This window comes from Roseburia inulinivorans DSM 16841 (assembly GCF_000174195.1).
Lineage (GTDB): Bacteria > Bacillota > Clostridia > Lachnospirales > Lachnospiraceae > Roseburia > Roseburia inulinivorans.
On the sequence record NZ_ACFY01000086.1, the window covers coordinates 1 to 114623 of the forward strand.

Sequence of the window (114623 nt, forward strand, 5' to 3'; positions counted from 1 at the left end):
TATGGTGATGCTAGAGAAAGATAGTTTAAATAATATAAATTATGGGGTGCTATTTGGAAGCTCTAGGAAAGTGAGGCTATGACAATGTGTGAATTGTTAAAAAAAATATATGATGAAGTTCTTGTATATGAAAAAGATATTGTAAATAGAAATAAAAATGTTGATAAAACTGTGAAGGAGTGGTTAAAACCTTATCAAAAAATATTATCTGACCATGATTATAATGAGTTTAGCGAAATGATATTTTCAGTTGTTTCAATGGCTGAGCAGACAGGCTTTGAAAATGGAGTAAGGTTTGCTGTTAAAATGTTGTACTCGCTATTAAATGATTAGAGTAAGTCAATCATTTTTAAAATTCTGGTTTTCTTATCGGTATCACAATACTTTATTTTATCAATAATCTTGTCGTCTAATGTTTTTTCCCTATTCTTGTTGATTTCAAAGGTGTATTCATCACTAATAAAGTAGTCCACACTGCAGGAAAGGATATTGGCAATTTTAATAAGAGCAGTTAATGAAGGATTTGCACGACCGCATTCAATGTTGCTGATATGGGATGGATTAACATCTAAGGCATTGGCAATATACTCCTGTGTAATACCTAATTCTTGACGACGTTGCTTTATTTTTAATCCGATAACCTTAAAATCTAGATCAGCCATAGTGATATCCCCTTTTATTAGTATGACATAATTTTAAGGGACTATTCCTGTTGGCATAATGATTTAATACAAAATAACATTAGCCATAACTAATGTTATGGAGATATAATGTCGATATAAAAATAAAGTTAAGGATAATTTTTTATATGAAACTCATGGAGGAGAAAAAATATGCAGGTTTTGGCTCACAATTTAGCAGCACAATTTACCAGTCGGCAGTTAACTATGACAACTGATAAAAAGACGAAATCATCCGAAAAATTAGCATCTGGATATAAAATTAATAGAAGTGCAGACGATGCTGCGGGTTTACAAATCTCCGAAAAAATGAGAAGTCAGATCAGAGGATTGAATCAGGCTTCTGAAAATATACAGGATGGTATTTCTTTGTGTCAGGTTGCGGATGGAGCGTTGAATGAATCACATGCTGTATTACAGAGAATGAGAGAGTTGTCTGTACAGGCAGCTAATGATACTAATTCGGATGAGGACAGAAACGCTATTCAGCAGGAAATAGATCAGTTGACAAAAGAAGTAGATAGAATTGCAAATGATACAAGTTTTAATGAGGAGATTTATCCGCTGAAAGGAACTGGCTTATCTGGAAATGATTTATCAGGAAAAATAGGATTGTCACTTGCAAATTTATCACTGAGAGTAAATAATTTAAAACCATATACCTATACTACGTCAAAAGGGCAGGAATTTATAGACCTAAAGTTTAAATTACTTCCTTCAACAAGCAAATTGCAAATTTGCACATTAAATGGAACTGTTATATATGAAGAATATGCGACAGATGGTCTAGATAAAGTAAAAAATAATTATGAAATAGGTGATCATAGATATTATTCGTCTCTAAGTGCTCCTAATTCATATTTTACTTCTGGTGGTGCAACTTTTGGATTCTGGAATCAGACCAGTGTAACTAATGCAGAAGTAAACGAATGGTTGAATCATACAATTTTTACATATTGGATCGAAAATGATAATTCAATGGTTCATGCAACCACACAAAGAGATAATAACTCTAACACATCAAACAATAATTTTAAGCAGATATGGATTCAAATGGGCGCGCAAAAGGATCAGGGTATGTTTCTTAATCTGGTAAATGCAACAGCAAAAGGAGTTGGTATCACAGACCCTGCACTAGATGTTACAAACTATGCAAATGCAAGTACATCAATTTCCAGATTGGATGATGCAATTAGCAAGGTAAGTTCCTACAGAAGTTCCTTTGGAGCACAACAAAATCGATTAGAACATGGAAAATTGGTTGATGATAACACCGCTGAAAATACACAAAATGCGGAATTAAGAATAAGAGATGTTGATATGGCAAATGAGATGGTGGAATACTCTAAAAATAATATTTTGGAACAAGTAGGACAAGCTATGTTGGCACAGGCAAATCAGAATACACAAAACATATTATCTTTGTTAAATTAAAAAGTAAAGTGTGATGGAAGATATCTTTGTAAATGGAGATATCTTCCTTTTATGTAATAGGGAGAAAACACTACAAGCCGAGCCAGCTCGAATACGCTGCGCTTCTTCTTGCTGTGGGCTGTCGCCCAATAAGTCTAATAACAAGCCATGCCCATTCGGAATTCGCTACGCTACTTCCTCATGGACGGCTGGCGCCGTATACTAAAAAAGAAGACGTTACATCTTAGTGAACAAGTTCCAACGATGTATCGCCTTCTTTTTTATTGCATGGCTTGTAGCTTATCCAAAGTATCGATCCAATAATCCTTTTAATGCTTTGCCGTGACGAGCTTCATCTCTTGCCATCTCATGAACAGTGTCATGGATTGCATCAAGGTTGTTTTTCTTAGCGCATTTTGCAAGATCAAATTTACCTGCAGTAGCACCGAACTCACAGTCGACTCTCCATTTCAGGTTATCTTTTGTAGTAGCTTTCATGTTTGGCTCTAAGTCCTCACCTAACATCTCAGCAAATTTTGCTGCATGTTCTGCTTCTTCGTAAGCAGCTTTCTCCCAGTAAAGACCAATTTCCGGATATCCCTCGCGGTGAGCGATACGAGCCATGCAAAGGTACATACCAACTTCAGAGCATTCTCCTTCGAAGTTTGCTTTTAACTGATCGAAGATGTATTTCTTGTCTTCATCGCTGATTTCGGGATTGTTTTTTACTGTTTTTGCGTAAACGCCATATTCATGTTCTGCAGCAAGTGTAAGATCTCCTTCTACTTTTTTGAACTTATCAGCGCCTACATGACAGACTGGACACTCTGCTGGTGCAGCATCTCCTTCATAAACATATCCACATACTGTACAAACCCATTTTGTCATAATTTTGTTCTCCTTTTCTTATTTAAATTTTATTTAGCTTTTGATAATAGTAACTATTACTGATTTTAATTTAAAAAATATATTTTGTCAATACTTTTCTTATATTTTTTATAGAAAGCTGTATAGTTCGCAGAACAACTGGAACTGTACCGTTAACTGTTCTTTTTACAGTCTGCGCACTTTCCATAAAAATATGTAATATGACCTTCAATTTCACCATCAAATCCCTGATTTGCAAGGACATTGATATGATCCAGACCATCTACGGAAAGGTCTAAAACGCTGCCACAATGTTTGCAGATAAAATGATAATGTGGAGCCGGATTCCCGTCAAAACGGTCAGGTCCGATACCGGTCGATAATTTCTGAATCTCACCGATGTCAGAAAGTAATGACAGATTACGGTATACAGTGCCGAGACTGATATTCGGAAACTCTTCTTTGATGCCGAGATAAACAGTTTCAGCAGTAGGGTGGTCATATCTGCCGGCAAGGAAGGTCTTGATTGCTTCACGTTGTCTACTATATTTTAGCATGATAATCACCCTTTCTTTTTAATAATAGTAATTGTTACTGATATTATAATAGCAGAGAACCATACTTCTGTCAAGAATAAAGAAGATAAATTTAAACATTTCTGTGATCACTCAGCCACGCTTCATAATGTAAGTTTTTTGAAAAATCACGCATATCATAACCGACCAATGAATATATATAGTAGCAACAAAATAAATGCCGGGAGCATCCGATGGCAGGAATCAAACGTTTTATTACATATATATATGCATACGAAAACGGAACAAAAGGAATCAACGCGGGATTTGCAAAAGTGGAGATCAGGGGAAATGAATGCAGGATTGAAGTGCATCTGCGTGGAACACCAATTCGGATGGGAATGGATCAGGTATACCTTTTTAAAGTAGAGGGAGGGCAGATGCTTGCGTTCCCGATGGGAGAGATGAGAATGATAAAAGGAAGCGGAGATTATGGAACAATTATAAAAGCAGATCAGATTGGAGGATCAGAATACTCGTTTGCCGAGATGGATGGAATGGTTTTTGCAGGAGAGGAAGGCGCGATTGCCATGACACGCTGGACGGAAGGAGAGCCATTTACAGTAAAAACAGAAAATATCAGGTTGTGGGAACCGCAAAGATTTGACGTGGGTGGAACAGAAAACCAGAAAGAAAATGAGAAAAACGAGAATATCGCGGAAAGAGCGACCGCTGAAAGAGTGAACGCGGAAAAAGTGACCGCGAAAAAAACGGAAAATCCTGCAGATAAAAACGGAGAAAATGCTGCAGAGGAGCTTCATGCAACGGAAATGCCAATGCGCAATATTTTTCCGAAGTTTGTCTGGGTGGACACGTGGGAGCGGTTCAAAAACACGTATCCCTATTTTACATTGCCGGAGGATAAAAATGTGGAGTGTGTGCGCATTGAACTGAAAGACCTGCGTGAACTGCCGCGGAAATACTGGTATCTTGGAAATAACAGCTTTTTGCTGCACGGATTTTTCAATTACCGCTATCTGGTGTTAGGAAAGCTCGAAGAGGACAAATGGTTTATCGGTGTCCCGGGGATTTATCAGCAGCAGGAGCGCATGATGGCAGCAATCTTTGGTTTCCCGGAGTTTATGACGACCGATCACATCAATCAGTTTGGCTATTGGTATCACACGTTAGACGAATAATACAGGACAATAATTGAGAGGGAACTGTCCGTTTATGAATGGATTTCATCGGGATTTAAGATAGCGTAGCGGATGTGATCTTCCCATTTTCCCTGAATGAGAATACTGTCGCGCTCAATTCCTTCCTCGAAAAAACCTGTGGCATGCAGCAGGTTTTTGGAAGGCGTATTTTCAGGCATGCAGCGGGCAAAGATTTTGTGGAGTCCGAGACCATAAAAGCCGACAGACAGTGCCATAGACAGAGCTTCTCGGGCATATCCATGATGCTGATAAGACGCATCGAATTTATAGCCGACCTCACTCGTGAAATAAGGCATTTTTATAATATTGTGCAGACAGACCGTGCCGATGATGGTAGATGGATCTTCTTTCAAAAAAACATAAAAGCGCACACTGGAAAGCTTGAGCGCAAGTTTTAACTCGCATCTGGCGAGCGTCTGCTGGAAATCGAGTGTGTAATAATTCTCAGGGGCGGTTGGTTCATATTTTTCAAAGCAGGAGCGGTTACGATATAAAAAATCATGGATTTCCCGCAGATAATCCGTGGAGGGAAGCCGTAAAATTAATCGCTCTGTTTCGTAGGAAAAAGAAAGCCCGGTGGGCAGTTGTGTGTGATTCTGCATAAAAACCTCGAATGGAAAAATTCTTATATAACATTATATACGACACCACAAAAAAAGCAAAAATATTTCTATGGTAGTGATGCGATAAATAGTGTATCATTGTATACAGAGTACCAGAACAGGAAAACAGAAAAATGAAAATGACGCAGGACGAAAAATATATGAAGGCAGCCATCCGCGAGGCGAAAAAAGCATATGCCCTGGATGAGGTGCCGATCGGGTGCGTGATCGTGCAGGATGGCACGATTATTGCGAGAGGATATAATAGAAGAAACACCGAAGGAAATACGTTGGCACACGCGGAATTGACCGCAATCAAAAAAGCGAGCAAAAAGACTGGTGACTGGCGATTAGAGGATTGTACGATGTATGTGACATTGGAGCCATGCCAGATGTGCGCCGGAGCGATCGTGCAGAGCCGCATGAAAAAAGTGGTCATTGCCACGATGAATCCGAAGGCAGGATGCGCAGGTTCGGTGCTGAATCTTTTACAGATGGCTGCATTTAACCATCAGGTGGAGATTGAAAAAGGCGTTTTGGAGGAAGAGTGCTCGATGATGTTGTCTGATTTTTTCCGGGAGTTAAGAGAAAAGAAAAAGAGGAAAAAACAGGAAACGGTGACAGATTCCCTGTGAACTCTTGACAATGAAGGTTATTATAAGCTATACTTAAATCTCCGAGCAGCCGGGGTGGCAGCGGTACCCTGAACCAGCAATCCGCTATAGCTGGGGTGATATCAAACTGAGGGTTATCTCTTTGCGGAGCAGCCCTTCATAAGTGGCGTTGACGTTTGGGTCTTACGCAACAGGAATTTACGAACCGGGTCAGGTCAGGAATGGAGCAGCCCTAAGTAAAAGCTCTTGTGTGCCGTGAGGGTGCCTGGACCGAGTTAACTGTGGAGGTAACGTCCGTGGACTGGACTCGAAGGGCGATGCTCGGATTTTAAATTTAAGAACAGAAACCGTAAAGAGCCGCAGCAGTGATACTACGACTCTTTTGTTATAAGAAAAATGCATAAGACAGAATGTTTTTCTGTTGGCAAAAACGTTCTGAAACTACAAAAAAGGAGAAAAGCGAATGTGGGATAAAGTGAGAAAAAGAATTGTTGATGCATGCGATGTGATGGATATGGTCATGGCGGCAGTTGTGGTCATTGGAATTGTGATAGCGGTGATCGGAATTTTTCCACAGATTGGAGAACTGTGGCGTCACAGAGAGGAGACGGTTGCGTTTTTAGAATTTCTGGATGCAGTGCTCGGCGTTGTCATTGGTGTGGAATTCCTAAAAATGTTATGTAAACCAAATACTGCCAATATTATTGAAGCCCTGATTTTCGTGATCGCGCGTCATATGATTGTGCAGACAACGACAGCCGGAGAAGATCTGGTTTCCGTGATCAGTATCTGTATGCTTTTCCTTTTCCGCCGTTTTATGCTTGCGACAAAACCGGACAAGGAACATCATGTGCCGAATATTTTTAAGGCGATCAAGATCGCACAGTCGCCGGAATTTCAGGAAGCATTAAAAGAAACAGAAGAACATGAGACAATTTCTCAGGATGAAAAATAAAACTGCATTTATTTGAATACAAACATTGAATTTCCAAAAAACTGCTATATAATGTAAGCATGTCACGGCAAAAGTGCCGAAAATTGTGTTTATCCGGTACATAGACACGGTTTTAGAGAAAAAGAAAAGTGAGGAAAATAAAATGTTTGGATTTGGTCAGTTAATTGACATCTTGAAAAAGAACCCGAAAAAAATTGTTTTTACAGAAGGAAATGATCCTCGTATCTTAGAGGCAGCTTCCAGACTTCTGGCAAGCAATTTCTTACATCCAATTTTAGTTGGTAACCCGGATGAGATTGCAAAAGTAGCAGAGGAGAGCGGTTTCAATATCCGTGGAGCAGAGATCATCGATCCAATGAAGTATGACAGATTTGACGAGATGGTTGAGATGTTCTGTGAACTTCGTAAGAGCAAAGGTGTTACACCAGAGCAGGCAAGAGGAATTCTTTCCCAGGCAAACTACTTTGGTACCATGTTAGTAAAAATGGGAGTTGCTGATTCCCTTCTTGGTGGAGCAACATACTCTACAGCAGATACAGTACGTCCAGCATTACAGTTGATCAAAACAAAACCAGGTAACACGATCGTATCTTCCTGCTTCATCATGGTACGTCCGGCAGCTACGGGCGAGAACGAAGTACTTGCAATGGCTGACTGTGCAATCAACATTCATCCAACAGAGGACGAGTTAGTAGAGATCGCTGGCGAGACAGCAGAGTGTGCTAAGATTTTCGGTATCGATCCAAAGGTTGCATTCTTAAGTTACTCAACACTTGGTTCCGGTAAGGGCGAGGATGTTGACAAGATGCGCAACGCAGCAGCAAAAGCAAAAGAAAAATATCCAGAGCTTCCAATCGAAGGAGAAATCCAGTTCGATGCAGCAGTTTCTCCACGTGTTGCACGTACAAAATGCAAAGATTCTCAGGTTGCAGGACATGCAAACACATTTGTATTCCCTGACATCAATGCTGGTAACATTGGTTACAAGATTGCACAGCGTCTTGGTAACTTCGAAGCTTACGGACCAATCTTACTTGGCTTAAATGCACCAATCAACGATCTGTCCCGTGGATGTAACGCTTCTGAAGTATATTCTATGGCAATCATCACAGCAGCACTTGCTTAATTGCAATTGATCGGAACATAATAATAAGAAAGAACCGTATGCGAAGAGCGTTTGAAAGAATGTTTTCGTGTGTCGGTTCTTTTTTGTTATGGCGACGACCGCTAATCGGAGCGAGATTCGCAGAGCATATCTTGTCTCTGTGATTGGAAACACTTGAATCGTGAAATGGTATTTTGAATTTATATATGATTCTCGCAGACTGAATCATATAATTAGAATATGTGGATGAAACTGGGGAAGTATCAGATAATATGTGGATAACTATGTGGATAATGTGAATAAGTCGGTGAACATAGATAAATAATATTAATTGTTATACAATTAAAAAGAAATACGAAAAGAATTATAAAATGGAAATATATCTTTTTCTTTGATTGTATAGTAGAATATGTGTGCAATTCACATAATAGGAAAAAAAGATTTGCAGAAAATAACAAATGAATCAAACAGAGGAAAAAACAATGTTTAAAAATGCAGGACGTGTAAAACGCACAATAGAAGAATATTTTGTACTTACCGTGGCAACGCTTATTCTGGTTGTCGGCGTGTATGTATTCAAGTTCCCGAATAACTTTTCTTTCGGTGGAGTGACTGGTATTGCGGTCGTTTTGAGCGCCATTATGCCGACAACCCCTGGAAATATCACATTTATTATCAATATGGCACTGCTTGTGCTGGGATTTATTTTTCTTGGAAAAAGTTTTGGAATCAAGACTGTCTATGTCAGTGTGCTGATGTCAGTTGGGTTAAGTGCAGCGGAGAAATGGTTCCCAATGTCTGCGCCACTCACCTCACAGCCGGTGCTGGAACTGATCTATGCGATCGTGCTTCCGGCGGCGAGTTCAGCCATCTTATTTAATGTCGGAGCTTCCGGTGGTGGTACGGATATTATCGCCATGATCTTAAAGAAATACACGAAACTGAATATCGGAGGTGCGCTGTTTCTGGTAGACCTGTTTATTGTACTTGCATCCTGCCTTGTCTTCGATGCGCAGACAGGTCTGTTTTCCCTCTGCGGACTTCTGGCAAAATCACTGGTGGTCGACAATGTGATCGAGAGTATTAACATGTGCAAATACTTCACCATTATCTGCAATGATCCGGAACCAATCTGTGAGTTTATCACCCAGAAGTTAAACCGCAGTGCAACGGTATATCATGCCGAGGGTGCTTATCAGCATAACGACAAAGCAGTTATTCTCTCTGTTATGAAGCGAAGCCAGGCTGTGGAACTCCGTAACTTCATCCACGAAAACCAGCCGTCCGCTTTCATTGCGATCACCAACAGCAGTGAGATTATCGGAAAAGGTTTCCGCGGGTTGAATTAGAAAACCAGAATTGCGAAAAAGTCCGAAAGTTTGCGGACATAGGGAAATTATGCTAAAATAGACGGCATATAAGATGAATGAATTTGACGGAAATTTGTTCAAAAATAACAGGTTTTATCGAACACTAAAAGGAGAGATAAAACAGGAGAAAACAGGAGAAGGATTTCATGAAAATTTGGGAAGATGAGAAACAGGTGTACATCAGAGCGAGCATGGAGCGCAATACGCCGGAACAGAATGCAGCGCTCAAAGAGCGTTTAGAACAGATCGACTGGTCGATTTTAGAACATATCCAGAGAAAAGAGACTGTGAATGAGCGCGGTGTGTTCGCACCGTTAGAAGCAGTGGAAGTGCCGGAGATCGAGGCGCGCAGAGACGAGTTTAAAGCAGCAGGACTGGATGCAATCCGGGCAGGAAAAGTAGGAGCAGTGCTTTTAGCTGGCGGACAGGGAACAAGACTGGGGTTGGACAGACCGAAGGGAACATTAAATATCGGTGTGAACCGGGAACTTTATTTATTCGAGCAGCTTTTCCGTAATCTGATGGATGTGACGGATGAAGCCGGTGCTTACGTTCCAATGTACATTATGACAAGCAATATTAATCATAAAGATACCGTTACTTTTTTTGAGGAGCATCATTATTTTGGCTATCCAAAAGACTATGTAAAATTTTTCATTCAGGAGATGGTTCCGGCATGTGACCACGAGGGACGTGTCTATATGGAATCTGATACCGAGGTGGCAATGTCTCCAAACGGAAACGGTGGATGGTTTGGTTCCATGGTGAGCGCAGGATTATTAGATGACATCCACGCAAGAGGACTTGAATGGATCAATGTGTTTGCAGTGGACAACTGCTTACAGAGAATTGCGGATCCGCTATTTATCGGCGCAACAATCGTTTCTGGCTGCGAGAGTGGAGCGAAGGTAGTGCGCAAGGCGGCACCGGATGAAAAAGTTGGCGTGCTTTGTACTGAGGATGGAAAACCATCTATCGCAGAGTATTATGAGATGACGCAGGAGATGGCAACTGCAAGAAAAGAGAATGGAGATCTGCTTTACGGCTTTGGCGTGATCTTAAACTATCTTTTCTCTGAAAAAAAATTAGAGCAGATCGCAGACGCACGTATGCCGATCCATGTGGTGGAGAAGAAAATTCCTCATATTGATTTGGAAGGAAATATGGTGAAACCGGAGCAGCCAAACGGATACAAGTTTGAAACTTTAGTGCTGGATATGGTACATATGATGGATGACTGCATTCCATATGAAGTTGTGCGTGAAAGAGAATTTGCACCGATCAAAAACCTTCACGGCGTGGATTCCTTAGACACTGCGAGAGAGTTGCTGAAAGGCTGCGGTGTCACATTATAATACCTTTGAAAAAAGCGGTCACTTTACAGAAAAAAGCAAAAAAGAACATGAAAAACCGCGTAAAACGGGCGTTTGCCGGGAATCCTGGCAGACGCCCGTTTTGTGCAAAAGACCAAAGGAAATCTAAGAAATTTCGTAAAAACAACAGAAAAAGGAGAAAAATAACTAAAATATAACAAAAATACACTTTTCATATTAAACATATTGCACAATGAATACAGAAGAATTTTCAAGAAAGAAAGAAGTATTTTATATGTTTTTTATAGGGGCGATTGCTATAATTCATCATGTAACAAGAAGTTACCAAATACATTAAGGGAGGTTTTCTTATATGAAAAAGAAAGTAGTTAGTGTAATTCTTGCAATGACAATGGTAGCATCCATGGCAATGGGATGCGGAAGCAGCTCTGATACAACAACATCAGACAATTCAACAACAACCACAACAACAAATGATGCAGTAGCATCCACAGAGGCATCCGATGCAGCAGACGCAACAGCAGATGCAGCAAACGGAGACTTAGCTGATAAAAAAGTTGGTGTATGTATTTATCAGTTCGCTGATAACTTCATGACATTATTCCGTGGAGAACTTGAGAACTACTTAGTAGAACAGGGATTCTCAAAAGACAATATCACAATCGTAGATGGTGCTAACGACCAGGCTACACAGACAAACCAGATCCAGAACTTCATCACACAGGGTGTTGACGTTTTGATCATCAACCCGGTTAACTCTTCATCCGCAGAGACAATCACAGATATGGTTGTTGAAGCTGGTATCCCTCTTGTATACATCAACCGTGAGCCAGATGCTTCTGAGGAGCAGAGATGGGCAGATAACAACTGGGATGTAACATACGTTGGATGTGACGCTCGCCAGTCCGGTACATACCAGGGCGAAATGATCGCTGATCTTGGTCTTGACACAGTTGATATGAACGGAAACGGAAAAATCGACTACATCATGATCGAAGGTGACCCGGAGAACGTTGATGCTCAGTATCGTACAGAGTACTCCATCAAAGCTCTTGAAGATGCCGGATTAGAAGTAAACTGCTTAGACGATCAGGTTGGTATGTGGGATCAGGCTACAGCACAGCAGTTAGTAGCTAACTCCTTAAGCCAGAATGGTAATGATATCGAAGTTGTATTCTGTAACAACGACGCAATGGCACTTGGTGCTTTACAGGCAATCGAATCTGCAGGACGTACTGTAGGTGAAGATATCTACTTAGTAGGTGTTGATGCTTTATCAGAAGCACTTGAAGATGTTCTTGCAGGAACAATGACAGGTACTGTATTTAACGATCACTTCTCACAGTCCCACAGTGCAGCAGACGCAGCTATCAACTACTTATCAGGTGCTGGAAACGAGCACTACATTGGTTGTGACTACGTGAAAGTTACAAAAGACAATGCCCAGGAAATCCTTGACATGGTTAAATAATCAATCATTGCTACATTGAAAAAGTAAAATGAAAAAAGCGGTGCGGGTGTTTGAATGGCACCCGCACTTGTCTTGAAAAAAGACTGACACAAGACGATCTTAATTGATTTGATAACAAAAAGAATTATGAAAATGTCATGTATTTGAAACAGCGGAAGTAATAATGGGTAAGGAATTCTGAATATTGACATTACACAGATTTTTGATCTGTATCAACATAAAATAAAACAGGTAATAGACCTGAATTTATAAAGGAGGAGCAAAATGGCTGAATATAAACTGGAGCTTAAGGGTGTTTGCAAATCTTTCCCTGGTGTAAAAGCGTTGGATAATGTACAGCTTTCATTAAGACCAGGAACAGTTCATGCACTGATGGGCGAAAACGGTGCAGGAAAATCCACTCTGATGAAATGCCTTTTCGGTATTTACAGAATGGATGCGGGGGAAGTCATTCTGGATGGCAAGAAGATTGAGATCAACAATCCGGATGAGGCAATGAAGTATGGTATTGCGATGGTACATCAGGAATTACAGCCGGTACCTGCAAGAAGCGTGGCAGAGAACCTTTATTTAGGACGTTTCCCAACCAAGGGATTCGGACCATTTAAGATGATCGACCACAAAACTATGTATGCAGAGACAGAGAGATGGTTAAAAGAGGTAAAAATGGATTTTGATCCAAAAGCACAGCTTGGATCTCTTTCCATTGGACAGATGCAGTCCGTAGAAATTGCAAAGGCAGTTTCACAGCAGGCAAAAGTCGTGATCTTCGACGAGCCGACATCTTCTCTTTCTGATAACGAAGTAGAAGCACTGTTCCGTATCATGAATGATCTGAGAGACAAGGGCGTTGCAATGGTTTACATTTCCCACAAGATGGATGAAATCAAGCGTATCGCGGATGATATCACGATCATGAGGGATGGTACCTATGTAGGAACCTGGCCGGCAGCAGAACTTTCAACAGACCAGATCATTGCAAAGATGGTAGGCCGTGAACTTACCAATGTATATCCACCGAAGGAGAACAAACCGGGTGAAGTCATCATGGAAGTAAAAGACTTATGTTCTATCCATGAAAAATCATTCCAGCATGTAAGCTTTGAATTGAGAAAAGGTGAGATCCTTGGATTTGGTGGACTGGTAGGTGCACAGAGAACCGAGTTGATGGAAGGTATTTTCGGTATCCGCGGTATCGCATCCGGCGAGATTTATATGCACGGCAAGAAAACCAGGATCAAACATCCTATTGATGCAATGAATGCAGGTATCGGACTTATTACAGAGGATCGTCGTGGAAATGGTATCTTCGGATGTCTTTCCATCAAAGATAATGTAGGTGTCTCTGTATACAATAAATTCCTTAAAGCAGGATTTGTGTTAGACCACAAGAAAATCAATCAGGTTGTGGATGACAGCATTAAGAAGTTAAGCATTAAGACACCAAGTATGAAGGAACACATCGCAAACCTTTCCGGTGGTAACCAGCAGAAGGTTATCGTAGCAAGATGGCTTGCAAATGATCCTGACGTACTGATCATGGATGAGCCGACCCGTGGTATCGACGTCGGTGCAAAACATGAGATTTATGAGATCATGAGTGATCTGGCAAAACAGGGAAAAGCAATCATTATGATCTCATCAGAAATGTCAGAACTTCTTGGTATGGCAGACAGAATCTGCGTTATGTGTAACGGTAAACTTACCGGCGAGATCGATCAGCCGGAAGAGATGACTCAGGCAAGAGTCATGGGCTTCGCAACCAAATTCTGATAGAGGAGGACAATAGAATGGAAAAGACAAAACAGCAGAAAGCAAAAGATTTTATTATCAACAATGGCGTTATCATTGTAATGTTTATTCTGGTTATCTACACCGGATTGACATCTGATAACTTCCTTACACGAAACAACTTAATGAACATTTTGATGAACATGAGTTCACGACTTGTCATCGCCCTTGGTATTGCAGGATGTGTAATCACCGCAGGATGTGACCTTTCCGCAGGACGTATGATCGGTTTCGCAGCATGTATTGCCGGTACATTATTACAGCGTATTGATTATTCCGGAAAGTTCTTCCCGGATATGCAGCCAATGAATGTATTCCTGGCATTGATCGTTGTCATGGCAATCTGTGCAGCATTTGGTAGTATCACAGGTTTCTTCATCGCTTACCTAAGCGTACCTCCATTCATCGCTACGCTGGCAATGATGGAAATTGTTTATGGTATTTCACTGATCTACACAGGAGCTACACCACTTGGTGGTTATGTAAAATCCTACACAGATATCGCAAACGGCAAATTCCTTGGAATCAGCTGGCTGATCTGGATCGCAATTTTAGTAGCAGTTATCACATGGTTCATTTTCAACATGACACGTCATGGAAAATATATGTATGCGATCGGTGGTAACCCACAGGCAGCAGAAGTTGCTGGTGTTCCTGTAAAAGCAACTATGATCTTAATCTACATGAAAGCAGCAGCTATGTATGGTCTTGCAGGTTTCATGCTTGGCGCAAAAGCCGGTGGTGCATCCGTTAACTTAGGATATGGTTACGAAATGGAAGCGATCGCAGCTTGTACGATCGGTGGTGTATCCGTTACAGGTGGACGTGGTAAAGTTTCTTCCGCTATCATCGGTGTTGCTGTATTCGAGTTATTAAAAGCAGCATTACAGTACTTGGGAGTAGATGCGAACGCACAGTACATTGCAATTGGTATCGTAATCTTCGTAGCTATTTCTCTTGATATCAGAAAATACGTTGCTAAGAAATAATAAAATACAAATAATTTTGAAACATCATATGTTTTATATTATAATAATAGCGGCTGGAGCTTTTCAGCCGCTATTATTACTTAAGGGAGAAAAAGAATGACAACACAGACAATTTTAGAACAGGCAGGAATTCCATTACTTTTATTTGTGATCTGTATGTATTATGGATTGAAACTGATGATTTTGCAGGATGTTTCAACCATTCGGGGAAAGAATAAAGAACCGGTAAAAGATGAAAAGGCGTATGCAAAAAAAGGTGGAGCGCTCATTCTCTTTTTTGGTTTTGCAACACTTGTAATGACGTTTCTTCTTTTTGTGGATCTTTATGTCGCACTGGCACAGATTGTAATCTGTACGATTATTTTTGGCGTTTTGTGGAAAAAAATGAATGACAAATACGGTGCATAAAGAAAGATGGAAAAGAAATAAAAGAAAATAAAGGGCAGAAATTATGAACCAATATACCGTTTTACTTGTAGATGATGAGGAAGAAGTGTTTCAGGTCATCATGAAAAAACTCGATTGGGAGAGCATGGGATTTTCCATTGCAGGCTATGCCAGAAATGGTGTGGAGGCGTTGGAAATGGCGGAGGAACTGCAGCCGGATGTGGTCATGACAGATATCAAGATGCCATATATGGACGGGCTTACACTCTGCAAAAAGCTCAAAGAACTCTACCAGAAAGTGAAAGTGATCATTTTCTCCGGCTTTGATGAATTTGAGTATGCGAAAGAGGCAATTAAAATTGAGGCCGAGGAGTATATTTTAAAACCGATCAATTCCAATGAACTGCGGGAAGTGTTTGAGCGGATCAAGGTCAACCTCGATAAAGAGCTGGACGAAAAAAGAAATATCGACAAACTGCGGGAATATTATATGGAAAGTCTTCCTGTTTTACAGGAGAATTTTTATACTTCGCTGATTGAAGGAAGAATCCCGGAGTCACAGATTGAAAAGTATGTGCAAAACTATCAGATCAACCTGACAGGACCATACTATGTGGTCACTGTTTTACATATCAGTACAACGAATCCGGAAAATGTGCCAATTGATCCATTTTTACTCACTGTCTCTGTGAAAAAACTTGCGGAGGAACAGTTGACCGAAAAATGGAATTGCAGGACGGTGACCTATCTTGGAGATATCCTTGTGATCGCACAGCTTTCCGATGTGGACAGCGTCACACATTTTACCGATGATATGGATCGGTTCTGCAAAATGGCAAAGCGTGTCTGCAAGGCGACTGTCACCGCGGGAATCGGTCATGTGTGCAATCAGCTTTCGCAGCTTTCACTCTCTTATCACGGTGCAAAGAATGCAACCTCTTATCGTGTTTTATATGGAAATACAAGAGCCATCAATATCGCAGAGATGGATCCACAGGAGAGCGTGGATGAACACTGGGAGGAAGCTTACATCGAGAAAATTTTAAAGAAAGTCAAGATGGGCGAGCAGGAGCCGTTGGAGGAAGCAATTGCAGAGTTTACGGGGCAGATGGCAAAGACGAGAATGTCTCTGCAGAACTACCGGATTCTTGTCATGGAACTGATTGCAGAAATTTTCCGGTTTGGAAGCAATAACCAGATTAACATGGACGAAGTGTTTGGCAACAACAGCGATTTATATAATCAGGCATTACAGTTGGAATCCACAGATGCGCTTGGTGCATGGCTGAAGGAAAACTGTATGAAGATGCAGCGCCAGGTGACAAATGAACGTCAGGACACCACAAAATCTTTTGTGACAAGAGCAGTAGAGTATGTGAAGGAGCATTATGCAGATCAGGAGTTGAGTATTGAGACGATATGCAGTTATCTGAATGTGAGTGCAGCATATTTTTCCACTGTTTTTAAGAAGGAAACCGGAAAAACATTTATCAATTATCTCACGGACTATCGCATGGAGCAGGCAGTGGATCTGCTTTTGACGAAAGACGAGAAAACTTATATTATTGCAGAAAAAGTTGGATATTCTGATCCGAACTATTTCAGCTATGTGTTTAAAAAACAATTTGGAATGTCACCATCAAAATATAAGGCAGGTAAGTTGGGCGAAAAGTGAAAACAATAGAAAAATTTTACCGGAAAATAGCGGAATACCTTGCAAAACGTGTCAAACCCCAGACGATACAGTTTACGATATCGGTTTCATTTACGATTGTCTCTGTATGCAGTATGGGGATTCTTGGCGTGACACTTTATAATCGTTTTGTCAATCGAATGGAGGACATGACAATCGAAAGCTCGGAGCAGCTTTTGAATCAGACTGCCATCAATCTGGAAACGTATCTTAGAAACATGCGGCGCATTTCGGATGCGATGTACTATAGTGTCATTAAGGATAAGGATCTTGCAGTGGATTCTGTGGATGAGGAGATGAACCTTTTATATGAGGCGAATAAAGACAACCTGATCAGTATCGCATGTTATACGAACGATGGTAAACTGGTTGCAGCAGCACCGGTCACCAATGAGAAGGATAATTCGGACATTGTCGATCAGGAGTGGTTTGTCAATGCGGTGGATCAGATGGAAAACCTGCATTTTTCCACTCCACATGTACAGAATCTGTTTGATAATGCAGCTTACCGCTATTACTGGGTTGTTTCCTTAAGCCGTGCAGTGGAACTGACAAGCAACGGAAATTCTACGCTGGGTGTTTTGCTGGTTGATATGAACTACAGCAGCATTGAGCAGCTTTTTAATAAGGCAAATACAGATAATTCATCGGAATATGTCTATCTGATGGACAGCGATGGTGAGATTATCTATCATCCGAAGCAGAAACTGATTTACACGAATCTTTATGAGGAAAATAATCTTGAGGCGGTTCATTATGATGACGGTTCCCATCAGGAGATTTTTCAGGGTGAAAAGAGACTTATCACCGTCAAGACGGTCAGCTATACCGGTTGGAAAATTGTGAGCGTTGTGCCAATGAGCGCCTTTAATATGGGACTTTACGGTACGCGAATGTTTGTGATTATGTTGATGGCGTTGTCGATGCTGCTGATTATTATCATCAATCAGCTTGTGTCTGCAAGAATCGCAAAACCATTACAGCGTCTGAATGAATCCGTCAAAGAATGGGAAGCGGGAAATCTGAATCCTACTATATATGTAGGCGGATCGTTGGAAGTAGAACATCTGGGAAAGACGTTGCGCTCTACGGTAGAACAGATTAACCAGTTGATGCATGATATTTTGTATGAACAGGAAGAAAAAAGAAAAAGTGAACTGGATGCATTGCAGTCACAGATCAATCCACACTTTTTGTATAATACACTGGATTCTATTGTATGGATGATCGAGGGCGAACGCTACGAGGATGCGGTCTTTATGATCACGCAGCTTGCGAGTCTGTTCCGTATCAGTCTAAGCCGCGGAAAAACGATCATCAGCGTTGAAGATGAGATCAAACACGCAAAGAATTACATGAATATCCAGAAAATTCGTTATAAAAACAGCTTTGCAATTGATTTTTCCATAGAGGAGGAAATTTTGCACTGCTGTACGGTAAAACTCGTGGTGCAGCCGCTGTTGGAAAATGCGATTTATTATGGCGTGGAAGGAATGGACGGTGAAGGCGAGATCCATGTAAAAGGTTACCGGAAAGAGGACGATATTTATATAGAAGTCAGCGATAACGGACTTGGTATGCCGCAGGATATGGTGGAACAGCTTTTGACCGACAATAACCGTGTGAGAAAGCATGGTTCCGGTGTGGGTGTGATCAATGTACATAATCGTATCCGTCTGCGGTTTGGCAAGCCATATGGCCTTGAAATCGAGAGTATGCCGGATGAGGGAACCACCATTCGTATCCATTTGCCGTATATTCCATATGAACCGGAAAAACTGGAACTGCTGGAAAACGGAAAGATGCAGGAACTGAAAGGGGGAAAGAGCAATGAAGAAAAATAGGATTTATTTTGGATTGCTCATTCTTGCCCTGGTAGTGACGATTGTCTGGACATCCGCTGGCATGCTTGGAGTGAATAAAGAAGAGAAAAAATACAGTGTGTCTGTGATCGTCAACGACAGCAACAATGACCGCTGGATCGCAATGCGCGAGGGACTGGAGCAGGCAGCGAAAGATGACGATATTCAGTTAAATTATGTTTCCACCGGTGTCTTTGCGAGTGAAGATGAAGAAAAGGCGCTGATCGAGCGTGAAGTGGAGAATGGAGCAGATGGAATTATCGTACAGCTTGTCTCAAGTGAGGACACATATGCAGTTTTTGAGAAAATAGATTCTTCTGTAGCGGTGATGTTATTGGAAACAGATGCGGTGTCGGAGGGAGTTTATTCCGTGACAGCCCCGGATAATCTCTGGATTGGTGAAGCACTGGCACAGACAGTTTTGCAGGATTATGGGGATTCTTTATCTGAGAAAAAAATTGGAATTCTCAGCGGAAACCAGAATCAGCTTTCCATGCAGCAGAGGCTTGGCAGCGTGAAAAAGCTGCTGGAGGATGAGAACATAGAGCCGGTCTGGATTTTATCCGGTCAGGGGGAGAATCTGTCATCGGAACTTGTGACAAAACAGGCAGATGAACCGGTGGATATTCTGATCACATTGGGAAATGCGGAGACAGAAACAGCAGTGGATTATCTGCAGGCGGATACCAGTTATAAACGACAGTTTATGATTTATGGGGAAGGGTGTTCGGATAAAACGGTATATTATCTGGACAAAGGCATAATTAAGTCGCTTGTAGTACCAAATGAATTTAACATGGGATACCAGAGCGTACATACGATTGCGGAACAAATCAAATACAAGTTTTCCAGTGCTGAAAGCACAACGGTGGAAAGTCTTGTGATCAATAGACAGAATCTGTATGATGAGGAGAATCAGAAGATTTTATTCCCAATTGTACAGTAAATCAGGAGAATCATGGTATAGGGAAAACAGGAAGAAGGAGAGAAAGGTACAGCATGAGAAGTGCAAAACAGAGAATTTCAAGTGCGTTGATTCTGGCAGTGGGCGCATCAATGCTTATGGGATGTGAACTGCCAGAGAGAAATACACAGGTGAAAAGTATCAAGATCGGTGTGACACTCTATGACCAGTATGATGCGTTTCTTTCTGAGCTGATGGAAGATTTTAACACCTATGCAGCAGCGAAGGAAGAGGAGACAGGAATCGCCATTAATGTGGAAGTCTATAATGCGTCACAGAGTCAGACGACACAGAACAATCAGGTGGAAGCTATGGCACAGGATGGATGCGACATTATCTGTGTGAACTTAGTGGATCGTACAGATCCTACAACGGTCATTGATCTCGCAGAGAAAAATGATATCCCTGTCATTTTCTTCAACCGTGAGCTGGTGGAAGAGGATTTAGAGCGCTGGGATAAACTGTATTATGTGGGGGCGAAGGCATTTGAATCTGGAATGATGGAAGGACAGATTGCCGCAGCGGCTTTTTTACAGGATCCATCGGTCGACAGAAATCAGGATGGAGTCTACCAGTATGTTGTGCTTGAGGGGGAGCCGGGGCATCAGGATGCAATAGTCCGCACGGAATACTCGGTGAATACGATTGTTTCCAGCGGGATTGAGGTGGAAAAACTGGGTTATGCCATTGCTAACTGGAACCGTGCACAGGCACAGAATAAAATGACACAGCTTTTGAGCCAGAATGGCAATAAAATAGAGTTAGTGATCGCAAACAATGACGATATGGCAGTGGGGGCGATCGATGCATTGAAGGCCTCAGACCTAAGCCGGGAGGAATGGCCGGTAGTAGTCGGAATTGACGGCACCAATGTTGGACTTGAGGCAGTGAAGAATGGCGAGATGGTCGGTACCGTCTATAATGACAAAGAAGGACAGGCAAAGGGGATGTTGGAACTTTCTTTTGCACTTGCCACGGGCGGAAATCTGGAGGATCTGAATCTGGAGGATGGAAAATACATAAGAATGCCTTATGCAAAAGTCGGACCGGATGATGTGGATGAATATTTGGACAGATAACGTTTCTGGCAGACAGGAAATGAATGGGAGCAAAGATTTGAAGACAATCATTTATTTTAAAGGTGTCTATGACACGCTTGATTTATTTACAGATCATTTGATCGAGGCATTTGAATCCATGGGATATGGGACATTTGTGTATCACACTGCAAATGAGGAAGTGAGCAAAAAGATGCTGCTCCGCCTTCTGGATGAATCACAGGAATTTGCAGTAGTGACATTTAATAACCTCGGATACAATCTTTCTTTTGAACAGTCTGAAGCAGCGGAGGACGAAGAGAAAAAACCGGAAGAACATAATATATGGAATTATTTTCATATCCCATATATTGACATTCTCATGGATCATCCGTTTCATTATGAGAAACCGCTTTGCAATATGCCGGAAACAGCAGTGATCCTCTGCACAGACCGCAATCATGAGAAATATATCCGGCGTTTTTTCAAAAACATCCATCAGACAGATTTCCTTCCACATGCAGGAGTGGAGCTGGGACATAAGCATAAACCTCTGAATGACCGCAATATCGATGTGCTGTATGCAGGGGCACTTCCAATCTATACGGTCGCAAAGATGATCCCGGATCTTCATTCCATCCCAGAAGTCGACGGTGAGCATATGATGCAGTCGGTGTTGGGCGAACTGGTGCAGCACCCGGAACAGACGACAGAACAGGCGATAGAAGCATATGTAAAGTCAGTGCGTGGAGATATATCCGATGAGCGTTTACAGGAGATCATTGTAAAAATGCGGTTTCTGGATTCCTACGCGACTTCTTTTTTTCGGGAGCAGGCGGTGCGTATCCTTGTGGAGAGCGGCATTCATGTGACCGCGTATGGTGTTGGCTGGGATCAGTGCGAATGGAGTGATAATCCGTATCTGACATATGGGGGTAAGGTGCTTGCACCGCAGATTCTTCCTCTTATGAACGACTCCAAGATCGTGTTAAATACCATGACCTGGTTTAAAGCAGGTGCGCACGACCGTATTTTTAATGGTATGCTTGCAGGTGCGGCGGTAGTGACAGATGATTCCACTTACCTGCGTAGAACCTTTACGGATGGAAAAGAACTTGTGATGTTTTCATTAAAGGAATTGCAGACACTGCCGGAACGGGTATTTGACTTGTTTGGCCACAGCTCCCACATGCAGGAGCTGGCAGACTGTGGATATCGCGCCGCAAAAGAGGGACATACGTGGAAAAACAGGGCGGAGTATATCCGCGAGTGCTATTTAGACTGAAAAAATGCATTCATGCAATAGAGTAAAAATGGAGGAGCGGAGACGAATGCACATTTTAATGTATCGTTGGAAGGCATACAATTACCGGGATATTGAACAGACATTCCGCCTGTTGGGGCATACGGTGGACAATATAGAGCAGGAACTTGGGAATTATGACATTGATCCTGAGTTTGAGGCGGAAATCGAAGCGCTGATGGAAAAAAATCATTATGATATGGTGTTTACGGTCAATTATTTTGCGCTGATTTCAAATACCTGCCAGAAAATGGGTGTGAAATATGTGTCATGGACGTGTGACAATCCACTGATCAGCATGTATCATGTCTCTGTTTTTAACGACTGCAACTACATTTTTACATTTGATAAAACAAACTATCTGGAATTTAAAGAGATGGGAGTAAAACATATCTGGTATCTTCCACTTGCAGTGGATGCTGACCGGATCGACACGATTTTACAGAAATCAGAGGACAGCATAAAATACAGCGGTGACATTGCATTCGTGGGAAGCCTTTATGAGAGGAATTCCTACGACAGGATCAAGCCTACGCTGCCGGAATATCTGAGGGGCTACTTTGATGCGGTGATGGAGGCACAGCTTAACATCAGTGGTGCAAATATCGTGGAACCAATGCTCACAACGGATATTTTAGAACAACTGCAACAGCATTTTTCGCTGGAAAAGTCGGAGGGTTCTTTCTCAGACCTCGGACTGATCTTTCAGACGACGGTGCTTGGGTTTAAAATCGCAGAGATTGAGAGACGGCGCGCGCTGATCGAACTGTCAAAACATTTCCGTGTGAATGTGTACAGTAACAGTAATGTCTCAGACCTTGTGCGGGTGCAGTACTGTGGTTCTGTCGATTATTGGAGCGAGATGCCAAAAGTGTTCCGCGAGTCGAAAATTAACCTGAACTTCACGATCCCCAATATTAAAAGCGGGATTCCGCTTCGCATGTGGGATGTACTGGGGGCAGGAGGATTTCTGATGACGAATTATCAGGCGGAGATCCCTCTTTATTTTAAAGAAGGGGAAGACCTGATATGTTTTGACGGTGTGGAAGATCTGGCGGAGAAAGCCGGCTATTATCTGGAACATGAGAAGGAGCGGAGGGAGATTGCCCATAACGGCTATGAGAAAGTGAAACAACATCATTCTTATGTAAACCGTATAGAGACAATTTTAGAGACGATCGCATAAAAAAGACTGTTGCATGAAAGCTGATTCATGTGACAGTCTTTTTAACAATAGCGGTCTAACATCATTCCGGAGTAGATCGAAGTGATATATGGTGTCGCAAAATTATGTCCGGGGTTCTTGTAGGCTACAATAATTTTGTTCACGTAATTCATCGGGTCAATAGACGCCTCTGCTGCTTTGCTGTTTAATGTGTCCTTAAATTGATTCAGGATCGCAAAATTATCCTGCGCATCTTCTGCAGTTGCGGCATCATACAGAAGACTGCGGTCAATATGCAGATAATTATCGGCGTCTAATTCCAATCCCATCGCTTCTAATTCATGGCGGTAGTCTTTTGCAACACTGCTCATGTCAGAGACGAGCTTATTAGGACGCTGGGCATCAGAATACGAATGACCGATCCTGATCACTTCGTTATAAGCATTGGCGAGTCTGCTGACATTGTCCGCAACGGCATCGGCATCTGTCTTGAAATCGATCGTTGCCGCTGAGCCATCCTTGCTGATTCCGTTTAATGTCAGATTAAACTGGTTATTTACCATAAATGAATTCGAGTAGGAGGAATGTTCTTTCCCATTTAAAACAAAAGAAGAATTCCCGGCTTTCTGCGCGATCTGATTGATTCCTAAAAGCTTCATAGCGTGCATGGAGGAGGGACTTGCATCCGGCAGGATCTGGAACAGATAGTCTTCATCATCTGCAATGCCGGTCTGGCTGGAGGAGAGCACAAGTGCATTATCTCCTTTGCCGTTCTGGACCATGGAGGCATTGATGCCGATTTTCGAGTGGTTGATCAACTGCATCAGTTTTTGCTGGACATCTGCATTGGAATCCTTACGGTCGACAGAAAACTGAAATTCATAAGAATTCGTATTCGTGTTCAGGTCAAAGGAATAAATGCCGGGTGTAAACTGATAACGATCCGGCTGAAGGTAATTTCCACGGTTAATCTGTTCTGCTGCTAACTGCTTTACTGCTATATGAAAGGTAGTTGTATCCGGAGTGTCGTCGTTTCCAATGTATTCTGCGGTTACGACATCTTCGTCCGAAGACTGGGCGATCTTTTTGGAAAAAGCTTTTTCAATGCCCTGGCCGCTGCTTGAAAGTGAAGCTGCGATATGCTGGATGTCTCCGACACTTTCCTTGATATCAATCGCATATTTTTTCGCTTCCCCAAGGTTTTTGATCTTGTACAGAGGGGATTCTTTATTTGTTTTTACAATTTTATTATAGGTGTCACGCAACTGGCTTTTCTTGTGCGTGTCATAGCGCGATACAGTCGAATTGCCATAGGTACTCAGATAGTACTGGTAGGCGCTGTCAATGGCTGCCATAGATGTTCCCCTCCTTTCTTCCTTGAAATCATAATGCAGTACTTTCTTAATATAATAAGAAGTAATTCGTTATGCGGGGATGAAAATCCGTTTCATTAGATTACAGAATATATATCGGTAGTTCTACAAAAAATATTTATCTTTTTTTTACATTATCATTGGGAAAGTGGAAAAAAGCAAGAAAAAAACAAAAAAATTTGTTGACGACAAATATTCTGTGTGCTATATTAGTCTAGCGATGGAAGTAGGTCTTTTTTTTATGCCTTTTTTTAGGTCGGACTTATTTTCGACTAAAAGGTGTAGAAAAACACAAAGAATTTAATGGAGGTGGAAGTTGTGCGCACGAAAATAACACTGGCATGTACAGAATGCAAGAATCGTAATTACAACACGACAAAAGACAAGAAAGCTCATCCAGACAGAATGGAAACCAAAAAGTATTGTAGATTCTGTAAGACTCATACATTACACAAGGAAACCAAATAGTTTAGCTGGGTGAAGGAGTGAGAAAATGGGAGAAACCGAGAAATTAGTAAAAGCTCCGGAAAATGGTCAGCACATGAGCCTGCTGGCGAAAATGTCGAGCTGGTTTACCGGTCTCAAGGCTGAATTCAACAAGATTATTTGGCCAGACAAACAATCACTTGCAAGACAGACAGGAGCCGTTGTTGCGACGTCTGTTGTTTTAGGTCTTGTCATCGCCCTTCTGGATTTTTTGATCCAGTATGGCGTTGATTTCCTTGTAGGTTTAAGTTTTTAATTGGAGGCAAAGGTAATTATGGCAGAAGCACACTGGTATGTAGTTCATACCTACTCAGGATATGAGAATAAGGTAAAAGCCAATATCGACAAGACAATCGAAAACAGACATCTGGAAGATCAGATCTTAGAGGTCCGTGTTCCGATGCAGGACGTTGTTGAGTTGAAGAATGGCGCAAATAAAACCGTATCAAAGAAGATGTTTCCGGGATACGTACTTATCAATATGGTTATGAATGATGACACCTGGTATGTTGTCAGAAATACCCGTGGTGTTACCGGATTCGTTGGTCCGGGAAGCAAGCCGGTACCGCTTACCGATATGGAAATGAAACCATTAGGTATCAAGACTGAGAACGTTGAGGTTGATTTTGCAGAGGGTGACACAGTGACTGTTATCGGCGGCGTCTGGAAGGATACCGTTGGTGTGATCCAGTCCATGAACCACAGCAAGCAGATCGTTACCATCAATGTGGAACTTTTTGGTCGCGAAACACCAGTAGAAATAAGTTTCGCAGATATTAAGCTTATGAAATAAGCAGACTTGTATGACAAGTTCAAAATTTATTAAGGAGGCAATTTTCCAATGGCAAAGAAAGTAGAAGGATACATCAAATTGCAGATTCCTGCGGGCAAGGCTACACCTGCTCCTCCAGTTGGACCTGCACTTGGACAGCACGGCGTTAACATCGTTGAATTTACAAAACAGTTCAACGCAAGAACAGCCGATCAGGGAGATTTAATCATTCCTGTAGTTATTACAGTATACGCAGACAGAAGCTTCAGCTTCGTTACAAAGACACCACCTGCTCCTGTATTAATTAAGAAAGCCTGCAACATCAAATCTGGTTCTGCTACACCGAACAAGGCAAAAGTTGCTACACTTTCCAAAGCAAAATTACAGGAAATCGCAGAATTAAAAATGCCAGACTTAAATGCAGCATCTCTTGAGGCAGCTATGAGCATGATCGCAGGAACTGCAAGAAGTATGGGTGTTACTGTAGAAGAATAAGATTTTACAGTACAGGCCGGACGGTTTAACCACACCGGCAGATAGTCACTATGAACGATTATGTGGGAGGGACCTCTCCCGATAATACCACCAGGAGGTTTTTTAGAATGAAAAGAGGAAAGAAATATCAGGACGCTGTTAAGAATTTCGACAAAGCAGCTCAGTACGATGTTGCTGAAGCAATCAGCTTAGTAAAGAAAAACGCAACAGCTAAATTTGATGAGACAATCGAACTTCACATCAGAACAGGTTGTGATGGACGTCATGCAGAACAGCAGATCCGTGGTGCGGTTGTATTACCACACGGAACAGGAAAAACTGTTAAAGTATTAGTATTCGCAAAGGGTACTAAATTAGATGAAGCACAGGCAGCTGGAGCTGACTACGTTGGTGGAGAGGAATTAATTCCAAAGATCCAGAACGAAGGATGGTTAGATTTCGACGTTGTTGTTGCTACACCTGATATGATGGGTGTTGTTGGACGTTTAGGACGTGTATTAGGACCTAAAGGTTTAATGCCAAACCCAAAAGCTGGAACAGTTACTATGGACGTTACAAAAGCTGTTAACGACATCAAAGCTGGTAAGATTGAATACAGATTGGACAAAACAAACATTATCCACGTGCCAGTTGGAAAAGCTTCTTTTACAGAAGAACAGTTAAGCGACAACTTCCAGACCCTTATGGGAGCTATCAACAAAGCTAAGCCTTCAAGCTTAAAAGGTCAGTACATTAAGAGTGCAACAATCACTTCTACAATGGGACCTGGTGTAAAATTAAACGTAGTTAAGATTGCTCAGTAATCAGAATTATTTTTAATTTTTGTTGACAACCCCAATATACAATGTTATAATGCACAAGGCGTTGTGAGAACAGCGTCTTGCATATTGCCGAAGACAGTAGGTGCCTGACAGGCGTAACACTAGACCTACCGAGGAGATCTTATAGATGAATTTCATCTATAGCAGAATCATTTATGATTTTATACCTCTCTGTCTTTGACAGAGAGGTTTTTTAGTGATAAACCTCAACGTCTTTTATGCAGTCATGCAGTGGTTTTTGATCACTGCCCAAAATAATAAAAGGAGGTGCACGATTCGTGGCAAAAGTAGAACTTAAACAGCCTATCGTACAGGAAATTTCTGAAAACATCAAAGATGCACAGTCAGTAGTAGTTGTTGACTACCGTGGACTTACTGTTGCAGAAGATACTCAGTTACGTAAAGCATTAAGAGAAGCTGGTGTTTCTTACAAAGTTTATAAGAATACATTAGTTAACCGTGCTATTGCAGGAACTGAATTCGAAAGCTTAAAAGAGTCTCTTGAAGGACCAAGCGCATTCGCTATTTCTAAAGACGATGCAACAGCTCCAGCAAGAATCCTGGCAAAATTTGCAAAGACAGCTCCAGCTCTTGAAATCAAAGCCGGTGTTGTAGAAGGAACTTTCTACGATGCAAATGGTATGAAAGCTATCGCAAATGTACCATCAAGAGAAGAACTTCTTTCCAAATTACTTGGAAGCTTACAGTCTCCTATCACCAACCTTGCTCGTGTTCTTAACCAGATCGCAGAGAACGGTGGTGCAGTAGCTACAGAAGCTGCTCCGGCAGAAGAAGCAGCAGCTCCAGCTGAGGCTTAATCAGCAAACAGAGATCCTGTCAGACAGGAATGAAATCAAGAATCACCGGTAACAGCCGGTCAATAATTAAATTTTAATGGAGGAAATTAAAATGGCAAAATTAACAACAGCAGAATTTATTGAAGCTATCAAAGAGTTAAGCGTATTAGAATTAAATGATTTAGTAAAAGCTTGTGAAGAAGAATTTGGCGTATCTGCAGCAGCAGGCGTTGTAGTAGCAGCAGCAGGCGGAGAAGCAGCAGCAGCTGAAGAGAAAACAGAGTTCGACGTAGAGTTAACAGAAGTTGGACCAAACAAAGTTAAAGTTATCAAAGTTGTTCGTGAAGCAACAGGATTAGGATTAAAAGAAGCTAAGGACTTAGTTGATGGAGCTCCTAAGATCCTTAAAGAAGCAGCTGACAAAGCTACAGCTGATGATATCAAAGCTAAACTTGAAGCTGAAGGCGCTAAAGTTACTCTTAAATAATTTCATTATTTTTGAAAAAACAGCTATTTTAAAGCCATGGTGTGTGCACCATGGCTTTTTTTTGCGCACATGCAATTATATGTCGCTTTTTGACATTTGTTGGTAAAAATGATGAATAACCATTGCTTTCACTGAAAAAAGAATGTACAATAGTGATAATACGAAAATAGAAAAGGTGCGAACCACATGAAGAACAAAACGCAGAAAAACGAAATGAAAACGATAATTCCAAAACAGAAAAAACAGCGGTCAGTGAAAAAGGAGAAAAGCGCAGTGACAAAGAAAACTGCTAAAAAAACCAGAAACAGCAGCATGGCAGTCAAACTGGTGGCAATTCTTGTACTGATGGTAGCTGTGACCATGGTATCAAATGTGATTAACTATGATGCAATGGTGAAGATGAACCATTCAATCAAAGATGTCACAGACAGCAAAGTGCCGGATCTGCAGAATGCTTACAACATACAGTATAGTCTTGAAGCAGTACAGAAGGATTTCTATCGTTATCTTGCGACAACAAAAGGTGAGACAAGCCATACAGAAGCCAGAAATGATTATGCAGCGGATCGGGAGGCTGTGGCTGATCTTGTGCAACAGATGTATGATGCCACAGAGGGTGACGGACAGAAACAGATTATGCAGAAAATCTATGATGGTGTGAACAATGTTCTGGAACGTATGGACAATGCCATGGAAAAATACGACGATGGAAAGACTGGAAAAGTTTCCATCGAAGTCAATGTGATCCGTGTCTGCATGGAAGAGGTGAATACTTATATTACCGGAATCCAGCAGAAGAGTGTGAATGAGATGGATGAGGCAACAGCCCAGTCACATGCTACCTATCAGGCAGTTTCCAAGGTGTGCGTTGGAATGGCTGCGGTATCTATTCTTGTTGGAATAGCTGGAATTCTTGTTATTCTGATCGGCGTTGTGAAACCAATGCGCGCAGCAACCAGCGATCTCATGAAGATGATCACTGAGATCGATGGGGGAAGTGGTAATCTTACTGCACATCTGAAGGTCAGAGGCAATGATGAGATCGGACAGATGGTTCGTGGATTCAACCAGTTTATAGATGTATTGAGAAATCTGATCGAGAAGATAAAAAAAGGTTCCGGAGAACTCGAACATACAGCTGCGAGCGTTGACAACGGAATCCGTGCAGCGGGCGATAAGATCACAGGCACATCTGCGACGATGGAACAGCTGGCAGCCAGCATGGAGGAAGTATCCGCAACCGTTATTAATATTACTGAGAACATTGAGAGTATCCGAAAAGATATCACAGTTATGGCGGATAAGACGGGAGAGGGACTTGAACGTGTGGACAGTATCCGCCAGAAGGCAGAGGGTATGAAGGCAGATGCAACTGCAAGCCAGGTGTCAGCATCCGATATGGTGGCGCGTATTTCAGGAGAACTCTCCACTGCGATTGAACAGAGCAAACAGGTGGAAGAGATCAATAAGCTTACAGATGAGATCTTGTCAATTTCTTCACAGACAAATCTTCTTGCATTGAATGCTTCCATTGAAGCAGCAAGAGCCGGGGAAGCCGGAAAAGGCTTTGCGGTCGTTGCAGATGAGATTCGGAAGCTTGCGGATGAAAGCAGAAATACAGCTAATGGAATTCAGAATATCAGTAAGATGGTAACAGAATCGGTAGAAAACTTAGCTGGAAATGCGGGCAAGATGCTTGATTTTGTAAATCAGGATGTATTGAATGACTACAAGGGAATGGTTGAATCCGGTGAGACTTACAATGAGGATGCCGTACAGATGAATGAGATGATGCAGGATCTTCAGAATGTAGCAGAGAATCTCCGCCGGGCTGCAAATGAAATTTCGGAGGCTGCAGATGGCGTGTCCAATGCAGTGAACCAGAGTGCAGCGGGCGTGTCCAATGCGGCAGAGTACACTTCTGAACTTGCGGGCCATATGACCGGAATCAATGAATCTGTTGAGAAGAATGTGAACATCGCAGAATCATTGAAGAATGAAGTTGCAGGATTCCAGTGTGAATAAATGATAGCGACTGCAGCTTTGAAATAATACATAAGACAAAATAGAAATATAAAACACTATATATAGAAGAAACAGATACACAATATACTACGGATAGGTATCTGTTTCTTCTTTTTTATAAATACTAATAAATTTATTAGAAAAAATGAAATTTATCTTGACGATTTTGCTTGACTTGATATATAATATACGTTGCACTATTGTGGTGCAGTAGGCTTATAGCCATAAGATGTGAGTGTTCACATACCGCATATATAGGCGGTAGATGCAATACAACAGGCAATTTGTTTGTTGAGAATAAAAACGAGAGGTGAAACGTCAATGGAGAAAAACAGAATACGTCCGGTGAAAGCCGGAAAAGGCATGCGTATGAGTTACTCAAGACAGAAAGAGGTATTGGAAATGCCAAACCTTATAGAAGTTCAGAAAGACTCCTATAAGTGGTTTTTGGACGAAGGCTTAAAAGAAGTTTTCGACGATATCTCTCCGATTGCAGATTATAGCGGTCATCTGAGTCTGGAATTTGTAGATTTTACATTATGCGAAGATGATGTAAAGTACACAATCCCTGAGTGCAAAGAAAGAGACGCAACATATGCAGCACCTTTAAAGGTAAAGGTAAGACTTCACAACAAAGAAACTGATGAAATCAACGAGCATGAAATTTTCATGGGCGACCTTCCTTTGATGACTGAAACTGGAACTTTCGTAATCAATGGTGCAGAGCGAGTAATCGTCAGCCAGCTGGTTCGTTCCCCTGGTATCTATTATGGTATCTCTCACGATAAAGTGGGTAAACAATTGTATTCTTGTACTGTAATTCCAAACCGTGGAGCTTGGTTAGAGTATGAAACAGACTCCAATGACGTATTTTACGTTCGTGTAGATAGAACCAGAAAAGTGCCGATCACAGTATTGATCCGTGCGCTTGGTGTTGGAAGCAACCAGGAAATCATTGATTTATTTGGTGAGGAACCTAAGATCGTTGCAAGTTTTGGCAAGGATGTTGCTACAAATTACGAAGAAGGACTTCTTGAATTATATAAGAAAATCAGACCAGGCGAGCCGCTTTCAGTAGAAAGTGCGGAGAGCCTTATTAATGCTATGTTCTTTGACCCAAGAAGATATGATCTTGCAAAGGTAGGACGTTATAAGTTCAATAAGAAGTTAGCATTAAAGAACCGTATCAACGGACATGTTCTTGCAGAAGATGTTGTTGATGTGACAACTGGTGAGATCATCGCAGAAGCAGGTACAGAAGTAACCCGTTCTTTAGCTGATGATATCCAGAATGCAGCAGTTCCATATGTATGGATTCAGACTGAGACAAGAAACGTAAAAGTTCTTTCTTCTATGATGGTAGATTTAAGACATTACGTTGACTGCGATCCAAAGGAACTTGGCATTACAGAATTAGTTTACTACCCGATTCTTGCACAGTTAATGGAAGAAAATCCGGATGTGGAAGATTTAAAAGAAGCAATTAAGAAAAATGTACATGATCTGATTCCAAAGCATATTACAAAAGATGATATCTTCGCATCCATTAATTATAATATGCATTTAGAGTATGGTATTGGTCATGATGATGATATCGACCATTTGGGCAACAGACGTATCCGTGCGGTTGGCGAATTATTACAGAACCAGTACAGAATCGGACTTTCCAGATTAGAGAGAGTTGTCCGTGAAAGAATGACGACACTTGACCTGGATGGTATTTCTCCACAGAGTTTAATTAACATCAAACCGGTAACTGCAGCAGTGAAAGAGTTCTTCGGTTCTTCCCAGCTGTCTCAGTTCATGGATCAGAACAACCCTCTTGGTGAGCTGACTCACAAGAGACGTTTATCTGCATTGGGACCTGGTGGTTTGTCCAGAGACCGTGCCGGATTCGAGGTTCGAGACGTTCATTATTCTCACTATGGACGTATGTGTCCAATTGAGACGCCTGAAGGTCCTAACATCGGTCTGATCAACTCACTGGCAAGTTATGCGCGTATTAATGAGTATGGTTTCATTGAAGCTCCATACCGTAAGATTGATAAATCAGATCCAAAGAATCCTCGTGTCACAGATGAAGTAGTCTACATGACAGCGGATGAAGAGGATAATTACCATGTAGCACAGGCGAACGAGGCACTTGATGCAGAGGGACATTTTGTTCGTAATTCTGTATCTGGTCGTTATCTGGATGAGACACAGGAATATGAGAAGACCATGTTTGATTACATGGACGTATCTCCTAAGATGGTATTCTCTGTTGCGACTGCATTAATTCCGTTCTTACAGAACGATGATGCGAACCGTGCGCTGATGGGATCAAACATGCAGCGTCAGGCAGTACCTCTTCTTACAACAGAAGCTCCTGTTGTTGGTACAGGTATGGAGACAAAAGCGGCCGTTGACTCAGGTGTCTGCGTTGTTGCAAAAAAAGCAGGTACAATTGAAAGCTCTGAGTCCAATCAGATCATTGTAAAAAATGATGATGGAACAAGAGATGTATACAAACTTACAAAGTTTTCAAGAAGTAACCAGTCAAACTGCTACAATCAGAGACCAATCGTATTCAAGGGTGACCATGTAGAGGTTGGTGAGGTTATCGCAGACGGACCATCTACTTCTAACGGAGAACTTGGACTTGGTAAGAACCCATTGATCGGATTTATGACCTGGGAAGGTTATAACTACGAGGATGCTGTTCTTTTAAGTGAGAGACTTGTACAGGATGATGTTTATACATCCATCCATATTGAAGAATATGAAGCAGAAGCACGTGACACCAAATTAGGACCGGAGGAGATTACTCGTGACGTTCCAGGTGTCGGTGATGATGCATTAAAAGACCTTGATGAAAGAGGTATTATCCGTATCGGTGCAGAGGTTCGTGCCGGTGATATCTTAGTCGGAAAAGTTACTCCTAAGGGAGAGACAGAACTGACAGCAGAAGAGAGACTTCTCCGTGCAATTTTTGGTGAGAAGGCAAGAGAAGTACGTGATACTTCCTTAAAAAGTTCCTCACGGCGAATATGGTATCGTTGTGGAAGCCAAAGTATTTACAAGAGAAAACGGAGATGAGTTATCTCCAGGAGTAAACCAGGCAGTCCGCATTTACATTGCACAGAAGAGAAAAATCTCTGTCGGTGATAAGATGGCCGGCCGTCATGGTAACAAGGGTGTCGTTTCCCGTGTATTACCTGTAGAAGATATGCCATTCCTTCCAAATGGTCGTCCTCTTGATATCGTATTGAATCCATTAGGTGTACCTTCCCGTATGAATATCGGTCAGGTCCTTGAGATTCACCTGAGTCTTGCTGCAAAAGCATTGGGATTCAATATTGCAACACCGGTATTTGATGGTGCAAAGGAAATTGATATCCAGGATACACTGGAATTGGCTAATGATTATGTAAACTTCGAATGGGAAGATTTTGAAGCAAAATACAAAGATGTACTTGGCGAAGAAGTTATGAAGTACTTATGGGACAACAGAGACCACAGAGCACTGTGGAAAGGTGTTCCAATTTCCCGTGATGGAAAAGTTCAGCTGCGTGATGGACGTACCGGAGAACCATTTGATTCACCTGTAACAATCGGACACATGCATTACCTGAAACTGCACCACCTGGTAGATGATAAGATCCATGCACGTTCTACTGGTCCTTACTCTTTAGTTACCCAGCAGCCACTTGGTGGTAAAGCGCAGTTCGGTGGACAGCGTTTCGGTGAGATGGAGGTTTGGGCACTGGAAGCTTACGGTGCAGCATATACCTTACAGGAAATCCTTACAGTGAAGTCTGATGACGTTGTAGGACGTGTTAAGACTTATGAGGCAATTATCAAAGGTGATAATATTCCTGAACCGGGAATTCCAGAATCATTCAAGGTATTACTGAAAGAGTTACAGTCCTTAGGACTTGATGTCACAGTATTAGATGACGAAGGAAATGAAGTTGAATTAATGGAAACAAGTGAGTACGGTAACACCGACCTGAACTCCATTATTTCAGGCGATAAAGATTTCGCTTTTGAAGACAGTGAATCATTCTCCAAGATGGGATTCACAAAGAAAGAATTTGATTCTGAAAACGAAGAACTTGTTGACGTAGAAGAAGAGGAAGACACCGATGCAGATGATGACTCTGATTTTTACGATGATATGCCGGAAGACAATTTCGAAGAGTAAATAATCAATAAGCATTTAAGGTCTGTGCATCCGCACAGACCGATAAAGAGAGTCGATTCTGTAAAGTAGAGAAAGGGAGTGTCATAGATGCCAGAAACAACAAATAAAGAGGCAATTAACCAGTCTGTTTCATTTGATGCCATCCGTATTGGTTTAGCATCCCCGGAAAAGATCAGAGAATGGTCCCGCGGTGAAGTTAAAAAACCGGAAACAATCAACTATAGAACATTGAAACCGGAAAAAGATGGTCTTTTCTGTGAGAAGATTTTTGGACCTAGCAAAGACTGGGAATGTCATTGCGGTAAATATAAGAAAATTCGTTACAAGGGCGTTGTCTGCGACCGTTGTGGCGTTGAGATCACAAAATCCAGCGTTCGTAGAGAGCGTATGGGACACATCGAGCTTGCTGCACCTGTATCCCATATCTGGTACTTCAAAGGAATTCCATCCCGTATGGGATTGATCCTTGACTTATCTCCAAGAACATTGGAGAAAGTTTTATACTTTGCTTCTTACATCGTATTGGATGCAGGCAATACTGCATTACAGTACAAACAGGTACTTTCCGAAGGAGAATACCAGGATGCAAGAGAACAGTACGGCAATGCATTCCGTGTAGGAATGGGTGCTGAGGCAATTCAGGAATTATTACAGGCGATTGATCTGGAAAAAGATTCTGCTGAATTAAAAGCAGAGTTAGAAGATGCAACTGGTCAGAAACGTGCCAGAATCATTAAGAGACTGGAAGTTGTAGAAGCATTCCGTGAATCTGGAAACAAACCAGAATGGATGATCATGACCGTTGTACCGGTTATCCCACCAGATCTTCGTCCAATGGTCCAGTTGGATGGTGGACGTTTTGCTACCTCTGATTTGAATGATTTATATAGAAGAATCATCAACAGAAATAACCGTTTGAGAAGACTTCTTGAGTTAGGAGCTCCTGATATCATCGTTCGTAACGAGAAACGTATGTTACAGGAAGCTGTTGATGCCCTGATCGATAACGGTCGTCGTGGACGTCCGGTTACAGGACCAGGAAACAGAGCATTAAAATCCTTATCCGATATGTTAAAAGGTAAATCCGGTCGTTTCAGACAGAACTTACTTGGTAAACGTGTTGACTATTCAGGACGTTCCGTTATCTGTGTTGAGCCAAAATTAAAGATTTATCAGTGTGGTCTTCCAAAAGAGATGGCAATTGAATTATTCAAACCTTTCGTTATGAAAGAACTTGTTGCCAACGGATCTGCACACAACATCAAGAGTGCTAAGAAAATGGTTGAGAGACTCCAGACAGAAGTTTGGGATGTCTTAGAAGACGTTATCAAAGAGCATCCGGTTATGTTAAACCGTGCTCCTACACTGCATAGATTAGGTATTCAGGCATTCGAGCCAATCTTAGTAGAAGGTAAAGCAATCAAGTTACATCCATTGGTATGTACCGCGTTCAACGCCGACTTCGATGGTGACCAGATGGCTGTACATCTTCCATTATCTGTAGAGGCTCAGGCTGAGTGTAGATTTATGCTTCTCTCACCGAACAACCTGTTAAAACCATCTGACGGTGGTCTTGTAGCAGTTCCTTCACAGGATATGGTCCTTGGTATCTACTATTTAACACAGGAGAGACCGGGAGCTAAGGGAGAGGGCAAGATCTTCAAGAGTGTCAACGAAGCAATCCTTGCATACGAGAACGGAGCAGTAACACTTCACTCCAGAATCAAAGTCCGTATGACAAAGACAATGCCGGATGGAAAAGAAATCACAGGAGTTGTTGAGTCCACATTAGGACGTTTCATCTTCAATGAGATCATTCCTCAGGATTTAGGATTTGTTGACAGAAGCATTCCTGGCAATGAATTAAAACTGGAAGTAGATTTCCTTGTTGCCAAGAAACAGAACAAACAGATTCTTGAAAAAGTAATCAATATCCATGGTGCTACCAAGACAGCAGAAGTTCTGGATGCTGTAAAAGCTATGGGTTACAAATATTCCACAAGAGCAGCGATGACCGTATCCATTTCCGACATGACGGTTCCACCAGAGAAACCTGCAATGATCAAAGCAGCTCAGGATACAGTAGACAGAATTACAAAACAGTACAAACGTGGTCTTATTACAGAGGAAGAACGTTACAAAGAAGTTGTTGAGACATGGAAAGAGACCGATGATGAGCTTACAAAAGTGCTTCTGGAAGGTCTTGATAAATACAACAACATCTTCATGATGGCGGATTCCGGAGCCCGTGGTTCTGATAAACAGATCAAACAGCTTGCAGGTATGCGTGGTTTGATGGCTGATACAACCGGTAGAACAATCGAGCTGCCTATCAAATCCAACTTCCGTGATGGTCTTGATGTATTGGAGTACTTCATGTCTGCGCATGGAGCACGAAAAGGTATGTCCGATACAGCGCTTCGTACAGCCGATTCCGGATACCTTACGAGACGTCTTGTAGACGTATCACAGCATATGATCGTTCGTGAATCTGACTGCTGTGAAGGCAAGAACAGAGAAATCCCTGGTATGTGGGTAACTGCATTCATGGATGGAAAAGAAGAGATAGAAAGTCTTCAGGAACGTATTACAGGTCGTTTCTCCTGCAATACAATTTGTGATAAAGATGGCAATGTCATTGTAAAGGCAAACCATATGATCACACCAAAACGTGCAGCAGAAGTTATGAGCCGTGGTGTTGATGAGAATGGCAATCCTATCGAGAAAGTGAAGATCCGTACCGTATTATCCTGCCGCTCCCATATGGGTGTATGTGCAAAATGTTATGGAGCAAACATGGCTACCGGTCAGGCAGTTCAGGTTGGTGAGGCTGTTGGTATCATCGCAGCACAGTCCATCGGTGAGCCTGGTACACAGCTTACCATGCGTACTTTCCATACAGGTGGTGTTGCCGGTACCGATATCACACAGGGTCTTCCTCGTGTCGAAGAAATTTTCGAGGCAAGAAAACCGAAGGGACTTGCCATTATCACAGAATTTGGTGGCGTAGCTAACATCAAAGATACTAAGAAGAAACGTGAGATCATCGTTACAAACAATGAGACTGGTGAATCTAAGGCATACTTAATCCCTTATGGTTCCAGAATCAAAGTAATGGACGGCGCAGTGCTTGAAGCTGGTGACGAGCTGACCGAAGGTTCTGTAAATCCACATGACATCTTAAAGATCAAAGGTGTTCGTGCCGTTCAGGATTACATGCTCCGCGAGGTTCAGCGTGTATACCGTTTACAGGGTGTTGAAATCAACGACAAACATATCGAGTTGATCGTACGTCAGATGTTGCAGAAAGTCCGCGTTGAGACAAACGGTGATTCTGATATGCTTCCGGGAACATTAGTAGATACTCTTGATTTTGAGGATACAAATGAACTGCTTGAGAGTGAAGGAAAAGAAATGGCAGAAGGAAAACAGGTATTACTTGGTATTACCAAAGCTTCCTTAGCTACGAACTCCTTCTTATCGGCAGCTTCCTTCCAGGAGACAACAAAAGTTCTGACAGAAGCAGCTATCAAAGGAAAAGTTGATCCACTGATCGGTATGAAAGAAAACGTAATCATTGGTAAACTGATCCCGGCTGGTACAGGTATGAAGAGATACCGCAATATCAAACTTGATTCTGATGTCAATGAAAATGACGAGATTGATTTTGATGACGATTCTTTTGCAGATGAAGAATTTGCACCAGTAGAAGAATAAGATATTGAAATAAGAGAGGAATGGATGAAAATCTGTTCCTCTTTTTTCGTAATCATAATATCTGGTATAAAAAGCCAGATATTGGAAATGCTTTAAAAGCGTAAGAAAAATCTATGTAAAAGTGCTTGACATCTGGGATGGACACCTATATAATAATTTAGCGTGCACAAAAAGGCATGCAGTTTGAACTTTTTTGTTCACATAATATTAACAGGAGGTGAAAATAATGCCAACATTTAACCAGTTAGTAAGAAAAGGACGTCAGACATCTGTTAAGAAGTCTACAGCACCTGCACTTCAGAAGGGTTACAACTCTTTACAGAAGAGACCTACAGATGCTCCTTCTCCACAGAAGAGAGGTGTTTGTACAGCTGTTAAGACAGCTACTCCTAAAAAACCTAACTCAGCTCTTAGAAAGATCGCCAGAGTACGTCTCTCTAACGGAATCGAAGTAACAAGTTACATTCCAGGTGAAGGACACAACTTACAGGAGCATAGCGTTGTTATGATCCGTGGTGGACGTGTTAAGGACTTACCAGGTACAAGATATCACATCATCCGTGGTACACTTGATACAGCAGGTGTTGCTAACAGAAAACAGGCTCGTTCTAAATACGGCGCTAAGAGACCAAAGGCTTCTAAGTAATTTTTGATTACAGAATGAAGTAAAACCAATAGTATCACAAACAGAACTAAAAGGTTTAGTGTTGGAATTGTTTCACTAGAGATATATTTCCGCACGAACACTAAGGGGGAACAAGATTTTGTTCCGAGATGGGCTTGCCCATTTTACACATGTGAGTACCGTTGAATTAATCGAAATGAAGTTCACTGACAACATGTTGCATTGAACTTTCATTGCAAATGTTGCAGAGCCGGGAAACCGGACACAGTAAATGCAGGGAAGACCTGTATAGTAAATTATGATTAAGGAGGGAAGAACCGTGCCACGTAAAGGACATACTCAGAAAAGAGACGTATTAGCAGATCCAATTTACAATAACAAAGTCGTTACAAAGCTTGTCAATAACATTATGTTAGATGGTAAGAAAGGTGTAGCACAGAAAATTGTATATGGAGCTTTCGCAAGAGTAGAAGAGAAAACAGAAAGACCTGCTCTTGAGGTATTTGAAGAAGCCATGAATAACGTTATGCCTGTTCTTGAAGTAAAGGCTAGACGTATTGGTGGTGCAACATACCAGGTACCAATCGAAGTTAGACCAGACCGTCGTCAGGCTTTAGGACTTCGTTGGTTAACAACTTTCTCACGTAACAGAGGTGAGAAGACCATGGAAGAAAGACTTGCAAATGAAATCATGGATGCAGCTAACAACACAGGTGCATCTGTTAAGAGAAAAGAAGATATGCACAAAATGGCAGAAGCAAACAAAGCATTCGCTCATTACCGCTTCTAATATCATTTGCCATATGAATAGATACCGGGAGCAAAGCAACTTTGCTCTCAAGTATTATAAAAATGTTCTGCGCATATCGGCGTAGTAAATTAAGGAGGAAAAACCTTGGCTGGAAGAGAATATCCATTAGAGAGAACCAGAAACATTGGTATTATGGCTCATATTGATGCTGGTAAAACAACATTAACAGAGCGTATTCTTTACTATACCGGTGTTAACTATAAGATTGGTGATACTCATGAAGGTACTGCTACCATGGACTGGATGGAACAGGAGCAGGAAAGAGGTATCACAATTACATCAGCCGCTACTACATGCCACTGGACTTTGGAAGAGTTCACAAAACCAAAGAAAGGTGCTTTAGAGCATCGTATCAACATCATTGATACTCCTGGACACGTAGACTTTACTGTAGAGGTAGAGCGTTCCCTTCGTGTACTTGATGGTGCTGTCGGTGTATTCTGTGCAAAGGGTGGTGTTGAACCACAGTCAGAAAATGTATGGCGTCAGGCTGATACCTACAACGTACCTAGAATGGCTTTCATTAACAAGATGGACATCTTAGGTGCTAACTTCTACGGAGCTGTTGATCAGATTCGTACAAGATTAGGAAAAAATGCTATCTGTCTTCAGTTACCAATCGGTAAAGAGGACGATTTCAAAGGAATTATCGACTTATTCGAGATGAAGGCTTATATCTACAATGATGATAAAGGTGACGATATCACTGTAACAGATGATTTAGGTGATATGGCTGATGAAGCTGAACTTTATCATGCAGAATTAGTAGAGAAAGTCTGCGAGTTAGATGATGACTTAATGATGATGTACCTTGAGGGTGAGGAACCATCTGTTGAGGAGATGAAGAAAGTATTAAGAAAAGCTACATGTGAATGTACTGCTGTACCTGTTTGCTGTGGTTCTGCTTACAGAAACAAAGGTGTACAGAAGTTAATCGATGCAGTTATCGAGTACATGCCAGCTCCAACAGATATCCCAGCTATCAAAGGTGTTGACTTAGATGGTAATGAAGTAGAGAGACATTCTTCTGATGAAGAACCTTTCGCTGCATTAGCATTCAAGATCATGGCTGACCCATTCGTTGGTAAGCTTGCATTCTTCAGAGTTTACTCTGGTACAATGAACTCCGGTTCTTATGTATTAAATGCTACAAAAGATAAAAAAGAACGTGTTGGACGTATCTTACAGATGCATGCCAACAAACGTGCGGAATTAGATAAAGTTTACTCCGGAGATATCGCAGCTGCTGTAGGTTTCAAATTTACAACAACTGGTGATACAATCTGTGATGAACAGCATCCGGTAATCTTAGAGTCCATGGAATTCCCAGAACCAGTTATCGAGCTCGCTATCGAGCCTAAGACAAAAGCTGGACAGGGTAAAATGGGTGAGGCTCTTGCAAAACTTGCGGAAGAAGATCCTACATTCCGTGCTCACACAGATCAGGAAACTGGTCAGACAATCATTGCTGGTATGGGTGAGTTACATTTGGAAATCATCGTTGACCGTCTGCTTCGTGAATTCAAAGTAGAAGCTAACGTAGGTGCTCCACAGGTAGCTTACAAAGAGACATTTACAAAACCTGTAGATGTTGAGTACAAATATGCAAAACAGTCCGGTGGACGTGGTCAGTACGGACACTGTAAAGTTAAATTTGAGCCGATGGATCCAAACGGCGAAGAGACATTCAAATTCGAATCTACCGTTGTCGGTGGTGCTATTCCTAAGGAATACATCCCAGCAGTTGGTGAAGGTATCGAAGAAGCTGCTCAGGCAGGTATTCTTGGCGGATTCCCAGTTCTTGGTGTTCACGCTAACGTATACGATGGATCTTACCATGAGGTCGACTCTTCTGAAATGGCATTCCACATCGCTGGATCTATGGCATTCAAAGAGGCTATGGCAAAAGCTTCACCAGTATTACTTGAGCCTATCATGAAGGTAGAAGTTACAATGCCTGAAGAATACATGGGTGATGTAATCGGTGATATCAACTCCCGTCGTGGACGTATCGAGGGTATGGACGATATCGGTGGTGGTAAAATGGTTAAAGCATATGTACCACTTGCTGAGATGTTCGGTTACTCTACAGACTTACGTTCTAAGACACAGGGACGTGGTAACTACTCTATGTTCTTCGAGAAATATGAGCCAGTACCAAAATCTGTTCAGGAAAAAGTTCTTGCAGATAAATCCAAATAAATTCTGAAAAAAAGCATGGCTTATAACTGATTTCAGTTATTTCTGTGTAACAGAATCTAAAAACAATATTAAATCACAGAAATCCCTTAAAATAAGGGATTCTGTGATAAAAATAACTTGAAAAAGCTAAGATTATTTTATATAATCATAGATAGCCGAGTTATTAAATATAACAACTATAGCCAATATGGCATCAATTTAAGGAGGATATTCAAAATGGCAAAAGCTAAGTTTGAAAGAACAAAACCACATTGTAATATCGGTACCATTGGTCACGTAGATCATGGTAAAACAACTTTAACAGCAGCTATCACAAAAGTTTTATCTGAAAGAGTAGCTGGTAACGCAGCTGTAGATTTCGCTAACATCGATAAAGCTCCAGAAGAAAGAGAACGTGGTATCACAATTTCTACTGCTCACGTTGAGTACGAGACAGAGAAGAGACATTACGCACACGTTGACTGTCCTGGACATGCTGACTACGTTAAGAACATGATCACTGGTGCTGCTCAGATGGATGGAGCTATCCTTGTAGTAGCTGCTACTGACGGTGTTATGGCTCAGACAAAAGAGCACATCTTATTATCCCGTCAGGTAGGTGTACCTTACATCGTAGTATTCATGAACAAATGTGATATGGTTGACGATCCAGAATTATTAGAGTTAGTTGAGATGGAAATCACAGAACAGCTCGAAGAGTACGGATTCAATGACTGCCCAATCATCCAGGGATCTGCTTTAAAAGCTCTTGAAGATCCAATGGGACCTTGGGGAGACAAAATCATGGAATTAATGGATACAGTTGATTCCTATATTCCAGATCCACAGCGTGATACAGATAAACCATTCTTAATGCCAGTAGAGGACGTATTCACAATCACAGGTCGTGGTACAGTTGCTACAGGTAGAGTAGAGAGAGGAACACTTCACTTAAATGATCCACTTGAGATCTTAGGTGTTAAAGAAGATGTTCAGTCTACAGTTGTAACTGGTATCGAGATGTTCCGTAAACAGTTAGACGAGGCTATGGCTGGTGATAACATCGGTGCATTACTTCGTGGTGTTAACCGTGACCAGATCGTTCGTGGACAGGTTCTTGCTAAACCAGGTACTGTAACATGCCACAGAAAATTCACAGCTCAGGTTTACGTTTTAACAAAAGACGAAGGTGGACGTCATACTCCATTCTTCAACAACTATCGTCCACAGTTCTACTTCAGAACAACAGACGTTACAGGTGTTTGCGATTTACCAGATGGTGTTGAAATGTGTATGCCAGGTGATAACATCGAAATGACTATCGAATTAATTCACCCAGTAGCTATGGAGCAGGGTCTTACATTCGCTATCCGTGAAGGTGGCCGTACTGTAGGTTCAGGTCGTGTTGCTACAATCATCGAGTAATTTATAATTCATGACAATAGAATGCTAACGAAGTGTGCATTTTATTGTTTAACAGGTTTTGGATTATATTCCGCAATCCTTGAGTAATCAGGGGTTGCGGTTTCTTTATGTGAAAGCATTTTATTCAGAAAAAAATATGTTCTAATATCTAAAAAAGCAAACCTGATAAATAAGTAGGTTTGCTTTTTGTGTGTCAATTTTTCAGAAATTTGCCCGATATAATAAATAACAAGTAAATGCAAACGGATTTGCAATAACCGTATCGTGATATGGGAGGGAATGACATGGCAGTCAACACAGATTCAATTGTATCTAATCTTTACAGTACTTACAGTACACAGTCCAAAACTGGAAAAACAAATAAGGAAAATGTGATAGGTACAGAAAATTCCAAAGTTTCCAAGACAAACGGAAATTATGGTAAGACCATCGGAAATGCGAAGCTTTCTGAAGAAGGGGTAAAGTATTATCAGGAATTAAAGAAAAAGTATTCTAATATGGACTTTATTCTGGTGAGCAAAGAACAGAAAGCCAATGCACAGGCAAATGCAGCATCCTATGCAAATGGAAACAAAATGGTCGTTTTGATTGATGAAGAAAAAATCGAGCGGATGGCGACAGATGAAAATTATAGAAAACAGTACGAGGGCATTATTAAAAATGCAGCGTCCGGCTTATCACAGTTAAAATCCCAGATTGAATCATCCGGTCAGAGTCAGAACGTTGTAGGCTACGGAATGAAGGTTAATGATGGAGGAACAGCATCATTTTTTGCAGTTCTGAAGAAATCTTCTGCGGATCAGAAAGCGCGTATCGAGAAAAAAGCAGTCGAGAAGAAAGAAGCAAAGAAGGCAGAGGAAAAGAAAGCTGAGAAGAAGGAAAAGCAGGACAAGTTAAAGGAAGCACAGCAAACGTCAGATGATGACGATACCATTACGATTTCGGCAGGTTCAATTGAGGAACTGATCAAGAAAATCAATGATTATACGTTTTCCATGAAGAGCGACAATGTTCAGACAGAAGCAGAATTGCAGGTCGGACAGCATATTGATTTCCGTGGATAAAAAAGTTTGTATAGTGTACAAAAGGGCTTTCGGAAATACCGGAAGTCTTTTTTATGTACCGGGAAACTTGGTTCCCATTACAAAAAAACGTTCAGTGGGGATGCACGATATTCAATTCGCACACAGAAATGATTTATGGTATAATAAAGACTGCCGAGCGAAGCGAATGCCCGTCAGCCAGGGAAATCTCTGATTTTTCTGGCGTGCACTGCAATCTTAAATTAATCATATAACGATTATGAATCGTTTTATAATAACAAAGGAGCAGAGATAACACAATAATTGTCTCCAGACGAGAATATGAAATCAAATTTGATCAAAGATACAACAAAAGAGGAACGGATTGCGCTGATTAAGGCATGGATTCCAGATGATGACGGTTTACAGGACTGCGACATGGATCTCTGGGATATCTATGCAGATTATATTAATGGAAAACGTGAAATTGCAGAGATCAATGCGCAGATGACAGGTACATTTTATACAGAAGAAGATCTAAATCATTGAGAAAACGCAGATACTATAAGATATACCAAAAGCTTACATGGAGATGACCGAATCATGCAGTATACACCGAGAGATATTTTAAATTATGTTTATGAAAAAGAATTAGACACGCAGTTTCTTCTTGTAACGGCAAATCATGTGCAGGATTTTTCCATTGGAGAGATTACGGATAAGAAGATTGAAAAACGTGGGGAAGATTTTTATCTTGTTTCAAAGTCTTATCATTTGGATATAAAAATTACAGACGATGAGGTCCTGACCGCAGCTATAAATGGATTGTATATCAGTGCATTTATTTCCAGAAAAGATGACAATTACCGGGTGCATTTTCTGGTGCATCAATATCCGGATCAAATGAAGGCGAGATTTGAGGAGAAAATCACGAAAGATGTGGTTGATTATATGATCTATGGAACCATCATGGCTTTGCGGCTGGATACACCGGAAAAAGTGAACGCATATTTAGGTATATAAGAGATGTTTGAAACAAATTTTAATATATAGGAAAGGAATAAAGAATTATGAACATGAAAGAACAAATCCACACATTGTCAGAGGAAATGATAGCAAATTTAGGAAGATTAGTTGCAATTGATTCACAGCTCGGCACACCGAAAGAGGGAAAACCATTTGGTGCAGGTCCGGCAAAGGCACTGGAAGAAGGATTAAAAATTGCAGAAGAATTAGGATTTAAGACTGTAAATCTGGATCATTATTGTGGTTATGCAGAGATGGGCGAGGGAGAAGAGATCGTTGGTATTGCAGGACATTTAGATATCGTGCCGGTAGGCGGTGACTGGACTTATGATCCATTTAAGCTGACCAGAGAAGGCGACCATGTATATGGTCGTGGAACAACGGACGATAAGGGACCTGTTTTAGAGGCACTCTATGCGATGAAACTTCTCCGGGATTCGGGTGTAAAACTGAATAAAAGAGTCCGCCTCATCATGGGATGCAACGAGGAGACCGGCTCAAAATGTATGGAGCATTACAACGAGGTTGCGGAAGAGTTATCCTGTGGATTTACACCGGATGCCAATTTTCCATGTATACACGGCGAAAAAGGGCATATGTCTATGACAGCTTACTCGAAAAATACAAAAATCATTTCCATGAACGGTGGATTTGTGTCAAATGCTGTATGTGATACCTGTACAACTGTGATTCCAACAGAGGCGGGACTGAAAGAAAAATTAGAGGCTTCTCTTGCAGAGACAAAGCTTCAGCAGTATCGTGTGACAGAGGAAAATGGACAGATTACTATTTTTGCAAAAGGTGTACCTGCACATGCAAGTATGCCGGAACTTGGTGTCAATGCGGCCGGTGTGACATTTGAGTGCATGGAAAAAGCCGGATTTGAAGATGATTTTGTAAAATTTTATAATGAACATATCGGAACATCTTGTGATGGCGCTGGTGTAGGATTGAAATTTGAGGATAAGTATGGTGTCCTGACTTTATGCAACGGAATTGTCAAAACGGAAGATGGTATCATTTCATGCACGATCGATATCCGTGTGCCGGTGACATTGAAAGCAGCAGATGTCCGTACAATGTGTGAGGCAAGGTTAGAGGATGAAAATGGACGGATTGAGATTGGAGAAATTGGTGATCCATTATTTTTCCCAAGAGAATCTCCACTTGTAAATGCGCTGTACAAAGCATATGTAGATGTGACAGGTGACACAGAACATGAACCAATGGTGATTGGTGGCGGTACTTATGCAAAATCATTGAAGAATATCATTGCATTTGGACCGGAAAAAATGGGAATGGATTATCATATTCACAGCGCAGATGAATTTATCCTTGTTTCTGAGATGGAAGAGGCGGTTCTTATATATATGGAAGCGATTAAGAATCTGCTTGCTATTTAAGATTTGGAAGAAGCAAAGGAAGAAAACAATATGATCAACAGATTACATTATGAAATGATTCGTTTATACAGTGGAGATCCAATGCGAATCCAGCATTTCTGCAAGGTGCACAGCTATGCGAAGCTGATCGCGGAGATGGAGCACGTAGATGCAGACACTTTATTTATTCTGGAAGCGGCTGCGTTGACGCATGATATTGGTATCCATCTGTGTGAGGAAAAATACGGCAGTTCAAACGGAAAGCTTCAGGAAAAGGAAGGACCTGCGATTGCAGAAAAATTGTTAAAAGAGCTGCAGTTTGAGGAAAACGTGATCGAGCGTGTGAAATACCTGATCGCACATCATCATACTTATGATGCAATCGATGGTATTGATTATCAGATTCTTGTGGAGGCTGATTTTCTGGTGAATATTCTGGAGGATGGACTGGCGAAAGAAGCAGCTTTGCAGGCATATCAAAATATTTTTAAGACAGAGAGTGGAAAGAACATCTGTCAGGAAATGTTTGCGCTGTAATGAAAAAGCAGAAAATGATATTAATTTAGAATTTTACAGAAAACAACAGAGACAGGCGGCAACATGAATAGTAAAAAATTATCAGTCATTTTTTTTGTGGGTTTTACTATAATTTCAGGGTGTGGTAAATCTGTATCGGAGATAAAAGACAGTAATCTGGTCGAAAATGACACGTTAGAAGGAGATATTACGTTTTCTACAGAGGAGACAAGTGGGGATTCAAATGAAGGTTTTGTGCAGATGTCAGCAGATGAACTGCTGGACAGATTTGTAAATGGAGAAGTCAGTGCGCATTGTCTGTATGACACAGCGAAAACTTTTTATATTACAGAATTAGATATGGATAGCGAAGAGTGGGATGCTTATTCCATTGGAGATCGGGAAGATCTTGATAATGATGGAGAAGAGGAACTGATACTTTGTGGACCTTATGGCGGAAAATATTTGGATGCCAGAGATGGTGAAGTGTATGAATTTGCTGCAGGAGATGGGACAGCTGAAAGTCTGTCTTATACCTATTATCAGGGATATGTATGGATCTTGTACAGCAATGAGATGAACAGTGGTTACAAGGTTTATCATATGGAAAGATATGATGGGGCTGACAGCAAAGTGAATGAGATGGATTTTTCGGAAGAATACAGAGATGAAAATGATCCGGAAAAAGGTTCAATATACGTGATCAATAGCGACGAAGTTTCCGAAGAAACATATAATGAGCTGTGCAGCAGGATTTTTGCGGCGCAGATGAATACTTATTAACCGAAAGTTATTCAAAACAAACAGATTGTCATGTGGATAGCAGCAACAAAACCTTGAATTTCAGGGAAAAAATACCTGCAAAAAAAGTCTTTCCTAACCTTACATTTCCATTGACTAACAGGGCATACTGTTCTTACAATGAAAGAAAAGGGGGCATTTTTATGCAGAAATTATCAAAGGCTGCAATCGGAAGAAGCTATACGATCCAGTGGATGTTTGGTGTGCCGGAAGTCATGGATTTCCTGCGCGAACATCATGTGGAAGAGGGAGATAATATACAGATTATCCGAAAGCTGAAGGACGCATTGATCGTTGGGGTAAAAGGATCGAGATTTGCAATGGGAAATGAAATTGCAGACCGGATTCAGGTGTAAGAATTGCCGCATAGATCCTAAGTTGGAGAAAAGCAGCGTAAAGTCGTAAAACTGCGGGAAAATATAAAACGTAATAGAAAGATGGATTATAAAGTGTTGGAAAGTGACACCTTATAATCCGTCTTTTTTTAATTCATTTTTTTATTTTAAGATGAACAATGCTTCAAAAGATTTTATTTCTATTAAAATAATGAAATCTACTTGACAGACTGGTTTATTTTGGATAGGCTAAAACCATAAGGTTTATTCGGAATAAACCAAAAAGTAAGATCTGTTACAAATAAACCGACCATTTTAAATAAGGGGGGAAAACTATGGGAGATTACGAATTGGGCGCAATCCAGACAGAATTTGCAGAACTGATCTGGGAGAGAGAACCGGTCAGTTCCGGGGAATTAGTGAAGCTGTGCAGCGAGCAGTTTGAGTGGAAGAAATCCACAACCTACACGGTGCTCCGCAAACTCTGTGAGAAAGGCATCATGAAAAATGAGGACGGCGTGGTCACTTCCATTGTGTCCAGGGAAGCCTTTTATGCTGCAAAGAGCGGACAGTTCGTGGAAGAGACATTTCAGGGTTCCCTTCCGGCATTTATCGCAGCGTTTGCTTCCGGAAAGAAGCTGTCGAAAAAAGAAATGGATGAGATACAACAGATGATTGATGATTTCAGGGCTTAGCAGAAAATCAGGCGGACAGTGTTGCCGGAGCGGCTGCGTCCTATGAGCAGGTGATAGATGAGTACCGGGATATGGTGCAGAACCATTTTTATATGGATTTGCAAGCTAAAGACAGGGATGCTTATGAGAAGAGTTTCGAACCGGGTATTGGAGTGAAAAATCCAAGGTTTCAGCCGAAAAATTATGATATTTACACTTCTTGAAGAGAAAATCCTTATGTGTTATGGTTGAGATATAGCACATACGGATTTTTGGTAGAAATGGGGGAATGCATATGTCAGCAAGAAATCACGAAGTAACAGCAAAGCAGCAGTTATTAGATGCAAATGGCAATATCGCAGAGCCGGGCTGGTCGAGGAGCCAGCTGCAGCAGTATTCCAGAACACAGATCAAAAGCACTGAAGTTTCTGATCAAAGAGTGGGATTACTATCTTGTGGTCGGAGACGACTGTGCAGTTGCATTTACGCTTTCGGATGATGGGTATGTGGGGTTACAGTCAGTGTCGCTGCTTGATTTTTCCGGGAAGCCGTGGGAGCATACAGAGACAGTCTTAGATGCATTTCCAATGGGAAAATTGCAAATGCCGACAAATTCTTCAGAGGGCGATATTGTTTATGAGAAGAAGAATTTGCGGTTAAAATATGTATTAGAAAAAAATCCTGAAAATCTATCAGAAAGAAGTGTAGTAGGGAAATCAATAGCTGGAAAAGAAAAAACAGGAAGAAATATTATAATACGTCATATTATCTGTGAGTTTGATAACTTCTATCAGGGCAAGCCATTCTCCTGCGACATCCGGTTGCAGCAGCCCCAAATGGATACGATGGTTATCGCAACACCGTGGGACAAAAAAGGAAGATTCTATTATAACCAGAAAATCAATTGTATGCGCGCGGAAGGTTTTGCAGAATATAATGGAAAGCGGTACGAATTTCATCCGGAAAAACATTTCGGAACGCTCGACTGGGGACGAGGTGTGTGGACATATGATAACACTTGGTACTGGGGTTCCGGGAACTGCGATGTAGATGGACATGCATTTGGGTTTAATATCGGCTATGGATTCGGAAATACGAAAGCAGCTTCGGAAAACGTGATCTTCTATGACGGCGTGGCACACAAAATCGATGATGTGACTTTTGTGATCCCGGAGGATGATTATTGCAAGCCGTGGAAATTCACTTCCAGTGACGGAAGATTTGAGATGGATTTTATGCCGCTTCTGGACAGATCCGCATGTCTGGATTATAAACTGATCGTATCTGACCAGCATCAGGTGTTTGGACGGATGAGTGGAACCACAGTGCTGGATGATGGAACGAAAGTTGAGATTAAGGATGTTTTATGTTTTGCGGAGAAGGTGCACAACCGGTATTAAATGTAAAAAAATACATTTATTCATATGAAAAGTGTAATATAATATACTAAAACACACGAATGCAAGGGCGATGCATATATGAAATGAAAAATAACGGATAAATTATGTGAATGGAAAAAGCAGACAAAGGGGCGCATGCCACTTTTGATCTATGGGGCAAGACAGGTTGGAAAAATATTATCAAGTAAAAATTGTGCCGGAAGAAACTCTTATCATTTTTGATGAAATACAGATGTGTGAGAGGGCATTGACATCTTTTAAATATTTTGCGGAAGAGGCACCAGAGTATCATGTAATGGTAGCTGGAAGTTTATTAAGAGTAGCTGTAAATCGTGAAAAATACTCATTCCCGGTAGGAAAAGTACAAATGTTGGCAATGTATCCAATGGATTTGGAAGAGGTGTTGTGGGCAAAGGGAAAACAAATACTTTCAGATACCATCCGGGAACATTATAATAGTAATGTACCATTAGAGGATGCACTTCATGAGGAGGCTATGCAGGAATTTGAACAAATGCATGAAGTGCACACAGGGATTTTATACAGTTGTTGCATATCAGGATTTAAGTGCATTTAAACTATATTATAGCGATATGGGAATCAGATAATACAGCAGAAGTGGATTTTCTGATACAAAAAGAAAATCATGTAATTCCGGTGGAATGTAAAGCAGGAAATCATGTAAAAGCAAAAAGTATGATGGTTTACATGGAAAAATATGCGCCTGCATACGCAATCAGAATTTCAGCAAGAAATTTCGGTATGGTGCAGGGAATAAAATCTGTCCCACTATATAGTGTATTCTGTATTTAATGCAATTCTGACAGAAGTTTTTGAAAGAAAATAACCTGATGGGGAGTAGAGAGGCGGTAGCGATGGTAAAAATAGACTTAATCACAGGCTTCTTAGGAGCTGGAAAAACAACCTTTTTGAAAAAATATGCAGAATATCTCATTGCCAAAGGACAGAACATCGGAATCCTTGAGAACGATTTTGGAGCCGTGAATGTTGATATGATGCTGTTACAGGATCTGATGGGAGACAACTGCGAGTTGGAAATGGTTTCCGGTGGCTGTGATGCGGACTGTCACAGAAGACGTTTTAAGACAAAACTGATTGCAATGGGAATGTGTGGCTATGACCGTGTCATAGTAGAGCCATCTGGTATTTTTGATGTGGACGAATTTTTTGATGCGCTGAGGGAAGAACCGTTAGACCGCTGGTATGAGGTGGGAAATGTGATTGCGATTGTGGATGCAAATCTGGAAGAGCATTTATCTGAGGAGGCAGAATATATTCTGGCTTCGGAGGTGGCGAATGCAGGAGAGATTATCTTAAGTCATGCGGATGAAGTGTCAGCGGAGCAGGCAGACACCACGGTCGCACACCTAAACCGTGCATTGGAACAGATAAAGTGTCCGCGCAGGGTGGACAAAGAGGTGCTGCGCAAAAGCACACTGGATCTGAATGAAGAAGATTTCAACCGGCTGATTAGCTGCGGCTATCAGATGGAGAGCTACCGCAAACTGGATATGGAAGAGAAAAAAGGGTTTGAATCTGTCTATTTTATGAATGTGAAAATGACGGAGGAACAGTTAAAGACTACTGTGGGAAAACTGATGAATGACAGGGAATGCGGCGAGGTATTCCGTGTAAAAGGTTTTTTGCAGAAGGAGGATAGAAGCTGGATACAGCTGAATGCAACGCATAATGGAATTACCATGAACCCGATCGAGAAGGGGCAGGAAGTGATCATTGTGATCGGGGAAGAGTTAAAGGAGCAGGCTATTAAAAATTACTTTTTGAAGCAGGATAATTTATGATTGGAACGAGCTATGGATCCACAGTAATGATATTTTAGCGCCGACAGGAAGCGTGAGGCTGGCAGGTTGCCAGAAGCAGATGCATCCGTTATAATAAAAAGAGTGGCTTGTCAGTTATTTATAATTAAGAAAGAGAAGGGAAAAGAAAGTATGAAAATTGCAGTAACTTATGATAACGGAGAGGTTTTTCAGCATTTTGGAAGAACAGAGAATTTTAAAGTGTATGAAATAGAGGATAATAAAGTGATCTCTAGTGAGGTGATCAGTTCTAACGGAGTAGGACATGGCGCACTTGCCGGAGTACTTGCCGACAGGAACGTGAAGGCGTTGATTTGCGGAGGAATCGGTGGCGGTGCGATCAATGCCCTTACAGAGGCGGGGATTGAAGTTTGCTCAGGTGCATCCGGAGATACTGACAAAGCAGTCGAAGATTACTTAAATGGAAAACTTATAGATGCAGGACAGACCTGTGACCACCATGGGGAGGGACATACCTGTGGAGATCATGAAGAGGGACATGGATGCGGACATCATGATGCAGAGGAAAATCACAGTTGCGGATGCGGTTCCCATGAAGGAACAGAGAGCGGAGAAGGCTGTGGATGCGGCTGTGGAGAACGCAGCAAGATCGAGGGAGCAAATGTAGGAAAGACATTAAAAGTCCACTATACAGGAACCTTTAACGATGGAACAAAATTCGACTCATCTTATGACCGTGGTGAGCCATTAGAGTTCGTGTGCGGAGCCGGTATGATCATAAAAGGATTCGACAGTGCAGTGGCAGATATGGAGATCGGACAGATCAAAGACATCCACCTGATGCCGGAAGAAGCATACGGTCTGCCTGATCCAAATGCAATCTTTCATGTGGAGATCAGCCAGCTGCCGGGTGCAGAAGAACTGGAAGAAGGACAGCAGGTTTACCTTCAGAATGAGATGGGACAGCCATTCCCGGTTACGGTTGTGGCAAAGGAAGCCGGAATTATTACGTTTGATGCAAATCATGAGATGGCAGGAAAAGAATTGAATTTCAAGATCGAACTTGTGGAAATCTGCTAATATGACATATCAAATAGCAATTTGTGACGACGAGGAAAAACAGAGAGCGTATATCAAAAGTCTGGTGGAGGGATGGCTCCGCCAGACTTTTCATCATACAAAAATTCAGGAATATGCAAGCAGCGAACAGTTTTTATTTGAACAGGCATATGACAGGACGCAGATTTTGTTTCTTGATATCGAGATGGAGAAAATGGACGGTATCGCACTTGCAAGGGAAATCCGCAAACACAACCGCCAGATGCAGATCATCTTTGTGACTGGGTACATGGAGTACATTCAGGAAGGTTACGATGTGGAGGCACTTCACTATCTGTTAAAACCCGTGTCGCAGGAGAAAATAGACAGTGTTTTAGATCGGGCGGTAGAGCGTTTGAAGACAGCGGATGCCGTGCTTCTCGTCGAAAGTGGCGGAGAAGTTCTTAGGCTTCCACTCAAGGAGATCCGTTTTATCGAATCAAACCGGAATTATAATATCATCCATGCGGATAATGATTACGAGGTGCGTGGCACTTTGTCAGAGCTGGAAGCAAAACTGGATGAAGCATTTGTCCGCGTGGGGCGGTCATATCTGGTGAATCTCAATTATGTGAGACGTATTGGCAAGACGGAGCTGATTTTGAACACCGGGGAGAAACTTCTGGTTCCAAGAGGAAGCTATAAGAAGCTGAATGAGGCGTTTATAAAATATTTTTAAGATACGTGAAAAATTGAAATAAAAGAATAATTGCCCGAGGAGATAAAAAACAATGTCCCTGCTATCCAAATACATTAACAGACAATTAGCCGCCTACCAGAGCGAGTTAGTTCAGACTCACTATCAGGAGGTGGAGAACATGTACCGTCAGATCCGTGGCTGGCGTCATGATTACCGGAATCATATCCAGGTACTCAAAAGTTATGCGAAAGACGGTGACTTAGCGCAGATCAGCAAATATCTTGATGAGTTAGACGAGGATCTGTCTACCGTAGATACCGTGATCAAGACCGGAAACAAAATGACCGATGCCATTTTAAACAGTAAGATCTCTCTGGCAAAAGCAAAGCATATCCCGGTTGTGGCGGATGCACATGTACCGGTTGCCTTAAAAACATCGGAGATGGATCTCTGCATTATTATTGGAAACCTCTTCGACAACGCCATTGAGGCGAGTCTGCAATTGCCCGAAGAGAAGCGGATGATCCGCATCTACATGGATATGAAAAATACCCAGCTTTACATGTCGTTCACCAATTTTACCGCAACGAAAAAACAGAAAAAAATCAGTGGCAGATTTCACACCACAAAAGGACAGGGACACGGATTCGGGCTTGTTCGTATCGATGATATTGTGGAGCGTTATGGTGGCTATCTAAGCCGCAACAGCGAAGACGGAGCTTTCACAACGGAGATTTTGCTGCCACAGGAATAATACAATTCGTCCCAGAAAAGATGCAGTTCGTCCCTGAAACATGCATCTTTTTTTCTTTGTACTATAGTAAAGACTGTTAGAAATTTCACATTCACGGAGGAACCACAATGAATAACCACAAATCAGAATACGGCGTCATCCAAACGATCAGGTTCATGATCCGGCAGGCGGTAAAAGAAGCTCCGGCTGTGCTGGTATGGCTGGTTGTAGACGCAATTTTGGCACTTATATTACAGCTGCTCGAATTATACGTGACACCGGTATTACTGCGCGATATTGAGGAGCAGATCGCATTGAAAGAGTTAGTGACAACTATCCTGTTCTTTTCAAGTGGAATCCTGTTGCTTACCGGACTGAAAGAATACATAAACAATGCAACCTATCAGGGAAAGATAGAAATCCGCATGTCACTTTGCAAAGCAATCACGGAAAAAATTGGCGCAACATCTTACTGTAACCTTGGAAAAAAGATTTTCAGGAAAAGAAAGAGCGCACGAACCAGGCAACCAGCAGCAACAGCAGTGCAACGGAGATTATATGGATACAGTTAAATCAGCTTGTGTTCTGTATTTTGGGATTCCTTGCGTACCTGTTTGTCATGAAAAGGATGAATGTGCTTATTCTGGCAGTCACAATCCTTGCAGCAGTTGTCAGTTATCTGGCGGCACAGAGGTCTGTGGTATGGCTGCAGAACAACAGGGCAGAAAATGACCATGCGCGGCAATGCATGTGGTATCTGAGAGGTGAGGCGTGGAGTCCGGTCTCTGCAAAAGATATCCGGATTCTTCATATGAAGGAATGGCTGTTAAAAACGATGAAGCAGAATTATGAGATATTCATGCATTTTGAAAGGGCATTGGGAAACCATCATTTTATGGCAGATTGTGTGAACATTTTTTCTGCACTGATCAGGAATGGAGTTGCGTATGCCTATCTGATCGGACAGGTGCTTGCAGGAAATATGGATGCCCCACAGTTTATCTTATATTTTTCCGCGGTGAGCGGTTTTACAAGCTGGGTGCAGGGAATCATGGAAAATGTGGCACAGATCAGGCAGTCAGGTGTTGGGATTTCTGACGTGATGGAACTGATCTCCTACGAGGAGCCGTACCGGTTTGAAGATGGGGAGCCGCTTCCAAAGAATGCAGCAGGACAGTATGAGCTTCGATTGGAAAATGTGAGTTTCCGGTATCCTGGGGCATCAGAGGATACGTTACACAACTTAAATCTTACGATACAAAATGGGGAAAAGCTCGCGGTTGTGGGAAGAAATGGAGCTGGAAAATCAACACTGGTGAAGCTTTTGTGTGGATTTTTTGACCCGACAGATGGGTGTGTGCTCTTAAATGGCGAGGATATCCGAAAATATAACCGAAAAGAGTATTACAGACTATTTTCCGCAGTCTTTCAGGATTTTTCCATTCTGCCGGGAACAATCGCAGAAAATGTGGCACAGTGCGTGGATGAGATTGATTTTTCTCGCGTGAAGGCGGCAGTAAAGGATGCAGGTCTGGAAGAAAACATTGAAAGACTGTCAGAGAAATATGAGACAAAACTGGGGCGGAAGGTTCATCTGGATGCATACGAGCTTTCCGGAGGCGAGACACAGAGACTCATGCTTGCAAGGGCACTCTACCGAAATGCTCCGGTGATCGTGCTGGATGAGCCGACGGCGGCATTAGATCCGATCGCAGAGAGCGATCTCTACGAGAGATATCATGAATTGACAAAGGGTTCCACTTCTATTTATGTGTCGCACCGTCTTGCGTCCACAAGGTTCTGTGACCGCATTATTTTAATCGGAGCAGGTGGGATTGCGGAGATGGGAACGCATGAGGAACTCATGGAAGCAGGAAAAGAATATGCACATCTGTATGAGGTGCAGAGCAGGTATTACACGGAAGGAGGAATGGAAGATGCTGCATTCGATGCGTGAGACAATTGGGATGAATAAAAGGGCAATCGGAATCTGGTGGAGAGAGTCGCCGGGAATGTTAGTGGAGCTGATTTTCTACGTGATTACCGGTGCAGTGCTTCCTTATGCCGGGATCTATTTTTCGGCACAGATCATTACGGAACTGGCAGGAGCGAAAAATCCGGTTGTTCTACGCAATCTGGTACTGCTCTTACTCGGAATCGAGAGCTTGTTGGGACTGATTTACCATTATTTTAAGAACCGTTACACAGTAGAACGGAACCGCATGTTAGAAAAATTAAGATACATTTTGAGTGAAAAAATGTTGTCACTGGATTTTGAAAAAGTGGATGATGCCGTCATTCAGGATAAAGTATTACAGATTGAACAAATTAACCGGTGGAGCAGATTTGGGCTGTGTATGGTTGTCTTTACTCTGGAAAGGATGCTGCAGGCAATTGCCGGTATTGCCGGAGCATTGATGCTCACTGTGAGTTTTTTTCAGGCAAAAGCGGTGAAAAGCGCGTTTCTGTGGATGAACAGCCCTCTTTTTGCGATTGTGTTTCTTGCTGGAATACTGGGATTTACGACTTTGGCATCGAGAATTGTGGAACGGGCACAGAACATGATTGCAGAGCTTTCGGAGCGTGCAACTTTTGGAAATCGTGTCTGGAGTTTCATGGCAGGTATGGCAGGAGAACGGGAACGGGAGCAGGATATCCGTGTTTATGAGCAGATCCCGGCTGCTATGGGACTTTATGAGAAAAATAAAGTCTGGGGAATCGGAACCGAGATGGATCGTCTGGAAAAAGGAAAAGTAGGAGTTCTGGCAGCGGCTGCAAATATGACAGAACGGCTCTGCAGTGGTCTGGTGTATCTGCTTGTCTGTCTGAAGGCATACGGAGGTGCATTTGGAATCGGTGCTGTGACACAGTATATCGGTGCGGTGACGGCTTTAAGCCATAATCTGGAGGAATTTTTGGGTGCAATTGGTGAAGTGAATACAAACCGGGAATTTTTAAAGAAAACCTTTGATTTTCTGGATACACCGAATGATATGTATCAGGGAAGCCTTACCGTGGAAAAAGAAATGACTGTCAGTACGAAGTGGAATTTAAGGATGTCAGCTTCTGCTATCCAGGCACAGACAGAAAAGTGTTAGACCATGTCAATCTGAAATTCCGTATCGGGGAAAAATTAGCAATCGTTGGGGAGAACGGTTCTGGAAAATCAACGTTTATCAAGCTTTTGTGCCGTCTTTACGATCCGACAGAAGGCGAGATCCTGTTAAATGGAATCAACATTAAGAAATACAAGTATAAGGAATATATGTCTGTATTCTCGGTTGTCTTTCAGGATTTTAAACTATTTGCCCTTCCACTAGGTCAGAATGTGGCGGCATCTACAGAGTATGATGCAGACAAGGTGCAGGAATGCTTGAAGCTTGCTGGCTTTGATGTACATTCCGACCGGATGAAAAAGGGGTTGGACACCTGGCTTTACAAGGATTGTGATGCTGACGGAGTGAACATCTCCGGTGGCGAGGAACAGAAGATCGCACTTGCAAGGGCACTGTACCAGAACGCGGCATTCCTGATCTTAGATGAACCGACTGCCGCCTTAGACCCGATCGCGGAAGCAGAGGTGTACAGCAGTTTCAATGAGATCGTAGGAGACCGGACAGCGGTTTACATAAGCCACAGGCTTTCTTCCTGCCGGTTCTGCGATGAGATTGTTGTCTTTGACCGGGGCAGGATCGTGCAGCAGGGCACACACGAGGAACTCGTGGAACAGACGAACTGCAAATACTATGAACTCTGGAGCGCACAGGCAAAATACTATGCGTAAGCAATGAGCAGTGCTCACAGCGTATAGGTTGCAATATCCCCTGGTTTAGTGATAAGCTAAAATTAAATGAAAAGAGACAGGGGTATTTTCACAGATGAACAAATTAACAACCTTATGTTATATCGAAAAAGATAACAAATATCTGATGCTTCACCGGATCAAAAAGGAAAATGACATTAATCATGATAAATGGATCGGTGTCGGAGGAAAATTTGAGTGGGGAGAAAGCCCGGAAGAATGCATGTTAAGGGAAGTCTGGGAGGAAACCGGTTATACCCTGACTTCCTGGCAATATCGTGGTATTATAACTTTTGTTCTGGGGGAAGATACCGTAGAATACATGTCACTTTTTACAGCAGATGGATTCGAGGGAACACCAATCGACTGCAACGAAGGTGTGCTGGAATGGGTAGAAAAAGACCAGATTCCGGAATTGAATCTCTGGGAAGGCGACCGGATTTTCTTCCGTCTGTTAGAGGAGCAGAAGGAGTTCTTTTCTTTAAAGCTTGTATACAATAAGCAGGATATTCTGGAGCAGGCAGTTCTGGATGCAAAAGAGTTGGAGCTTTTCGATATTTTAAATGAGGATGGAAGTAAAACAGGCGTAGTAAAAGAACGCGGTGTGGCACATCGTGAAGGCGCACTGCACGGAACTGTTCATATCTGGATCGTGCGGGAAAATGATAAGAGCGGATATGATGTACTGCTTCAGAAGCGGAGCGATAACAAGGATTCGTACCCCGGCTGCTATGATATCTCTTCTGCCGGGCATATCAGTGCCGGAGATGGGGTCATGGAGAGTGCACTGCGGGAGTTTGAGGAGGAACTGGGATTGTCTGCACAGCCGGAGCAGCTGGAACTATTCGGAACAACACTCGTGAAGTTTGGGACAACTTTTGCTGGAAAAATATTCCGGGATAATGAGTTCAGTAATGATTTTGTATACAGACAGCCGGTGGATATTGGTAAACTGAAACTGCAAGAGTCGGAAGTCGCAGAAGTCTGCTGGATGGATTATGAGGAGTGCAGGGAAAAGATTGCAGATGTGGAAATACCGAACTGCATTAATCCGGAAGAGTTTGAGAAACTGGGAAGTTATCTGGGAATCTGCTAGAAAGATGGTATGCATAGTGCCGATAAAATCTGATACACCATCATTGGTGATGCAAAACTTTTTTTCATTAATCTCCCTGAAATAAATAATTTGAAGAGGAAATCCTTATGTGTTATCGTTGATGTATGACACATGAGGATTTTTTATGTAAGCAGAATAACGAACGACACACGGGGATGGCGGTTGCGGCAGAGAAAGGGTTGGATACGGTGCTGGCTTTCTGGTCAGCGGAAGAGGCAGATTATCTGGAATATTTTGTGACAGAAGCACAAAAAAGAAATATTTACACACCATATGATCTGACGGAATTAGAACATGATGAGTATGAAGAAAAATGGAATGGGTTCTGCGATGCATATTTTGCACAGGGCGATGAGTGATATTATGTGAGGAGGAAAATCAAGACTTTGAGTTGAAGATGCATTAAAAAGAATGAGGAGGAAAACAGAATGAAAATATTAATTACCGGAGCACGCGGATTTGTGGGTGCACGCCTGATGAAAGAGTTAGAAGGAGCAATCGCGGCTCCGTCCATTCAGGGAATGAACGAAGAACAGATCAAGCGGATTGTGGAGGAGAGCGAAGCAGATGTGATCATCCACACTGCCGCAATCTCGGATGTGGGAACTTGCGAGAAAACCCCGGAGGCTTCCTATCATGCAAATGTACTTCTTCCGGTTTATCTGGCAAACTCATCAGACGGAAGAAAGCTGATCTGTTTCAGTTCTGATCAGGTGTACCGTGGCTGCGAGAGTGACGGACAATATCGGGAAGATGAGGCGAAGCCTGCGAATATCTACGGAGCGCATAAACTGGAAATGGAACAGCGGGTATTGGACAGACAGCCGGATTCTGTGATGCTGCGGGCGGAATGGATGTATGATTATATTTCACCGAGAGGCAATTATTTATTGAATGTCCTTAATGCAGAAGAGACGCTTACCTTTGGAAAGCAGTACCGCGGGATCACTTATCTGCGTGAGGTGTGCGAGAATATGGAACGTGTGATAAAACTTCCAGGTGGCATTTATAATTTTGGCAGTGAGACAACTCAGTCCATGTATGAAATCACAAAAGAATTTTTGCGTATCACCGGAAGCAGGCAGCAAGTACAAGAAGGTTCTGCGGTGCATAATCTTTGGATGGACTGTGGCAAGGCAGCGGAGCATGGAGTCGTGTTCAGTGGTGTGATGGATGGGTTGAAACGGTGCCTGGGAGACTATGGGTTGATATAATACGTTTAGCAAACTACATATGACGTAATTAACTTTGAAGTAAATTACTTTCAAGTTAATTTTTTGTTAAATCTGAAAATGATTCTCTTTTTGCTATAAAATACCGCAAACAAGCGCATCGCAACCATCAGTTGACAAATTGACGGGGCGGCTTTCTGGTGTGTAATGGTAAAAAATGATAGTTTTTTCTTATGGACAGACGCTCAATCTTGGCACAACACAGAGAAATTTTTCGAGGACACGAAAAAGAGAACTGAAAGCGAAAAGCAATTGTCCGGAAAAAGAAAAGACGAAAAAATGGAGGAAGTTATGATTTTAGCAGACAAAATTATCAACCTGAGGAAAAAGAACGGATGGTCACAGGAGGAGCTTGCAGAAAAACTCGGAGTGACGCGCCAGTCGATTTCAAAATACGAAGGTGCGCAGTCTATCCCTGATCTGGATAAGATTTTAAAACTCAGCGAGATTTTTGGAGTGACCACAGATTACCTGATCAAAGATGAACTGGAAGAGGAAGAATACGCGTCGTCACAGATGCAGGAAAATGAAAGCGAGAGCGACAGGAGCGTACATAAAGTTACAATGGAAATGGCAAATGAATATTTGCAGATCATTGACTGGACGGCAGGAAAAACAGCCTTTGCTACGATGCTATGCATTTTATCTCCAATTGTCTTATTAATGCTTGGAGCAATGAGTGAGCTGCCAGATTATCATATCAGTGAAAATGCAGCGGCTGGAATAGGAATCTGTGTTTTGATCGTTTTAATTGCAATTGCGGTAACAATTTTTATTCTTTGCGGTATGAAAACAAAGAAATATGAATTTATGGAAAAGGAAGACATAGAGACTGCCTATGGAGTAAGCGGCATGGTGAAGGAAAAAAGAGATGCTTATCACAGTATGTATGTGACCCAGCTTGTCATCGGAATTGCATGCTGCATATGCTCTGTGATTCCTTTATTTGGAACACTTGCGGTATCTGAAAGTGATTTTTATATGGTTTCAGCGGTATGTATGCTTCTAGCACTTGTTGCAATCGGAACCTATTTTATTGTGCGAAGTGCTGCCAAAATGAATGCGATGAACCAGCTTCTGGAGGAAGAAGACTACACAAGGCAGAAAAAACATGAAAATAGAAAGATGTCTGGCCCGGTAACTGTTTACTGGCTGATCGCCACAGCCATTTATCTTGCATGGAGCTTTACAACTAATGACTGGGACAGAACATGGATCATCTGGCCGGTTGTCGGTGTATTATTCCCGGCGTTTTATGCGATCGTGAATGGGATCAGGAAGAAATCGTAAAGAATATTGTGAAAAATCATTGACCTTATAGTAACTACACCCTTTATAATGAACCAAAAATCAGAGAGAAAAGGCAGGGGGGCAATTATGAAAAACATCAAAGAGGCAGAAGCAGAGAGCGGAATTAACAAACAGAACATCCGCTATTATGAAAAAATGGGTTTGATTCATCCAGACAGAAATACGATAAACGGATATCGGAAATATTCAGAGGAAGATATCAGACGGCTGAAATTCATTTATCTGTTCCGAAAACTGGATATGCCTTTAGAAGAAATACGAAATCTGCTGGACGGAGCAATTGATCTGCCGACAGCGCTTGCACAGCAGAAAGACAGATTAAAAGCGGAGCAGGAGAGGATACAGGGAGCAATTTTATTTTGTGAGGGGATTCAAGAGAGAAAACTGGAAGAGTTAGACATAGATAATTGCCTGCAGAAAATGGAGGCAGAAGCGAAGCGTGGCAGTCTTTTTGCAAACATTCTTTATGACTATAAAAGAGTGATAAAAGGTGAATCTATTCGTGTCTGTTCTGGGTTGTTGGAGTTATCTATATGCTTATTTATGCGAAAAAGAAATTTTAAAAGCTCTTTTGTATTTCTTACAAAAGCGTTACAATAAACATAATAAGCAACGAAAATATGACAGGCAATGCCGGGCAGGCAGTGACGGGGAACATATAGTGAACGTCAGCCGATAATAGAAAAGCAGGAGGACTTCATGGGAAATTATCTGAATCCGGGAAATGACATGTTCTATAAGATGGTTCATTCCGAGATCTATGTGGATAAAACAGGTTTGATCGGGTATTGTAACCATGTGATCAACACAATGCAGAGATACATCTGTGTCAGCAGACCGAGACGTTTTGGAAAATCAATGGCAGCTAACATGTTGTCCGCATATTATAGCAGAGAATGTGATTCGGAAAAACTGTTTGAAGGATTGGAAATTTCAAAAGAGAGCGGATTTAAAAAGCATTTAAATCAGTACGATACTATTTTTTTGAATATGCAGGAATTCTTAAGCAGAACCGGTGATGTTGACAAGCTGATCGACCGGATCAAAAAGCTGGTGATCCGGGAACTGAAAGCAGAGCATCCAGATGTGGATTATTTTGACGATACAGACCTTGTGGAATCCATGCAGGATATTTACAGAGAGAAGAAGATTCCGTTCGTAGTGATTATTGATGAATGGGACTGTATTTTCAGGGAATACAAGCAGGACAAGGAAGCGCAGGAGAAATACCTTGATTTTCTGAGAGATCTGCTAAAAGATAAAGGATACATTCACCTTGCGTATATGACAGGAATTCTGCCAATCAAAAAGTATGGGACGCATTCTGCGTTAAATATGTTTGATGAATTTTCCATGATCAGTCCCGGACCACTTGCATCTTATGTGGGATTCACGGAAACAGAAGTAGAAGCATTGTGCAGACAATATAAAGCAGACATGTCAGAGGTGAAAAGCTGGTATGATGGTTATTCCTTTGAAAAAGAGAAATCCATTTACAGTCCGAGATCGGTTGTGAACTGTATGCGTTTTGAAAAAATAGAAAATTACTGGAATCAGACAGAAACATTTGAAGCGTTACAGTTTTACATTGATATGAACTTTGACGGACTGAAAGATGATGTATTAAGCATGATCGCCGGGGAAAAAGTACCGGTGAATACGGGCAGTTTTACAAACGATATGACGACTTTCCGCACCGAGGATGATGTCCTGACACTGTTGATCCATCTAGGCTATTTGGGGTATGACTCGAATGAAAAATGTGTGTTTATTCCAAATAATGAAATAAGAAGTGAGTATGTGAATGCGGTGTCTGTGTCTGACTGGGGAGAAGTATCACAGGCACTGAAAAATTCCGCAGACATATTGAATGCCATCTGGCAGAGAAGACCGGAACAGGTTGCAGAAGGAATCAGACAGGCTCATTTTGAGACGTCACATATTCAGTATAATGACGAAAATGCATTAAGCTATACAATCTCGCTGGCATTATACGCTGCAAGAAATTTTTATACTGTGCATCGTGAACTGGCAGGGGGAAAAGGATTCGCAGATATGGTATATATTCCAAGAAAAAAATACCCGGAGAAACCGGCACTTGTGGTCGAATTGAAATGGGATAAGAGCGCAGCCGGAGCAATCAGCCAGATCAAAGGGAAAGAATATTGTGAAAGTCTGGAAGAATATCAGGGAAATCTATTGCTTGTCGGGATTAATTATGATGTGAAGACAAAGAAGCATTCCTGTGTGATTGAGGAATTCGTAAAATAGGCTGATTTAAAAAAACGTGTATAATAAAAGTTACATTACGAAACAACAAAGGAGAAGAATGAACCACCATGTTCGATTTCTTAAAAGACACCAATAAAAGAAAACTGTTCATTTTTAACTATTGTGTATTTATGATCAACGGATTGCTGACATTGTCAGTTGGATCGCTGCTTCCGTTCATCCGCTCTGAGAGAGGTATAGGCTACGGATTTGCGGGTCTGATCGTCAGCCTGCATTCTGTGGGGAATCTGGTTGCCTGTTTTGTGGCTGGTGCACTTCCAGCAGTGATCGGAAAGAAAAAGAATATCCTCTTTTTTGATCTGTTTTTTGCGCTATCCTATCTGTTTATTATATTTGGAAAAAATCCATTCTGGCTTGCAGCAGCATTCTTTCTCACGGGGATTGCCAGAGGGGCAAGCAGCAATTTCTGCAATACGGAGATCAACAGTCTGGCACCCGGAAAAGCATGGATCATCAATGGGTTACACGCAATGTTTTCCGTAGGTGCATTCGCATTTCCAATCTTTTTGACGATACTGACCGCAAATAATGTGGACAATTGGATCATTGCCTGTTATGTCATGGTTGGAATGGGAATCCTGTCCTGGATCTTATATTTGCGGATGCCAATTGAGAATGACAAAGTGGAAAAAGTTGAAAAAGGCAAGGGCGGACTTGGATTTTTTGTAGAGCCGATTTTTTATCTGTGTACAGGAACTTTATTTTTCTATCTGTGCGCAGAGCAGGGCGTTATTGGCTGGCTGATCACTTATTTTGAAGATACCGGGCTTTTGAGCGCCTCCCTGTCACAGCTTATGGCGAGCGTGCTTTGGATTATGATCCTGGCAGGAAGACTTCTCACGGCGACACTGTCAACGAAGATCAAAAAAGAGAATCTTCTGGTCATTATGGGACTTGGCATTGTCTTTTTCTACTTCCTTCTGATCAATAGTACGACAACATTCTGGATTGTGGCAGGAATTATGGGATTCGGATTCAGCATGGCTGGAATTTATCCGACAACCGTTTCGTTTTCCGGTGGAATCATTGAAAAGTTCCCGATGGCGTGGAGCTACATTCTCACGATCGCAAGTCTCGGATCGATCATCATGCCGTCCATTATTGGAAAAATTGCGGATAAAAAGGGAATTGGACCGGGAATGGCGTCGGTAGCAGTTGTTGTGCTGATTGATCTGGTTTCTATTATCGGACTGGTCATTTATTGCAAGAAAAAAGGAGAGAAAGTGTCCCTTTAAAGGGATACTTTCTCTCCTTTTTGGAAAGATACCATTAAAACATAATTTTTCCTTTGTGTTTTAATAATCTTGCACCGTTTACGATCAAAAGGATTCCGGAAACAATTCCGCCAACAAGAACGCAGATCCCGATTGCAAGATTTGCAGCACCTGTGGAACTCATTGTTTTATAAATCTTTTCTTCCATGTATGATACCCTCCTCAAGTTATTGACAAGTATAGTTCTTTTTCATCTGCATTTGTGATTGCTGGTAACACACCAGTGAAATATTAACTTTATATTACCATTTTTCTGAAAAGAAAACAATGATAATCTGCAAGCTGTTCCAAAGCTCTCCACATCTGTGGTTACTGGAACGAGGCACGAGCGAACTGTAACCATCTGTGAGAACGTCATGGATTCCAGTAATCTGCCCCGGAAAGCACATTCTCTTTGGAAAAATGTTCTGCCTGTACGGCATCTAATTCACAGACATATTCTGCCCGGTGTGGATAAGGTATGCATCTGCCGTCAATACAGTGGATATCATCGTTTAGGGAACGGTTATTGGATGTTGTGTCTGCGCTGGATGCGGGGTAATTTCTATATTCTGCGTACAAAACCGTATTTCGTGCATCCTCTTTCTTCCAGTCATGAAAACCGCATTCATGAATATGATTTCCCAATGCACATTCAAGAAAAACGGTTTTAGCATAATTGCGCCATGGTCTTCCGAGATAGACAGAATTAGGCGGGCAGTCCTTTGAGATAAGTTTACAGTTGGAAAATACATATCCGTATTCCTGACTTTCCGGTGTGGAGGCGGCAGTAATGTAGCCCTGAATGTCATTTACATTCGTAGTATGACACAGGGATTCTATCACGCAGTTTTCAAAATAAGCAGTGGCACTTCCAAAAATAAAATCAATGTCGCCACAAATATAACAGTTCTTATAATATTGTCTGCCGTTGATCCTTGGGGCAAATTGTTTTGGACCGATAAAACCGTCAGGCTCGATCTCTTTTGGCGGAAGCGGTCCGGTGAAAAGGGTATCCTGATGTCCAATCAGACGGCAGGAATCAATCACAAGCCGGTCACCATCGGCATAGAGCGCGATTGCCTGTCCGTGTGTGAGAGAATCGCCCGATGCATTTTCAATTGTGAGATTTTGCAGTGTGACGTCATGCGTATCAATGAAAACAGAGTAGGAGCGGAAAGTTCCGAGTTTTCCAATATCAGCCATGGGAGCAAGGGCGTAATCATCATAAGTCAGGACGACATCTTTATTTGACTTGCCAGTGCCGAGGATCGTCAGATATGGTTTATTGATAGTTATTTTTTCATGGTAAATGCCGGGTGCAAGATAAATGCAGGCCGGTTCATTAAGATCCATCGGAATGGCATCAAGTGCCGCGCTGATGGTCGGATAGACAGAAGAGTCTGCGGGGGTTCTGGATACATATAAAGTGCGCATTGAAAATAATGGTTGGTTCATTCCATGTGTTTTATGGAAAACCATGCTCCTTTTTGACTATTTTAAATATAATGTAGTATACAAAAATTGTAAAATCAAGTATTTCGAGTATAATAAGAATATAATTAAAAGCGATGCATGCTGTGAAGCATGCAGAGTGTCAGAATGCGTTACCATAGAGCAGAAGAAAATGAGGTGAAAACAGATGAACTTTGATCATAAACCACACAGGGGTGATAAACTTCAGCCATTGGATGAGATTTCAGGATATAAAGTACGGCCTGGATTTTATGACAGGAATGGTGCGGCGCAGGCGGCAAATGGAGTCAGTTTTACCATCCATTCCATGGGGGCGACCGGATGTACACTGTTATTGTTCCGCCCGAAAGAACAGGAGCCATTTGCAAAAATACGTTATCCGGAAACTTACTGTATTGGAAGCACATATTCCATGCTGGTATTTGGGTTAAATATCGAAGAGTTTGAATATGCGTTCCAGCTGGATGGACCATATGATGAAAAAAAAGGACTGCGGTTTCATAAAGACAACATCCTGCTTGACCCATACGCCCGGGCAGTGACAGGGCAGAGACACTGGGGAGAGCGCCCGGAAGGTGGAAAAGACTTTGTATACCATGCCCGGGTAGTGGAAAATAATTTTGATTGGGAAAAGAGCTGTTTTCTGAATCATCCGTTTGAAGATCTGGTCATTTATGAAATGCATGTGCGTGGTTTCACAAGAGATGCATCTTCCGGCGTGAAAGCACCTGGTACTTTTGAGGGCTTGAGGGAAAAAATCCCTTATCTGAAAGATCTCGGAATCAATGCAGTGGAACTGATGCCGGTTTTTGAGTTTGATGAGATGGAAGACACCCGTGTGGTGGACGGAGAACGTCTGTATAATTACTGGGGATACAACACGGTCTGTTTTTTTGCGCCCAACACAAGTTATACTTCAGTGGTGGAACACAACCATGAGGGTGATGAGTTAAAGAATCTGATCTATGAACTGAAAGAAAATGGAATAGAGGTTATTTTGGACGTTGTATTTAACCATACAGCGGAGGGAAATGAGAAGGGACCATGTTTTTCCTTCAAAGGAATTGACAATAATATCTACTATATGCTGACACCGGATGGATATTACTACAACTTTAGTGGATGTGGAAATGTCATGAACTGTAACCATCCGATCGTGCGTAAATTTATCATTGACTGTCTGAGATACTGGGTCATCAATTATAGGGTGGATGGATTCCGGTTTGACCTTGCATCTATTTTAAGCAGAGACCAGAATGGGGCACCGATGGAAAATCCACCTATTTTACAGGGACTTGCTTGCGATCCGATTCTCGCAAAAGCAAAGCTGATCGCCGAGGCATGGGATGCCGGTGGTTTATATCAGGTGGGCAGTTTCCCATCCTGGAGCCGTTGGGCAGAGTGGAATGGAAGATACCGTGATGACATGCGCCGCTTCTTAAAGGGCGATGGTGGGATGGCTGGAACCGCGATCACGCGAATTACCGGATCACGAGACTTGTACGATCCGGCACATCGAGGAATCAGTGCATCCGTGAATTTCCTGACGTGCCACGATGGATTTACCTTATATGATCTGTATTCCTATAATATGAAGCACAACGAGAAAAACGGCTGGGGAAATACAGACGGTGATAACAATGGAAACAGTTGGAACTGTGGGGCGGAAGGTGCAACAGACGATCCGGAAATCGAAGGGTTGCGCCGCCGTATGGTAAAAAATGCATTCGCAACATTGATGTGCAGCCGCGGACCGGCGATGTTTTTTGCAGGAGATGAATTCTGCAATACACAGTTTGGAAATAACAACTCTTACTGTCAGGATAATATCACATCATGGCTGGATTGGAACCGTCTGGAAGAATACAAAGAAATCCACGATTTCTTCCGCTATATGATCCGCCTGCGGAAAGATAATGCGATCCTGCGTAAGACTACAAAACCGGCGGCATGTAAACTGCCGGAGATCAGTATCCACAATGGTTTCCCATGGAATGGCGGTACAGATAATAACAGCCGGCTGATCGGTATTATGTATGCAGGAAGAGATGAGAATGATATCCGTGATGATATTGTGTTCTATTGTATGAATGCATATTGGGAAACACTGATTATGCAGCTTCCGGAGCTTCCAATGGGCATGCAGTGGAAAGTCTGTGTCAACACATTCCTTCCATATGAAGATGGAAAAAATGTGGAAGAACAGACAGAGTTTTATTATAAAAAATCATTAAAAGTTCCGCCGAGAACAGTCATTATTCTGACTGCAGAGGAAAGTCAGTAAACAGAATCAGGATCTGGTGGAATTGTCGGGATTATTTTTAAGCAGCTGGCTGATAAGGTCGGCTGCGATTTTTTTGTCAGAAGGACGCAGATGACGATAATTATCAAAAACCACCGCTTCCTCTTTGTTGTGAATTCCGTTTCCTATCTGAAGTAGTGCTGACCGGTCTGTAATATAGTTGACAGAAACCTGCAGATAGTCAGCAATTTCGCGTATCACATCATCCGGAACATGAAGATATTTTCCATGCAGATAGCCATTTAGTGTGGTTGGGGAAATGGCGAGATCCTGTGCCATTTTTCGCTGTGTGATTCCGTTTTCCTCCATTAATAAGAGTACACGTTCTTCTTGAATTTTCATTAGTGAGAGCTCCTTTTCGTTAAATTAAAAGGATTTTAGCTCACTTGACTGGTAAATATTGGAAAGTACCGATTTTCTGAATTTATTCTTAAAATCTAAGAAAAAAGACGATGGCTAAATCCAGCCACCGTCTAATGTTATGATTTGACCTGTCAGATATTCATTTCCTTCGGCAAGCGTCAGAACAAGGGAGGCAACCTCCTCCGGCATTCCGAATCTTCCGGCTGGAATTTCATCTGTTAATGTAGCACGTTCTTCTTCGGAAAAGCATGCATTCATCTGTGTGTCGATGCAGCCGCATGCAATGGCGTTTACCTGGATATTGCTTGGTGCAAGTTCCTTGGCAAGACCTCTGGTAAAAGAATTCATTCCTCCCTTGCAGGCGGAATAGGCTACTTCACAGGATGCTCCAACATTTCCCCAGACAGAGGAAATATTAATGATTTTTCCGGATTTTCTGGAAAGCATATGAGGAATCGCCAGTTTACAGGTGGAAAATACGGAAGTGAGATTCACACCCAGAATATGATTCCATTCATCGATCGTCATGTCAGTTAGCAGACCGACATAAGAGATCCCGGCATTGTTGACTAACACATCGACACCGTGAAAACGCTGCTCAATATGTGAAAAAAGCTGTGTCACATATTCGAAATCAGAGATGTCACCAATACTTGCAAGGACATCTACGGAATAGTCTCTTTCCAGATCGTTTTTTAAATGTAAAAGTTCTGTTTCACTTTTGGAGCAGGTGATGACAAGGTTATAACCTGCTTTTGCAAAAGCAACAGCGATTGCACGTCCGATACCACGTGACGCACCGGTAATTAGAACTGTTTTTTTCATGCCATTATATCTTTCTTCATAGCTTCCTTATCGTTATCATAGAACTTGGTCAACAGGGCGAGAAGCTTCATTTTGCGGTATTCCTCTTTGCTCACAAGTGGTTGATAGTAAGAGTAACGTCCTTTCTGATAAGAAGCCAGAAAGCCTTTTTTCTTAGCTCTTGCAAGAAAAGTAGATACTGTCTGTGGTTTCCAGGCAGTATGATAGCGCTCGTTTGTCTGAGTCATGACTGCTGCTAAATCTAATTCAGCCTCATTGTTCCAGATAATTGTCATTATCATTTCTTCGCAGGCTGACAATTCTATATTCTTCATAGTGTCATCTCCTTTTTCGCTTGTCCGATTATTATAGCATATTGCCAGCAGCAAAACAGCCGGAAATTGCTTTTATATTATGAATTTTTTGTTAAATTTTATGTTTGTAGTATGTTTGGGTGAAATTTTGTGTGAAAGTAATAAAAAAAGGATATCGATGTGATATCAATATCCTCTCAGTCAGTCGGAATGACGTGATTCGAACACGCGACCTCTTCGTCCCGAACGAAGCGCTCTACCAAGCTGAGCCACATTCCGATATATTCGGTTGTACGTCCAAAACCGTACTTCGTTATATTAGCATAATTAAATGCAATTGTCTAGAAAAAAATGAATGTTTTTGCGGGTAATTATGTTTACAATTAAATTTGGATGTAGTATTCTTTGATGAGGTGATACATAACGGTCACTGTAAAAAGAATAAATACAGAGAATAGAAAAAGGAGAACTTATGGGAAGAGATGTCATTATTGCCTGTGATTTTAACAGCAAAGAAGAAGTAGTGAGCTTTTTAAGCAAATTTCAGGATGAAAAGCCATTTGTAAAGATCGGAATGGAACTTTTTTATGCAGAAGGACCTGAGATCGTCAGAACAATTAAGAAGATGGGACATAAGATTTTCCTTGATCTGAAATTACATGATATTCCAAATACAGTCAAAAAATCCATGGCAGTATTATCAAACCTTGATGTTGATATGTGCAACGTTCATGCGGCAGGAACCAAAGCAATGATGTCTGCAGCGATTGAGGGACTGACAAGAGCAGACGGAACAAGACCTCTGCTGATCGCTGTGACACAGCTTACCTCCACAAGCGAGGAAGTGATGCAGGAAGAATTGTGGATTGACAAACCGATTGACAAAACAGTTATGCATTATGCAAAAAATACAATGGAAGCAGGGTTAGACGGTGTGGTATGCTCTCCATTAGAGGCAGGAAAAGTACACGAAGTATGTGGAGAAAAATTCCTTACCATTACACCGGGCGTGCGTTTTGCAGACGGAGATGTAGGAGATCAGAAGCGTGTGACAACACCTGCAAAAGCAAAAGAGCTTGGCTCTGATTTTATCGTAGTCGGCAGACCGATCACACAGGCAGATGATCCGGTAGCAGCATACAGAAGATGTGTTGCCGAGTTTGTTGGCTAGTATACGGAGACATTTATAGTTTACACAGCTAGGTGTAGCAGGAATATGTCAGTGCAATGGTAAAAACAAAAATTGTCGTGCCCGGTAACGCACGACAATTTTTACTTTATGCAGTTTTTGTAAGTTAAGAAAGAGGGAAACAATGGAAAACAAAAAAGGAATCAGCGGAAGCACCTTAAAAATGATCGCGATCGTGACAATGGTGATCGATCATATTGGTGCAGCAGTATTGGCAAGATTTTTAATGGTAAATGGTTTGGGTGAACTTGACCAGACAAATGCAGATGCAATTATGCTGTGGCTTTCAGCAAATGGAGCACTGTATTGGACGTACACGGTCATGCGAATGATCGGACGTGTGGCGTTCCCAATCTTTTGCTTCTTGCTGGTGGAGGGATTTTTGCATACACATGATGTGAAAAAATATGCGATGCGGCTTGGGCTGTTTGCATTGATCTCAGAGATACCGTTCGATCTGGCATTCAGCAGCAAAATACTCGAATTCAATTATCAGAATGTCTTTTTTACACTATTCATTGGTTTGCTGACGATGATCGCTTACCGTGCAGTGGAAGAAAAAGAAGAGTGGAATCAGGCGTTGAAGGTGATCTTGTATATCCTGATCATGGCAGCAGGAATGGCACTGGCGTATTTTTTAAAGACCGATTATGCCGAAAAAGGTGTATTCTGTATCATGGTCTTATACATTTTCCGCAAGAAAAAAATGTGGCAGCTCATCGCAGGATGTGCATCATTCATCTGGGAGACACCGGCGCTGTTCGGTTTTATCCCGATCGCATTTTATAACGGAACCCGCGGCTGGAAGATGAAATATTTCTTCTATATTTTCTATCCGGCACACTTATTGATTTTATATCTGCTTTGCTATTTCATGGGAATCAGCGGATATTCAGCGGTTTAGCTCTTGATAGAAAATGAAATACAAGCTTGACATAATACAAAAGGGGCAGGAATCGTGAATATATATGACACAAATGAATCAGTCGAATTGTACGACAACCGCGGAATTGAAATGGCAAGAAAATGCATACGCAGGGCAAAGAGAGAGTATGCGCTCAGATATCTGATTTTACTGTTATTATTTGCGCTTGGTATGGTGGATAAAATACTGTTTCCACAGATAGAAATAAAGCTTTCAAGCTACATTCTTCTTTATGTTATATGCATGTTTTCTATGATGGGGTTTCGCATTTTCCATAATGGAATTGTTGCAAAGCGGATGAAGGATTTTACGCTGCAGGAAAAGCACGATTATAATCTGGTCATCTATCGCGAAAATCATAATAAAAAATTTTTCTTAAAGAGTATAACCCTGCTGACAATGGCCAAGCAGGACATCCTGATGGAAAAACCGTTGGCTGCAAAACAGGCACTTTCCCAGATTGCGGTAGAAAGTCTGGAAAAAAATGTGTTGAAGACCTATTATTTTCTGCTTGCAGCAGCATCATTTCGTGCGAGGGAGGACAGCTGGCAGATCGAACTGGAGCATTGCGCTGCGGTGCCTTCTAAGACCGTTAAGCTGTCGGATGATGAATTACAGGAGATTTTCAGAAGCGGGGATCAGACCAGGCTGATGGACACTGTAAAAACGTGGGAGATTATGGCAGAACAGGACACAAAAACAGAGCCATATCTGAATCTTTGGTTTGGAATATTGATGGCTGCAACTGCCGTCGGTTATGGAATCTGGACATTTGTTGTGGGAAGTTCAGATTGTTATTATAATTTTATGCTTATTGGGGCAACGCTGCTTTTAGTGGGCTTGTGGATTTTAGTCAGTGTAAGGATTGTTTATCTTCTGAGACGTTCCCAAAATAAGGGGAAGGGACTAGGAAAAAAGAAGGGAATAAGATTTTTAACTATTTTTATCCTCGTGCTGATGTGGTGCTTTATTGTAGGATTGAGTCTTGTGATTTTTGTGGGTGCAGGAAGTGATATACATACACAATGGGAAGCAATGAAGACGGGGAAGCAGCAGGAAAGCCAGGATGAAACATATCATAATGGCACAGAGATTTCCACAGAAGCTGACATAAAAAATCAGGAAACTGAAAACACAGAGACGGCATCAGAAATAATAGAAGATACGGAACTTAAACCGGATCAGAGCAATATAGTGAAATCTGGACCGATCACAGACAGTGAGTATGCGTCTTTCCAGATCACAGCAGATGCATCTTCGGTGGAAGGCTTTGATGTGTTTGATGATTATGCTGAGACAATGGAAAAGAATTTCATTGGCACATGGTATTGTCCGAGCTGGGGCATGGCGTTCCGTATTCAGGAAGACGGTGCTTATATTTATACATTAGAATCTGAAAATATAGGATTTTGTAATCAGGAACCATATGTATGGGAACTGACAGACCGCTCCCAACAGGGGTTATGCCCAAGACTCAGCTTTTATTATGATGATAGCAAGGCTGGAGATATGTTTACATGCTATGTAGCAGGCTGTACAGATGATTATTTCTGGTGTAATCTGCAGGAAATGGTTTGGTACAGGCAATAGGTGTAATTTTGTGGATGAATTGAGAGTAAAAAGGAGGGCAGCATTTCCACTTCCGAAATGCTGCCCATATATTTTAACCCTGTGGATACGGGAGAAAACGGAACCCGCGGCTGGAAGATGAAATATTTCTTCTATATTTTCTACCCGGCACACTTATTGATTTTATATCTGCTTTGCTATTTCATGGGAATCAGCGGATATTCTGCGGTTTAAAATGTGGAATGCTTAAAAGTTTTATAAGAAATTATGCGGCAGATTATTAAGAATGATTAAGAAAAGCTTGATTGAATCACTGGCTCTCTTTTTGTAACATAAATTTAAAGTACTGAATGATTACAAAAAGAAAGCCGGGGATGAAAAATGAGTCAGAGAGAAAACGTAAATCCGAGAAGGGAACAGGATCACAGAAAAAACAGCAGAAGATATCAGAAAAGAGCGGCAGCGAGAAGGCGGCGCAACACGATTTTTATCGTGGAGATCGTGTTATTGCTTATTCTTGCGGTAGTTCTTTTTTTTATGTCAAAATTAAGCAAAATTGAGAAAACAAAGCTGGATATGGACAAGATTGAGGTCAATGAGGATATTTCGCAGGAATCCCAGAAAATTATGAAGGGTTACCAGACCATTGCGATGTTTGGTCTGGACAATCGCTCCAATGGAAATTTGTCGCAGGGGCGGAGCGATGTCATTATGCTTGCCAATATTAATAATGATACAAAAGAGGTAAAATTGGTTTCTGTCTACCGCGACACTTATTTGGATACCGGAGATGGAATTTTCCAGAAATGCAATGCCGCCTACGCTAAGGGTGGACCGGAGCAGGCGATATCCATGCTAAATGTAAACCTTGATTTAAACATTACAGATTATGTGACAGTCGACTTCAACTCGATCATCGAATGCGTCGATTTACTTGGCGGTGTGGACATGGAGATCACAGATGATGAGGCGTCTCTCATGACCGGATATATCCGGGAGTTAAACGAATTGACCGGAAATAAGGCCGAGAATCTTACGCAGGGAGGCACATATACTTTAAACGGTGTGCAGGCATGTGCATATGCGAGAATCCGATATGGAGGCGGTGATGATTACCGCAGAACAGAGCGTCAGCGTACGGTTTTGACCGCGATGGTGAAAAAAGCACAGCAGTCCGATCTTACAACCGTAAATAAGCTCATCAATGAGGTATGTGGTGATATCCAGACCAGTTTTTCAAATGTAGAACTGTTAGCGCTTGCGTCACAGGTTTTCCAATATTCCATTGGAGACACCACAGGATTTCCATTTACCAAGACAACTAAGGTTTTGAGCAAAAAAACAGGTGATGTCGTGATACCGTGTGATCTGAGCGACAATGTAAAAGAACTGCATATCTTTTTGTATGAGGACAGTGCTTACACCGCTTCTGATACCGTGAAACAGAACAGTGAAAAAATCGTGTCAGATACCGGATTTAAATCCGGCGACGGACATTAAAAAGGAGGGCAGCATTTCGAACTTTACGAAATGCTGCCCATATATATTTTAACCCTGTAGACATTGGAAAAAATAATGTCCACAGGAATTGTATTTAGACGGAACTGTTCCAACCCCAAACTGCTTTGAAACCGGCAGCTCCTTTTGATGATTTTATATTAAAGGAAATTTGTGACAGAAATTTGACTGGAAAGTGAAGAATCTCTTAAGCAGTTCTAAGATATTTATAAACTGGGCATCCGTTTTTTCATAACAAATCTGTGGAAATGCTTGCACAAATTGCCCGAAAATGGTAACTTATTTTTGAAGATTAAGCAGGGTGGCTTTATAAGCCGCCCTATTCTGTTATAGAAAACAGGGAGACAAAATCCTCTGCTCCTGTAAGGACAGTCGCATTTGCTCCGCAAACAAGGAGGATTATGAATAAGTTTATCTTACGTCAATCATTATTATTACTTTTAACTGCGACCATCTGGGGCGTGGCATTTGTTGCACAGAGGGTTGGCATGGATTATGTTGGCCCGTTTACGTTTAATGTGATGCGAAGCATCATTGGAGGTGTGGTACTGCTTCCATGCATTGCCCTTTTGGGAAAGATAAATGGAAAAGGCAACACGGAAGCTGCAAAAAAAATGGATGGCAAAGAGCGGAAGACACTTTTCATTGGCGGTATTGCCTGCGGTGTGCTTCTCTGTATTGCAAGTAATCTGCAGCAGTTTGGGATCATGTATACATCTGTCGGAAAAGCAGGATTTATCACAGCAATGTATATTGTGGTTGTTCCGGTACTTGGGATTTTTTTGAGAAAAAAAGTGAGCGGTAAAGTCTGGTGTGGCGTAGGGATCGCAGTAGCCGGATTATATCTTTTATGCATGAAAGAGAGTGGATTTTCTGTTCAGAAAGGCGATTTTCTGTTGATGCTTTGCGCACTGGTATTTTCCTTACACATTTTAGTCATTGATTATTTTTCCCCAAAAGCGGATGGAGTGAAATTGTCCTGTATCCAATTTTTTACCTGTGGAATCCTGTCTGGTGTAGGGATGGTTCTCACGGAAAAACCACAACTGACGAGTATTCTTGCTGCATGGATGCCAATCCTATACGCAGGTGTCATGTCCTGCGGCGTTGCATATACCCTGCAGATCATCGGGCAGAAAGGAATGAATCCGACGGTTGCATCGTTAATTTTGAGCCTGGAATCAGTGGTTTCAGTAATTGCAGGATTCCTTATCCTGCATCAGACGCTTTCTCTCAGGGAACTGATCGGCTGTGTATTAATGTTTGCTGCGATCATTCTGGTACAGCTTCCTGATCGGGCAAAAAAATAATGAATATATTCAAGAGTAAACTGGCATTTACATCAGGAGATGTTTCGCCGGAGTATATTTACATATGAAAAAAATGACGTGGCGTGATAAAAAAATGTGTGTTATGATAAAGTATATGTAAAACGTATACGAGAGAGCTGTGAAAAGACACATTTGGGAAAAAGTAACGTGGCTGGACATAGGAACAGGTGACAATTATGATGACTTATTATAGGACGGACGATCAGGTCATACATGAAGAAGAAAAATTAAGTGATGGTGTATGGGTGCAGATGATCAACCCAACACATGATGAGTGTGAGGAAATTGCTGAGAAATTAATGGTAGATATTGATGACGTGAAGGCTGCACTCGACGTTGAAGAAAGTTCCCGTATTGAACTGCAGGATGGATATACGCTGATACTGGTGGATATCCCGGCCATCGAGATACGTCATGATCAGAGAACATACACGACAATTCCGCTTGGTATCATCCTGACGCAGGATATCATTGTCACAATTTGCACGGAGGATACACCGGTATTGCAGAACTTTGTGCGGAGCCGTGTGAAAGAATTCAGCACAAAGAAGAAGTTGCGTTTTGTATATCAGATCCTATACCGGACGGCAGCGATTTATCAGGCAAATCTCCGGATCATCGATAAAAGACGTACTGAGATAGAAGAACGTGTTGGAAGCGATACAGACGATTCCGATCTGATCAACCTGCACGAACTGGAATCTACATTAGTCTACTTTGCGACGTCGCTCCGGGCAAATGGGGTTGTGCTTGACCGGCTGACGCGCTATAAACGGTTGGAGCAGTACCCGGAAGATAAGGAACTTCTGGATGATGTGATAGTGGAGAACCGTCAGGCGATTGAAATGACAACCATCTACCGAGATATCATCAACGGAACCAGAGAGCTGATGTCTTCGCTGTTAGATAACCGGCTGAATAATGTTATGAAATATCTGACCTCTATTACAATTGTAATGGCGATTCCAACCGTCATTTCCGGTATCTACGGAATGAACGTGAACGAGAACTGGATGCCGTTTGCAAATACACCGCATGGATTTTTGATCATTTGTATTATTACATTGCTGATCTGTGTTATTACGATGTTGTTTTTGCGGAAAAAGAAGATGTTGTGATAGGGAAAGACAGAAATTTTTGAGATAAAAGGTATATGTTGTTTTGAGATAAATTCTGAAAATAACATATGCCTTTTTACGTGAAATATCATGGACAAGGTTATTAGAGGATGTTAGTATGATTTATAATTATGACGGGATTAGGAAATTAGGGAATGTTTGACGAAGATAAAAGATATAAAATTGTAATTTGTGATGATGATGAGACGTTTATAGATTTATTAAGTGAAAAAATAGAACAGGACTTTGTTCAGAGAAAGATAGTATGTCTTATAGAAAAATATAGTGACAGCAGAAAGCTGTTAGATAATATCGGGGCAGAAACTCAGTTGTATTTTTTGGATATTGATATGCCTGAAATCAATGGAATGGAGATTGCAGATAAAATATTAACAAAGAATCCACATTCCGAAATTATTTTTATCAGTAATCATGAAGAAATGGTTTTTGAGTCTTTCCGTTATACTCCACTTCGATTTATAAGAAAAGAAAAAATGAATCAGGAATTACAGGAAGCCATTTCGGCATTTCTGGACAAAAAAGAAAAGGAAAGCAGAATATTAGAGATTACAACAAGAGAGGGGAAATGTTGTATAGCAGTTGATGATATTATATTTTTAGAGAGCAGACAGCATTACTTGAAGATTTGTTGTGAAAACGAAAATTTCGAATTAAGAGGCAGGATTTCTGATTATGAAACAATGCTGGAAAAATATGGTTTTGTACGTGTTAATATTGGATTCATTATTAATTGTAAATACATTAAAATCTTAAAGACCAAGAAAATAATTTTATGTAATGGCATGGAAATAAACATCGGAAGCAATAGACACGATAAAGTGCGGCACGCATATATGGAATATGTCCGGGAGAAAAATAAATGGAAGTTGTAAGTATGGCTGCAGAGATATATGCAAGTGCAGCGGGAACAATTGCACAGATCTGGATTCTTTCAGAGTTATTTCCAAGAAAACAGTCTGTAAAAAAAGTGTATATAGTGGGATGGATTTTATTAAATTTCTGCATCGCGCATTTTGTGTTGTTGCCGAATATATGGCAGTCGCTGCTTGGCATGGGTGTGATGCTATTGATGTCGTGTATCATGCTTGAGGGAAAGACAGAACAAAAGATGTTAGTTATCATTGCCTGCAATGTTTTTATGATTCTGGTAAGTATGTTGAGAGGGAGAATAACCTTTTTCTTGTCAGGGAAATCAATCAATGAGATTAGTATTCAGGGATCGGAGAGTCTGGCAAGAGTATTAGGAATCGTACTTACGAATACATTATATTTGTTAACGGCCTATATTTTAACGTGTTTTTTTCATGATAAAATAAAACTGAAAAAAGAAGAATATATCATTATAATAATTTATTATATTATTTTCCTTATAGTGGTTTTATTATCAATAGCTATGTCACGAAATGTGGACTTTTCGCTTATATGGCAGAAAACATTTTTGATTTTAGACATGTTGATGTTTATTGCCAATATTATAGTTTTAAAAATGATATTTCATATAAATCAGCAAAATCACTATGAAATGGAAAATGCATTGCTGTATATGCAGATAACGCAGCAGGAGAAAAGAATCAGGGAAGAGGAAAAAAACTATCGGGAAGTTCAATTATTGCGTCATGATCTGAAAAGATATTTGGTTACATATCGTCAGTTGCTTCAGGAGGGAAAATATGAGGTTATAGAAGCTGACATTGATAAAATACTGGGGAAAAGGTTAAATACAAATCATTGTGTTTATACAGAAAATACAATACTGAATGCTGTAATTTGTGAGAAGATGGAACAATGTTCCATTAAAAATATTAAAATAGAGGTGCAGGTAAATGCAGACAAAGATATGGATTCTATAGAATATGGAGTTGTGTTATCGAATTTACTGGACAATGCGATTGAGGCGGAGGAACAGGAAAAAGAAGAAAATAGATATATCTGTTTGAATATTGGAGTGGAACAGAATATGATTCATTTGGTAGTGGGCAACTATATCTCAGAATCGGTTCTGCAAAATAACGCTTTGCTAGAAACATCTAAGAAAAATAAGCAGTTGCACGGAATAGGTTTAAGAGGTGTTAAAGAGTTTGTAAAAAATAAGAAAGGTGAGATAGAGATATTTGAAGAAAATCATATGTTTGTAGTGCATATTTGTGCGTGCGTATAAAGTATGCCTAAAATGGGAAAAGTATGCCAGATATATTATGAAATAAATAAAATGTGGCTATTTTAGTAGTAAAGAGGAGATGAGGGCAATAATGAATTCGAAAAAGGGCAAAAAAGTACATCTGGAAATAATTTTATTTTTTATAGTAAGCATTTACTGCTTATTGGCACCTAATAGGGAAACATGCATGGATGACACCTGGATATCGAGCATAGTAGGACTGAGTGGTTCTGTGAAATTATTTTCGGTAAAATTATTTTTGTTGGCACCATTATGGTGGGGAATTTTATGTTACATATTGTTAAGGCTTGCAAATCCTTATTTAAAGGAACATGGCGTAAAACTGCAAATAAATAATAGGATATATAAAGCATTGATAAAAATATTTACAATTGCATTTTTAATTGCATTAATATATTGGTCATGCGGATTTACCTTGTATGTAGTGTTTCCGCCTATGCCGTTTTTGGTTGGTTACTATATTATGAACCATCGTATTATTTTAGGAATTAGCTGGTGTATTGAGGCAATTCTTATTTATGTTTCGTTTGAAACTTGACAGTTATCTGTACAAAAGTGTTTATGAAAAATTATAATGGTAAATATTTGTGCGTGCGTATAAAGTATGCCTAAAATGGGCAAAGTACGCCAGATGTATTGTGAAATAAATAAAATGTGGCTATTTTAGTAGTAAGGAAAGAGGTTCGATGAGAAAGATTACTACTAGAATAGTCCATTTTTTTATTGAAAGTAAAGTTATCAATGAAACAGATCGAGAGATTTATGAATATGGCTTGGAAATATTGAGTGAAAATGTAATGTTAACAGTCTTTCTTTTACTATTTGGAGTTGCGATTGGGAGAGGCATAGAAACAGGCATTTTTTTGTTCTCGTTTTAATGGATGAAATGATGTTGGAGGTACAGGTATGGCTTAATAAAACTTACAATGTAGGTGTCGTGGAGGATAGAAATACCGGTCAGTGAACAGCTTGTAGAGACAACGCAGGCAGGAATTGGTATTGATAAATGTATATGGTTTCAATAAGAGGAACAGCAACAGGTCCTACGTTTTTTACTACATATGAAAATCCAGTTGAACCAGACATTTCACAGGAATTTACTGTTTTCAAAAATATATATAATTCAGGTTTATCAATGTTTTATAACTGGTTGATGAGATAGTGCTATTAGTAAACATACTTAATTGAGAAGGAGAATATGTATGAAAAACAAAATTAAAATGGATTTAGCGTTATTAATGTTCGCAACTGTAATTCCAAATACTGCGTTTGCACAGGATTCAAGTAATCAAGTTCCAAGCGAACAGGTTGAATTTGCAGATATTTATATCGGAGACGAATTGATTACAGTTCCGGTTGTGATCGAGTCTGAAATTGCTTGCAAAACAGCACGAAGTGGTGTACAATATGAAGATACAATAGAGAGTGCAACTTATTATATCCCGGTAACTGAAGAAGGGAAAGCATATAATGAAGAATATGTAAGCGGTGCGAGAGCAAGAGGAACAGCGACAGATACTTACTTAGATCCGAGAAAATATCTGACAGCAACGAGTATTATCCGATATACAATGTCTTCAAATGATGAGTATGTTTTGATTAACAATGTTGCAATTACGAAAAACAGAAATCCAGAATCATCTTCTACTGGTGGATATTTATATGGGATTGGAACACCGACGGCTAGAATTGTGTGTGTTGGTCTTGCAAAAAATAACAGGGGATATGAGCAGGTAGTAGATTCCCAGAGTGTTCCATGGGGAACAACAGGAGTGAGCACTCCATCATGGTGGACTCCTGTAATGTGTGGCAGTTATTCGGATCAGTATAGGGGGCTTGTACAATATAGCTTTAATTTGATTTACAGTGATGGCACAGTCAGCTGTGCGTTTACGCATGGTCTGGCAAAATAAAGTAAAAAAGGAGGAGGCACCATGGCAACAAACAAATCATTAAGCAGAAGAACGATTTTCCTGTTAGCGGCGGCAATTTTGTATCTGATGATTCCACAGAATGCTACAATGCCTATGCCGGAGGAAGCGGTATTCCCATTTTCATTGTTGTCGTTGTCGCAAATAGCAAGAGTGTTTGCTTTCAGACAATGGATTGCCATGGATTTGATTCTTTTTACAGCAGTGCTGGTCATCATGCAGCTGATCCGTGGAAAGCATGAAGGAGGAATGTTTCTTAGAAATAAAACTGCAAGAATCATTTGCATGGCAGCATTCTTAGTAGTATTTCTTCCACTTGCATACATAACGATACCAACCGTATTCATTCTGGGCAAACCAGCCTTTATGAGCATGGATGCCTGGGTATTCATGTTCGGTAAACAGGGCGGCGCGAACCAGTACATTCTTCATCTCTGGTGGGCAGCATCAGCGGTACTGCTGGACATGGGAATTGCGAAATAAATTTATAAAAATAACCCGCATGGAATCAGAACATATTCTGTTTGAAATTCCATGTGGGTTGTGTTATTTTACGCAATTTGAACATAAGTTGGGAACGTTGTTGTTGGGAGAATGGGATGGGTTTACCGTTCAAATCGTCCACTTGCCCCGCAAGGAAGCACAAGTCCATTGGATGACACCGGAAGCCCGAGCTCATCTGCTTTTATCGTTCCGTGATATTTTTTCAACACCGTGTTCATCATATAGCTTAACACCGCCGGCTGTAATCCGGTTGTATAGGAGTTGATCAGGAAAAACAAAGGTTCATCGGACAACAACTGTCCACACAACTGTACCAGTGGATAAATCGCATCCTCAATCTTCCAGATTTCCCCTTTCGGACCCCTGCCGTAGGAAGGCGGATCCATAATAATTGCATCATAGTGATTTCCACGACGGATTTCACGTTCTACAAACTTTACACAGTCGTCCACGATCCAGCGGATCGGAGCGTCCTTGAGACCGGAGGAGACAGCGTTTTCTTTTGCCCATGTCACCATACCTTTTGAGGCGTCCACATGTGTGACAGAAGCTCCGGCTGCGGCAGCAGCGAGGGTCGCACCGCCGGTGTAGGCAAAAAGGTTTAATACTTTGACCGGTCTGCCGGCTTTTTTGATCTTTTCTGAAAACCAGTCCCAGTTGGCAGCCTGTTCCGGGAAAAGACCTGTATGTTTGAAACTAAAAGGCTTTAAGTTAAAAGTCAGGCTTCCGTAATGGATTTGCCACTGCTCCGGCAGATCGAAAAATTCCCATTCTCCGCCACCTTTGGCGCTTCTGTGATAATGTCCGTTCATTTTACGCCAGCCTTTTTCTGTTTTTGGCGTGTCCCAGATCACCTGGGGATCCGGGCGGACCAGAAGATATTTCCCCCAGCGTTCTAACTTTTCACCTTTGGAACAGTCAATGACTTCATAATCTTTCCAATTTTCTGCAATCCACATATTTTAAATTACCTTTCTATAAGTTCGTATAATATAAACTTCAATTGTTTACATAATTATTTCCTGCGCCACAGCGATGGCATGAACAGAATTAGCAGTGGGTACAATTCCAGACGGCCGGCTAACATGTCGAACATCAGCACAAACTTGGAAAAATCGGAATACATACCGAAATTCCTTGTAGGACCTACACCGTCAAGACCGGGACCGATATTATTTAAAGTAGAAGCAACTGCTGTAAAATTCGTCGTCAGGTTGAAATTATCCACACTGATCAAAAGGGTGGAAACCAGCAGGATGAAAAAATAAATTGCCAGATACACATTCGTAGAGCGCAGTGTATTGTGGTCGATTGGTTTTCCATCCATACGGATTACCTTGACCTCTCTCGGATGTATCACGAGAGAAAGCTGCTTCGGGATTGCTTTGCATAAAATCAGCAATCGCGAGATTTTAAAACCGCCACCGGTACTTCCTGCACAGGCTCCGATAAACATGAGCAGCACCAATATCATCTTGGATGTCTCCGGCCACAGATCAAAGTCTGTAGTCGCATATCCACAGGTTGTGATAATGGAACCCACCTGAAAAAATGCATGGCGGAATGCCTCGCCAAGTGAGCCGTACAAACTTCGGATATTAAGTGCGATAAAAGTACCCGCACCCAGAATGATGCCAAAATATACCCGGATTTCTTCCACTTTAAAAATTTCTTTCAACTGCTTTGTCATAATGTAAAAATAAGCGACATAATTGACACCGCTTAAAATCATAAAGACGGTGATAATATTTTGCAACACAGGGCTATATCCTGCAATGCTGTCATTGTGGATACCAAATCCACCCGTTCCAACCGTACCAAATGTCAGCGTCAGGGAGTCGAACATCGGCATACCGAAAATACATAATAAAACAATTTCAATGATCGTAATGACCAAATAAATACGATACAGAATTTTTGCAGTGTCCTTCACATGTGGTACTAATCTGCTAACGGAAGGTCCCGGGCTTTCAGCTTTCATCAGGTTGATCGTCGAACCGCCCATCAGAGGGAGAAAGGACATGATGAATACTAAAACCCCCATGCCGCCAACCCAGTGGGTAAAGCTTCGCCACATCAGACTTGTGTGTGTGAGTGCCTCCACGTTCGAGAGAATACTTGCGCCGGTCGTGGTAAAACCGGAGATCGTCTCAAACAGGGCGTCCACATAAGATGGGATCTCACCAGTGATCACAAACGGAATGGCACCGAAAATACTTAAAACGATCCAGCTTAATGCAACGGCAACAAACCCCTCGCGGTTAAATATCTGCGGATGCTTTACTTTTTTTAACGTGATCAGGCATCCGAGGACAAAACAGATGATCCCTATAATAAGGTAAGAATACGCTTCGTTTTCGTGATAGATCATTCCGGTCAGAAACGGAAGCAGCATAAAAATACCTTCGAATTTCAAAACCTGTCCAAGAATATAGCCTATTGTTGAATACTTCATAGCAGCTTAATCCTCCAGAATCTCTTTGATATCGGATATATTGTAACCGGAGGTGGCGATCATAACAGAGTCGCCGGGCATCATGCAATCCTGTCCACTTGGCACGATGACCTGATGATTACGGTAAATACAGCAGATCAAAGTATTTTTGCGGATCTTTAAATTCTGAAGAGGAATATTGCAGACGGCAGAATTCTCTTTGAGCAGGAATTCCAGAACTTCTGCTTTTCCATCTTCCAGTTTGTATAGCGCCTCCACATTGCTGTTTAAAGAATTATTCATGGAACGCACATATTTGATAATGTACTCTGCAGTGATCACTCTCGGGTAAATAATGCTTCCGAGATCCAGCTTATTGATGACGGAGGTAAAGTTAATGCGGTTTACCTTTGTCACTGTCTTTGCAGAAGAGATTCCATTCGCATACAGGGATAAAAGAATATTTTCTTCATCCAGATCGGTCAGCGCCGCAAAACCGGCTGCCTTTTCAATGCATTCTTCAGATAAAAGCTCCTTGTCAGTGGCATCGCCGCAGAGAATTGTAGCTTTCGGAAGCTGCTCGCTTAAAAACTCACAGCGCTGCTGGTTGATTTCGATAATGGTCGTCTTGATTCCGGACATCAGAAGACTCTTGGCAAGGTAATAGGATATCTTACCTCCGCCTGCGATGATCGTGTTGGATACACGGTTTTTCTCTAAGCCGATCTTGCGGAAAAAGTCGATGGCATCCCTGCGTTTTGCAACGATGGAGACGATGTCATTTGCCGCAAATTCAAAATCACCGTTTGGAATGATGACTTCCTCACTGTTTCTTGCAATCGTGCAGACCAGAATATCATTGCAGTGCAGGGTTGCGTGGAATTTGGAAAGTTTCAGGCCACATAAAGGGGAGTTACTTCCTATTTTAAAGTGAAGTAATTCCACACGTCCCTTTGCAAAGGTATCCACGCGGATAGCAGAAGGAAACTGGAAAACCTTTGCAATCTCATTTGCAGCCGTAAGTTCCGGATTAATGATCATGCTCAATCCAAATTCCTTCTGGAGAAAATCTTTTTCTTCATTATATATAGGATTGCGGATGCGGGCGATGGTCTGACAGTGGCCACTCTTCTTTGCAATGACGCAGCAGAGGAGATTTTCCTCATCAGATCCTGTGACAGCAATCAGCAGGTCTGCGGTTTCGATACCAGCCTGCTTTAATGTTGTGTGGCTTACACCATTTCCAACAATCCCCATAACATCCACTGTATCCGTAAGGGCACTTACTTTTTCGGGACGGGAGTCGATCACAACGATATCGTGATTTTCGCTGCTTAAGGCTTCTACAAGCGTGCATCCTACTTTACCGCAGCCAACAATTATAATATTCATGATAATAAGATACCTTTCATTTCTAAATAGTTCATAGCTGATTATAGCACACAGTATCTGTATCGGATAGGGGAAATATTAATGTGAGAGAGGATTATGCAAAAAAAATTAAAAAATTGAAAAAAACACTTGCAATATAAAGGAACATCATGTAAAATAGCAACTGTTGTGACATTGATAGCGTAGAAACGCGAGGTTGCTGCATGAAAATGCAGGTTTTCCGTGGAGCGAATGTCAAGTTAAGAAACTGGCGACAAGTCACTGTATCACGAATAACGTCTACAAAAGGTAGAAACAACGTGCCAAATCATCAACGGGAAGATGTTTTGAAATCGAAAGTGGATGACACGCACGGGAATGTGTACAGTCACCGCTTGTCGTACTGATTTATAAGTGCGAAAAGGAGGCGACTTTTTTTTATGGCAAGTCAAGTAATGAGAATCACATTGAAAGCTTATGATCATGAATTAGTTGATGCTTCAGCTAAGAAGATCATCGAGACTGTAAAGAAAAACGGATCACAGGTGAGCGGACCGGTACCACTTCCAACTAAGAGAGAAGTTGTTACTATTTTAAGAGCTACTCACAAATACAAAGATTCCCGTGAACAGTTCGAGCAGAGAACTCATAAGAGACTCATTGATATCATGACACCAACCCAGAAAACAGTTGATGCTTTATCTCGTTTAGAGATGCCAGCTGGTGTTTACATTGATATCAAAATGAAAAACAAATAAGTTTTTCAACAAATTATTAATTAGTTAATATCCTGAAGGGTTTTATATAGAAGCAATACAAAGGTTTACCCCTTTGGTTCCACTTATATGGACTTTCTAGGATGAACGGTTCCGCTACCCCACATCTGATGGGCATGAAGCGTTCCGCTGTAGAGAAAACAGGAGGTAAAAAGAATGAAGAAAGCGATTTTAGCAACAAAAGTCGGAATGACTCAGATCTTCAATGCAGACGGTGTTTTAGTACCGGTTACTGTATTAGAAGCAGGTCCATGTTCAGTGACACAGATCAAAACTGTTGAGAACGATGGATACAGTGCAGTACAGGTTGCATTTGCTGACAAGAAAGAAAGAATTGTCAACAAAGATGCAAACGGAAAGAAAGAAATCAGAAACAGACATGGCGTTAACAAAGCTCAGATGGGACATTTTGCAAAAGCTGGTGTATCCGGAAAGAGATTTGTAAAAGAGTTCAAATTTGAGAACGCAGCTGAGTACAACTTGGGTGATGTGATCAAAGCTGATATCTTTGCAGAAGGCGACAAGATCGATGCAACTGCAATTTCCAAAGGTAAAGGTTTCCAGGGCGCTATTAAGAGATTTGGACAGCACAGAGGTCCTATGGCTCACGGTTCTAAATTCCATCGTCATCAGGGTTCCAACGGTGCATGTTCTTCACCAAGCCGTGTATTCAAAGGAAAAGGAATGCCTGGACATATGGGTAGCGTAAAAGTTACAACTCAGAATCTTGAAGTTGTAAGAGTTGACGCTGAGAACAACCTGCTCTTAGTTAAAGGTGCTGTACCAGGAGCTAAGAAATGTTTAGTAACAATCAAAGAAACTGTTAAAGCAGGTAAATAGTGCTTAGATAGGAAAGGAGGAACTTAACGATGGCTAACGTAGCTGTTTATAATATGGAAGGCAAAGAAGTAGGAAGCCTGGAATTAAACGACGCTATCTTCGGAGTAGAAGTTAACGAACATTTAGTACACATGGCAGTACTTCAGCAGCTGGCAAACAACCGCCAGGGAACACAGAAAGCAAAAACTCGTTCCGAAGTAAGCGGTGGTGGTAGAAAACCATGGAGACAGAAAGGAACAGGTCATGCAAGACAGGGTTCTACAAGAGCTCCACAGTGGACACATGGTGGCGTAGTATTCGCTCCAGTACCAAGAGATTACTCTTTCAAACTTAACAAGAAAGAGAAGAGAGCAGCTCTTAAATCTGCATTAACATCAAGAGTAAACGAGAGCAAATTTGTTGTTGTTGACGAGTTAAAACTTGATGAGATCAAAACAAAGAAATTTGTTGAAGTTATGAATAACTTAAAAGTTGAGAAAGCATTAGTTGTATTAAACGACAACGATGTAAACGTGATCAAATCTGCAAGCAACCTTGCAACAGTTAAGACTGCTCAGACAAACGAGATCAACGTATATGATATCTTAAAATATGATACAGTAGTTGTAACAAAAGACGCTGTTAAGACAATCGAGGAGGTGTATGCATAATGGCAAATATTAAATATTATGATGTAATCCTCAAACCAGTAGTTACAGAGAAGAGCATGGCAGCTATGGCTGAGAAGAAATATACTTTCTTAGTTCATCCGGAAGCTAACAAATCCATGATCAAAGAAGCAGTTGAAAAAATGTTCGAAGGAACAAAAGTTGCCAGCGTAAACACAATGAACTTAGACGGAAAGAATAAGAGACGTGGTATGGTAGTTGGTAAAACTGCTAAAACAAAGAAAGCTATCGTAACATTAACAGCAGACAGCAAAGACATCGAGATCTTCGCTGGTTTATAAGATAAAGATAGCAGCCTAGGCACAGTAAAGTGCGATAATAAACATCGAAAGGAGAAAAACAATGGGAATTAAGACATATAACCCATATACACATTCCAGAAGAAATATGACTGGTTCTGATTTTTCTGAGATTACAAAAACAACTCCTGAAAAATCTTTAGTAACTTCTTTAAAGAAGAACGCTGGTCGTAACAATCAGGGTAAAATCACTGTAAGACACCACGGTGGTGGAAACAGAAGAAAATACAGAGTAATCGATTTCAAGAGAAACAAAAAAGATGGTATTCCAGCAAAAGTTATCGGAATCGAGTACGATCCAAACAGAACAGCAAACATCGCTTTAATCTGCTACGCAGATGGAGAGAAAGCATACATCTTAGCTCCTCAGGGATTAACAGATGGTATGACAGTTATGAGTGGTGCAGAAGCTGAGGTTCGTGTTGGTAACTGCTTACCATTAGAGAACATTCCAGTTGGTACTATGGTACACAACATTGAGTTATACGCAGGCAAGGGTGGACAGTTAGTTCGTTCCGCTGGTATGGCTGCTCAGTTAATGGCAAAAGAAGGAAAATACGCTACATTAAGACTTCCATCCGGAGAGATGCGTATGGTTCCATTAAACTGCCGCGCAACAGTTGGTGTTATCGGAAACGGTGACCACAACCTTGTTAAGATCGGTAAAGCAGGACGTAAACGTCACATGGGTATCCGCCCAACAGTTCGTGGTTCTGTAATGAACCCTAATGACCATCCACACGGTGGTGGTGAAGGACGTGCTCCAATCGGACGTTCTGGCCCAATGACACCTTGGGGTAAACCAGCTCTTGGACTTAAGACAAGAAAGAAAAATAAATCTTCTAATAAGATGATCGTAAGAAGAAGAGACGGTAAAGCAATCAAATAAGTTGCTAAATATGAAACAATTGATGGCACGGTTAAGACAACGCTGCCGCGTGTAGCGGTCTTTCGTGCTTGACTATAGGAGGTAAATTATGGCTCGTTCATTAAAAAAAGGACCATTTGCAGATGAAAGCTTACTGAAAAAAGTAGACGCTATGAACGCATCTGGTGACAAATCTGTTATTAAGACTTGGTCACGTCGTTCTACAATCTTCCCTCAGTTCGTTGGTCATACAATCGCTGTTCATGACGGAAGAAAACATGTGCCTGTATTCGTAACAGAAGATATGGTTGGACATAAACTTGGTGAGTTCGTTGCTACAAGAACTTACAAAGGACATGGAAAAGACGAAAAGAAATCAGGCGTTAGATAAGAACTATTTTTTGAAAGGAGGTTTCATCCATGGCTAAGGGACATAGAAGTCAGATTAAAAGAGAAAGAAATGAAGTTAAAGATACCAGACCTTCAGCAAAGTTATCTTATGCTAGAGTGTCTGTTCAGAAAGCTTGCTTTGTATTAGATGCTATCCGTGGAAAGGATGTTCAGACAGCACTTGCTATCGTAACATATAATCCAAGATATGCTTCAAGCTTAGTAAAGAAATTATTAGAGTCAGCAATCGCAAACGCTGAGAACAACAATGGAATGAAAGCAGAAAACCTTTATGTTGCAGAGTGTTATGCAAACAAAGGACCAACAATGAAGAGAATCAGACCAAGAGCACAGGGTAGAGCTTATAGAATCGAGAAGAGAATGAGCCACATTACAATCGTGCTTGATGAAAGATAAGGAGGGCAAACATGGGACAGAAAGTTAATCCTCATGGCTTAAGAGTCGGTGTTATCAAAGACTGGGACTCTAAATGGTATGCGGAAGCAGATTTTGCAGATCTTTTAGTAGAAGACTACAACATCAGAACATATCTTAAAAAGAAATTATATGCAGCAGGCGTTTCTAAGATTGAGATCGAAAGAGCATCTGACCGCGTTAAAGTTATTATTTACACAGCAAAACCTGGTGTAGTAATCGGTAAAGGTGGAGCTGAAATCGAGAAGATCAAAGCTGAAGTACAGAAATTCACATCTAAGAAATTAGTTGTTGATATCAAAGAAGTTAAGAGACCAGACCGTGACGCTCAGTTAGTAGCAGAGAATATCGCTTTACAGTTAGAGAACCGTGTTTCCTTCCGTAGAGCAATGAAATCCTGCATGAGCAGAACAATGAAATCTGGTGCAAAGGGAATTAAGACATCTTGTTCCGGACGTTTAGGTGGAGCAGATATGGCTCGTACAGAGTTCTACTCTGAGGGAACTATTCCACTTCAGACATTAAGAGCAGATATTGATTATGGATTCGCTGAAGCAGACACAACTTACGGTAAAGTAGGTGTTAAGGTTTGGATCTACAAAGGCGAAGTACTTCCTACAAAGGCTAATAAGGAAGGAGGAGCTCAGTAATTATGTTAATGCCAAAGAGAGTAAAACATAGAAAACAGTTCCGTGGTTCTATGGCTGGTAAAGCTACAAGAGGTAACAAACTTACTTATGGTGAGTATGGTATCGTAGCAATGGAACCTTGCTGGATTAAAGCAAACCAGATCGAAGCAGCCCGTGTTGCTATGACAAGATATATCAAACGTGGTGGTAAAGTTTGGATCAAGATTTTCCCAGAGAAACCTGTAACTCATAAACCTATGGGTGTTCGTATGGGTAAAGGAAAGGGTGCCCTTGAGTACTGGGTAGCCGTTGTTAAACCAGGTCGTGTATTATTTGAAATCTCCGGTGTACCGGAAGACGTAGCTAGAGAAGCATTACGTCTTGCTACACACAAATTACCTTGCAAATGTAAAGTAGTTTCTCGTGCGGATTTAGAAGGCGGTGTATCAAATGAAAACTAGTAAATATTTAGAAGAATTAAAAACACAGTCTGTTGCAGATTTAAATGCACAGTTAGTAGACGCTAAAAAAGAACTTTTCAATTTGAGATTCCAGAACGCAACTAATCAGTTAGATAACACAAGCAGAATCAAAGAAGTGAGAAAGAATATCGCAAGAATTCAGACACTCATTACTGAGAAAGCAAAAGTTGCTGAATAGAACTCTAGAAAGGAGAACTTATCGTGGAAGAAAGAAATCTTAGAAAAACACGTATTGGTATTGTTGTAAGTGATAAGATGGATAAAACAATCACTGTTGCAATCCAGGATAACGTAAGACATCCATTATACAACAAGATCGTTAAGAAAACATATAAATTAAAAGCCCATGACGAGAACAACGAATGTAAAATCGGTGATAAAGTAAAAGTTATGGAAACAAGACCATTATCTAAAGATAAGAGATGGAGACTTGTAGAAATCATGGAAAGAGCAAAATAATTAAAGGAGGCTACAAGCATGGTACAACAGGAAAGTAGACTGAAAGTAGCTGATAACACAGGTGCAAAAGAGTTACTCGTTATCCGTGTTATGGGTGGATCTACTAGAAGATATGCAAACATTGGTGACGTTATTGTTGCTACTGTTAAAGATGCAACACCAGGCGGTGTTGTTAAAAAAGGTGACGTCGTTAAAGCTGTAGTTGTTCGTTCAGTGAAAGGTGCTCGTCGTAAAGACGGTTCTTATATCAAATTTGATGAGAACGCTGCTGTTATTATTAAAGATGACAAAACTCCAAAAGGAACCCGTATTTTTGGACCAGTAGCTAGAGAGCTTCGTGAGAAACAGTTCATGAAAATTGTTTCCTTGGCTCCAGAAGTATTATAGGAGGACGAAGATATGGCAACAATGAAAATTAAAAAAGGCGATATGGTTAAAGTTATCGCTGGAAAAGATAAAGACAAAGAGGGAAAAGTAATTTCCATTAATAAAAAAGACAATAAAGTTCTTGTTGAAGGGATCAACATGGTAACAAAACATGCAAAACCAAGCATGCAGAACCAGCAGGGTGGAATCCTTCACCAGGAAGCTCCAATTGATCTTTCTAACGTAATGCTTCTTCACAACGGAAAAGCAACACGTGTTGGATTCAAGATGGATGGAGACAAAAAAGTTCGTGTAGCAAAAGCTACAGGCGAAGTTATTGACTAATTAAAGAGAGGAGGCCAATCAGTTGAGCAGACTTAAAGAACAGTACCAGAACGAGATCGTTGACGCAATGATCAAAAAGTTCGGATATAAAAATATTATGGAAGTACCAAAGCTCGATAAAATCGTAGTAAACATGGGCGTTGGTGAAGCCAAAGAGAACGCAAAAGTATTAGAGGCTGCAATTAAAGACATGGAGACAATTACAGGTCAGAAAGCAGTTGCTACAAAAGCAAAGAACGCTATTGCAAACTTCAAGATCAGAGAGAACATGCCAATCGGATGTAAAACAACATTACGTGGCGAGAAAATGTATGAGTTCTTAGATCGTTTAATTAACTTATCATTACCACGTGTACGTGACTTCAGAGGTGTTAACCCTAACGCATTCGATGGCCGTGGAAACTATGCTCTTGGTATCAAAGAGCAGATCATCTTCCCAGAGATCGAGTACGACAAAGTTGACAAAGTAAGAGGTATGGATATCATTATCGTAACTACTGCTAAGACAGACGAAGAAGCACGTGAATTATTGACATTGTTCAATATGCCATTTGCCAAATAATAGGAGGGAATTTTAATGGCTAAGACAAGTATGAAAGTTAAACAGCAGCGTCCAGCAAAATTCTCTACCAGAGAATACACACGTTGCAAAATTTGTGGTCGTCCACATTCTGTTTTAAGAAAATACGGAATCTGCAGAGTATGTTTCCGTGAATTAGCATACAAAGGTCAAATCCCAGGCGTTAAGAAAGCAAGCTGGTAGGCCGAGTAATTTTTAGAAGGAGGAAATATACATCATGATGATGACGAGTGATCCAATTGCAGATATGCTTACAAGAATCCGTAATGCAAATACTGCTAAACATGATACAGTAGATATTCCGGCATCTAAGATCAAAGTTGCTATCGCAGGCATCCTTTTAGATGAAGGTTATATCACAAAATACGATATTATCGAAGATGGTAATTTTAAAACAATCCGCATCACATTAAAATACGGTGCAGATAAGAATGAAAAAATTATCACAGGTCTTAAGAGAATTTCCAAACCAGGACTTCGTGTTTACGCTGGTAAAGACGAGCTTCCTAGAGTACTTGGTGGATTAGGAATTGCTATCCTTTCTACAAATCAGGGAATTATCACAGACAAAGAAGCAAGAAAACTCCAGGTTGGTGGAGAAGTATTAGCTTTCGTTTGGTAGGAAATAATGACTTCCTGGCTTATGCCAGGAGGATGGACTACCATTCTGATAGATATGTAACTTTTTAACTACGGTGAATCCTCACCGCAACGAAAAATTAGGAGGTACGGGCATGTCACGTATAGGAAGAATGCCAATCGCAGTTCCAGCTGGCGTTACAGTAGAAATTGCAGAAAATAATCATGTGACTGTAAAAGGTCCTAAGGGAACTCTTGAAAGAACCCTTCCATCTGAGATGGACATCAAATTAGAAGGTGCTGAAGTAATCGTTACAAGACCTAATGATTTGAAAAAAATGAAATCCTTACACGGATTAACAAGAACACTGATCCACAACATGGTAGTTGGTGTTACAGACGGATATAAGAAAGAGCTTGAAGTGAATGGTGTTGGTTACAGAGCTTCCAAAGCTGGTAAAGTTTTAACTCTTAACTTAGGATATTCTCATCCAGTTGAGATGACAGATCCAGAAGGAATCGAGTCTACAGTAGACGGTAACAAGATCATTGTATCAGGTATCGATAAAGAAAAAGTTGGCCAATACGCAGCTGAAATCAGAGATAAGAGAAGACCTGAACCTTACAAAGGAAAAGGTATCAAATATGCTGATGAAGTTATTAGACGTAAAGTTGGTAAGACTGGTAAGAAATAATTAAAGGAGTGACGAAGAATGGTTAGTAAGAAATCAAGAACAGCAGTTCGTGAAAATAAACATAGAAGAATGCGTCATCATCTTGCAGGTACTGCACAGAGACCACGCTTAGCTGTGTTCAGAAGCAATAATCATATGTACGCTCAAATTATTGACGACACAGTTGGAAATACACTTGTTTCTGCATCTACTCTTGACAAAGAGTTAAAAGCAGAATTAGAGAAGACTAATAACGTAGATGCAGCATCCAAACTTGGTACTGTAATTGCTAAAAAAGCATTAGATAAGGGTATTACAACAGTTGTCTTTGATAGAGGCGGTTTTATATATCAGGGAAAAGTTAAAGCTTTAGCCGATGCAGCAAGAGAAGCTGGATTAGATTTTTAGTAGGAGGAAACGAAAACATGAAACGTGAAATCATTGATGCTAGTCAGTTAGAATTAAATGATAAAGTAGTATCAATCAAACGTGTAACAAAAGTTGTTAAGGGCGGACGTAACATGCGTTTTACAGCTTTGGTTGTTGTTGGCGACGGCAATGGTCATGTTGGTGCAGGTTTAGGAAAAGCAACTGAAATTCCTGAAGCTATCCGTAAGGGAAAAGAAGATGCAATGAAAAAACTCATCAGCGTTAAGTTAGACGAAGTTGATAGTATTACACATGATGTTCAGGGTAAATTCACCGGTGCATCCGTATTATTAAAGAAATCTCCAGAAGGTACTGGTATCATCGCTGGTGGTCCAGCCCGTACTGTATGTGAGTTAGCAGGTATTAAAAATATCCGTACAAAATCTTTAGGTTCCAACAACAAACAGAACGTTGTATTCGCAACAATCGACGCTCTGGGTCAGTTAAAATCTCCTGAAGAAGTAGCAAAACTCCGCGGAAAATCCGTTGAAGAGATTCTGGGTTAAGGAGGAATTTGAAATGGCAGATAAGAAACTTAAAGTAACATTAATCAAATCTACAATTGGTGCTGTTCCAAAGAACAAAAAAACAATCGAGGCTCTTGGTTTAACAAAACTTTACAAAACAGTTGAGTTACCAGACAACGCTGCAACAGCTGGAGCACTTCGCAAAGTTGCACCATACGTAAAAGTTGAAGAAGCATAAAAAATAAGATAAGGAGGTGTCGGTGATGGATTTATCCAATTTACATGGAGCTGCCGGTTCAGCTCATAGCGATAATTTCAGAAGAGGACGTGGACACGGTTCAGGAAATGGTAAGACCGCAGGTAAAGGACATAAAGGACAGAAAGCTCGTTCTGGTGCTCCTAGACCAGGTTTCGAAGGTGGTCAGATGCCATTATACAGAAGATTGCCAAAGAGAGGTTTCAAATGCAGAAACTCTAAGACAATCGTTGGAATTAATCTTTCCGCTCTTGAAGCTTTCGAAAATGACGCAGTAGTATCTGTAGAGACATTAATCGAAGCTGGTATCGTTAAGAACCCAAGAGATGGAGTAAAAATTCTTGGAAATGGAGAACTTACTAAGAAGCTTACAGTTCAGGCAAACGCATTCAGCGCTTCTGCAAAAGAGAAAATTGAAGCTCTTGGTGGAAAAGCAGAGGTGATCTAATGCTGGAGACACTCCGTAATGCATTCAAAATTAAAGATATTCGCAAAAGAATTATTTTTACATTTTTAATGTTAGTTGTCATCAGAATAGGAAGTCAGCTTCCTATTCCTGGTGTTGACAGTGAAGTATTTGCAAACTGGTTTGCTAGTCAGACCGCTGATGGAATGGGCTTTTTTGATGCCGTTACTGGTGGATCATTCTTGAATTTATCTATATTCGCATTGAATATCACACCATACATTACATCATCCATCATTATGCAGCTTCTTACTATTGCTATTCCTAAGTTGGAAGAAATGCAGCGTGACGGAGAAGATGGTCGTAAAAAGATCGCCGAGATCACAAGATACCTCACAGTTGCTTTAGCTTTGATTGAAGCAATCGCTATGGCAATTGGTTTCTCAAGAGGTGGATACTTAGAACAGAGTGATTCGACCGCTGTTTATGTTATGAATATCATTATGGTTATCTTTACTCTTACAGCAGGTTCTGCAGTCCTTATGTGGATTGGTGAGAGAATCACAGAGAAAGGTGTAGGAAATGGTATTTCCATCGTGTTGACAATCAACATCATTTCCCGTATGCCAAATGATATCGGAACATTATATCAGCAGTTTATTTCTGGAAAGACAGTTCCAAAGGGAATTCTTGCTGCAGTTATTATCCTTGCAATCATCGTTGCAATGGTAGTATTTGTAGTATTACTTCAGGATGGAGTAAGAAAAATTCCGGTTCAGTATTCCAAGAAAATTCAGGGAAGAAAACAGGTTGGCGGTCAGTCAACACATATTCCTCTGAAAGTCAATACCAGTGGTGTTATCCCAGTCATCTTTGCTCAGTCTTTATTACAGACACCAGTCATTATTGCGAGTTTACTTGGCAAGGGAAATGGAACAGGTATTGGAAGTAAGATCTTAAAAGGTATGTCCCAGTCTAACTGGTGTAATCCAAATGAACCAATTTATAACATTGGTCTTGTGGTATATATCATTTTGATCATTGCATTTGCTTATTTCTATACATCGATTACATTCAATCCGTTAGAAATTGCAAATAACATGAAAAAAGCAGGTGGATTTATTCCGGGTATCAGACCTGGTAAACCTACCAGTGACTATCTGAATAAGATTTTAAATTACATTGTCTTTATAGGCGCAGTTGGATTAGCATTTGTAGCATTTATTCCAATCTTCTTTAATGGAGTATTTAATGCTGATGTATCCTTTGGTGGAACATCCATCATCATCATTGTTGGTGTTATTATCGAAACATTAAAACAGATTGAATCTCAGATGCGTGTTCGCTACTATAAAGGATTCTTAAATGACTAAAACAGAAACGCTGGGTCTTGTGGCCCGGCGTTTTTTGAAGTTTTATAAAGGAAAGAACTAAAATAAACTTGCGAAGCAGCGTCAAAATTCGTATAATAGGCGCAGAAACATTGAATATATGGAAAGGTCAGGGGTAATTTTTATATGAAAATTATAATGTTAGGGGCTCCAGGAGCTGGAAAAGGAACACAGGCAAAACAGATCGCAGATAAATACGGCGTACCACATATCTCTACAGGAGATATCTTCCGTGCCAACATTAAAAACGGAACAGAACTTGGCAAAAAAGCAAAAGAATATATGGATCAGGGCTTATTAGTTCCAGACGAACTTACCTGTGATCTTGTTATGGACAGAATCCAGCAGGATGACTGCAAAAATGGATTTATCTTAGATGGATTTCCAAGAACCATTCCTCAGGCAGAGGCGCTCACTGCAGCACTTGAGAAAATCGGACAGAAAATGGATTATGCCATTGATGTAGATGTTCCGGACGAGAACATTGTAAACAGAATGAGCGGAAGACGTGCCTGCTTAAATTGTGGAGCAACCTATCATATTGTTTCCATTCCAACAAAAGTGGAAGGTATCTGCGACAGATGCGGAAGTCCGGTTGTATTAAGAGATGATGACAAGCCGGAAACAGTTCAGAAACGTTTAAGCGTATATCATGAACAGACACAGCCGCTGATCGATTACTATAAAGCACAGAATATTTTAAAGACAGTTGACGGTACCCAGCCAATGGAAAAAGTATTTGCTGATATCGTAGCCATTTTAGGAGAATAAAGATGTCTGTCACGATAAAAAGACCTGAAGAGCTGGAATTAATGAGGGAAGCCGGGAAGATACTTGCAAAAGTACATGAACAGCTTGGAAACGAGTTAAGACCAGGGATGTCTACCTATGAGATAGACAGAATCGGGGAAGAAATGATCCGAAGCTTTGGCTGTGAACCATCTTTTAAAAACTATTGTGGCTATCCGGCTTCTGTGTGTGTGTCAATCGATGAGGAAGTCGTACACGGAATACCATGCAAAGAAAAATTTATCCAGGAAGGCGACATTGTGAGCCTGGACATCGGCGTCATCCACAAAGGATACCATTCAGATGCTGCAAGAACGCATGCGGTAGGAGAAATTTCAAAAGAAGCAGCGCTTTTGATTGAGCGCACAAGACAGAGCTTTTTTGAAGGTATGAAATATGCAGCCGCAGGAAGACATCTCTATGAGATATCCGGAGCAATCGGCAGTTATGCAGAAAGTTTTGGATATGGGGTCGTGCGGGATCTTTGTGGTCATGGAATCGGAACGCATCTCCATGAAGAACCGGATATTCCGAACTTTAAGAAATTCCGAAGAGGAATAAAATTAAAATCCGGAATGACGCTTGCGGTGGAACCGATGATCAATATCGGAACACCGGATGTATTGTGGTTAGATGATGAATGGACAGTGATCACAGCAGATATGTCATTATCTGCACACTATGAAAATACGATCATTATCACAGAGGGAAGACCGGAGATCCTGACGCTGACAGACTCAGAGATTGCAGCTCATATATGGGAATAACCACCGGAAAAGGGGAGACTATGAACATTGAATTTGCAAAGTCCATGTCAGGACACGATAGAAATCAGTATTATCTGATCATAAAAAAAGATGATGAATTTGTGTATCTGGTAAATGGAACAACAAAACCACTTACAAAACCGAAGAAAAAAATCGCAAACATATTCAGATAATCAAACATATATCCGATGAAATAACCGGATTGTTTGACGGTGAACCAACAGATATCACAATCAGAAAAGCAATTAAAATAATAGAAAAACAGTAAAAAGCTAAACAAGGAGGATTATATGTCAAAAGCAGATGTTATTGAAGTTGAAGGAGTAGTTGTTGAGAAGTTACCAAACGCATTCTTTAAGGTAGAACTTGAGAATGGTCATCAGATTCTTGCAACCATTAGTGGAAAATTACGTATGAATTTCATCCGTATTTTACCGGGAGATAAAGTTACTATTGAAATGTCCCCATACGATCTTTCAAAAGGAAGAATCATCTGGAGAGATAAATAAAAATTATTTGAAAAAATCATTGACTTCTTTAATAAGCACATGCTATAATGCTATTCGGACACTTTTGAATAGTGCCTTTTTGTGTGTGCAAAAAGGGGCTTTTGAGAAGAAAGGAGGATTTGCTGTGAAGGTAAGATCATCAGTTAAACCTATTTGCGAAAAATGCAAAGTCATTAAAAGAAAAGGAAGCATCAGAATTATCTGTGAAAATCCAAAACACAAACAGAGACAGGGTTAATTATTCCTTATTCTGATCGTAATAGTACCATAACTATTACAAATTCATTATGTGCGGCTGCAGTGGAACACCCGATCAGGTTGTAGACACTGTTATCATAATAACAGCAATGGATAGCTGCTTTGTTATGTTAATACCGAGACATAACAGAGAGAACATCGAAAAATGGTTGACAGGCGATGGCACACATTTCAGGCCGGACGACAACGGAGCTGCTTAGCTTGCAATCGACAGCAAAGATATTATGCCGTTATGGGTTGGAAGATTCTTCCAAAAGGCATAGGGAAGAAGAGCTTTGTAGGAAGTCATGAGGTCAAAGTGACTTTACGTTGATAATAAAAACTTAGATGCACAAAGCATCGGAGAATTAATGGAGGTTAAAAAACACATGGCTCGTATCGCAGGTGTAGATTTACCAAGAGAAAAACGTGTTGAGATCGGTTTAACTTATATCTACGGAATTGGTAGAGTAAGTGCTGATCGTATTCTTGCAGAAGCAAATGTTGATCCTAATACTCGTTGTAGAGACTTAACAGACGACGAAGTTAAGAGAATCAGTGAAGTTATTGATAATACACAGACTGTAGAAGGTGATTTACGTAGAGAAATCGCTATGAACATCAAGAGACTTCAGGAGATCGGATGTTATCGTGGTATCCGTCATAGAAAAGGTCTTCCAGTTCGTGGACAGAAGACAAAGACAAACGCAAGAACTCGCAAGGGTCCAAAGCGTACAGTTGCTAATAAGAAGAAATAAGCTTCTTTGTGACTGCTTTTAAAGATGCAATTAATCATTTATTATTAGAGAAAGTAGGTTAGTTTAGATATGGCTAAAGTTACAAAAAAAGTGACAAAAAAGCGTGTAAAGAAAAACGTTGAACGCGGACAGGCACACATTCAGTCATCTTTTAACAATACAATCGTTACTCTTACAGATGCTGAAGGTAATGCTTTATCATGGGCAAGTGCTGGTGGTCTTGGATTTAGAGGTTCAAAGAAATCTACTCCATATGCTGCACAGATGGCAGCTGAAACTGCTACAAAAGCAGCTTTAATTCACGGATTAAAATCAGTAGACGTATTCGTAAAAGGACCAGGATCAGGAAGAGAAGCAGCAATCCGTGCGCTCTCTGCATGCGGACTTGAAGTTACAAGTATCAAAGATGTTACTCCTGTACCTCACAATGGATGTCGTCCACCAAAACGTAGAAGAGTTTAATTAGGAGGGAGATACTAAGATGGCAGTAAATAAAGTTCCTGTTCTTAAAAGATGTAGATCACTTGGTTTAGAGCCAAGTTACTTAGGATATGATAAAAAATCCAATAGAGAATTAAAAAGAGCTAACAAGAAGATGTCTGAGTACGGTCTTCAGTTAAGAGAAAAACAGAAAGCTAAATTCATCTATGGTGTTTTGGAAAAACCTTTCCACAACTATTATGAGAGAGCTGATCAGATGAAAGGTATGACTGGTCAGAACTTAATGACTATTTTAGAGTCAAGATTAGACAACGTAGTATTCCGTTTAGGATTTGCTAGAACAAGAAAAGAAGCTAGACAGATCGTTGACCACAAATTCGTTACAGTTAACGGAAAACAGGTTAACATTCCTTCTTACCTTGTAAAAGCTGGCGATGTTATCGAAATCAAAGAGAAGAACAAAAACATTCAGAGAATGAAAGACATCGTTGAAGTAACTGGTGGAAGATTAGTTCCAGACTGGTTAGAAGTAGATGCTGAGAAATTACAGGGAACTGTAAAAGAATTACCTTCCAGAGAGCAGATCGACGTTCCAGTTGATGAAATGCTTATCGTCGAGTTATATTCTAAATAAACCGGAGCAACGGATTAACAAGAGTAAAGCCATTGTCTGGCAGTTTTGCCAGATCATATGGCGTTTACTTTTTAATGTAAGCAAAAAACCCGAGAAGGAGGGACTTTGTAGTGTTCGATTTTCAAAAACCTAAGATTGAAATCGCTGAAATTTCAGAAGACAAGAAGTACGGCCGGTTCGTTGTAGAACCATTGGAAAGAGGCTATGGTACAACTCTTGGTAATTCTTTGAGAAGAATTATGCTTTCTTCATTACCAGGTGCAGCTGTTAGCCAGGTTAAGATTGATGGTGTATTGCATGAATTCAGTTCAATTCCTGGAGTAAAGGAAGATGTTACTGAAATTATCATGAACATCAAAGAACTTGCAATCCGCAATAATAGTTCATCCGATGAACCAAAAGTTGCTTATATTGAATTCGAAGGTGAAGGCGTTGTAACTGCAGCTGATATCCAGGTTGACTCTGATATTCAGATTTTAAATCCAGATTTAGTAATCGCTAACTTAAATGGTGGTGCTGATTGTAAATTATACATGGAGCTTACTATCACAAAAGGCAGAGGTTATGTCAGCTCAGACAAAAATAAGACAGAAGATACTCCAATTGGCGTAATCGCAATTGATTCTATCTATACACCAGTAGAGAGAGTAAATCTTTCTATTGAAAATACCCGTGTCGGTCAGATCACTGACTACGACAAACTTACATTAGATGTTTATACAAACGGAACTCTTGAACCAGACGAAGCTGTAAGCTTGGCTGCAAAAGTTTTAAGTGAGCATTTAAATCTCTTCATCGACCTGTCAGAAGCTGCTCAGCAGGCTGACGTTATGATCGAGAAAGCTGACGATGCAAAAGAAAAAGTTCTTGAAATGAACATCGATGAACTGGAATTATCTGTTCGTTCTTTCAACTGCTTAAAGAGAGCAGGTATTAACACTGTTGAAGAATTAACAAACAGAACTCCAGAAGATATGATGAAAGTTCGTAACCTTGGACGTAAATCTTTAGAAGAAGTTTTAGCGAAGTTAAAAGAGTTAGGACTTCAGTTAAACCAGGGTGAAGAGTAAAACCTGCGGTTTTACTCCGATAAAGCACAGCGAAGTTGTGCACTTCTCTTTGAACTGCTAATGTTCAAAGGGTACCTTATGAAAAACGGGCAGAAATAGTAAGTCCAATGAGCATGTAGTATGTCCGTGTGAGGTGACAACACCCCACATTTTCATGAGTGGCAACTATATAAAAGGCATTCGGTAAGTAAGTCCAAAGAGCGTGGCCGGATGTACACCACAAATGGAGGAATTTAAAAATGGCAAAATATCGTAAATTAAGCAGAACATCAAGCCAGAGAAAAGCATTATTAAGAGGTCAGGTAACAGCATTATTAAACAACGGTAAAATCGTTACTACTGAAGCAAAAGCAAAAGAAGTACGTAAAATCGCTGAAGGTCTTATTGCAATGGCAGTAAGAGAAAAAGATAACTTCGAAGAAGTTACTGTAAAAGCTAAAGTTGCCCGCAAAGATGCTGAAGGCAAGAGAGTAAAAGAAGTAGTAGACGGTAAGAAAGTAACTGTTTATGATGAAGTAGAAAAGACAATCAAGAAAGATATGCCTTCCCGTCTTCACGCCAGAAGAGAAATGCTTAAAGTTCTTTACACTGTAACAGAAGTTCCAACAGCAGCTGCTGGAAAGAAGAAAAATACAAAAGAAGTTGATCTTACAGCAAAATTATTTGACGAGATCGCTCCTAAGTATGCAGATCGTAACGGTGGTTACACAAGAATCGTTAAGATCGGACAGCGTAAAGGTGACGGCGCTTTAGAAGTATTACTTGAGTTAGTTTAATTCATAGTATAGCTGTTTATAGCAGTTCAGATGATATAAAATCCCTGGAGTATGGAATATACTTTGGGGATTTTTTCGTGTATAATGAAAAAAACGACTGAAAGCAGAAGGAAGAATGCAGCAAATTTTAATTATAGAAGATGACAGAGCTTTGAATCAGGGCTTATGCAAGGCGTTAAAAACAGATAATAACAGCATGCAGGTGTGCAGCGGACTTTATGCATCAGCAACAGACAGGCAGATTGTCTCCTGTGAAAATTTAAAAGATGCGAAAGAACAACTGCTCTGTGGAATGCCAGCATTGATCCTGTTAGATATCAATCTGCCGGATGGAAGCGGATTGGATTTTTTACAGAGCATAAAGAGGGATTGCCCGGATTGCCCGGTTATTTTACTGACAGCAAATGATACCGACGGCGATATTGTAAATGGACTGGAGCTTGGAGCAGACGATTATATTACAAAACCATTTTCCTTGTCGGTACTGCGCGCAAGAGTGAATACACAGCTTCGAAAAGCGGCGGCAATGGGTGAAAAAGAAAAGGATAACGAACACGTTTACCGCAAAGAACCGTATGTGTTTGATTTTGACCGGATGAAATTCATGGTGGACGGTAAGGAGATCGAACTCAGTAAGACCGAGCAGAAGTTGTTGCGGATTCTTGTGGAAAATGTGGGCATGAATATGCGCAGAGAACTTTTACTGGATCGTGTCTGGAGCGATGGCGCAGAGTATGTGGATGAGAATGCACTATCGGTATCCATTAAGAGACTTCGGGATAAACTTGGAGCGGAGCATGCGATCAGGACAGTGTATGGAATTGGTTACAGGTGGGAGTGATATGTGGATATTCATAGTGTTTATCTGCGTGACAGTTACCGCAATTATTATTTTTGTAAATTACAGACGAACAAAGAAAACAATGGATACAATAGAAGAAATGCTGAATGTGGCAGTCAAGGGAGAATTTACAGAGGGACAATTCGACGAGACACGCATGTCGGCGTTGGAGACAAAATTTGCCCATTACTTAAGTGCATCTGCTCTGTCCGCACAAAATGTAGAGGCAGAGAAAGACAAAATAAAAGCATTGATTGCAGACATTTCCCATCAGACAAAAACGCCGATCGCAAATCTTCTCTTATATAGTGAGCTTTTACTTGAAGAGGAGCTTCCACAGCAGATTGAAGGAAATGTGTCTGCAATCCATGAACAGACGCAGAAACTAAAATTTCTGATCGAGTCGCTTGTGAAATTATCACGTCTGGAAAATGGAATTTTACAGCTTGTTCCTCGGATGGAAAAGCTACAGCCAATGTTAGAGCGAGCAGTATGGGAACTGAAACAGAAAGCAGAAGAAAAAGGATTACAGATAAGTTTACATAATACTGATGTTGAAGCTTATTTTGATCCGAAGTGGACAGGAGAAGCAATCGGTAATGTAATTGATAATGCGATTAAATACACAGAGCATGGGGAAATATCCGTTTCGGCTATTTCTTATGAAATGTTTGTGAGAATTGACATTGCAGATACCGGATGTGGTATCCGGGAAGAGGAGTTGCCGAAGATTTTTAGGAGGTTCTATCGATCAGAACTGGTAAAGGATGAAGAGGGCGTTGGAATCGGACTTTACCTGACCAGAGAAATTTTGCAGGAGCAGGGTGGCTATATCAAAGTGTCCTCTGTATACGGACAGGGAAGTAAGTTTTCCATTTATCTGCCTAAAAATAATTTTTGAAAAAATACATCAACTATACCGGAATCGCTGAAATATGTTTTTTAAATAGTAAATGGAATTCTTTCAATTCTGTAAGAATTTCATTTGCCGTGGAAAGAGTCTGGAAAGAATACTGTGTGATAATCTGTATGTAACAAAAAATGTTATATACAGATTTTTTTGCTTCGCAAAACAAAAAACAAGGAGGCTAAATCCTCTCCTCACTAGAAGAGCAAATTTTACTTCGTAAAATTGGATTTTGCTTCGCAAAACAAGGAGGATATATGGATATTTTAAAAGCATGTGGTTTAAGGAAAATATACGGAAGCGGAGAGACAGCCGTACATGCACTGGATGGTGTGGATCTTACGGTGGAGAAGGGCGAGTTTGTGGCAATTGTCGGCACAAGTGGAAGTGGAAAATCAACCCTTTTACATATGTTAGGCGGACTTGACCGACCGACAGAGGGAAAAGTGTTTGTGGATGGAAAAGACATTTTTGCATTGAAGGATGAGGAACTTACGATTTTCAGGAGAAGAAAGATCGGGTTTGTATTTCAGGCGTATAATCTGGTTCCGGTCTTGAATGTCTATGAAAATATCGTGCTGCCGATTGAACTGGACGGTGGAAAGATAGACCGGAAATTTATCGATAGCATTACAGAGACACTTGGATTGCAGCAGAGACTGGATGCACTTCCGGGGCAGCTCTCCGGCGGACAGCAGCAGAGGGTGGCGATCGCAAGGGCATTAGCTGCAGCACCGGCGATCATATTGGCGGATGAGCCGACCGGAAATCTGGACGGAAAGACCAGTCAGGATGTGCTAAGCCTTTTGAAAGTGACCAGCCGGAAATTCGCACAGACGATTGTGATGATCACACACAATGAGGAGATTGCGCAGCTTGCAGACCGTATTATTCGAATTGAGGACGGACGTATTATAAAGTAAAAGACACTGACAGGTACAGGACAGATTCGAATAGGAAACGGAGAAAAATTATGAAAGTAAAAAATCAGAAATGCATACGCAGACTAAGCTACAAATCGCTGTGGGCGACCAGAAAAAGAAATGTTATCGCAATCTTTGCGATTGCTCTTACCACGTTATTATTTACATCACTTTTCACAATTCTTATGTCGTTGAATGAGAGTTATGAAACTTACAATTTCAGACAGGTAGGCGGCTATTCGGACGGAACGTTCAAAGAACTGAGTGAGGAACAGGTGGAAAAATAGCAGCACATCCGGGAATCAGGGAAGCCGGAGAACGCATCACATGCGGATTCAACACCACAGGTGTTTTTGGAAAAGTTCCGGCAGAAGTCAGTTACATGGATAAAAACTGTACAAAATGGAGCTATGCGACACCGACGACAGGAAGAGAACCTGAGAAGAGCAATGAGATCGCAATGGACACGGTTGCATTAAAACTGCTCGGGGTGACACCGGAGCTGGGAGCAAAGGTTACGATAGAGTATCAGGCTGGAGATAAAACGAATGGGGGATTTCAGGAGACAGATACGTTTATCCTGTCAGGATACTGGGAATATGATGATCTGATGCCGGTTCATTATATCAATGTATCAAAAGATTACGTGAAGTCACTGGAAGAAAAGTGGATGGCATCAGGAGAGAAAGCTTTCCGGAGAGACCTGAATGTCATGCTGCCTTCAAAATTAAATATTGAACAACAGATGCAGAAAATCGACACAGACTTAGGATATGACTGGAATACGAGAGATCAGGAGAACAGTGCCCGTATTGGAGTCAACTGGGGTCTTACTGCTTCACAGCTAAATGCAGGGATGGATCCGGAACTTCTTGCTGCGATCGCAGCATTTCTGCTTCTTGTGATTTTTACCGGATATCTGATCATTTATAATATTTTTCAGATTTCAGTTACCGGAGATATCCGGTTTTACGGGCTGCTTAAGACAATCGGAACAACGCCGCGGCAGTTAAAAAGAATAATCAGACAGCAGGCATTCCTTTTATGTGTGGGTGGCATTCCGGTCGGACTTCTTCTGGGATATGGAATCGGGGCATGGCTGACACCTATTGTTTTGAAGGGCACAACAGTTGTGGGAACACATGTAACGATCAGCAGTTCCCCGGTTATTTTTGCCGGCTCAGCGATCTTTGCAGTGATCACTGTTTTCCTCTCCTGTACAAAGCCCGGAAAAATGGCAGCAAAAGTTTCTCCGGTGGAAGCAACAAAATATACAGAGTGTGTCAGTGTGAAGAAAAAGCGCCGCAGCTCGCATGGAGCAAAGGTTTATCAGATGGCATTTGCCAATCTGGGAAGAAACAAAAAGAAAACAGTTCTTGTTGTGATATCCCTGGCACTTTCGGTGACACTTTTGAATGTACTCTGTTCTTTTGTGGGTGGTTTTGATACGGAAAAATACATTTCACAACAAACCTGTGCCGATTTTATCGTGAGCAGCACAGATTATTTCCGCTACAATGATGCAGATGAATATATTTCAGAAGAAACAATTGCAGAAATTCAGGAAAATACGAGTGAGACGGTCAGCGGCAGCGGCTATACGACAGATATGACCACAATGGTATGGATGGATACAGAGCAATATAAGAAAATGGCAGTACCGTATCTTGGCGAAGAAAAGCTGGAAGAAGAACTGGAGTATTATGAAAAAAGAGGCAGTGAGATAAAGACGCCAACGATACTGGAAGGTCTGGATGAGACACTCTTTGAAAAAGTGACGGTATTGGATGGAGAACTGGATCCTTTGTTTGATGAGAATACACATGCAATTGCGATCCGTGTCCACACAGATGATTATGGCAATGTGGAAAATGTAGAACGTTATCCCAAAATAGGGGATACGCTCACCATGGTTTACCAGAATATGTATTGGATTGACACCAGGACAGGTAAACCTGCTGATCCTGCGACAACGCCGGAAGAGTATGTGGAGATCCGTGAGGAAGAACCAAGGGAAGTGGACTATACCGTGTGCGCACTTGTGAAAGTTCCATATGCCATGACATTCCGCTATAGCGGATTAGGATATGACACAATACTTCCGGCAGAACGGATGAGGGAGGACTGCGGTGCAGAGCTGATCCGGAAATTCTATCTGTTTGATACTCCGGATATGGAAGCGGAAAATGCAGCGGAGCGTTATCTTGCGGAACTTACGGCAGGAGATACTTCTGTTCTGATGTATGAGAGCAAAGCTTCTATCCGAAGTGAATTTGAACAGTTTCAGAAAATGTTTTTCCTTCTGGGCGGTGTTTTGTGTGCGATCATCGGGCTGGTTGGCATTTTAAATTTCTTCAATGCGATTATGACCGGAATCCTTGCAAGAAAAAGAGAGTTTGCAGTGCTACAGTCGGTTGGAATGACAAACCGCCAGTTAAAGCAGATGCTTGTGCAGGAAGGGCTGTTTTACACTGCCGGTTCTGTAGTGGTGGCGTTTCTTCTGTCTTTGGTCTGCGGACCATTATCAGGAGACATGATGGAGAAGATGTTCTGGTTTTGCACTTATCATTTCACAATCCTTCCGGTTATTGCGATGCTTCCGGTGTTTGCAGTGCTCGGCTGCCTGATCCCTGCGGTACTTTATCAGGCGGGAAGCAGACAGAGTATTGTGGAACGGCTGCGGGAGGCAGAGTAAAGAAAATGAAAATTTTGGAAGATATTGGCATTAGATATGCTGGTATCTTCTTTTTTATATAAAAGAAATTATTGCTAAAAAGTATAAAAAGGTATAAAATAAATACAAAAGTATAAAAACATATAAAAAAGTATAAAACAATAGAAAAAGTATAAAAAACTATAAAATGTTACAAAAAGTATAAAGAACTATAAACGGCAAAAAATATTGTGAGGTGACTTATGCAGAATCCATTTACAACAACATTTAGCAAAACTCCGGAATATACCTATATACACACAGAAAAAACAGAAGAGATATTAGAAAATTTTGTATATGAAAATCCATCAGAGTCGGTATATAAAATAACAGGCGTCAGAGGTTCCGGGAAAACAGTGATACTTGCGAAGGTGGAAGAAGAATTGAAGAATAATGAAAACAGGTATATAAACTGGCTTGTTTTTGATGTGAATCCAACAAGGGATATCCTCGAACAGATAGCGGCAATGTTAGTCAAAGCCGGTTTCGGTTCAGAAGAGAAAAAAACAACTGGAATCAATATTTCAGCAACAGTGCTGGGCTCTGGCGGTGGAATAGGATATACAGCGGACAAGAGTAATCATTTCTTTGACATTGGTGTAGAGGTTGAAGAAATGATACAGAATGTCCAGAAGAAGGGAAAAAAGATATTAATAGGAATTGATGAAGCATCAAAATCAGAAGAGATGATAAAGTTTGCATCAGAATATGGAAGATGGCTTCGTGCGGGATATCCGGTTTATTTTGTATGCACTGGTTTATATGAAAATATTCAGGAACTTTGCAATGTCAAAAACCTTACCTTTTTCAGAAGAGCGACGACAGTGAAGACAGAACCTCTGAATATGATAAGAATGACCGAGATGTACAGGAGCAAATTAAACATTGATGTCAGTCAGGCAAGAGAGCTGGCGAAGATTACAAAGGGATATGCCTACGCTTTTCAGGAATTAGGAGTGCTGTGTTTTAAGAAAAAAGAGAATGAGACACTGGAAGATATCCTTTCAAAGTTAAAGTCAGAATTATTTGCATATTCCTATGAAAAAATATGGGAAGAGATGACGGAAATGGATCGATTTCTGGCTGGATTGCTGACAGAAAAGGAAGAATATAAGCGTGATGAAATACTGAAGCTTATGGGTGAAAAAGCAGGCAGTTATTCAATGTACAGGGATCGTCTGATAAAAAGAGGAATATTGAATAACCGACAGGGATATGTCTCACTTGCGCTGCCGTATTTTGCAGATTATATCAAGGAATACTGCTGATAAAACCAGAAACAAATGAAATAAATAGAGATTAGCAAAACAGGCAGCCCCAATGTTCATTACGAACATCGGGGCTGCCTGTTTTTTATACAATAGAGAATATTTTTAATATCCCATTATATAAATCATGATATAGCTGAAAATCTGAAATAGAATTAGCAACCAAATTTAAAATATTTGCAGATCAGATTAAATAATTCAGCGCAATTAGTTGTAAAACACATAGTGACGACCTCCTTATTTTTATTTTTTTGATAACGCATAAAGAGTTATCGTTTGTCCTTCAGACAGTTCCAAACCGGTATTCAACTTCGGGGAGAAGCTGGGAACCAATGCTTGAATATTACAAACATATTTCTTAAGGACAAATAAATTGTAACAAGTTTGTAACAAATAGACAATAGGAGGAGATTGGCAATGCTTCCAAAGCATGGAAGAGAGGAAAAAAGCGAAAGAACTTCATCAAATCTTAATGTTTTACCTCATTGGAAGTTCATAAAGAATCCTTTACAATAAGTACATGATCATAAATGGAATGATTCAGTTACGCACTGAGAACATTCGAATCCGGAGGAGAAGAAAATGTACCGTATATTAGTATGTGATGATGAAAAAGATATTGTTTCCGCATTGAAAATATATCTGATGGCAGACGGTTATCAGGTTTTTGAGGCTTACAACGGCAGAGAGGCGTTGGAAATTTTAAAGAAGGAAGATATTCATCTTGTTCTTATGGACATTATGATGCCGGAGATGGATGGCATCACAGCAATGTTGAAAATCCGTGAAGTCAGCAATGTTCCGGTGATTTTGCTCACCGCCAAAAGCGAGGACACCGATAAGGTGCTCGGACTTACCGTGGGAGCAGACGATTATGTGACAAAACCGTTTAATACGGTGGAACTGCAGGCGCGCGTAAAATCCCAGCTCAGGCGTTACATGAAACTGGGAGGCGGCACGGTCAGACCGGACACGATCGTGATCGGCGGGATCGAACTGAATGATGTCACGAAGGAAGTGACACTTGATGGGGATAAAGTGCAGCTGACAAGAACCGAGTATGATATTTTAAAACTTCTGATGCAGCATCCGGGACAGGTTTTTTCGCCAAATGAAATCTATGAGAAAGTGTGGAATGATAATCCTTTTCGGAATGAGAATACGGTAGCGGTACATATCAGACACCTGAGGGAAAAAGTGGAGTATAATCCAGCGGAACCAAGACACTTAAAAGTTGTCTGGGGGAGAGGCTATAAAATGGAAGTGTAAGTGAGAAAGGACAGTCGATATGAAACAGTTGAAACAATCGCCCGTGGCAAAAATCATTGCGTGGATTTTGATCACAGTATCAGCACTGATGCTGTTGGCAGGCACAGCCGGGGCATATGCCATCAGTGAACTTGGGTTTTATACAAGAAGTGTAGAAGACATCCGGGAGAAGCAGTTTGAACGGATTGCCGGAAAGTACTCTGCGAGAGTGCTGCTGAATCTGAATAACACGGAAAATGAAACCTATTTTAAGGATACCAACTTCCGGTATGGAGTTGTGGAAGCGTCCAATTACGAGGAATTGGAAAAACTGGATCTGAATCAGCAGAGCACCTATGTGCAGTCGAATTTTGATGAGAAAGTAAGTCTCGACAATCTTCATCTTTTTCAGTGTAATATGAATGCTGACACATCGATTTATGTGGACAACTCTGTGCTTGGCGGGTATTACATTACGCACAGTACCAGAGAGTACAGAAATAAATATATCAATGAATATGTGTATGATACAGATAGCGGTATTTTTTATTATCAGGTGTCAGATGTGTCAGCTGCACAGATTTCAGAAGAAGGAGAAACTGCAGCTGAAATATGGTATTTCCCGGTGTCAGAAGTGAAAGTGACACTGGTGGATGACAGTACCGGAGAGACGACAGACTATGCGTATGTATACAATACGGCAGATAAAGAGTATGAGGCACTGCAGCAGGGGATGTCAGAAGGTGACGGTCAGGCGGTACTTTGTATTACCATCCAGAATGCAAAGGGTGCAGATGAAAATGATCTGCGCAATGTAAAAAATATTCTGGAAAATGCACCGTTGACGTTTTGGAAGCTGACTGCGACCACCTATTCTTATGGAACATCAGACTGGACGGCAGAGATGCGTTATCCATATACGCAGGAACAGCAGACAGAGCAGGTCACAGTGTCAGAGACAGTCGTGAGTGCACCGACAACGGTTACATCGCAGCCGGTAGAGCTTTCCTATGTCGGAGGGCTGCCGGATGATATGATAAAAAACCGTACCGATTATGATTCCACCGAGGCAGATTTCCTTTCCACTGTTCAGGGCAGTGATGCAGGAACCGATTACTATGTATTATCTGTGATTCCGGATGCGGATAGTCTTGTAAAAAAAGAGGGTGTCGGAGTCTGGGGCAGCGATTATTTTGTCCAGATCAATGAGATTGTGAATCTGGCGGATCATATGAAATACAGTGTATATGTGATCCTTGCACTCAGTCTGACGGTGTTTGTGGCAAGCTTTGTCTATCTGGTAAGTGCAGCAGGGCATAAAAAAGATCAGGAACAGGTGCAGGGAAGTTTTCTTTGCAAAGTACCGGTCGATGTGTTTACTGTCATATTTTTAGCAGCAGAATCAAGTCTGGCAGTGGGCATTTCATTGCTTGGCAATGCCGGAAGTCCTGACAACTATGTTTTTTATGCGGCGGCAATGCTTTTTCTGCTTTTATGTGGCGGATGGCTGGCACTTGGGTATCTTATGGATTTTGCAGTGCGTATCAAGCTTGGAAAGTGGTGGAGAAATACACTCATCTATAAAGTGCTCCGTTCGATCTACCGTGGCTGGAACAAAGTGGGCGAGAATAAGTCCATCCTGTGGAAAGGGCTTGCGATTTTTCTTGGCGTAAACTTTTTGGAAGTTCTGATCTTTGTTGTGTTTGGTGTTGATTATTCTAAAATCATGATCGTCTGGTTTGCAGAGAAAGCCGTGATTCTGTTTGCGGGCGGAGAAATCTTAATTCAGATGAAGAGACTTCAGGAAGGCGGAAAACATATCGCGGAGGGCGATATGGATTATCAGATTAATACGGAGCATATGCTTCCGGCACTAAAAGAACATGCGGCAGATTTAAACCGCATCAATGAGGGTGTTTCCAAAGCGGTGAACGAAAAAATGAAAAGCGAACGCTTCAAGACAGAATTAATTACCAATGTCTCGCACGACATTAAGACACCGCTTACTTCCATTATCAACTATGTGGATTTACTGGAAAAAGAAGAGATCCCAAATGAGAATGCAAAGGAATATTTAGAG

Annotated in this window: 124 protein-coding genes, 1 tRNA gene, 1 other RNA gene, 2 pseudogenes and 1 other annotated feature (1 of these 129 running past the window's edge); of the genes and pseudogenes, 114 read left to right on the forward strand and 14 right to left on the reverse strand. The window is 41.1% G+C overall.

Features of this window, described 5'->3' with window-relative positions:
• Nucleotides 1-78 precede the first annotated feature (78 nt).
• Nucleotides 79-333 carry a hypothetical protein gene (locus ROSEINA2194_RS08535; RefSeq protein ID WP_007885717.1) on the forward strand — a complete coding sequence of 85 codons (255 nt, stop codon included), beginning with the start codon at nucleotides 79-81 and terminating at the stop codon, nucleotides 331-333.
• On the opposite strand, the gene ROSEINA2194_RS08540 is transcribed toward ROSEINA2194_RS08535, so the two are convergent.
• Nucleotides 330-662, reverse strand: coding sequence for a helix-turn-helix domain-containing protein (locus ROSEINA2194_RS08540; RefSeq protein ID WP_007885718.1), 333 nt, complete (start codon nucleotides 660-662; stop codon nucleotides 330-332). The genes ROSEINA2194_RS08535 and ROSEINA2194_RS08540 overlap by 4 nt on opposite strands.
• 171 nt (nucleotides 663-833) lie before the next feature.
• Between ROSEINA2194_RS08540 and ROSEINA2194_RS21995 the strand changes: the two genes are divergently transcribed.
• On the forward strand, nucleotides 834-2114 hold the full coding sequence (locus ROSEINA2194_RS21995; RefSeq protein ID WP_007885719.1) for a flagellin N-terminal helical domain-containing protein: 1281 nt from the start codon (nucleotides 834-836) through the stop codon (nucleotides 2112-2114).
• A gap of 279 nt (nucleotides 2115-2393) precedes the next feature.
• Here the strand turns inward: ROSEINA2194_RS21995 and ROSEINA2194_RS08550 are convergent, their stop codons facing one another.
• Entirely contained in the window at nucleotides 2394-2981 is a 588-nt protein-coding gene (locus ROSEINA2194_RS08550) for an NADH peroxidase (protein ID WP_007885721.1), read from the reverse strand.
• Between the two features lie 152 nt (nucleotides 2982-3133).
• Complete coding sequence (locus tag ROSEINA2194_RS08555; protein ID WP_007885728.1) at nucleotides 3134-3517, reverse strand: Fur family transcriptional regulator; 384 nt, start codon at nucleotides 3515-3517, stop codon at nucleotides 3134-3136.
• Nucleotides 3518-3729: 212 nt separating this feature from the next.
• Between ROSEINA2194_RS08555 and ROSEINA2194_RS08560 the strand changes: the two genes are divergently transcribed.
• The gene (locus ROSEINA2194_RS08560; RefSeq protein ID WP_007885729.1) at nucleotides 3730-4674 is read left to right on the forward strand and encodes a DUF6128 domain-containing protein; all 945 of its coding nucleotides are present in this window, start codon (nucleotides 3730-3732) and stop codon (nucleotides 4672-4674) included.
• Nucleotides 4675-4706: 32 nt separating this feature from the next.
• Here the strand turns inward: ROSEINA2194_RS08560 and ROSEINA2194_RS08565 are convergent, their stop codons facing one another.
• On the reverse strand, nucleotides 4707-5297 hold the full coding sequence (locus tag ROSEINA2194_RS08565; protein ID WP_007885736.1) for a GNAT family N-acetyltransferase: 591 nt from the start codon (nucleotides 5295-5297) through the stop codon (nucleotides 4707-4709).
• 140 nt (nucleotides 5298-5437) lie between these two features.
• Between ROSEINA2194_RS08565 and tadA the strand changes: the two genes are divergently transcribed.
• From tadA to ROSEINA2194_RS08640, 16 genes are all read left to right on the forward strand, one after another.
• Entirely contained in the window at nucleotides 5438-5932 is a 495-nt protein-coding gene (gene tadA, locus ROSEINA2194_RS08570) for a tRNA adenosine(34) deaminase TadA (protein WP_044927540.1), read from the forward strand.
• A 41-nt stretch (nucleotides 5933-5973) separates the two neighbouring features.
• Nucleotides 5974-6236: signal recognition particle sRNA large type (gene ffs, locus ROSEINA2194_RS20355), an RNA gene on the forward strand.
• A gap of 138 nt (nucleotides 6237-6374) precedes the next feature.
• Complete coding sequence (locus ROSEINA2194_RS08575) at nucleotides 6375-6866, forward strand: hypothetical protein (protein ID WP_007885739.1); 492 nt, start codon at nucleotides 6375-6377, stop codon at nucleotides 6864-6866.
• Between the two features lie 142 nt (nucleotides 6867-7008).
• Nucleotides 7009-7992, forward strand: a complete 984-nt coding sequence (gene pta / locus ROSEINA2194_RS08580; RefSeq protein WP_044927541.1) for a phosphate acetyltransferase — start codon at nucleotides 7009-7011, stop codon at nucleotides 7990-7992.
• A gap of 461 nt (nucleotides 7993-8453) precedes the next feature.
• Nucleotides 8454-9320 (forward strand): YitT family protein, encoded by an 867-nt coding sequence (locus ROSEINA2194_RS08585; RefSeq protein WP_044927542.1) that lies wholly within the window; start codon nucleotides 8454-8456, stop codon nucleotides 9318-9320.
• Between the two features lie 167 nt (nucleotides 9321-9487).
• On the forward strand, nucleotides 9488-10696 hold the full coding sequence (locus tag ROSEINA2194_RS08590) for a UTP--glucose-1-phosphate uridylyltransferase (RefSeq protein ID WP_007885744.1): 1209 nt from the start codon (nucleotides 9488-9490) through the stop codon (nucleotides 10694-10696).
• Between the two features lie 331 nt (nucleotides 10697-11027).
• The gene (locus ROSEINA2194_RS08595; RefSeq protein ID WP_007885746.1) at nucleotides 11028-12146 is read left to right on the forward strand and encodes a galactose ABC transporter substrate-binding protein; all 1119 of its coding nucleotides are present in this window, start codon (nucleotides 11028-11030) and stop codon (nucleotides 12144-12146) included.
• Nucleotides 12147-12410: 264 nt separating this feature from the next.
• Nucleotides 12411-13919, forward strand: a complete 1509-nt coding sequence (locus ROSEINA2194_RS08600) for a sugar ABC transporter ATP-binding protein (RefSeq protein WP_007885748.1) — start codon at nucleotides 12411-12413, stop codon at nucleotides 13917-13919.
• A gap of 17 nt (nucleotides 13920-13936) precedes the next feature.
• Nucleotides 13937-14926 carry a galactose/methyl galactoside ABC transporter permease MglC gene (locus ROSEINA2194_RS08605; protein ID WP_007885750.1) on the forward strand — a complete coding sequence of 330 codons (990 nt, stop codon included), beginning with the start codon at nucleotides 13937-13939 and terminating at the stop codon, nucleotides 14924-14926.
• Between the two features lie 96 nt (nucleotides 14927-15022).
• The gene (locus ROSEINA2194_RS08610) at nucleotides 15023-15334 is read left to right on the forward strand and encodes a hypothetical protein (protein WP_007885752.1); all 312 of its coding nucleotides are present in this window, start codon (nucleotides 15023-15025) and stop codon (nucleotides 15332-15334) included.
• A 43-nt stretch (nucleotides 15335-15377) separates the two neighbouring features.
• Nucleotides 15378-16988, forward strand: a complete 1611-nt coding sequence (locus tag ROSEINA2194_RS08615) for a response regulator transcription factor (RefSeq protein ID WP_007885753.1) — start codon at nucleotides 15378-15380, stop codon at nucleotides 16986-16988.
• On the forward strand, nucleotides 16985-18850 hold the full coding sequence (locus tag ROSEINA2194_RS08620) for a sensor histidine kinase family protein (protein ID WP_007885754.1): 1866 nt from the start codon (nucleotides 16985-16987) through the stop codon (nucleotides 18848-18850). Before ROSEINA2194_RS08615 ends, ROSEINA2194_RS08620 begins: the two co-directional genes overlap by 4 nt.
• Nucleotides 18837-19814, forward strand: a complete 978-nt coding sequence (locus ROSEINA2194_RS08625; RefSeq protein WP_007885756.1) for a substrate-binding domain-containing protein — start codon at nucleotides 18837-18839, stop codon at nucleotides 19812-19814. The genes ROSEINA2194_RS08620 and ROSEINA2194_RS08625 overlap by 14 nt, the downstream gene beginning before the upstream one ends.
• A gap of 53 nt (nucleotides 19815-19867) precedes the next feature.
• Nucleotides 19868-20911 (forward strand): galactose ABC transporter substrate-binding protein, encoded by a 1044-nt coding sequence (locus ROSEINA2194_RS08630; RefSeq protein WP_007885758.1) that lies wholly within the window; start codon nucleotides 19868-19870, stop codon nucleotides 20909-20911.
• Entirely contained in the window at nucleotides 20883-22154 is a 1272-nt protein-coding gene (locus tag ROSEINA2194_RS08635; protein ID WP_007885759.1) for a glycosyltransferase family protein, read from the forward strand. The genes ROSEINA2194_RS08630 and ROSEINA2194_RS08635 overlap by 29 nt, the downstream gene beginning before the upstream one ends.
• Nucleotides 22155-22200: 46 nt before the next feature.
• Nucleotides 22201-23358 carry a CgeB family protein gene (locus ROSEINA2194_RS08640; protein ID WP_055300907.1) on the forward strand — a complete coding sequence of 386 codons (1158 nt, stop codon included), beginning with the start codon at nucleotides 22201-22203 and terminating at the stop codon, nucleotides 23356-23358.
• A gap of 41 nt (nucleotides 23359-23399) precedes the next feature.
• Here ROSEINA2194_RS08640 and ROSEINA2194_RS08645 read toward each other — a convergent pair whose 3' ends face one another.
• Nucleotides 23400-24692 carry a hypothetical protein gene (locus ROSEINA2194_RS08645; protein WP_007885762.1) on the reverse strand — a complete coding sequence of 431 codons (1293 nt, stop codon included), beginning with the start codon at nucleotides 24690-24692 and terminating at the stop codon, nucleotides 23400-23402.
• A gap of 321 nt (nucleotides 24693-25013) precedes the next feature.
• Here ROSEINA2194_RS08645 and rpmG point away from each other — a divergent pair, with 321 nt between their 5' ends.
• The 41 genes and pseudogenes from rpmG (at nucleotide 25014) to ROSEINA2194_RS08830 (ending at nucleotide 65956) form a co-directional block, all read left to right on the forward strand.
• The gene (gene rpmG, locus ROSEINA2194_RS20360) at nucleotides 25014-25178 is read left to right on the forward strand and encodes a 50S ribosomal protein L33 (protein ID WP_014078408.1); all 165 of its coding nucleotides are present in this window, start codon (nucleotides 25014-25016) and stop codon (nucleotides 25176-25178) included.
• 25 nt (nucleotides 25179-25203) lie between these two features.
• Entirely contained in the window at nucleotides 25204-25452 is a 249-nt protein-coding gene (secE, locus tag ROSEINA2194_RS08650; protein WP_007885764.1) for a preprotein translocase subunit SecE, read from the forward strand.
• Between the two features lie 18 nt (nucleotides 25453-25470).
• Entirely contained in the window at nucleotides 25471-25989 is a 519-nt protein-coding gene (gene nusG, locus ROSEINA2194_RS08655) for a transcription termination/antitermination protein NusG (RefSeq protein ID WP_021923058.1), read from the forward strand.
• Between the two features lie 48 nt (nucleotides 25990-26037).
• Nucleotides 26038-26463: a 50S ribosomal protein L11 gene (gene rplK / locus ROSEINA2194_RS08660; RefSeq protein WP_007885773.1), complete on the forward strand. Its 426-nt coding sequence runs from the start codon at nucleotides 26038-26040 to the stop codon at nucleotides 26461-26463.
• A 107-nt stretch (nucleotides 26464-26570) separates the two neighbouring features.
• On the forward strand, nucleotides 26571-27266 hold the full coding sequence (rplA, locus tag ROSEINA2194_RS08665; protein ID WP_021923057.1) for a 50S ribosomal protein L1: 696 nt from the start codon (nucleotides 26571-26573) through the stop codon (nucleotides 27264-27266).
• Nucleotides 27267-27335: 69 nt separating this feature from the next.
• Nucleotides 27336-27488: a sequence feature (ribosomal protein L10 leader region), on the forward strand.
• A 74-nt stretch (nucleotides 27489-27562) separates the two neighbouring features.
• On the forward strand, nucleotides 27563-28102 hold the full coding sequence (gene rplJ, locus ROSEINA2194_RS08670) for a 50S ribosomal protein L10 (RefSeq protein WP_007885778.1): 540 nt from the start codon (nucleotides 27563-27565) through the stop codon (nucleotides 28100-28102).
• Nucleotides 28103-28193: 91 nt separating this feature from the next.
• A complete protein-coding gene (gene rplL, locus ROSEINA2194_RS08675; protein ID WP_021923055.1) occupies nucleotides 28194-28568 on the forward strand; it encodes a 50S ribosomal protein L7/L12 in 375 nt (124 codons plus the stop codon).
• A 186-nt stretch (nucleotides 28569-28754) separates the two neighbouring features.
• A complete protein-coding gene (locus ROSEINA2194_RS08680; protein WP_007885782.1) occupies nucleotides 28755-30593 on the forward strand; it encodes a methyl-accepting chemotaxis protein in 1839 nt (612 codons plus the stop codon).
• A 321-nt stretch (nucleotides 30594-30914) separates the two neighbouring features.
• Nucleotides 30915-34779, forward strand: a pseudogene (gene rpoB / locus ROSEINA2194_RS08685) (DNA-directed RNA polymerase subunit beta).
• A gap of 87 nt (nucleotides 34780-34866) precedes the next feature.
• Nucleotides 34867-38496 carry a DNA-directed RNA polymerase subunit beta' gene (gene rpoC, locus ROSEINA2194_RS08690; RefSeq protein WP_007885792.1) on the forward strand — a complete coding sequence of 1210 codons (3630 nt, stop codon included), beginning with the start codon at nucleotides 34867-34869 and terminating at the stop codon, nucleotides 38494-38496.
• Between the two features lie 226 nt (nucleotides 38497-38722).
• The gene (gene rpsL / locus ROSEINA2194_RS08695) at nucleotides 38723-39142 is read left to right on the forward strand and encodes a 30S ribosomal protein S12 (protein ID WP_007885793.1); all 420 of its coding nucleotides are present in this window, start codon (nucleotides 38723-38725) and stop codon (nucleotides 39140-39142) included.
• A gap of 298 nt (nucleotides 39143-39440) precedes the next feature.
• The gene (rpsG, locus tag ROSEINA2194_RS08700) at nucleotides 39441-39911 is read left to right on the forward strand and encodes a 30S ribosomal protein S7 (RefSeq protein ID WP_021923052.1); all 471 of its coding nucleotides are present in this window, start codon (nucleotides 39441-39443) and stop codon (nucleotides 39909-39911) included.
• A gap of 105 nt (nucleotides 39912-40016) precedes the next feature.
• A complete protein-coding gene (gene fusA, locus ROSEINA2194_RS08705; RefSeq protein WP_044927529.1) occupies nucleotides 40017-42134 on the forward strand; it encodes an elongation factor G in 2118 nt (705 codons plus the stop codon).
• A gap of 216 nt (nucleotides 42135-42350) precedes the next feature.
• Nucleotides 42351-43538 carry an elongation factor Tu gene (gene tuf / locus ROSEINA2194_RS08710; protein WP_007885800.1) on the forward strand — a complete coding sequence of 396 codons (1188 nt, stop codon included), beginning with the start codon at nucleotides 42351-42353 and terminating at the stop codon, nucleotides 43536-43538.
• A 284-nt stretch (nucleotides 43539-43822) separates the two neighbouring features.
• The gene (locus ROSEINA2194_RS08715; protein WP_118202410.1) at nucleotides 43823-44602 is read left to right on the forward strand and encodes a DUF6033 family protein; all 780 of its coding nucleotides are present in this window, start codon (nucleotides 43823-43825) and stop codon (nucleotides 44600-44602) included.
• A gap of 300 nt (nucleotides 44603-44902) precedes the next feature.
• The gene (locus tag ROSEINA2194_RS08720; protein WP_007885807.1) at nucleotides 44903-45109 is read left to right on the forward strand and encodes a hypothetical protein; all 207 of its coding nucleotides are present in this window, start codon (nucleotides 44903-44905) and stop codon (nucleotides 45107-45109) included.
• Nucleotides 45110-45163: 54 nt separating this feature from the next.
• Nucleotides 45164-45583, forward strand: coding sequence for a hypothetical protein (locus ROSEINA2194_RS08725; protein WP_007885809.1), 420 nt, complete (start codon nucleotides 45164-45166; stop codon nucleotides 45581-45583).
• 47 nt (nucleotides 45584-45630) lie between these two features.
• A complete protein-coding gene (locus tag ROSEINA2194_RS08730; RefSeq protein ID WP_007885811.1) occupies nucleotides 45631-46989 on the forward strand; it encodes a M20 family metallopeptidase in 1359 nt (452 codons plus the stop codon).
• Between the two features lie 30 nt (nucleotides 46990-47019).
• On the forward strand, nucleotides 47020-47505 hold the full coding sequence (locus ROSEINA2194_RS08735) for an HD domain-containing protein (RefSeq protein WP_044927546.1): 486 nt from the start codon (nucleotides 47020-47022) through the stop codon (nucleotides 47503-47505).
• Between the two features lie 63 nt (nucleotides 47506-47568).
• Nucleotides 47569-48267 carry a hypothetical protein gene (locus ROSEINA2194_RS08740; RefSeq protein ID WP_007885814.1) on the forward strand — a complete coding sequence of 233 codons (699 nt, stop codon included), beginning with the start codon at nucleotides 47569-47571 and terminating at the stop codon, nucleotides 48265-48267.
• 161 nt (nucleotides 48268-48428) lie between these two features.
• Complete coding sequence (locus ROSEINA2194_RS08745; protein ID WP_044927530.1) at nucleotides 48429-48641, forward strand: FeoA family protein; 213 nt, start codon at nucleotides 48429-48431, stop codon at nucleotides 48639-48641.
• Nucleotides 48642-48955: 314 nt separating this feature from the next.
• A complete protein-coding gene (locus tag ROSEINA2194_RS08750; RefSeq protein WP_007885816.1) occupies nucleotides 48956-49315 on the forward strand; it encodes a BlaI/MecI/CopY family transcriptional regulator in 360 nt (119 codons plus the stop codon).
• 274 nt (nucleotides 49316-49589) lie between these two features.
• Nucleotides 49590-49661, forward strand: a pseudogene (locus ROSEINA2194_RS23910) (DUF2804 family protein); the annotation flags it as partial.
• The gene (locus tag ROSEINA2194_RS08755) at nucleotides 49636-50694 is read left to right on the forward strand and encodes a DUF2804 domain-containing protein (protein WP_007885820.1); all 1059 of its coding nucleotides are present in this window, start codon (nucleotides 49636-49638) and stop codon (nucleotides 50692-50694) included. The pseudogene ROSEINA2194_RS23910 and the gene ROSEINA2194_RS08755, both read left to right, overlap by 26 nt.
• 166 nt (nucleotides 50695-50860) lie before the next feature.
• Complete coding sequence (locus ROSEINA2194_RS22960; protein ID WP_321576005.1) at nucleotides 50861-51271, forward strand: AAA family ATPase; 411 nt, start codon at nucleotides 50861-50863, stop codon at nucleotides 51269-51271.
• On the forward strand, nucleotides 51262-51507 hold the full coding sequence (locus ROSEINA2194_RS24055; RefSeq protein WP_007885831.1) for a DUF4143 domain-containing protein: 246 nt from the start codon (nucleotides 51262-51264) through the stop codon (nucleotides 51505-51507). Before ROSEINA2194_RS22960 ends, ROSEINA2194_RS24055 begins: the two co-directional genes overlap by 10 nt.
• Before the next feature lie 62 nt (nucleotides 51508-51569).
• The gene (locus ROSEINA2194_RS08770) at nucleotides 51570-52517 is read left to right on the forward strand and encodes a GTP-binding protein (protein ID WP_044927531.1); all 948 of its coding nucleotides are present in this window, start codon (nucleotides 51570-51572) and stop codon (nucleotides 52515-52517) included.
• Nucleotides 52518-52667: 150 nt separating this feature from the next.
• Nucleotides 52668-53576 (forward strand): NifB/NifX family molybdenum-iron cluster-binding protein, encoded by a 909-nt coding sequence (locus ROSEINA2194_RS08775; protein WP_044927547.1) that lies wholly within the window; start codon nucleotides 52668-52670, stop codon nucleotides 53574-53576.
• A gap of 1 nt (nucleotide 53577) precedes the next feature.
• Nucleotides 53578-54273, forward strand: a complete 696-nt coding sequence (locus ROSEINA2194_RS08780) for a LytR/AlgR family response regulator transcription factor (RefSeq protein ID WP_007885834.1) — start codon at nucleotides 53578-53580, stop codon at nucleotides 54271-54273.
• A 52-nt stretch (nucleotides 54274-54325) separates the two neighbouring features.
• Nucleotides 54326-54988, forward strand: a complete 663-nt coding sequence (locus tag ROSEINA2194_RS08785; RefSeq protein ID WP_007885837.1) for a sensor histidine kinase — start codon at nucleotides 54326-54328, stop codon at nucleotides 54986-54988.
• Nucleotides 54989-55095: 107 nt separating this feature from the next.
• Complete coding sequence (locus tag ROSEINA2194_RS19705) at nucleotides 55096-55539, forward strand: hypothetical protein (protein WP_007885839.1); 444 nt, start codon at nucleotides 55096-55098, stop codon at nucleotides 55537-55539.
• Between the two features lie 56 nt (nucleotides 55540-55595).
• Nucleotides 55596-56924 (forward strand): ABC transporter ATP-binding protein, encoded by a 1329-nt coding sequence (locus ROSEINA2194_RS08790; RefSeq protein ID WP_172727079.1) that lies wholly within the window; start codon nucleotides 55596-55598, stop codon nucleotides 56922-56924.
• On the forward strand, nucleotides 56905-58065 hold the full coding sequence (locus ROSEINA2194_RS22000) for a hypothetical protein (RefSeq protein ID WP_049887990.1): 1161 nt from the start codon (nucleotides 56905-56907) through the stop codon (nucleotides 58063-58065). Before ROSEINA2194_RS08790 ends, ROSEINA2194_RS22000 begins: the two co-directional genes overlap by 20 nt.
• Entirely contained in the window at nucleotides 58011-58751 is a 741-nt protein-coding gene (locus ROSEINA2194_RS22005) for an ABC transporter ATP-binding protein (protein ID WP_252832571.1), read from the forward strand. Before ROSEINA2194_RS22000 ends, ROSEINA2194_RS22005 begins: the two co-directional genes overlap by 55 nt.
• A 94-nt stretch (nucleotides 58752-58845) precedes the next feature.
• On the forward strand, nucleotides 58846-59865 hold the full coding sequence (locus tag ROSEINA2194_RS20370) for an NUDIX domain-containing protein (RefSeq protein WP_007885843.1): 1020 nt from the start codon (nucleotides 58846-58848) through the stop codon (nucleotides 59863-59865).
• A 125-nt stretch (nucleotides 59866-59990) separates the two neighbouring features.
• Nucleotides 59991-60245 carry a hypothetical protein gene (locus tag ROSEINA2194_RS08805; protein ID WP_007885844.1) on the forward strand — a complete coding sequence of 85 codons (255 nt, stop codon included), beginning with the start codon at nucleotides 59991-59993 and terminating at the stop codon, nucleotides 60243-60245.
• Between the two features lie 69 nt (nucleotides 60246-60314).
• Nucleotides 60315-61100: an SDR family oxidoreductase gene (locus ROSEINA2194_RS08810; RefSeq protein ID WP_007885845.1), complete on the forward strand. Its 786-nt coding sequence runs from the start codon at nucleotides 60315-60317 to the stop codon at nucleotides 61098-61100.
• Nucleotides 61101-61409: 309 nt separating this feature from the next.
• A complete protein-coding gene (locus tag ROSEINA2194_RS08815) occupies nucleotides 61410-62408 on the forward strand; it encodes a helix-turn-helix domain-containing protein (RefSeq protein WP_044927549.1) in 999 nt (332 codons plus the stop codon).
• Between the two features lie 87 nt (nucleotides 62409-62495).
• Nucleotides 62496-63029, forward strand: coding sequence for a helix-turn-helix domain-containing protein (locus ROSEINA2194_RS08820; protein ID WP_049887991.1), 534 nt, complete (start codon nucleotides 62496-62498; stop codon nucleotides 63027-63029).
• 99 nt (nucleotides 63030-63128) lie between these two features.
• The gene (locus ROSEINA2194_RS08825; RefSeq protein ID WP_007885864.1) at nucleotides 63129-64700 is read left to right on the forward strand and encodes an AAA family ATPase; all 1572 of its coding nucleotides are present in this window, start codon (nucleotides 63129-63131) and stop codon (nucleotides 64698-64700) included.
• Between the two features lie 68 nt (nucleotides 64701-64768).
• A complete protein-coding gene (locus tag ROSEINA2194_RS08830) occupies nucleotides 64769-65956 on the forward strand; it encodes an MFS transporter (RefSeq protein ID WP_007885866.1) in 1188 nt (395 codons plus the stop codon).
• Between the two features lie 34 nt (nucleotides 65957-65990).
• On the opposite strand, the gene ROSEINA2194_RS21060 is transcribed toward ROSEINA2194_RS08830, so the two are convergent.
• Together ROSEINA2194_RS21060 and ROSEINA2194_RS08840 are read right to left on the reverse strand one after the other, a co-directional pair.
• Nucleotides 65991-66143 (reverse strand): hypothetical protein, encoded by a 153-nt coding sequence (locus ROSEINA2194_RS21060; protein ID WP_007885871.1) that lies wholly within the window; start codon nucleotides 66141-66143, stop codon nucleotides 65991-65993.
• Between the two features lie 206 nt (nucleotides 66144-66349).
• The gene (locus ROSEINA2194_RS08840; protein ID WP_007885875.1) at nucleotides 66350-67456 is read right to left on the reverse strand and encodes a pectinesterase family protein; all 1107 of its coding nucleotides are present in this window, start codon (nucleotides 67454-67456) and stop codon (nucleotides 66350-66352) included.
• Nucleotides 67457-67616: 160 nt separating this feature from the next.
• Between ROSEINA2194_RS08840 and ROSEINA2194_RS08845 the strand changes: the two genes are divergently transcribed.
• Entirely contained in the window at nucleotides 67617-69734 is a 2118-nt protein-coding gene (locus ROSEINA2194_RS08845; RefSeq protein ID WP_007885876.1) for a glycogen debranching protein, read from the forward strand.
• Between the two features lie 6 nt (nucleotides 69735-69740).
• Here ROSEINA2194_RS08845 and ROSEINA2194_RS08850 read toward each other — a convergent pair whose 3' ends face one another.
• From ROSEINA2194_RS08850 to ROSEINA2194_RS08865, 4 genes are all read right to left on the reverse strand, one after another.
• Nucleotides 69741-70094 (reverse strand): helix-turn-helix domain-containing protein, encoded by a 354-nt coding sequence (locus ROSEINA2194_RS08850; protein ID WP_007885877.1) that lies wholly within the window; start codon nucleotides 70092-70094, stop codon nucleotides 69741-69743.
• A 114-nt stretch (nucleotides 70095-70208) separates the two neighbouring features.
• Nucleotides 70209-70940: an elongation factor P 5-aminopentanone reductase gene (gene ymfI, locus ROSEINA2194_RS08855; protein WP_007885878.1), complete on the reverse strand. Its 732-nt coding sequence runs from the start codon at nucleotides 70938-70940 to the stop codon at nucleotides 70209-70211.
• Nucleotides 70937-71254, reverse strand: coding sequence for a BlaI/MecI/CopY family transcriptional regulator (locus tag ROSEINA2194_RS08860; RefSeq protein WP_007885880.1), 318 nt, complete (start codon nucleotides 71252-71254; stop codon nucleotides 70937-70939). The genes ymfI and ROSEINA2194_RS08860 overlap by 4 nt, the downstream gene beginning before the upstream one ends.
• 184 nt (nucleotides 71255-71438) lie before the next feature.
• A tRNA-Pro gene (locus tag ROSEINA2194_RS08865) sits at nucleotides 71439-71512 on the reverse strand.
• 193 nt (nucleotides 71513-71705) lie between these two features.
• Between ROSEINA2194_RS08865 and pyrF the strand changes: the two genes are divergently transcribed.
• The 13 genes from pyrF to ROSEINA2194_RS08925 all read left to right on the forward strand — a co-directional run bounded on the left by pyrF (nucleotide 71706) and on the right by ROSEINA2194_RS08925 (nucleotide 83497).
• Complete coding sequence (gene pyrF / locus ROSEINA2194_RS08870; protein WP_007885882.1) at nucleotides 71706-72404, forward strand: orotidine-5'-phosphate decarboxylase; 699 nt, start codon at nucleotides 71706-71708, stop codon at nucleotides 72402-72404.
• 142 nt (nucleotides 72405-72546) lie between these two features.
• Nucleotides 72547-73326, forward strand: coding sequence for a TraX family protein (locus ROSEINA2194_RS08875; protein WP_007885884.1), 780 nt, complete (start codon nucleotides 72547-72549; stop codon nucleotides 73324-73326).
• 54 nt (nucleotides 73327-73380) lie between these two features.
• Nucleotides 73381-74937: a hypothetical protein gene (locus ROSEINA2194_RS08880; protein ID WP_007885886.1), complete on the forward strand. Its 1557-nt coding sequence runs from the start codon at nucleotides 73381-73383 to the stop codon at nucleotides 74935-74937.
• A 57-nt stretch (nucleotides 74938-74994) separates the two neighbouring features.
• The gene (locus tag ROSEINA2194_RS23540) at nucleotides 74995-75150 is read left to right on the forward strand and encodes a TraX family protein (RefSeq protein ID WP_007885887.1); all 156 of its coding nucleotides are present in this window, start codon (nucleotides 74995-74997) and stop codon (nucleotides 75148-75150) included.
• Nucleotides 75151-75297: 147 nt separating this feature from the next.
• Nucleotides 75298-76416, forward strand: a complete 1119-nt coding sequence (locus tag ROSEINA2194_RS08885; protein ID WP_044927532.1) for an LCP family protein — start codon at nucleotides 75298-75300, stop codon at nucleotides 76414-76416.
• Nucleotides 76417-76835: 419 nt separating this feature from the next.
• Nucleotides 76836-77744 (forward strand): DMT family transporter, encoded by a 909-nt coding sequence (locus ROSEINA2194_RS08890; protein ID WP_007885895.1) that lies wholly within the window; start codon nucleotides 76836-76838, stop codon nucleotides 77742-77744.
• Nucleotides 77745-77941: 197 nt separating this feature from the next.
• Nucleotides 77942-78883 (forward strand): magnesium transporter CorA family protein, encoded by a 942-nt coding sequence (locus ROSEINA2194_RS08895; RefSeq protein ID WP_007885897.1) that lies wholly within the window; start codon nucleotides 77942-77944, stop codon nucleotides 78881-78883.
• Nucleotides 78884-79038: 155 nt separating this feature from the next.
• Complete coding sequence (locus ROSEINA2194_RS08900) at nucleotides 79039-79776, forward strand: LytR/AlgR family response regulator transcription factor (RefSeq protein WP_007885899.1); 738 nt, start codon at nucleotides 79039-79041, stop codon at nucleotides 79774-79776.
• Nucleotides 79777-79955: 179 nt separating this feature from the next.
• The gene (locus tag ROSEINA2194_RS08905; protein WP_172727080.1) at nucleotides 79956-81062 is read left to right on the forward strand and encodes a GHKL domain-containing protein; all 1107 of its coding nucleotides are present in this window, start codon (nucleotides 79956-79958) and stop codon (nucleotides 81060-81062) included.
• A 91-nt stretch (nucleotides 81063-81153) separates the two neighbouring features.
• Nucleotides 81154-81621, forward strand: coding sequence for a hypothetical protein (locus tag ROSEINA2194_RS08910; protein ID WP_044927533.1), 468 nt, complete (start codon nucleotides 81154-81156; stop codon nucleotides 81619-81621).
• A gap of 148 nt (nucleotides 81622-81769) precedes the next feature.
• Nucleotides 81770-81961 carry an accessory gene regulator B family protein gene (locus ROSEINA2194_RS08915; protein WP_007885909.1) on the forward strand — a complete coding sequence of 64 codons (192 nt, stop codon included), beginning with the start codon at nucleotides 81770-81772 and terminating at the stop codon, nucleotides 81959-81961.
• 324 nt (nucleotides 81962-82285) lie between these two features.
• Nucleotides 82286-82996 (forward strand): hypothetical protein, encoded by a 711-nt coding sequence (locus ROSEINA2194_RS08920; protein WP_007885912.1) that lies wholly within the window; start codon nucleotides 82286-82288, stop codon nucleotides 82994-82996.
• 21 nt (nucleotides 82997-83017) lie between these two features.
• Entirely contained in the window at nucleotides 83018-83497 is a 480-nt protein-coding gene (locus tag ROSEINA2194_RS08925; protein ID WP_007885914.1) for a hypothetical protein, read from the forward strand.
• A 122-nt stretch (nucleotides 83498-83619) separates the two neighbouring features.
• Here the strand turns inward: ROSEINA2194_RS08925 and ROSEINA2194_RS08930 are convergent, their stop codons facing one another.
• The 3 genes from ROSEINA2194_RS08930 to trkA are packed head-to-tail and all read right to left on the reverse strand — an operon-like array spanning nucleotide 83620 to nucleotide 87344.
• Nucleotides 83620-84477, reverse strand: a complete 858-nt coding sequence (locus tag ROSEINA2194_RS08930; RefSeq protein ID WP_007885916.1) for a class I SAM-dependent methyltransferase — start codon at nucleotides 84475-84477, stop codon at nucleotides 83620-83622.
• 56 nt (nucleotides 84478-84533) lie between these two features.
• Nucleotides 84534-85973 (reverse strand): TrkH family potassium uptake protein, encoded by a 1440-nt coding sequence (locus tag ROSEINA2194_RS08935; protein WP_007885918.1) that lies wholly within the window; start codon nucleotides 85971-85973, stop codon nucleotides 84534-84536.
• A gap of 6 nt (nucleotides 85974-85979) precedes the next feature.
• Nucleotides 85980-87344: a Trk system potassium transporter TrkA gene (gene trkA, locus ROSEINA2194_RS08940; RefSeq protein WP_007885924.1), complete on the reverse strand. Its 1365-nt coding sequence runs from the start codon at nucleotides 87342-87344 to the stop codon at nucleotides 85980-85982.
• A gap of 419 nt (nucleotides 87345-87763) precedes the next feature.
• Here trkA and rpsJ point away from each other — a divergent pair, with 419 nt between their 5' ends.
• The 40 genes from rpsJ to ROSEINA2194_RS19720 form a co-directional block, all read left to right on the forward strand.
• Nucleotides 87764-88081, forward strand: coding sequence for a 30S ribosomal protein S10 (gene rpsJ, locus ROSEINA2194_RS08945; protein ID WP_007885925.1), 318 nt, complete (start codon nucleotides 87764-87766; stop codon nucleotides 88079-88081).
• Nucleotides 88082-88255: 174 nt separating this feature from the next.
• The gene (gene rplC, locus ROSEINA2194_RS08950) at nucleotides 88256-88939 is read left to right on the forward strand and encodes a 50S ribosomal protein L3 (RefSeq protein WP_007885926.1); all 684 of its coding nucleotides are present in this window, start codon (nucleotides 88256-88258) and stop codon (nucleotides 88937-88939) included.
• Nucleotides 88940-88968: 29 nt separating this feature from the next.
• Nucleotides 88969-89589, forward strand: a complete 621-nt coding sequence (gene rplD, locus ROSEINA2194_RS08955; RefSeq protein WP_007885927.1) for a 50S ribosomal protein L4 — start codon at nucleotides 88969-88971, stop codon at nucleotides 89587-89589.
• Entirely contained in the window at nucleotides 89589-89888 is a 300-nt protein-coding gene (gene rplW, locus ROSEINA2194_RS08960; RefSeq protein WP_007885928.1) for a 50S ribosomal protein L23, read from the forward strand. Before rplD ends, rplW begins: the two co-directional genes overlap by 1 nt.
• A 61-nt stretch (nucleotides 89889-89949) precedes the next feature.
• Complete coding sequence (rplB, locus tag ROSEINA2194_RS08965) at nucleotides 89950-90795, forward strand: 50S ribosomal protein L2 (protein ID WP_044927534.1); 846 nt, start codon at nucleotides 89950-89952, stop codon at nucleotides 90793-90795.
• Nucleotides 90796-90883: 88 nt separating this feature from the next.
• Nucleotides 90884-91165: a 30S ribosomal protein S19 gene (rpsS, locus tag ROSEINA2194_RS08970; RefSeq protein ID WP_007885930.1), complete on the forward strand. Its 282-nt coding sequence runs from the start codon at nucleotides 90884-90886 to the stop codon at nucleotides 91163-91165.
• A gap of 29 nt (nucleotides 91166-91194) precedes the next feature.
• Entirely contained in the window at nucleotides 91195-91581 is a 387-nt protein-coding gene (gene rplV / locus ROSEINA2194_RS08975; RefSeq protein WP_007885931.1) for a 50S ribosomal protein L22, read from the forward strand.
• Nucleotides 91582-91592: 11 nt separating this feature from the next.
• Nucleotides 91593-92249 (forward strand): 30S ribosomal protein S3, encoded by a 657-nt coding sequence (gene rpsC / locus ROSEINA2194_RS08980; protein ID WP_007885933.1) that lies wholly within the window; start codon nucleotides 91593-91595, stop codon nucleotides 92247-92249.
• A 2-nt stretch (nucleotides 92250-92251) separates the two neighbouring features.
• Nucleotides 92252-92689, forward strand: coding sequence for a 50S ribosomal protein L16 (gene rplP, locus ROSEINA2194_RS08985; protein ID WP_007885935.1), 438 nt, complete (start codon nucleotides 92252-92254; stop codon nucleotides 92687-92689).
• Nucleotides 92679-92888: a 50S ribosomal protein L29 gene (gene rpmC, locus ROSEINA2194_RS08990; protein ID WP_007885938.1), complete on the forward strand. Its 210-nt coding sequence runs from the start codon at nucleotides 92679-92681 to the stop codon at nucleotides 92886-92888. The genes rplP and rpmC overlap by 11 nt, the downstream gene beginning before the upstream one ends.
• A 23-nt stretch (nucleotides 92889-92911) precedes the next feature.
• Complete coding sequence (gene rpsQ, locus ROSEINA2194_RS08995; RefSeq protein ID WP_007885939.1) at nucleotides 92912-93169, forward strand: 30S ribosomal protein S17; 258 nt, start codon at nucleotides 92912-92914, stop codon at nucleotides 93167-93169.
• 18 nt (nucleotides 93170-93187) lie between these two features.
• Complete coding sequence (gene rplN / locus ROSEINA2194_RS09000) at nucleotides 93188-93556, forward strand: 50S ribosomal protein L14 (RefSeq protein ID WP_007885948.1); 369 nt, start codon at nucleotides 93188-93190, stop codon at nucleotides 93554-93556.
• A 12-nt stretch (nucleotides 93557-93568) separates the two neighbouring features.
• Nucleotides 93569-93880 (forward strand): 50S ribosomal protein L24, encoded by a 312-nt coding sequence (rplX, locus tag ROSEINA2194_RS09005; protein WP_007885949.1) that lies wholly within the window; start codon nucleotides 93569-93571, stop codon nucleotides 93878-93880.
• A gap of 22 nt (nucleotides 93881-93902) precedes the next feature.
• Nucleotides 93903-94442, forward strand: a complete 540-nt coding sequence (rplE, locus tag ROSEINA2194_RS09010; protein WP_007885950.1) for a 50S ribosomal protein L5 — start codon at nucleotides 93903-93905, stop codon at nucleotides 94440-94442.
• Between the two features lie 15 nt (nucleotides 94443-94457).
• On the forward strand, nucleotides 94458-94643 hold the full coding sequence (locus ROSEINA2194_RS09015) for a type Z 30S ribosomal protein S14 (protein ID WP_021923019.1): 186 nt from the start codon (nucleotides 94458-94460) through the stop codon (nucleotides 94641-94643).
• A gap of 37 nt (nucleotides 94644-94680) precedes the next feature.
• Nucleotides 94681-95082, forward strand: a complete 402-nt coding sequence (rpsH, locus tag ROSEINA2194_RS09020; RefSeq protein WP_044927553.1) for a 30S ribosomal protein S8 — start codon at nucleotides 94681-94683, stop codon at nucleotides 95080-95082.
• Between the two features lie 112 nt (nucleotides 95083-95194).
• Complete coding sequence (gene rplF, locus ROSEINA2194_RS09025; RefSeq protein ID WP_044927535.1) at nucleotides 95195-95734, forward strand: 50S ribosomal protein L6; 540 nt, start codon at nucleotides 95195-95197, stop codon at nucleotides 95732-95734.
• Nucleotides 95735-95752: 18 nt separating this feature from the next.
• Nucleotides 95753-96121, forward strand: a complete 369-nt coding sequence (gene rplR, locus ROSEINA2194_RS09030) for a 50S ribosomal protein L18 (protein WP_007885953.1) — start codon at nucleotides 95753-95755, stop codon at nucleotides 96119-96121.
• A 17-nt stretch (nucleotides 96122-96138) separates the two neighbouring features.
• Nucleotides 96139-96648 (forward strand): 30S ribosomal protein S5, encoded by a 510-nt coding sequence (rpsE, locus tag ROSEINA2194_RS09035; protein ID WP_007885954.1) that lies wholly within the window; start codon nucleotides 96139-96141, stop codon nucleotides 96646-96648.
• 13 nt (nucleotides 96649-96661) lie between these two features.
• On the forward strand, nucleotides 96662-96847 hold the full coding sequence (rpmD, locus tag ROSEINA2194_RS09040; RefSeq protein ID WP_021923032.1) for a 50S ribosomal protein L30: 186 nt from the start codon (nucleotides 96662-96664) through the stop codon (nucleotides 96845-96847).
• 25 nt (nucleotides 96848-96872) lie between these two features.
• Entirely contained in the window at nucleotides 96873-97313 is a 441-nt protein-coding gene (rplO, locus tag ROSEINA2194_RS09045; protein WP_007885957.1) for a 50S ribosomal protein L15, read from the forward strand.
• Nucleotides 97313-98644 carry a preprotein translocase subunit SecY gene (gene secY, locus ROSEINA2194_RS09050; protein ID WP_007885959.1) on the forward strand — a complete coding sequence of 444 codons (1332 nt, stop codon included), beginning with the start codon at nucleotides 97313-97315 and terminating at the stop codon, nucleotides 98642-98644. The genes rplO and secY overlap by 1 nt, the downstream gene beginning before the upstream one ends.
• Nucleotides 98645-98788: 144 nt before the next feature.
• Complete coding sequence (locus tag ROSEINA2194_RS09055; RefSeq protein WP_007885961.1) at nucleotides 98789-99433, forward strand: adenylate kinase; 645 nt, start codon at nucleotides 98789-98791, stop codon at nucleotides 99431-99433.
• A 2-nt stretch (nucleotides 99434-99435) separates the two neighbouring features.
• Complete coding sequence (gene map, locus ROSEINA2194_RS09060; protein WP_007885963.1) at nucleotides 99436-100218, forward strand: type I methionyl aminopeptidase; 783 nt, start codon at nucleotides 99436-99438, stop codon at nucleotides 100216-100218.
• 20 nt (nucleotides 100219-100238) lie between these two features.
• Nucleotides 100239-100391, forward strand: a complete 153-nt coding sequence (locus tag ROSEINA2194_RS22010; RefSeq protein ID WP_252832573.1) for a KOW domain-containing RNA-binding protein — start codon at nucleotides 100239-100241, stop codon at nucleotides 100389-100391.
• Nucleotides 100392-100508: 117 nt separating this feature from the next.
• Nucleotides 100509-100727 carry a translation initiation factor IF-1 gene (infA, locus tag ROSEINA2194_RS09070; RefSeq protein ID WP_007885971.1) on the forward strand — a complete coding sequence of 73 codons (219 nt, stop codon included), beginning with the start codon at nucleotides 100509-100511 and terminating at the stop codon, nucleotides 100725-100727.
• Nucleotides 100728-100851: 124 nt separating this feature from the next.
• Nucleotides 100852-100965, forward strand: a complete 114-nt coding sequence (gene rpmJ / locus ROSEINA2194_RS09075) for a 50S ribosomal protein L36 (protein WP_003022746.1) — start codon at nucleotides 100852-100854, stop codon at nucleotides 100963-100965.
• 388 nt (nucleotides 100966-101353) lie between these two features.
• Nucleotides 101354-101722: a 30S ribosomal protein S13 gene (gene rpsM, locus ROSEINA2194_RS09080; protein WP_044927554.1), complete on the forward strand. Its 369-nt coding sequence runs from the start codon at nucleotides 101354-101356 to the stop codon at nucleotides 101720-101722.
• 69 nt (nucleotides 101723-101791) lie between these two features.
• Nucleotides 101792-102184 (forward strand): 30S ribosomal protein S11, encoded by a 393-nt coding sequence (rpsK, locus tag ROSEINA2194_RS09085; protein ID WP_007885975.1) that lies wholly within the window; start codon nucleotides 101792-101794, stop codon nucleotides 102182-102184.
• A 19-nt stretch (nucleotides 102185-102203) separates the two neighbouring features.
• A complete protein-coding gene (gene rpsD / locus ROSEINA2194_RS09090; RefSeq protein WP_007885976.1) occupies nucleotides 102204-102797 on the forward strand; it encodes a 30S ribosomal protein S4 in 594 nt (197 codons plus the stop codon).
• Nucleotides 102798-102907: 110 nt separating this feature from the next.
• Entirely contained in the window at nucleotides 102908-103867 is a 960-nt protein-coding gene (locus ROSEINA2194_RS09095; RefSeq protein ID WP_007885977.1) for a DNA-directed RNA polymerase subunit alpha, read from the forward strand.
• Nucleotides 103868-104106: 239 nt separating this feature from the next.
• Nucleotides 104107-104643: a bL17 family ribosomal protein gene (locus tag ROSEINA2194_RS09100; protein ID WP_007885978.1), complete on the forward strand. Its 537-nt coding sequence runs from the start codon at nucleotides 104107-104109 to the stop codon at nucleotides 104641-104643.
• A 115-nt stretch (nucleotides 104644-104758) separates the two neighbouring features.
• Nucleotides 104759-105484: a response regulator transcription factor gene (locus ROSEINA2194_RS09105; protein ID WP_007885979.1), complete on the forward strand. Its 726-nt coding sequence runs from the start codon at nucleotides 104759-104761 to the stop codon at nucleotides 105482-105484.
• 1 nt (nucleotide 105485) lies between these two features.
• Entirely contained in the window at nucleotides 105486-106385 is a 900-nt protein-coding gene (locus ROSEINA2194_RS09110; protein WP_044927536.1) for a sensor histidine kinase, read from the forward strand.
• Nucleotides 106386-106648: 263 nt separating this feature from the next.
• Nucleotides 106649-107314, forward strand: coding sequence for an ABC transporter ATP-binding protein (locus ROSEINA2194_RS09115; protein WP_007885982.1), 666 nt, complete (start codon nucleotides 106649-106651; stop codon nucleotides 107312-107314).
• Between the two features lie 50 nt (nucleotides 107315-107364).
• Nucleotides 107365-107601, forward strand: coding sequence for a hypothetical protein (locus ROSEINA2194_RS22015; RefSeq protein ID WP_007885983.1), 237 nt, complete (start codon nucleotides 107365-107367; stop codon nucleotides 107599-107601).
• Between the two features lie 95 nt (nucleotides 107602-107696).
• Nucleotides 107697-110009 carry an ABC transporter permease gene (locus tag ROSEINA2194_RS09120; protein WP_007885984.1) on the forward strand — a complete coding sequence of 771 codons (2313 nt, stop codon included), beginning with the start codon at nucleotides 107697-107699 and terminating at the stop codon, nucleotides 110007-110009.
• A 221-nt stretch (nucleotides 110010-110230) separates the two neighbouring features.
• A complete protein-coding gene (locus tag ROSEINA2194_RS09125) occupies nucleotides 110231-111295 on the forward strand; it encodes a DUF8462 domain-containing protein (RefSeq protein ID WP_007885985.1) in 1065 nt (354 codons plus the stop codon).
• Between the two features lie 582 nt (nucleotides 111296-111877).
• A complete protein-coding gene (locus tag ROSEINA2194_RS09130) occupies nucleotides 111878-112564 on the forward strand; it encodes a response regulator transcription factor (protein WP_007885987.1) in 687 nt (228 codons plus the stop codon).
• 19 nt (nucleotides 112565-112583) lie between these two features.
• Nucleotides 112584-114623, forward strand: the 5' portion of a protein-coding gene (locus tag ROSEINA2194_RS19720; protein WP_007885988.1) for a sensor histidine kinase. It continues 549 nt past the right edge of the window; only the first 2040 of its 2589 coding nucleotides appear in the window; it begins with the start codon at nucleotides 112584-112586; the stop codon falls past the right edge of the window.

Bases quoted from the DNA above. Each gene is read 5' to 3' on its own strand.
- ROSEINA2194_RS08845 (WP_007885876.1), top strand. From the start codon at position 67,617: ATGAACTTTGATCATAAACCACACAGGGGTGATAAACTTCAGCCATTG.
- pta (WP_044927541.1), top strand. From the start codon at position 7,009: ATGTTTGGATTTGGTCAGTTAATTGACATCTTGAAAAAGAACCCGAAA.
- trkA (WP_007885924.1), bottom strand. From the start codon at position 87,344: ATGAATATTATAATTGTTGGCTGCGGTAAAGTAGGATGCACGCTTGTA.
- ROSEINA2194_RS09120 (WP_007885984.1), top strand. From the start codon at position 107,697: ATGGATAAAAACTGTACAAAATGGAGCTATGCGACACCGACGACAGGA.
- ROSEINA2194_RS08825 (WP_007885864.1), top strand. From the start codon at position 63,129: ATGGGAAATTATCTGAATCCGGGAAATGACATGTTCTATAAGATGGTT.
- ROSEINA2194_RS08920 (WP_007885912.1), top strand. From the start codon at position 82,286: ATGAAAAACAAAATTAAAATGGATTTAGCGTTATTAATGTTCGCAACT.
- ROSEINA2194_RS19705 (WP_007885839.1), top strand. From the start codon at position 55,096: ATGAATAACCACAAATCAGAATACGGCGTCATCCAAACGATCAGGTTC.
- ROSEINA2194_RS08885 (WP_044927532.1), top strand. From the start codon at position 75,298: ATGAGTCAGAGAGAAAACGTAAATCCGAGAAGGGAACAGGATCACAGA.
- ROSEINA2194_RS08740 (WP_007885814.1), top strand. From the start codon at position 47,569: ATGAATAGTAAAAAATTATCAGTCATTTTTTTTGTGGGTTTTACTATA.
- ROSEINA2194_RS08540 (WP_007885718.1), bottom strand. From the start codon at position 662: ATGGCTGATCTAGATTTTAAGGTTATCGGATTAAAAATAAAGCAACGT.
- secY (WP_007885959.1), top strand. From the start codon at position 97,313: ATGCTGGAGACACTCCGTAATGCATTCAAAATTAAAGATATTCGCAAA.
- ROSEINA2194_RS08755 (WP_007885820.1), top strand. From the start codon at position 49,636: ATGCAAATGGCAATATCGCAGAGCCGGGCTGGTCGAGGAGCCAGCTGC.
- ymfI (WP_007885878.1), bottom strand. From the start codon at position 70,940: ATGAAAAAAACAGTTCTAATTACCGGTGCGTCACGTGGTATCGGACGT.
- rpsK (WP_007885975.1), top strand. From the start codon at position 101,792: ATGGCTAAAGTTACAAAAAAAGTGACAAAAAAGCGTGTAAAGAAAAAC.
- ROSEINA2194_RS08775 (WP_044927547.1), top strand. From the start codon at position 52,668: ATGAAAATTGCAGTAACTTATGATAACGGAGAGGTTTTTCAGCATTTT.
- tuf (WP_007885800.1), top strand. From the start codon at position 42,351: ATGGCAAAAGCTAAGTTTGAAAGAACAAAACCACATTGTAATATCGGT.
- ROSEINA2194_RS22000 (WP_049887990.1), top strand. From the start codon at position 56,905: ATGCTGCATTCGATGCGTGAGACAATTGGGATGAATAAAAGGGCAATC.
- ROSEINA2194_RS08720 (WP_007885807.1), top strand. From the start codon at position 44,903: ATGAAATCAAATTTGATCAAAGATACAACAAAAGAGGAACGGATTGCG.
- ROSEINA2194_RS08560 (WP_007885729.1), top strand. From the start codon at position 3,730: ATGGCAGGAATCAAACGTTTTATTACATATATATATGCATACGAAAAC.
- rplB (WP_044927534.1), top strand. From the start codon at position 89,950: ATGGGAATTAAGACATATAACCCATATACACATTCCAGAAGAAATATG.
- ROSEINA2194_RS09105 (WP_007885979.1), top strand. From the start codon at position 104,759: ATGCAGCAAATTTTAATTATAGAAGATGACAGAGCTTTGAATCAGGGC.
- nusG (WP_021923058.1), top strand. From the start codon at position 25,471: ATGGCAGAAGCACACTGGTATGTAGTTCATACCTACTCAGGATATGAG.
- rplF (WP_044927535.1), top strand. From the start codon at position 95,195: ATGTCACGTATAGGAAGAATGCCAATCGCAGTTCCAGCTGGCGTTACA.
- ROSEINA2194_RS22010 (WP_252832573.1), top strand. From the start codon at position 100,239: ATGAACATTGAATTTGCAAAGTCCATGTCAGGACACGATAGAAATCAG.
- ROSEINA2194_RS23540 (WP_007885887.1), top strand. From the start codon at position 74,995: ATGCTGCCCATATATTTTAACCCTGTGGATACGGGAGAAAACGGAACC.
- ROSEINA2194_RS08790 (WP_172727079.1), top strand. From the start codon at position 55,596: ATGAATGTGCTTATTCTGGCAGTCACAATCCTTGCAGCAGTTGTCAGT.
- rpoC (WP_007885792.1), top strand. From the start codon at position 34,867: ATGCCAGAAACAACAAATAAAGAGGCAATTAACCAGTCTGTTTCATTT.
- rplD (WP_007885927.1), top strand. From the start codon at position 88,969: ATGGCTAACGTAGCTGTTTATAATATGGAAGGCAAAGAAGTAGGAAGC.
- ROSEINA2194_RS08935 (WP_007885918.1), bottom strand. From the start codon at position 85,973: ATGAAGTATTCAACAATAGGCTATATTCTTGGACAGGTTTTGAAATTC.
- rplP (WP_007885935.1), top strand. From the start codon at position 92,252: ATGTTAATGCCAAAGAGAGTAAAACATAGAAAACAGTTCCGTGGTTCT.
- ROSEINA2194_RS09115 (WP_007885982.1), top strand. From the start codon at position 106,649: ATGGATATTTTAAAAGCATGTGGTTTAAGGAAAATATACGGAAGCGGA.
- ROSEINA2194_RS09015 (WP_021923019.1), top strand. From the start codon at position 94,458: ATGGCTAAGACAAGTATGAAAGTTAAACAGCAGCGTCCAGCAAAATTC.
- rplX (WP_007885949.1), top strand. From the start codon at position 93,569: ATGGCAACAATGAAAATTAAAAAAGGCGATATGGTTAAAGTTATCGCT.
- rplN (WP_007885948.1), top strand. From the start codon at position 93,188: ATGGTACAACAGGAAAGTAGACTGAAAGTAGCTGATAACACAGGTGCA.
- rplR (WP_007885953.1), top strand. From the start codon at position 95,753: ATGGTTAGTAAGAAATCAAGAACAGCAGTTCGTGAAAATAAACATAGA.
- ROSEINA2194_RS08810 (WP_007885845.1), top strand. From the start codon at position 60,315: ATGAAAATATTAATTACCGGAGCACGCGGATTTGTGGGTGCACGCCTG.
- ROSEINA2194_RS08585 (WP_044927542.1), top strand. From the start codon at position 8,454: ATGTTTAAAAATGCAGGACGTGTAAAACGCACAATAGAAGAATATTTT.
- rpmG (WP_014078408.1), top strand. From the start codon at position 25,014: ATGGAGGTGGAAGTTGTGCGCACGAAAATAACACTGGCATGTACAGAA.
- ROSEINA2194_RS08905 (WP_172727080.1), top strand. From the start codon at position 79,956: ATGGGTGTGATGCTATTGATGTCGTGTATCATGCTTGAGGGAAAGACA.
- ROSEINA2194_RS08730 (WP_007885811.1), top strand. From the start codon at position 45,631: ATGAACATGAAAGAACAAATCCACACATTGTCAGAGGAAATGATAGCA.
- rpsC (WP_007885933.1), top strand. From the start codon at position 91,593: ATGGGACAGAAAGTTAATCCTCATGGCTTAAGAGTCGGTGTTATCAAA.
- ROSEINA2194_RS08830 (WP_007885866.1), top strand. From the start codon at position 64,769: ATGTTCGATTTCTTAAAAGACACCAATAAAAGAAAACTGTTCATTTTT.
- ROSEINA2194_RS08915 (WP_007885909.1), top strand. From the start codon at position 81,770: ATGAGAAAGATTACTACTAGAATAGTCCATTTTTTTATTGAAAGTAAA.
- ROSEINA2194_RS08840 (WP_007885875.1), bottom strand. From the start codon at position 67,456: ATGGTTTTCCATAAAACACATGGAATGAACCAACCATTATTTTCAATG.
- ROSEINA2194_RS09130 (WP_007885987.1), top strand. From the start codon at position 111,878: ATGTACCGTATATTAGTATGTGATGATGAAAAAGATATTGTTTCCGCA.
- ROSEINA2194_RS08770 (WP_044927531.1), top strand. From the start codon at position 51,570: ATGGTAAAAATAGACTTAATCACAGGCTTCTTAGGAGCTGGAAAAACA.
- infA (WP_007885971.1), top strand. From the start codon at position 100,509: ATGTCAAAAGCAGATGTTATTGAAGTTGAAGGAGTAGTTGTTGAGAAG.
- ROSEINA2194_RS08805 (WP_007885844.1), top strand. From the start codon at position 59,991: ATGACACATGAGGATTTTTTATGTAAGCAGAATAACGAACGACACACG.
- ROSEINA2194_RS08745 (WP_044927530.1), top strand. From the start codon at position 48,429: ATGCAGAAATTATCAAAGGCTGCAATCGGAAGAAGCTATACGATCCAG.
- rpsL (WP_007885793.1), top strand. From the start codon at position 38,723: ATGCCAACATTTAACCAGTTAGTAAGAAAAGGACGTCAGACATCTGTT.
- ROSEINA2194_RS09125 (WP_007885985.1), top strand. From the start codon at position 110,231: ATGCAGAATCCATTTACAACAACATTTAGCAAAACTCCGGAATATACC.
- rplC (WP_007885926.1), top strand. From the start codon at position 88,256: ATGAAGAAAGCGATTTTAGCAACAAAAGTCGGAATGACTCAGATCTTC.
- ROSEINA2194_RS08925 (WP_007885914.1), top strand. From the start codon at position 83,018: ATGGCAACAAACAAATCATTAAGCAGAAGAACGATTTTCCTGTTAGCG.
- ROSEINA2194_RS08565 (WP_007885736.1), bottom strand. From the start codon at position 5,297: ATGCAGAATCACACACAACTGCCCACCGGGCTTTCTTTTTCCTACGAA.
- ROSEINA2194_RS09100 (WP_007885978.1), top strand. From the start codon at position 104,107: ATGGCAAAATATCGTAAATTAAGCAGAACATCAAGCCAGAGAAAAGCA.
- rplV (WP_007885931.1), top strand. From the start codon at position 91,195: ATGGCTAAGGGACATAGAAGTCAGATTAAAAGAGAAAGAAATGAAGTT.
- pyrF (WP_007885882.1), top strand. From the start codon at position 71,706: ATGGGAAGAGATGTCATTATTGCCTGTGATTTTAACAGCAAAGAAGAA.
- ROSEINA2194_RS08725 (WP_007885809.1), top strand. From the start codon at position 45,164: ATGCAGTATACACCGAGAGATATTTTAAATTATGTTTATGAAAAAGAA.
- ROSEINA2194_RS08820 (WP_049887991.1), top strand. From the start codon at position 62,496: ATGAAAAACATCAAAGAGGCAGAAGCAGAGAGCGGAATTAACAAACAG.
- rpsS (WP_007885930.1), top strand. From the start codon at position 90,884: ATGGCTCGTTCATTAAAAAAAGGACCATTTGCAGATGAAAGCTTACTG.
- ROSEINA2194_RS21995 (WP_007885719.1), top strand. From the start codon at position 834: ATGCAGGTTTTGGCTCACAATTTAGCAGCACAATTTACCAGTCGGCAG.
- ROSEINA2194_RS21060 (WP_007885871.1), bottom strand. From the start codon at position 66,143: ATGGAAGAAAAGATTTATAAAACAATGAGTTCCACAGGTGCTGCAAAT.
- ROSEINA2194_RS08640 (WP_055300907.1), top strand. From the start codon at position 22,201: ATGCACATTTTAATGTATCGTTGGAAGGCATACAATTACCGGGATATT.
- ROSEINA2194_RS08750 (WP_007885816.1), top strand. From the start codon at position 48,956: ATGGGAGATTACGAATTGGGCGCAATCCAGACAGAATTTGCAGAACTG.
- ROSEINA2194_RS08680 (WP_007885782.1), top strand. From the start codon at position 28,755: ATGAAGAACAAAACGCAGAAAAACGAAATGAAAACGATAATTCCAAAA.
- ROSEINA2194_RS08900 (WP_007885899.1), top strand. From the start codon at position 79,039: ATGTTTGACGAAGATAAAAGATATAAAATTGTAATTTGTGATGATGAT.
- rplL (WP_021923055.1), top strand. From the start codon at position 28,194: ATGGCAAAATTAACAACAGCAGAATTTATTGAAGCTATCAAAGAGTTA.
- ROSEINA2194_RS22015 (WP_007885983.1), top strand. From the start codon at position 107,365: ATGAAAGTAAAAAATCAGAAATGCATACGCAGACTAAGCTACAAATCG.
- rplO (WP_007885957.1), top strand. From the start codon at position 96,873: ATGGATTTATCCAATTTACATGGAGCTGCCGGTTCAGCTCATAGCGAT.
- ROSEINA2194_RS08535 (WP_007885717.1), top strand. From the start codon at position 79: ATGACAATGTGTGAATTGTTAAAAAAAATATATGATGAAGTTCTTGTA.
- ROSEINA2194_RS09055 (WP_007885961.1), top strand. From the start codon at position 98,789: ATGAAAATTATAATGTTAGGGGCTCCAGGAGCTGGAAAAGGAACACAG.
- ROSEINA2194_RS08555 (WP_007885728.1), bottom strand. From the start codon at position 3,517: ATGCTAAAATATAGTAGACAACGTGAAGCAATCAAGACCTTCCTTGCC.
- tadA (WP_044927540.1), top strand. From the start codon at position 5,438: ATGACGCAGGACGAAAAATATATGAAGGCAGCCATCCGCGAGGCGAAA.
- rpsE (WP_007885954.1), top strand. From the start codon at position 96,139: ATGAAACGTGAAATCATTGATGCTAGTCAGTTAGAATTAAATGATAAA.
- ROSEINA2194_RS08615 (WP_007885753.1), top strand. From the start codon at position 15,378: ATGAACCAATATACCGTTTTACTTGTAGATGATGAGGAAGAAGTGTTT.
- rpmD (WP_021923032.1), top strand. From the start codon at position 96,662: ATGGCAGATAAGAAACTTAAAGTAACATTAATCAAATCTACAATTGGT.
- ROSEINA2194_RS08860 (WP_007885880.1), bottom strand. From the start codon at position 71,254: ATGAAGAATATAGAATTGTCAGCCTGCGAAGAAATGATAATGACAATT.
- ROSEINA2194_RS08895 (WP_007885897.1), top strand. From the start codon at position 77,942: ATGATGACTTATTATAGGACGGACGATCAGGTCATACATGAAGAAGAA.
- ROSEINA2194_RS08875 (WP_007885884.1), top strand. From the start codon at position 72,547: ATGGAAAACAAAAAAGGAATCAGCGGAAGCACCTTAAAAATGATCGCG.
- ROSEINA2194_RS08605 (WP_007885750.1), top strand. From the start codon at position 13,937: ATGGAAAAGACAAAACAGCAGAAAGCAAAAGATTTTATTATCAACAAT.
- ROSEINA2194_RS08780 (WP_007885834.1), top strand. From the start codon at position 53,578: ATGACATATCAAATAGCAATTTGTGACGACGAGGAAAAACAGAGAGCG.
- ROSEINA2194_RS20370 (WP_007885843.1), top strand. From the start codon at position 58,846: ATGAACAAATTAACAACCTTATGTTATATCGAAAAAGATAACAAATAT.
- ROSEINA2194_RS08815 (WP_044927549.1), top strand. From the start codon at position 61,410: ATGATTTTAGCAGACAAAATTATCAACCTGAGGAAAAAGAACGGATGG.
- ROSEINA2194_RS08595 (WP_007885746.1), top strand. From the start codon at position 11,028: ATGAAAAAGAAAGTAGTTAGTGTAATTCTTGCAATGACAATGGTAGCA.
- ROSEINA2194_RS08890 (WP_007885895.1), top strand. From the start codon at position 76,836: ATGAATAAGTTTATCTTACGTCAATCATTATTATTACTTTTAACTGCG.
- ROSEINA2194_RS08600 (WP_007885748.1), top strand. From the start codon at position 12,411: ATGGCTGAATATAAACTGGAGCTTAAGGGTGTTTGCAAATCTTTCCCT.
- rplA (WP_021923057.1), top strand. From the start codon at position 26,571: ATGAAAAGAGGAAAGAAATATCAGGACGCTGTTAAGAATTTCGACAAA.
- rpsM (WP_044927554.1), top strand. From the start codon at position 101,354: ATGGCTCGTATCGCAGGTGTAGATTTACCAAGAGAAAAACGTGTTGAG.
- ROSEINA2194_RS08850 (WP_007885877.1), bottom strand. From the start codon at position 70,094: ATGAAAATTCAAGAAGAACGTGTACTCTTATTAATGGAGGAAAACGGA.
- ROSEINA2194_RS08715 (WP_118202410.1), top strand. From the start codon at position 43,823: ATGGCAGTCAACACAGATTCAATTGTATCTAATCTTTACAGTACTTAC.
- rpsD (WP_007885976.1), top strand. From the start codon at position 102,204: ATGGCAGTAAATAAAGTTCCTGTTCTTAAAAGATGTAGATCACTTGGT.
- ROSEINA2194_RS08785 (WP_007885837.1), top strand. From the start codon at position 54,326: ATGTCCCTGCTATCCAAATACATTAACAGACAATTAGCCGCCTACCAG.
- rplW (WP_007885928.1), top strand. From the start codon at position 89,589: ATGGCAAATATTAAATATTATGATGTAATCCTCAAACCAGTAGTTACA.
- map (WP_007885963.1), top strand. From the start codon at position 99,436: ATGTCTGTCACGATAAAAAGACCTGAAGAGCTGGAATTAATGAGGGAA.
- ROSEINA2194_RS09110 (WP_044927536.1), top strand. From the start codon at position 105,486: ATGTGGATATTCATAGTGTTTATCTGCGTGACAGTTACCGCAATTATT.
- ROSEINA2194_RS08930 (WP_007885916.1), bottom strand. From the start codon at position 84,477: ATGTGGATTGCAGAAAATTGGAAAGATTATGAAGTCATTGACTGTTCC.
- ROSEINA2194_RS08645 (WP_007885762.1), bottom strand. From the start codon at position 24,692: ATGGCAGCCATTGACAGCGCCTACCAGTACTATCTGAGTACCTATGGC.
- ROSEINA2194_RS08635 (WP_007885759.1), top strand. From the start codon at position 20,883: ATGATGTGGATGAATATTTGGACAGATAACGTTTCTGGCAGACAGGAA.
- ROSEINA2194_RS08910 (WP_044927533.1), top strand. From the start codon at position 81,154: ATGAATTCGAAAAAGGGCAAAAAAGTACATCTGGAAATAATTTTATTT.
- rpsJ (WP_007885925.1), top strand. From the start codon at position 87,764: ATGGCAAGTCAAGTAATGAGAATCACATTGAAAGCTTATGATCATGAA.
- ROSEINA2194_RS08630 (WP_007885758.1), top strand. From the start codon at position 19,868: ATGAGAAGTGCAAAACAGAGAATTTCAAGTGCGTTGATTCTGGCAGTG.
- ROSEINA2194_RS08735 (WP_044927546.1), top strand. From the start codon at position 47,020: ATGATCAACAGATTACATTATGAAATGATTCGTTTATACAGTGGAGAT.
- rplK (WP_007885773.1), top strand. From the start codon at position 26,038: ATGGCAAAGAAAGTAGAAGGATACATCAAATTGCAGATTCCTGCGGGC.
- rpmC (WP_007885938.1), top strand. From the start codon at position 92,679: ATGAAAACTAGTAAATATTTAGAAGAATTAAAAACACAGTCTGTTGCA.
- ROSEINA2194_RS08590 (WP_007885744.1), top strand. From the start codon at position 9,488: ATGAAAATTTGGGAAGATGAGAAACAGGTGTACATCAGAGCGAGCATG.
- ROSEINA2194_RS08575 (WP_007885739.1), top strand. From the start codon at position 6,375: ATGTGGGATAAAGTGAGAAAAAGAATTGTTGATGCATGCGATGTGATG.
- ROSEINA2194_RS08550 (WP_007885721.1), bottom strand. From the start codon at position 2,981: ATGACAAAATGGGTTTGTACAGTATGTGGATATGTTTATGAAGGAGAT.
- ROSEINA2194_RS08625 (WP_007885756.1), top strand. From the start codon at position 18,837: ATGAAGAAAAATAGGATTTATTTTGGATTGCTCATTCTTGCCCTGGTA.
- ROSEINA2194_RS08610 (WP_007885752.1), top strand. From the start codon at position 15,023: ATGACAACACAGACAATTTTAGAACAGGCAGGAATTCCATTACTTTTA.
- secE (WP_007885764.1), top strand. From the start codon at position 25,204: ATGGGAGAAACCGAGAAATTAGTAAAAGCTCCGGAAAATGGTCAGCAC.
- rpsH (WP_044927553.1), top strand. From the start codon at position 94,681: ATGATGACGAGTGATCCAATTGCAGATATGCTTACAAGAATCCGTAAT.